Here is a 94028-nt window from a genome sequence, read left to right as displayed (position 1 = left end):
AGGACGGGGCGGGCGCAGACCCGGGGCGGGCGCAGCCCCGGGGGCGGGCGGCAGCGCGGCAGCGGGAGGCTGCTCACGACGGGGCAGCGAGGAGTGCCGGGGCGGCGGCCGGCGGGCGGGCGTTCAGGGGCGGGACGTGGTGGCGGCTCGCGGCGGGGACGCGCGCGGCGTCAGCGGCGGGCTGACGTCACGCGGGCCGGACACGCCTCGCCCTTCTTCACGACACCCACCACCACCCACCCCCGCACCCCCCGGGCAACCCCCGGCGCCGGATGCTGCGTGCAGACCCGCCAGTTCAGCGGCCACAGCACCCGCCGGTCACCGCCGCCCACGTCGTGGACGTCCAGCCGCGTCCGCGGGTCGAGCGCGGTGAAGACCCGCCACAGCCCCTGACCGAGAAGGTCCGGCATGGGTGGGGCCACACCCGGTTCCTCCGCCTCGGCGACCGGCTCCGCCGAGCTGACCGCCACCGCCGCGAGCGCGAGCGCGGCGCCCGCGCCGAGCACGGCCGCCCGCTTCACTTGCGCCTCCGGCAGGCCGCGTAATAGCCGCAGGCCGCACCGAGCAGCGCGGTCGTGAGCAGCGCGAGGGAGAGCGGCGTGGCGACCTCGGGGATCAGCAGCCTGATCCGTACCCGCCCGGTGTTCTCGAAGACGAAGACCAGCATCAGGATCACGACGGCCGCGACCGCGATCCGGCCGGGGGTGAAGACTCCGCCCGCCCGGGCCTCGCCCGTACTCGAGCTCGATGTCTCCGTAGGACTCATGGCCGGCCCTCTCCTCCGTCGTGCGTCCCCTCAGAATGAACCGACTCCGGCGATTCGGCGGCCGCGGAAGGGGCCGTACGAGTGACTTGTCAGACAACGACGGACGGCTACGGTAGACCTGAACGACAGCACCGTACGCAGAGCACGAGGAGGATCCGTGGCAGCCGGCGGACAGCAGCGACGCCCCGTCGTCGCGCTCTACGAGCGGATCGCGGACGCCATCCACGACGGCACCTACCCCCCGGGCTCCACGCTCCCCTCCGAGCCGAAGCTCGCGGGCGAGCTCGGCGTCAGTCGGCCCGCGCTCCGCGAGGCGCTGCTGCTGCTCCAGGAGGACGGCCTGCTCACGGTGCGGCGCGGCGTGGGCCGTACGGTCAACGCGCACCCTCCGAGGCGCGGCTTCGAACACGTCCAGGCCCTTGAGGAACTGCTCGGAGCGGGCGCACCGCTGCGCGTGCGCGGCCTGCTCCGCTCCGTCGAGGAGCCCACCGACTTCACCACCCAGCATCTGCTCGCCCCGGCCGGGGCCGAGCTGCGCTTCTGGGAGTCCGTACTGGCCGGAGAGGCCGGGCCGGCGGCCCTGAGCCACGAGTGGGCCGCCGCCGACGAGGTCCTGGACCGCGTTCATCCGGCGTTCGCGGAGGCCCTGCGGGCCACGGCCGCGCCGGAACGCACGTCGATGCTGGCGGTGCTGACCGGGGCCTCGCGCGGCGTGCCGCTGGCCGCGCACAGCGCGGTCACGGCGACGCTGCTCGGGCGCCGCCGGGGCGAGCAGCTGGGCCGTTCCGCCGACACCCCGGCGGTCCTCGTCACCCAGGTGGTGCGGGTCGAGGACGTCCCGGTGCTGGCGGCCAAGCACATGCTCCCGACGGGCGCGCCGGCGCTCCCGGTTCTGCAGTCGAACTGACGGGGCAGGGCAGGGCAAGGCAGGGCAGGGCAGGGCAAGGCAGGGCGACACGTCAACGGCGGCCCGCCCCCTCACCCCCCTCTCAGCTGCCCCTCCCGCCGCCCTCCTGCAGCCCTTCCTGCCGCCCCTCCCGCCACCCCTCCTGCAGCCCTTTCCTGCAGCCCTCCCGCTCCCCCTCCTGTCACCCTCCCGCCCCCCTCCTCCGCCCCTCACGCGTCTCCCGCGGCCGCCCGGCCGCGCGCCACCTCTCGGCCCCCTCCACCACCCGCTCGGCGCCCCCTGTCGCCGGCGTCACACCACCACCCTCCCCACGTGGCGTACACTTCCCCGCCATGCACTTGTCTGACAACCTTGCCGCCGCCCCCGCCCCCGCTTCCTCCCCCGCCGTCGCCGACTGGATCCGGCAGGCCCCCAAGGCCGTCCTGCACGACCACCTCGACGGTGGGCTGCGGCCCGCCACGATCGTCGAGCTGGCGCGGGCCTGCGGGTACACCGGGCTGCCCACCGAGGACCCGGCCGAGCTGGCGGTCTGGTTCCGGGACGCCGCCGATTCCGGTTCGCTGGAGCGGTACCTGGAGACGTTCGCTCACACCTGCGCGGTGATGCAGACCCGCGAGGCCCTGGAGCGCATCGCGGCCGAGTGCGCCGAGGACCTCGCCGCCGACGGGGTCGTCTACGCCGAGATCCGTTACGCCCCCGAGCAGCACCTGGAGGGCGGGCTCACCCTCGACGAGGTCGTCGAGGCCGTGAACGCCGGCTTCCGCGAGGGCGAGCGCCGGACCGGCGGCCGGATCACCGTCCGCACCCTCCTCACCGGCATGCGGCACACCGACCGCTCCCTGGAGATCGCGCAGCTCACCGTCGCCCACCGGGACAACGGCGTGGCGGGCTTCGACATCGCCGGCGGCGAGATCGGCAACCCGCCGGCCCGCCACCTCCCCGCCTTCCAGCACCTGAAGCGGGAGAACTGCCACTTCACGATCCACGCCGGCGAGGCCGTGGGCGCCGAGTCCATCCACGAGGCCGTGCAGGTGTGCGGCAGCGAGCGGATCGGGCACGGCGTGCGGATCACCGACGACATCGCCGAGGACGGCACGCTGGGCCGCCTGGCCTCGTACGTCCGCGACAACCGCATCGCCCTGGAGGTCTGCCCGACCTCCAACCTCCAGACGGGCGCGGCGAAGGACTACGCCTCGCACCCGATCGACGAGCTGCGTCGCCTCGGCTTCCGGATCACCCTCAACACGGACAACCGGCTGGTCTCCGGCACCACCATGAGCGAGGAGTTCCAGCACATGGTCGACGCCTTCGGTTACGGCCCCGAGGTCTTCGAGGAGTTCACGGTCGCCGCCGTCGAGGCCGCCTTCCTCCCGCTTCCGGAGCGCCGCCGCCTCATCGACGAGCTGATCCGCCCGGGCTACGCGGCCCTCGCCACCCGCTAGCCCCCGCCGGTCCGCCACCCGCCAGCCCGCCACCCGCCAGCCCGCCACCCGCTAGACCGCCGGCGGTCCGGTCCGCGGGCCGTCCGGTCCGCCAGCCGTCCGCTTGCCAGCCGACCGGGCGCCCGGCCAACCGGCCGCCCGCAGCCCGGACGACGGGGGCGGGCGGGCGGCGCCGAGCCGGGGGCGTACGGGAGAGAGTCCTGTACGCCCCCGCTCACCCGCTCCACCCGCCCCCCCACCACCACCTGCCCCCGTTCCTCTCCCCGTCTGCACCGCCCCCCCTGCCCCTTGGCCCGACCTCGCCCGCGCCTCCCCTAGCCGACCCGCCCCTGAACCAGGGGCAGTTCGAGCGTCCCCGTGTCCTCGGGGGTGCTGACGACCGTCACCGGCTTGATGCCCCGGTTGCCGAAGTACGCGGTGTCGCTGGCCGCGATCACGAATTCCAGGCGGTGGCCGGTCTCGTAGCGGTGCGCGATCGCGGGGAGTTCGACGGTGAAGGGGCGGGTGACGTCCGGGACGCGGACCGGGGCCACCAGGCGGTTGACCAGGATCTTCGTGCCGTCGGGGGCCACGTCGTAGAGCTTGGCGAAGAGGACCAGCTTGTCGGCGGCGTCGCCGGAGTCCTGGACGCGTTCGGTGCGCGGGGAGATCACCTTGAGGGTCGCCCGGGGCGCGCCGACGAGGTCGGCGGGGGCCGTGAGCGGGGCGGTGCGCCAGCCGAGGTAGGTGCCGGCGATGTCGTACGGCTGGGGGTCGGGCAGTCCGATCATTCCGGCGAGCGAGGACTCGGAGTGGCTGGTGGGCACGAGCCAGTTGGCGTACTCGCGCGAGCCCCGGGCGACCTTGGCGCGGTTGTCGACGAGCTTGCCGTCGCCGGAGAGGTAGAGCTTCTGGCTCAGGGCGGGGACGCGGTCGGCCGTGCCGTAGCCGCTCTGCCAGTCGCGGTAGTAGGCGAACTCGGCGCCGGTGTCGGTGCCGCGGTCGCCGCGGAGGTGGCGGTCGAACCAGGCGAGGACCCGCCGGCCGACGTAGCTCGACTCCAGGTCGCCCTGGCCGAGGTCGAGTTCGCCTGGTCTCTGGCCGCCGCTGTGCCCCCAGGACTGCCAGATCATCTTGGTCTCGACGCCCTGGCGCTGCAGCTGCTCGTAGGTGGCGCGGGCCTCGTTGAGGTTGAACAGGCTGTCGGACTGCCCCTGCACGATCAGCGTGGGGGCCTTGACCCGGTCCAGGTAGGAGACGGGAGAGACGCTGCGGGCGAAGGCGAGCATCGCGTCGGTCTCGGTCCGGGGGTAGCGGCCGGAGTTGAGGAGCCGGACGGTGTCGCAGGCGTCGGTGACGAAGTGCAGGCAGCCGAGGGAGTTGATCCGGCTGGGGTCGAGGGAGGGCGCGAGCAGCGGCTGGCCCTCGCCCATGAGGTAGAAACCGTTCGCCCACTGCCACTTGAAGACGCCCGGGGTGGCCCGGTCGGCGCTGTTGGGGGCGAGCGAGTACGCGAGGTCGTTCCAGGTGATGAGGGGGACGAGGGCGTCGAGGCGGGGGTCGGCCGCGGCGGTGGCGAGCTGGATCGCGCCGCCGTAGGAGCCGCCGATCATGCCGACACGCGGGTCGTCCGCCGCGTCCTTGGTGACGAAGTCGACGCGGGTGCCGTCGTCGGCGGCACGGGTGCCGGCGAGGAAGTCGACCAGCCGGGTGGCGGCGCGCCCGTCGATCCGCGGGTCGTCGAGGGACACGAGACAGCCGCTCTTGCCGAAACCGAGGCCGGAGTAGACCAGCCCCACGTAGCCGCGGGCCGCGACGGCCTTGCCGATGGCGTCCGTGGAACCGTCGTCCTTGCTGCCGCCGAAGCCGTTGGTGGCGAGCACGGCCGGTGCCGGGTGGGCCGCGTCGACCCCGTCGGGCCGGTAGAGGTCGGCGTCGACCGCGCAACTCCGCCCGCCCGCCTCGACGGTGAAGCGAAGTGCTGTGACGGTGTACGTACCGAGCTCGGCCGCCCGCGCCGGGGCGGCGACGGCGAGCGGCGCGGCGAGCGCGAGACCGGCGGCCAGCGCGAGGGCCTTGCGGGACCCGGGAAGCGCACGGGCACGACCGCGGGCAGGGGTACGGGCAGGGGCACGGGACACGGGGACCTCCACACCGAGGACGCGCGAGCGACCTACCTACCGGTAGGTACGGGGCGCGCCCATGGTGTGACACGTGTCATGCAACCGTCAACGTATCGGACAGGCGTTGTTGACGGAGATTCAGTGAAGGACGTCTTCAGGCCAGCGCCGGTACGTCCAGCGTGAGCGTGCCCGTGTGCGTGTCCAGGACCGCCGGTATCCCCAGCGGCATCGTCGGCGCGCTCTCGTGGTGTCCGAAGCCCATCCCTTCCAGGACCGGGACGCCCAGCGTGCCGAGCCGGTCGAGCAGGACCGCGCGGACGTCCTCGTACGGGCCGCACTCCTCCCAGGAGCCGAGACCGATGCCGGCGACGCCGTCCAGCCAGCCGGAGCGGAGGAGTTGGGTGAGCATGCGGTCGAGGCGGTACGGCTCCTCCCCGGTGTCCTCCAGGAGGAGCAGGCCGCCCCGGGCGGTGCGGCGGGCGTGCGGGGTGCCGAGGTCGGCGGCGAGCAGGCAGAGGCAGCCGCCGAGGGTGACGCCACGGGCACGGCCGGGGACCAGGGGGCGGGCGGTGCCCGGACCGATCGTGCGCACCGACTCCGGTTCGAAGAGGGTGGCGCGCAGGGACTCCTGGGTGCGGGTGTCCTTGAGGAAGGCCGCGGCGGCGACCATCGGGCCGTGCAGCGTGGCCAGGCCGAGGCGGCCGGCGAAGGCCTCGTGGAGCGCGGTGACGTCGCTGTAGCCGACGAACACCTTGGGGCCCGCGGCCCGTATCGCCGTCCAGTCGAGAAGGTCCACCATGCGCTGGGCGCCGTAGCCGCCGCGGGCGCACAGGATCGCGGAGACGGTCGGGTCGCACCAGGCCTCGGTCAGGTCGCGGGCGCGGTCGGCGTCCGTGCCGGCGAGGTGGCCGAGGGTGGGGTGGGTGTCGAGGACGTGGGGAGCGACGACCGGGTCGAGGTCCCAGCCGCGCAGGATGTCGAGGCCGGCCTGGAGGCGGTCCTCGGGAATGGGGCCGCTGGGGGCGACGACGGCCACGCGGGCGCCGGGGCGCAGGCGACGGGGGCGGAACGGCTCGGGGGTCATTTCCTCAGCTCCAGGAGGGGGACGTCGGACCGTTCGACGCCGAAGGTCTGGGCGTACAAGGAGAGTTCGGCCTCCAGGCAGCGGATCATCGTGTCGGACTTGCGGAAGCCGTGGGCCTCGCCCTCGAAGGCGAGGTAGGCGTGGGGCACGCCGCGGCCGGCCATGCGGGCGAGGAAGCGTTCGGCCTGCGCGGGCGGACAGATCACGTCGTCGAGGCCCTGGAGCAGCAGGAAGGGCGCGGTGATCCGGTCGACGTGTTCCAGGGGGGAGCGGTCGCGATAGCGGGCGGGGACCTCGTCGAGGGGGCCGATGAGGGACCGCGGGTACTCCGATTCGAAGTCGTGGGTCTCGCCGTCGGCCCAGGCGGCGGGGTCGAGGATGGGGTAGAGGATCGTGCCGCATGCGTAGAGGTCGCTGTGGGCGAGGGAGGCGGCGGTCGTCCAGCCGCCGGCGCTGCCGCCTCGGACGGCGAGGCGGGCGGGATCGGCCGTGCCCTCGTCGGCGAGGGCGCGGGCCACGGCGGCGCAGTCCTCGACGTCGACGACGCCCCACTGCTCGCGCAGCCGCTCGCGGTACTCGCGTCCGTATCCGGTGGAGCCGCCGTAGTTGACCTCGGCGACGCCGATGCCGCGGGAGGTGAAGTAGGCGATCTCCAGGTCGAGGACGAGCGGGGCGTGGCCGGTGGGGCCGCCGTGCGCCCAGATCACATAGGGCGGGAGCCGGTCGCCGGGGGCGGTGCGGTCCGGGTTGTGGGGCGGGTAGACGTGGGCGTGGATCTCGCGGTCGTCGGGTCCGGTGAAGGTGCGGATCTGTGGTTCGGGGTAGTAGGCGGGGTCGACCGGGTCCTCGTGCGGGCAGCCGACGACCCGGGCGCGGCCGGTACGGGTGTCGAGCTCCACGACCTCGTAGGCGCTGCGGGGGCTGGCGGCGACGCCGACGACCCGGGTGCCGTGGACGGCGAGGGTCGCGGCCCACTCGGTCCAGGGGCCGGCGGCGTCGACCAGTTCGCCGCTCTCGGGGTCGAGTATCCCGAGGGCGGTGGCGCCCTTGCCGTGGACGACGGCGACGAGTCCGCCGTCCAGGGGCTGGAACCAGCTGAGGCCGATCTTCCACAGGGCCCCGCCGAACTCCTCGGGGCGTGGGCAGAGCGCGACCGGTGTGCCGTCCTCGGCGGTCCGGTAGAGGTTCCACCAGCCGCTGCGGTCGCTGAGGTGGAGCAGATGACCTTCGGAGGTCCAGCCGACCTGCGGTACGGACTCCTCGGGACCGCCGGCGACGGTGCGGTGGTTGGCGAGGGTGCCGTCCCCCGTGATGTCGGCGAGCAGGGCCTCGGTGCCGTCCCAGGGCATCCGGGGGTGGTCCCAGGCGATCCAGGCGGCCTGCCGGCCGTCGGGCGAGAGCCGGGGGCCGGTGACGAAGCGGTGGCGGCCGTCGGTGAGTTCGCGGACGCGGGTGCGGTTCTCGGCGGCGGAGCCGTCCAGGGGTACGGCGGCGATCACCCGGCGGACGTCGGTGGGTCCGGGGCCGGTGAACTCTTCGAGCACGCACCAGACTTCGCCCTGCTCGGTGCGCAGCACGGGGTCGACCCAGCGCAGTCCGCCGCCGACGCCGGAGACGGGGGTGAGGGGGCGGGGCGCGGCGCCGTCGGCCGCGTCCGGCTCGTAGGCGTAGAGCCGCTGGTCGGGGAGGTGGCAGAAGACGACGAGCGCCGAGCCGTCCGGCCGCGTGGTGCCGGCCCACGGCTGGCCGCCGTACTCGATGACGCGGCTGCGCACGTTCCACGGCGCCGGCAGCACCGATTCCTCGGTGCCGTCGGCGCGGCGGCGCACCAGGGCGCGCCGCCCGCCCTCGGTGGGGCGCGGTGCGGTCCACCACACCTCGTCGCCGACGAATCCGACGTGGTCGGGCCGTCCGTCGTGAGCGGCGGCGAGCGCGGCGCCGATGGGTGACGGCCAGCTGCCGTAGGCGGCCGTGGGTGCCATCAGGTTCCCCCCTGTACGGGTCGTGCGGTCGTGACGTGCGGTGCGGGTGGACCGAGGTCCGCCGGACGGCCTTCGGGGGCCTAGGCGGATCTCAGGTAGTGGTCGAGGACGCGGACGCCGAAGTGGAGGGCGTCGACGGGGACGCGCTCGTCGACGCCGTGGAACAGTGCGCCGTAGTCGAGCTCGGGGGGCAGTCGCAGCGGCGAGAAGCCGTAGCCGGTGATGCCGAGCCGGGAGAACTGCTTGGCGTCGGTGCCGCCGGACATGGAGAAGGGGACGACGTGTCCGTCGGGGTCGAAGCGCTCGACGGCGGCGCGCAGTTTGGCGAAGGTGGGCGAGTCGACCGGTGCTTCCAGGGGCACTTCGCGGTGGTGGAACTCCCACTCGACGTCGGGGCCGGTGAGCAGGTCCATGGTCTGGGTGAACTCGTCCTCACCGCCGGGCAGCATCCGCCCGTCGACGTAGGCCACGGCGTGGCCCGGGATCACGTTGATCTTGTAACCGGCGTCCAGCATCGTCGGGTTGGCGCTGTTGCGGACGGTGGGCTGGACGAGGGCGGCGGCCGGGCCGAGCTTCTCCAGGAGGAGGTCGGTGTCGAAGTCGGGGGCGTCGACGTCGGTGTCGATGCCGTACAGGGTGGCGAGTTCGGTCAGGGCGGCCCGCACGGTGGAGGTGAGGCGGACGGGCCACTCGTGGGCGCCGATGCGGGCGACGGCCGCGGCGAGGCGGGTGACGGCGTTGGCGGTGTTGACCTTGGAGCCGTGGCCGGCGGTGCCGTGGGCGGTGAGCTTGAGCCAGGCGGTGCCGCGCTCGCCCGCGGCGATCGGGTAGAGCGTCATTCCGGGGCTTGGGTGGAAGCTGAAGGCGCCGGACTCGCTGATGCCCTCCGTGCAGCCCTCGAAGAGGCCGGGGTGGGTGTCGGCGAGGAAGCCGGAGCCGTCCTCGGCGCTGGCCTCCTCGTCGGCGGTGTAGGCGAGGACGATGTCCCGGCGCGGCCGGACGCCCTGGCGGGCCCAGGAGCGGACGACGGCGAGGACCATCGCGTCCATGTTCTTCATGTCGACGGCGCCCCGGCCCCACACGATCCCGTCGCGGACCTCGCCGGAGAAGGGGTGCACGGTCCAATCGGCGGCCTCGGCGGGGACGACGTCGAGATGGCCGTGGACGAGCAGCGCGTCGGCCGTGGGGTCGGTGCCCGGGATGCGGGCGACGACGTTGGTGCGGCCGGGGGTGCGCTCGAGGAGCGTGGGCTCCAGGCCTGCGGCGGCGAGCCGCTCCGCCACGTATTCGGCGGCGGGGCGTTCGCGGCAGTCGCCGCCGCCGCGGTTGGTGGTGTCGATCCTGATGAGCTCGGACGTGAAGGTGACGACCTCGTCGAGTGCCGTCGCGTCCGGGCCCTGGTCCTCCTCAGCCATACTGCTCCTCCACGGCGGCCGACACGATCGTCGTGACCGCCTTGAACGTGCGGATTGCCTCGTACATGGTCTCGCTGGTGTAGGCGACCCGCCGCTCGCCACTCCGCTCCGCGCCGGGGACCACCGTGGCGGCGGCGGCCAGGTGTTCGGCGTCGAACTCCAGCTCCACGGTGAACGGCCCGCCTCTGACCGGCTCGTGCCGGACGGCGAGGGCGGTCGCCTCCTTCGCCGCGGCGCGGATGTCCGTGGCCGTGCGGGCCGGCGTCCGGCAGACCGCCGCGTACCGCGACACGTGGTCCTTCACGGCGACCTTGTGCGCCTCCGGCGCGTAGCCGAGGGCGTCCTCGCAGGTCAGGTCGTCGCCCGTGACCAGGATGACGGGGACCCCGAACTCGGCCACCACGTGCGCGTTGAGCAGGCCCTCGCTCGCGCGGATCCCGTTCAGCCAGACCCCGGTGATCGAGTTGGCCAGGTAGGTGTGGGCGAGGACGCCTTCGGCTCCCGCGCCGGTGTGATAGCCGACGAAGGCGATGCCGTCGACGTCGCCGTGCTGGACGCCCTCGACCATGGAGAGCGACTTGTGCCGCCCGGTGAGCATCTCGGCCCGCTCGTCGAGTCGTTCCAGCAGGAGATTGCGCATGGTCCAGTGCGCCTCGTTGATCAGGACCTCGTCGGCGCCGCCGTCGAAGAACCCGAGCACCGCCGCGTTGACGTCCGAGGTGAACATGGACCGGCAGCGCTCCCACTGGGGCGTGCCGGGCAGCACGTCGGCGGGCCACGTGACACCGGTCGCGCCTTCCATGTCGGCGCTGATCAGGATCTTCATGCCTGGCACCGTACGCGCCTCCCGGCGACCCCGACCACCCCTGTGGAAAAGTGTCGGAGGCGTGGACCGGTGGCGGTGATTCGGGCGAATCCTTTCATCAGGTACGTATAGGCTGACGGGCGCAGTTTTCGTCGTCCCGCGTACCCCAGGAGACCCCTCGGTGACCACCTCGCTCGCCCCGTCCGAAGCCCCCTCTTCCGTCGACGCCGACCTCGGCGGTGGCGAGTGGGTGGAGCCCGCCGCACAGGCCGTCGCCGAGTCCGTGGTCCGCGACGCCCGTGAGTTCGGCGTGTACGCGCGGACCGGCGGCTGGGCCTTCGCGCTGAAGGTGGCGCGCAGCGTGCGGCCCGGCGGGCAGCCGGCCGAGGGCTCGGAGAAGGTGTCGGCGAAGGCCTTCGCGGAGCTCGCCGGCTGCTCCCCCGAGCGGGTCATGCGCTACTACAAGGCCTGGGACATGGCCGCCGACGACGGCCTGGTGCCGCAGTTCGAGGCGCTCGTCCCGGGCGAGGACGTCGAGCTGCCGGAGGCGGACGTCTGGCTGTCGTACTACTCCTCCCGTAACGGCGCGACCTCCGTGCGCGGCCAGGCGATCACGGCGGCGGCCGAGGCGGAGGGCATCAAGGCGACGAAGGCGCTGGAGGTGGCGGAGAACCCGACGGCGCTGCGGGCCGCGATCCTCGCCGACCCGGGCACCGCCGAGGCCGCACGGGGCGCGCTGCTCGACCGGATGAAGGAGGACCCGGCGCTGCAGACCGAGATGGCCCGGGCCATCGCCCGCACCGGCGACCTGAAGAAGGCGGTGGCGCAGGAGGCGAAGGCGGCGGACCGGATCGAGTACGTCCGGCAGATCGCCGAGGGCGGTCAGATCAGGACGCCGGCCGGGCAGACGGTCGAGGCGCCGGCCGAGCTGCGCGCCGAGGCCGAGCGGCACCTCTCGCTGATCGACGAGCTCGACGACTCGGAGGAGGCCGGCGAGTGGGCCGGCGAGGCCTACGACACGGTGAGGTCGATGGTCGCCCGGGCCGTCGAGGCGGACCCCGAGCTGCGGGTCCAGGAGCGCCGGGCGAAGTTCTACAGCAGCCTGCAGAAGGCGACGAAGGTCTTCGAGGAGCTGACCCTCGACGAGGTGCTGGAGGAGGACGTCGTCGAGGACGACATGCTGCAGCGCCTGGAGGCCCTGCAAGAGGCGATCGGCGCCTGCATCAGCGCCCTGCGCAAGGCGACGACCGCGTCCTGACGACGCCCCTGCGGGATGTGGTGCCCGGCGTCGCGCCCGCGGGACGCGGCGCCCCGCATCCCGACGCCCCGTGCGGTGCGGCGCCCCTCATCCCCACGCTCCGTGCGGTGCGGCGCCCGGCGTCCCGGCGCTCGCCGCGATGCCGTGCCCGGCGTCCCGACCACCTCGGCGCTCGCCGGGGAACCCTGCGGGGCCCTCGGCCCCGAAGGGGTCCCCGGCGGCGAGTTCAGTCCTCGTGTCCGAGCTGCAGGTCGCGCTCGGTCCGGCCGCCGCCCGCGAGCTGGAGGACCGTCGCCACCGGCGGGTAGCCCGCGGCGATCACGGTGTACTCGCCCGAGGACAGGTCGACGAAGCGGAAGGTACCGTCCGGGCCCGTGGTGAGCGTGTCGACCACGTTGCCGGCGGCGTCGAGCAGCGTCACGCGGGCGTCCTCGACGGGCCTCCCGCCACCGGCGCGCACCGTCCCGCGCAACACCGCGCCACCCGCCAGCTCGATGTCCTGGCGGGTCTCGCGGGAGGCCTGCACGCTGACCGGAAGGGCGGCCGGGCGGAAGGCGGGGGCGCTGGCGGCGAGGGTGTACTCGCCGGCGACCAGCTCGCCGATCACGTACCCGCCGTCGCGCCCGCTGCGGGTGGAGGCGACGACCTCCCCGCGGACGTCGGTGAGGGTGACGGCCGCGTCCCGTACCGGAGTGCCGTCGGCGGTGACGACGGCACCGGCGAGCCGGCCCGCGCCGCCGAGGACGACGTCGAGCTCGACCGGGCGCTCCCCCACGGTGACGGAGACGGCCTGCGGCTGGTGTCCGCCGGCCGCCGCGATCAGCACGTACGACCCGGAGCCCGGCACGCTCAGCGCGTAACGGCCGTCGTCGCCGCTCGCGCCCCGGCCGATCTGGCGGCCCTGGACGTCGATGAGGGTGAGGGCGGCCCGGGGCACGCAGCTGCCGTCGTGGTGCTGGACGGTGCCGCAGACGGGGACGCCGGCGGGCAGCGGGGCGGCGGTGCGGGTGTCGGTCCGGGTGACGGACCCGGTGTCGGTGGCACCGGCCCGGGCGTGCGGGACGGGGGTGGCGGGGGCCTCGGTGGCGGGGGTGTGGTGGGACACCAGCGGTTTCTCCTTGAGGAAGAAGGCGAGGACGAGGCCGAACGCGAGGACCGGCACGAGGTAGAGGAAGATCCGGGGCATGGCGTCGGCGTAGGCCTGGACGAAGGCGTCGCGCAGCGCGGGCGGCAGTGCGTGGACCGCCTGCGGGGTGATCGAGTCGGCCGGCGGGAGCTCGGCGGCGCCGCCCTTGGGCAGCCGGTCGGCGAGGGCGTCGTCGAGGCGGGCGGCGAAGAGGGTGCCGAAGATCGCGGCACCGACGCTGCCGCCGATCTGGCGGAAGTAGTTGTGGGCGCTGGTGGCGGTGCCGAGGTCGGCGGGGCGTACGGAGTTCTGGACGGCGAGCACGAGGACCGGCATGACGAGCCCGATGCCGACGCCGAGAACGGCCTGCCAGAGGCTGTGGGTCAGCCGCGGGGTGTCGGTGTCCATGCGGGACAGCAGCCACATGCCGAGGGTCGAGACGGCGCCGCCGAGCAGCGGATAGATCTTGTAGTGGCCGGTGCGGCTGATGAGTTGGCCGGAGACGACGGAGGCAGCGACGATGCCGCCCATCAGCGGAAGCATCAGGAGGCCGGACTCGGTGGCGGTGGCGCCCTCGACCATCTGCAGGAAGGTGGGCAGATAGCTGGCGGCGCCGAAGAGGGCGATGCCGACGACCGCGCCGACGAGGCCGGTGACGGTGAACACGGAGTCGCGGAACAGGCGCAGGGGGATGAGCGGTTCGGGCGCGAAGCGCTCGACGAGGAGGAAGAGGGCGGTGGCCGCGACGGCGCCGCAGCCCAGTCCGAGGACGACCCGGGAACCCCACGCGTACTCGGTACCGCCCCAGCTGGTGAGCAGCACCAGGCAGGTGGAGGCGGCGGCGAGGAGGACGGCGCCGAGGACGTCGAACCGGGCCCGGGCGGCGGGCTTGGGGAGCTTGAGGACGAGCGAGACGACGAGGAGGGTGACGAGGCCGAAGGGCACGTTGAAGTAGAAGCACCAGCGCCAGGAGACGTGGTCGGTGAAGAAGCCGCCGAGCAGCGGTCCGGCGACGGAGGCGAGACCGAAGGCGGCGCCGATCAGGCCCATGTACCGGCCGCGTTCCCGGGAGGGGACGATGTCGGCGATGATCGCCTGGACGCCGATCATCAGTCCGCCGGCGCCGGCGCCCTGGAGGGCGCGGAAGGCGATGAGCTGGTCCATGGTGCGGGACCAGCCGGCCAGGCCGGAGCCGATCACGAAGACGACGATCGCGAAGAGGAAGACGCCCTTGCGGCCCAGGAGATCGCCGAGCTTCCCGTAGACGGGGAGGCCGATGGTGGCGGTGAGCAGGTACGCGGTGATCGCCCACGACATCCGGTCCAGGCCCTGGAGTTCGCCGACGATCTTCGGCAGGGCGGTGGCGACGATCATCTGCTCGAGCGCGGCGAGGAGCAGCGCGAGCATGAGTCCGCAGAAGACGAGCCGGACGCGGCGGGGGTCGAGCGCCGCTTCCGGTGGGGGTGAGGGCACCTGACCGGTGGGCGGACCGCCCGCGTCGGAGGTGACGGCCGCGATGCCCGCGCCTGCTGTGCCGGTGGTGTCTGCCGTGCCGGTGGCGTCTGCCGTGCCGGTTGAGGCCGGTGTGCCGGTTGAGGCCGGTGTGCCGGCGGCGAGGCGCGGCTCCGCGCCCTCGGCGTCCCTGGCGTCCTCGGCCAGTGTGATCGCACCCACGTGCTGCTCCCCTCGTCACGGCGTCTGCGCGCCATTCTTCGCATTGGGCGCGAAGCGGGAGCAAGTCGGGCGGTACGTGGGAAAGGTGGGACCACCGAGGTCTAACGTCCCTGTGGGCAGGCGCACTTGGGGCGCTCATCAGGGAGTTTGCCGGGAAGTTCGCGACCCCCGAGTGCGCCGGGCGCTCTTGCGGGGGTCGCGGGGAAACCACTCGAATCGGTGACTGAACCGGGCGTTACTTCCGGGCTCCGGTTTCCCGAGGCTACTTCCGGGCGGGCTCTCGGCCCTACTTCTCGACCTCGGCGGCGAGCTTGGCGAGCAGCGCGTCGTAGATGCGGCCGAGGCCCTTGGGGGCGAAGGTCTTCTCGAAGAAGCCGCCGATGCCGCCGGCACCGTTCCAGACGGTGCTGACGACGGCCTTCGACCTGCCCTCGCCAGCCGGGGTGACGGTCCAGGTGGTGACCATGGAGGAGTTGCGGTCCTTCTCCACCAGCTGCCCGTCGGTGGGCTCGGTGACCTCCAGGAGGCAGTCGCGGACGCGCTTGCTGGTGGCCTGGAGCTTCCAGTGGACGAGGGTGCCCTCGCCGTCGCCACCCTCGCGCACCTCGTACTCGCTGAAGTGCTCGGGGAGCAGCTTCTCGCGCGTCCCGGTGTAGTCGGCGAGGGCGTCGAACACCGTCTCCGCGTCGGCGGCGATGATCCGCTCCGTCGTGGCCTCGACCTGCGCCATGGCGCTTCCTCCAGCTTGTTCTCGTGGTGCTTTCGGGGGATACGGGCCAAGCCAACCACCTGGGCGCCGGGGCCCAAAATCCGGGTTGCGGCGATCAAGGGAACATGTGTTCTAATCTGGGACCACCCCGTCCCCTGAGGAGGCGTCCATGAGATGGGATCGTCTGGTCGACGGCTCCGCTGCCGCCGACACTCCCGCCACCCTGGCCGAGAGCGCCCTGTTCGGCGCGGACGCGGTCACCACCCGCACCTTCGACACGCCCGAGTTCCGCGGCATCACCTTCCACGAGGTGCGGGCCCGCTCGATCGTGAACCGGGTGCCCGGCGCCTCCCGCATGCCGTTCGAGTGGACGGTCAACCCGTACCGCGGCTGCACGCACGCGTGCGTGTACTGCTTCGCCCGCAAGACCCACAGCTATCTCGACCTCGACACCGGGATCGGCTTCGACTCGCAGATCGTGGTCAAGGTGAACGCGCCGGAGCTGCTGCGCGCACAGCTCGGTTCCCGCCGCTGGCAGGGCGCGCACATCGCCATGGGCACCAATGTGGACTGCTACCAGCGGGCGGAGGGCCGCTACCGGCTGATGCCGGGCATCCTGGAGGCCTTGCGGGACTACGCCAACCCGTTCTCGATCCTCACCAAGGGGACGCTGATCCTGCGCGACCTGGAGCTGATCCGGCAGGCCGCCGAGGTCACCGAGGTGGGCGTCTCCGTGTCCGTCGGCTTCACCGACCGGGAGCTGTGGCGCACGATCGAGCCCGGCACCCCCGCCCCGGAGCGCCGCCTGGACGTCGTACGGACCCTGGCCGGGCACGGCATCGGCTGCGGCGTCCTGATGGCCCCGGTCGTGCCCTTCCTCGGCGACCGGCCCGAGCAGCTGCGCGACACGGTCCGCGCCATAGCCGAGGCCGGCGCCACCTCGGTCACCCCGCTCGTGCTGCACCTGCGGCCCGGGGCCCGCGAGTGGTTCTTCACCTGGCTGCGCCGGCACCACCCCGGACTGGTCGGCCGCTACGAGCGCATGTACGCGGCCGGGGCCTACGCGCCCACCTGGTACCAGCGCCGGATCACCCGTCAGGTGCACGAGCTGGCGGCCGAGTTCGGGATCGGGCCGAACGACCGCCGGAGCTCCCCGCGCCGGATCCCCGTCCCGGACCACCACGCGCGCGTGCCCGAGGCCGAGCAGCTCACGCTGCTGTGACACGAAGCGGGATACCGTCCTTCCAGACCCCTTTGACGGCGTGTTACCTACGCCGAACGGGTCATCTCCGGGCCGGAACGGTCCCACCGAGCCCGGTTCTGGGCACGGACGCCGTATGAGAAAACGCGCAGGAATGCTGATCGCCGCTGGGGCGCTGGCCGCCGGGACGGTCACCGTCCTGCCCGCGCCCACGTCCGCCTCCGCCGCGAACGGGCACGCACCGAGCCCCCGTCCCGTCGCCCCGGTCGCCTGGACCGACTGCGCCACCAAGGCGTATCCGAAGCTCCAGTGCGCCACCCTGAAGGTGCCGCTCGACCACGACAACCCCGCCGGCCGGATGATCAGCCTGGCCCTGACCCGGGTCCCCCACACCGCGACGACCTCCCAGGGCCCGCTTCTGGTCAACCCCGGGGGCCCCGGGGGCAGTGGCCGCGGGTTGGCCGGATACGTGGCGGCCTCGCTGCCCGCGAAGGTGGCCGCGCAGTACGACGTGATCGGCTTCGACCCGCGCGGCGTGGGCAAGAGCGAGCCCGCCCTGAACTGCCGCCCCGGCCACTTCGCTCCCGTGCGGCCGGACTCCGTTCCGGTCGGCGCCGAGGACGAGCGGGCCGGTGTCGAGCGCGCCCAGACCTTCGCCAAGGCCTGCGGCGAGAAGTACGGCGACGTGCTGCCCTACATCGACACCGTCTCCACCGCCCGGGACCTGGACGCCATCCGCGCCGCGCTCGGCGCGCCGAAGCTCAACTACCTCGGCTACTCGTACGGCACCTACCTCGGCGCGGTGTACGCCCGGCTCTACCCGCAGCGGGTGCGCCGCATGGCGCTCGACTCCGTCGTCAACCCGCACGGCGTCTGGTACGAGGACAACATCGCGCAGGACTTCGCCTTCGACACCCGTCACAAGGACTTCACCGCCTGGGTGGCCCGCAACGACGCCACCTACCGGCTCGGCACCGACCCGGCGGCGGTCGAGGCGGCCTGGTACCGGATGCGCGAGGCGCTGCGGACGACTCCCGCGGGCGGCAAGGTCGGTCCGGGCGAGCTGGAGGACACCTTCCTGCCGGGCGGCTACTACAACGGCTACTGGCCGCGGCTGGCGGCGGCGTTCGCCGCGTACGTCAAGGACAAGGACGCGGCACCGCTCGTGAAGGCCTACGAGGACTACGGCGCGGCGGACGCCACCGCCGAGAACGGCTACTCGGTCTACACGAGCGTCCAGTGCCGGGACGCGGCCTGGCCGCGGGACTGGAACGTCTGGCGCAGCGACAACTGGGACGTGCACGCCAAGGCGCCGTTCTCCACCTGGAACAACGCCTGGTACAACGCGCCGTGCGCGTTCTGGCCGGTCGACTCGCGGACCGCGCCGGACGTCGGCAACGACGAGCTGCCGCCGGTGCTGATCCTCCAGGCCACCGAGGACGCGGCCACCCCGTTCGAGGGCGGGGTCGCCCTGCACCGGATGGTGAGCGGCTCCAGCCTGGTCGTCGAGGACGGCGGCGGCAACCACGGCGTGTCGCTGGCCGGCAACGCCTGCGTGGACCAGCACCTCGCCGCCTACCTCTCCACCGGCACGGTGCCCCGCGGGGCGAAGGGCGCGGAGGCGGACGCCGTCTGCGAGACGCTCCCCGAGCCGGCTCCCGCCAAGGCCACCTCGACCCGCGGCGCCGCCCGGGACGCCGGGACCACGCTGCACGGGATGCTCGGCCACGTGCGCTGAGGCCGCCAGGTCACGCGCGCAGAGAGTTGTCCACAGGTTGGCCGGGGGCGGGCCGGAGTGTCGGTGGCGTGCGTCAGGATGTCACCCATGAGCACGCACCTGACCCATGTGTCCGCCCCCGAGGGCCTCGCCCCCAGCCCGCAGTACAGCCATGTCGTGTGGGGCACCGGCCGGTTCGTGGCCGTGTCCGGGCAGCTGGCCCTCGACTCCGAGGGCGCGGTCGTCGGCGCCGGCGACGCGGCCGCCCAGGCCCGCCAGGTCTTCGCGAACATCGGCCGCTGCCTGGCCGCCGCCGGCGCGGACTTCGCGGACGTCGTGAAGCTGACGTACTTCGTGACGGACATGGCGCACATGCCCGCGATCCGCGCGGCCCGCGACACCGCCTTCGGCTCGCTCCCGCTGCCGGCCAGCTCGGCGGTCCAGGTGTCCGCGCTGGTGCGGCCCGAATTCTGTATCGAGATAGAGGCGTTCGCGCTGGTGCGCGAGATAGCCGGGACGGTGTCCTAGGGGGTGCCCGGCGTGCCTGTGGGAGCGGCCGGCTTCGGGCAGGTGACCGTGCCTCGCTTCACCGCGAGGCTCAGCTTGGGGGTGGTGAGGAGTCCGGGGATCTGCATGTCCTGGGCGGTTCCGGTGATCGAGTCGAACTTGGCGTAGCGCGCCTGGATGCCGAAGCGGTGCTGGGGGCTGTCGAGCGGGTTGACCACGTAGGCGCCCGTGTCGTCCTTGACGGTCCTCACGTCGGCTCCGTTGACGTTCAGGTCGACGATGCCGTCCATGTCGAGCTCGCCGGTCGCGTTCCTGAGGTCGAGCACGGTGTTCCTGGTGCGGATCTCCCAGGTGCCCGGGTCGGTGTCGCCGAGGGTCAGGAGCAGGGTGTAGGTGACGCCGGCGATCTGCTGCGGCCGGCTCAGGCAGAGTCCGTTGATGACGCCGTCGGCGAAGCCCATGCGCAGCACGCGCAGCGGGCCGGTGGTGCCGTCGGCCCTGACGACCGTCTGGTCGACGACGGCCGCGCCGTACTGCGTGCCGTACAGGCTGCTGGTGGTGAAGTCGACGGGCCGGTCCTGGATGCGCAGGTCGAGGGCGAGCGCTCCCTTCGTCATGGCGCCCGCGAGGGCGCCGGCCGCCAGCAGGGCGGGCAGGGCGACGGCGAGCGAGCGGCGCCAGTGGGTGCGGCCCTCGTCCGGGGCCGGTCCGGCGGTCATGGGCTGGTCACCGTGATCGTGCCGGGCAGGTGGACGGGGTTGTCGGTGGAGTCGAGGGCGGCGTGGTCGTCGGTGGTGCGGATCGCGTAGATGGTGCCCTGGAAGTGGGTGGCGCCCGAGGTGAGGGGGATCAGCTGGCCGAAGAAGTCGAGCAGGGCCTGCACATGGCAGGCGATCAGCAGGACGCAGATGTTGTCGATCGTGCCCCACATCACGGTGGTCTCGGCCTTGCCCGCGCTGTCGTAGCCGCCGAGCTGCCCCTCGTCCGGGACGTCGATGGTCAGGGTGTGGCCGTTCGCCCGCTGGGTCACGGCCATGTGGTCGCGGATCCTGAGCTTGGTGAAGGTGTACTTGTTCGTCCGCACCTCGGTGCCGTCGGACAGCCGGATGGTGACGTCCTTCTCCACGGTCAGGGAGACCGCGAGCAGGCTGTCGATCCTCACCTGCAGCGGATCCGGCGACGGGAGGAACGGCACCCCCAGCGGGGTGACCGCCGCCGCGGCCCGCGGTGCGGCGAGGCCGGTCCGGCTCGGTACGACGGCGGTGGCGACGGCGACGAGGAGGACGGCGACGACGGCGAGCGCACGGTGCCGGGCCCTCACGGTGCCTCCTGGGGTGCGACGGGCGTCCGCCGGGTGGCGCGGCGCGGGCGTTTGGGGCCCCAGCCCACCAGCATCGAGGCGCCGAGCACCCCGCATGCCATACCGGCCAGGAAGCCGCCCAGGTTGGACACGACGAGCGAGACGATCGCGAGGACGGCGCCGATGAGACCGAAGGTGTAGCGCTGCCGGGGCGCGGCGATCGGGATGAGCCCGCACAGGATCATGCCGCCGCCGGTGAGATATCCGGCCACTCCCCCGAAGCCGGTGGCCACGATCAGCTGCACCGAGCTGAGGGAGAACTTGAGCACGGTCCAGCCCCCGACGACCAGCCACAGCCCGCCCCAGAACGGCCTGGTGCGCCGGAAGGCCCGGAACCAGCGGTGGGCGGCGCCCGCGTGGGCGCGTACGGCGCTCAGCATGTCGTCGCCGTTCCGCCGACGATCCGGATGTCGAGCTGGGGCAGCACGAGGGCGCCCGCGATCTCGGCGTCGTACGCGGTGGCGTTGAGGCCGTGCAGGTTGACGGAGCTGCCGCCGGGGCCGCCGGCCGAGCCGAGACCGAAGCCGCCGGGAACGGCTCCGGTGAGCGGTTTGCCGTCGACGAGGACCTGGTCGGCGGACTGGCCGATCACCGCGTTCTGCAGGGTGGTGGGGCCGTAGGACCGCAGCTCGGTGGCCTGGATGAAGAGGTTCGACGCGTCGATGTCGGTGGTGTAGGCGGCGGGCGGAGTGGCGGTCACCTTCTGGCCGGCGGTGAGGAGGAGGGAGTACGGCAGGCCGGCGATCGACTGGTGGACGATGCCGCACAGTCCGGCGAGTCCCGCCTGGGCGAAGCCGACCCGGGCCATGCCCGTGGTCGCGGTGCTGGTGCCGTCGGCCTGGCCGACGGGCGGGGTGTTCACGACGGCGCCGAAGCCGGTGCCGGAGACGCCGTTGGACGTGAGGGTGAACGGCTGTCCGGTGACGCTGAAGTTGGCGGCGAGCGCGCCTTGGGCCAGGGCCGCGCCGAGGGCGCCGATCGCGAGCACCGAGGGGACGAAGGCGAGCGCGCCGCGGCCCCATCGGGTACCGCGCCGAGTGCCGTCGGCGGCCTCGGCGAGCATCGCCGCGTTCCACTCCGTACCGGCCCGGACGAGGAGCCGGGCGGCGCTGCGGGGGCCGGGCAGCTTGCCGGAGCGCGGGAGGAGACTCACGCGGCCACGCTCCCTTCCGGCGTCCGGGGTCCACGCCCGGAGCGCCCAGTCCGCCCAGCGCGCCCGGCGCCTCCGCGGACCGGTCGGCGCAGGCGCCGGGCGGGCTTCTCGGGAAGCCAGGAGAAGGCCATGGAGCCGCCGAGCACGGCGAGGAACATGCCGACGAAGAGGCCGCCTAGGTTCGACAGCGGGAACGAGGCGACGCCGGCGATCACGGCGACGACGCCCGCGGTGTGCCGCTGACCGGGCAGCAGCAGGATCAGCAGGGCCAGGGCCATCAGGACGACCCCGCCGGCCATGCCGGCGATGCCGCCGACGCCGATCTGGAGGATCTTGCCGAGGGGGGCCATCGGCAGGAAGAAGATGACGAAGCCGCCGAGGCCGGTCCACAGCGCGGCCCAGAAGGGCCGGGTGCGCCGCCAGCGCCGGAAGGCGAGCCGGACGCGCCGAAGGGAGCCGCCGCCTCCGAGCGGCGCCGACGCGAGTGCGGGGGCGGGTACGGGCACGGGCTCGGGGGCGGGTGCGGGCACGGGCTCGGGTACCTGTGCGGGTGCCGCCACCGGCTCGGGTACCGGTGCGGGTGCCGCCACCGGCTCGGGTGCGGGTGCCGGCGTCGCGGCGTGCGCCGGTGCGCCTGCGGGCTCCGGTGCGGCTAGCCGTGCTGATCCGGGCGCGGGTGCTGGTGCGGCTATCCGTGCTGATGCGGGTGTGCGTGCGGGTGCGGGTGCTGGTGCGGCGGCGTCTGCGGCCGCGGCGTCGCTTGCCGGGTCATGCGTCATGAGGGCCTCGCAGCAGGGCGGTTGGGGGCGGCGTTCGGGTGGTCCGGGGCGCCGTGTCCCGTGCGGCGCCCCGGACCGGTGAGGGGCTCAGCAGCCGGTGTTGCCGTGGGCGATGTCGATGGCGAGGTTCGGCAGCGTGATGGCGCCGGCGATGGTCGCGCCGTTGGCGTCCGCCTTCAGGCTCTCGATGGTGGTCCGGCCGCCGGTCGCGTCGAGGCCGAACTGGCCCGCGGTTCCGTCGTTGATGCCGGCGCCCTTGATCCCGTTGCCGTCGGCGGCGGCACCGATCACGTTGGGCGTGGTGTCGCTCGCGTTGAGGGTGGCCTTGGAGGCCTTGAGGGCCTGGGCGTCCAGGATCAGCTTCCGCGCCTGGAGACCCTCGCCCGCCGCCAGCTGGTCCGGGGTGAGCGGAGTCGCCGCGGCCGGTGAGGAGATGTTGAGCGACCAGGTCCCGAGACTGCCGACGACGGGCAGGTTGACCGACTGGGTGGCGTGCACGCACAGCCCGTCGAGGCCGGCCTGGGCGATGCCGACCTCGGCGGCGCCCTTCGCGCCGCCCGCGTCGATGGTGTGCATGACGGCGCCGATGCCGGTGGGGGCGGCGACCGTCCTGGAGCTGAGGGTGAAGGGGACGCTGGTCAGCGAGAGGTTCGCGGCCAGGGCGCCCTGGACCATGGCCGTCGCCATTCCGGCGACGGCCGCGCCGGCCGGGAGGGCCAGGAAGAGGGATCTGCGCCAGCGGGTGACGCCTCTGGTGTCCCTGCCGGAGCCGACGGCTCCGAGCTCCTCGGACTCTCTGATCTCTTCGTTCACGTGCCTTCTCCAACCGTCGTCCCGCGCTCGGCGCGGGTGGGGATGCGGGGATGCGTCACGGCCGTGACAGTGAGTGGCCACTTGTTCGAGAATTGGACACTATTAGAGAATGTGTCAACGGTCTGGACAGAGAAGCCGGAAAATTCGTCTCCACTAGGCTTGGGCGATGGCCAGGTTCAGGGAGACGGTGCGCACGCTGCTGCGCGAGCGCCTGTTGGACGCCGCGTACGAACTCGTCGCGGACCGCGGGTTCGACAAGCTCCGGATGGCGCACATCGCGAGCGCCGTGGGCGTGAGCCGGCAGACGCTGTACTCGGAGTTCTCCTCCCGGGAGGCCGTCGGTGAGGCGCTGTTCCAGCGCGAGCTGGAGCGCTGCCTGGTCGGCATCCAGGCGGCGCTCGACGAACACCGCGACGACCTGCGCGAGGCCGTGGCGGCGGCGGCGGACTTCACGCTCACGCTCGCCGCCCGCAACCCGCTGGTGAAGGCGATGCTCACCAGCAGCCGGGACGACGGGCTGCTCCCCTATCTGACGACCCGGTCCCAAGCGGCCTTCGCCACGGCGACGGCGATGGCCGACGCGTACGTGGCCGAGGCCTGGCCGGCCGTCGACCCGGTCGCGCGCGACCTCGCGGTCGACACCGCCGTGCGCCTGACGGCCAGCCACATCGTCCAGGCGGCCGGCTCGCCGCAGGAGTCGGCCCGGCGCATCGCGGACACCTTCCTGCGGATCGCCCTGAGCACGGGGAAGGAGCGCCTCACGGCGTGAGGCGCGAGCTCAGGGCCCCGGCCCCGGGCTCTCCTCCAGGACCGGGCGGTCGCCGAGCTCCCGGGAGACCGGCAGCGGGCTGCCCCGCAGCCCCACCCGCCCCTCGACCCGGGCGATCTCGCCCCAGCCGTAGGCGCGGGAGTCGTCGGACAGGTCGGGGTTGTCGCCCAGGTAGAAGAAGCGGCCGTCCGGGACGGTCCGCAGCACGGCCCGGACCGAACGGGTGCCGTCGGCGGCGCAGCAGTTGCCGGTACGCCGCGCCTGCGCCGCCCACTGACCGGCCGTCACCCGGCGGACCGGGCCGCGGCCGCCCTCCTGGAGGAGCACCTGGAAGGGGTCCTCGGCGGTGGACACGATGGCGATCCGGTCGCCGGGCAGTCCGATCACGCGTTTCACGAGCAGGGCGTTCTGGTGCCGCGAGCGGAGCAGCACGACGTCGAACCGGCGCACTTCCCCGGCCGAGCCGGGGACGGCGAACAGCCGCTCGCCGTCATGGAGGGTGGGCGCCATGCTCGACCCCTCGACCTTCACGCTCAGCGCCGTCAGGGCGACGGTCGCGAGGAGACAGAGAACCGCGAGCCCGCCGAGAGCGGCGAGGACCGCCCGGCGCGCGTTCATCTTCGAGGGCCCGGCGGCCGGCAGGCACGAGGTGCGCGGTCCGGCGCCCGGGTGGCACCGGGCCGGCGGTCCGGCGGCCGGCGGGCACCGGGCGCGCGGTCCGGCGGCCGGCAGGCACGAGGCGCGCGGTCCGGCGCCCGGGTGGCACCGGGCCGGCGGTCCGGCGGCCGGCGGGCACCGGGCGCGCGGTCCGGCGGCCGGCAGGCACGAGGCGCGCGGTCCGGCGCCCGGGTGGCACCCGGCCGGCGGTCCGGCGGCCGGCGGGCACCGGGCGCGCGGTCCGGCGGCCGGCGGGCACCGGGCAGGGGCATCGATTCCATGGCGGGGACGGTAGGCCGGGCGGCGGGCCTCCGCCGTGACCGTACCGCTCACTCCGCGGACCGCGAGCCCCCGGCCCGCGACGCCGGCGAGCCCCGCCCGGCCCAGGCCCCCGAGCGCGCCCCACCCACCCCGCCGGCCTCCCGCCCAGCCCCCGCGCCCAGTCCCCAAGCGCGCCCCCGCTCACCCCCTCGGCGCCCCCCGCTGATAAGCCCGCGGCGTCGAGCCGGTCCAGCGTCTGAACGCGCGGTGGAAGGCGCTGGGTTCGGAGAAGCCGAGGTTCCGCGAGAGGCCCTCGATGGAGAGGGAGCCGCGGGTGAGCGCCGCGATGGCGTGGTCGCGCCGCACCTGGTCGCGGAGCCGCCGGTACGAGGTGCCCTCGGCGGCCAGTCGTCGGCGCAGGGTCTGCGGGCTGACGGCGAGGCGGTGCGCGACCTCCTCGGGCGACGGCACGGGCCCGGCCGGCAGGGCTGCGGCGATCAGCCGGCGTACCCGGGTCGTGGCCGTGCCGGGGTCGTCGCGGCAGACCAGGACGTCGAGGGTGACGCGGCGCAGCAGCGCGTGGAGGGCCGCGGCGTCGCGGCGTACCGGCGCGTCCAGGTCGGCGCGGCCGAAGACGACGGCGGTCCGGGGGGCGCCGAAGACGCAGGGGACCCGGAAGAGGAGCGCGTACTCGCGGGCGTGCGGGGGCTCGGGGTAGCCGAACTCGACCCGGCGCAGGCCGAGCCGGCGGCCGATGAGCCAGCCGGCGAAGCGCTGGGCGACGACGACGGTGGTCTCGGCGCCGAAGCGGACGGGGTCGTCGTAGCCGGACACGTCGAACTCCACGCGCGCCTCGTCGTCGGCGAACTCCCCACCCGCCCCTTCCGCCTCCTCCTCCGCCGCGGGTTCGACGAGCCGGAAGCGCGGGCCGGCCGGGAAGAGCCCGTAGAAGGCCTGGCCACGGTGGAGGCCCTCGCGCAGGTCGCGGCTGCCGCGCACGACGAGGTCGGCCATGGTGGCGAAGGTGCCGAACCTGCTGGGCGCCTCGCCGAAGCCGATGAGCTCGTCGTCGAGCGTGCGCCAGAGGGTGCCGACGAGCCGCCCGAAGCACCGGGCGGGCACGCGCGCCGGCAGCTCGGCCGGCAGGCCCGCCCGGGCGAGCAGCGGTTCGGGGGCGATGCCGTGGCGTGCGGCGCCGAGCAGGGCGGCGCGGACGTGATGGGAACTGACCGACAGGGTGGTCGGCGCAGGCGGCACGGGCGGGCTCGCTGGGGGCATGTCACGCCTCCGCTGGACAGGAACACGAGGAGTGGACGGTAGCCCGACACTGTAATAAAGACTGTCAACAACGGAAGGCGCCCGCCTCCCAACGGGACGTACATCACAGCGACTTGGGCATCAGCCGCGCCGCACCCCGCTTTCAAGCCCGGCCCGCCACCTCCCCCTGGGACCGTCGGCGTTCCCCTCGGGCGCGCGAACATTTCCCTCAAGCCACCCGCGCCCTCACAAAGCGAGCCGCCCCAGCGCCTCCCGGGCCGCGCCCCCCAGCCTCGGGTGCGGCAGGGCCGCCTCCAGGACCTCGCGGGCGTCCGGGTCGCCGAGCGCGCCGAGTCCCTCGACGCAGGCGAGGCCGACCCGCCAGTGCGGGTCGGCGGGGGCGAGCCGGCGCCGGAGGACGGCGACGAGGACGGGGACACTCTCCGGGGCGCGCAGGGCGGCGAGGAGACGGACCGGCAGCAGTGCGTAGGCGACGCGGAGTTCGTTGGTGGCGAGCGCGGCGGCGGCGCGGGCGGTGCGCGGGTCGCCGAGTCGGGTGAGGGCGTGGGCGGCGGAGACGCAGCGCTCGGGGTCGCGGTGGTTGAGGAAGAGGACGAGGGCCTCGAAGGCGCGCGGGTCGCCGGCGAGGCCGAGTCGGAAGGCGGCGATCTCCCGGGCCCAGAGCGGCTGCCCGGGAGCGGTGAGGACGTGGTGGAGTTCCTCCGCGCCGAGCGGCCCCGCGAGTTCCTCGAATGCCGCCGGGACCTCTCCGCGGTCATTCTCGATCTCTTCTCGCAAACGATCGATCATCGAGCAGAATTCGGGATCCTCGGCGAAATTCATATTCCGCAGCCTATCCGCGACCCAGATCACATTGTTCTCAACTTCCCGGGACTGGCGCGCTCGTTACCGGGCAGTTAATCTCAGGTGAGCGGGCCACCCCCCGCACTTCCCCTCGACGGCCTGGTGACGCAGCCGTCCTGGGACCACCCCATACCGCAGGTGTGGGGAGTTCGTTCGGTTCGGCAGTTTTCGACGTGACTCCGGGACAGAGTCCGTCGCCCTTTTCCCCGCACTCGGGGCGCACCGCGCTTCCTCTTTTCGCGCACTGCCTTCAGTCGTCACTTCTTCTCCCAGGAGTCCCCTGATGGACACCCCTCTCTCCACCATCGCCGTCGTCGGTCTCGGCACCATGGGCACGGGCATCGCCGACGTGCTCGCCCGGGCCGGCCGCGAGGTCATCGGCATCGACATCAGCGAGACCGCGGCCGCCAAGGCGGTCGCCGCCCTGGAGGCCTCCACCGCCCGCGCGGTCGCCCGTGAGCGCATCACCGACGAGGAGCGGCAGGACGTCCTCGCCCGCTTCCGTACCTACTCCGACCTCCAGGCGGCCGCCGACGCCGACCTCGTGATCGAGGTCGTGCCGGAGTCGTACGAGACGAAGCAGGAGGTCTTCCGGGCCCTGGACGGCATCGTCCGCCCCGACGCGATCCTCGCCACCGGCACCAACGCGCTCTCGGTCACCCGGCTCGCCGCCGACTCGGCCCACCCCGAGCGCGTGCTCGGCCTGCACTTCTTCACGCCGGTCCAGGCCATGAAGCTGGTCGAGGTCGTCTCCTCGGTGCTGACCTCCCCGCAGGCGGTGGACGCCGTCACCCGGCTCGCGCAGGAGCTCGGCAAGGAGCCCGTCGCGGTCGGCGACCGCCCCGGCTTCGTGGCCGACGGACTGCTCTTCGGCTACCTCAACCAGGCCGCCGCCATGTACGAGGCCAAGTACGCCTCCCGCGAGGACATCGACGCCGCCATGCGGCTCGGCTGCGGCCTGCCGATGGGCCCGCTGGCGCTGCTCGACCTGATCGGCATCGACACCGCCCGTACCGTCCTGGACGCGATGTACGCCTCCTCGCGGGACCGGCTGCACGCCCCGGCCCCGATCCTCAAGCAGCTCAGCGAGGCGGGTCTGACCGGCCGTAAGTCGGGCCGCGGCTTCTACACGTACGAGACCCCGGGCTCCGGCACCGTGGTCCGTGACGCGCTCACCCCGCTGGAGACGGCCGCCGCCGGCGAGGGCCGCGAGGTCCGCTCGGTCGGCGTCGCCGGTTCGGGCACCATGGCCTCGGGCATCGCCGAGGTCTTCGCCAAGGCCGGTTACGAGGTCGTGCTCGCCGCCCGCTCGCAGGAGAAGGCCGACACCGCCAAGGCCCGCATCGCCAAGTCCCTGGGCCGTTCCGTGGACAAGGGCCGGATGACCGGCGAGGCGCGCGACGAGACGCTGGCCCGGATCGTCCCGGCCGGCTCGCTGGACGCCTTCGCCGAGGTCGACCTGGCGGTCGAGGCGGTCGCCGAGGACCTGGAGATCAAGCAGGACCTGTTCGCCCGCCTGGACAAGATCTGCAAGCCGGGCGCGGTGCTCGCCACCACGACCTCCTCGCTGCCGGTCGTCGCCTGCGCCCGGGCCACCTCGCGCCCGCAGGACGTCATCGGCATGCACTTCTTCAACCCGGCGCCCGCGATGAAGCTGGTGGAGATCGTCCGTACGGTCCTGACCGCCGACGACGTCCACGCGACGGTCCGCGAGGTCACCGCGAAGATCAAGAAGCACGGCGTGGACTGCGGCGACCGGGCCGGCTTCATCGTCAACGCGCTGCTCTTCCCGTACCTGAACAACGCGATCAAGATGGTCCAGGAGCACTACGCCACCCTGGACGACATCGACGCCGCGATGAAGCTGGGCGGCGGCTACCCCATGGGGCCGTTCGAGCTCCTGGACGTGGTCGGCCTGGACGTCTCGCTGGCCATCGAGAAGGTGCTGCACCGCGAGTTCCGCGACCCGGGCCTCGCCCCGGCGCCGCTCCTGGAGCACCTGGTGGCCGCGGGCTGCCTGGGCCGCAAGACGGGGCGCGGCTTCCGCGAATATGCCCGTCGCTGAGGCACACGGCGAGCCGTACGGGGGGTGGGGAGGGCTGCTCAGGCCGTCGGGCACCGTCGGTGCCGGGCCGGGCTCCCCTCCCCCACCTGGGCACACTCCCGCTCCGATGCAGTACGTTCGGGACATGTCCAAGGCCGCGAAGACACCCCGTGCCACGTCCACGTCCGACTCCCCGGAGAGCGCGGCGGGGACCCGTGCCGCCGCCCAGCGGCTGAAAATGCGCCGGGAGCTGGCCGCCGCGGCCATGGAGCTCTTCGCGACCAAGGGGTACGAGGCCACGACGGTCGACGAGATCGCGGCGGCGGCCGGGGTGGCCCGCCGGACCTTCTTCCGGCACTTCCGCTCCAAGGAAGAGGCGATCTTCCCCGACCACGACGACACCCTGGTGCGGGCGGAGGCGGTGCTGAACGCCGCCCCGCCGCACGAGCATCCGCTCGACACGGTGTGCCGGGGCATCAAGGAAGTCATGAAGATGTACGCGGGCTCCCCGGCGGTCTCCGTCGAGCGGTACCGCCTGACCCGCGAGGTACCGACGCTGCGGGAGCGCGAGATCGCCTCGGTGGCCCGCTACGAGCGCCTCTTCACCCGCTATCTGCTCGGCCACTTCGACGAGCGCGACCACCACGACGGCAACGACGACCCGCTGCTGGCCGAGGTGGCCGCCTCCGCGGTCGTCACCGCCCACAACCACGTCCTGCGCCGCTGGCTGCGCGCGGGCGGTCAGGGCGACGTGGAGGCCCAGCTGGACCACGCCTTCGCGATCGTGCGCGAGACCTTCGGCACGGGCATAGGCGCCCGGCCGGCCGCTCCCGGCTCCCCCGTGGCCGCCGCGGAGCCGGAGGCCCCAACCGCCGCCGCCACCGCCTCCACGACGGGCGACGTGGTGGTCGCGGTCGCCCGGACGGACGCTCCGCTGGACGAGGTCATGCGGACGATCCAGCAGGCGCTGCAGAAGGGCTGAGACGCGCGCCACGAGCACTCCACGACGAGGGCCGCCCCCGGATTCCGGGGGCGGCCCTCGTCGTTCCGGGGCCGACCGCTGCCGCATCCGCCCAGTTCAGGGGCATTTTCGATCGATCATCGCTCATGCGTGAGCAGCAGATTGCATCTGAGTGAAATTGTTGGCACGCAGTGCCTTGTCAGGTGACACGGCGTGCCATACGTTGATGTTGTCCGGGCGGCCGGCGCGCAGAGATCACCTCGTGCGCCGGCTGTCCCCACCAGCGATCCCGCGAGTGCGCCCGGACGCCTGCGTCACAGGCACCTCCCGCGCCCCACCCGGCGCCGCCACAGCACCACCCGCGCCGAACCGACGGCACACCTCCACAGCACCAAAACCCCGACGTAACCCTCAGTGCGTCCCCCGTGGGCGCCGCACCGCCGGAGGCATCCCGTGAAGGACATCCTGGACGCGATCCAGTCGCCCGACTCCACCTCGGCCGACTTCGCCAACATCAAGCTCCCCGAGTCGTACCGCGCCGTGACCGTCCACAAGGACGAGGCGGAGATGTTCGCCGGCGTCGACAGCCGCGACAAGGACCCGCGCAAGTCGCTTCACCTGGACGACGTCGCGCTCCCCGAGCTCGGCCCGGGCGAGGCGCTGGTCGCCGTCATGGCCTCCTCCGTGAACTACAACTCGGTGTGGACCTCGATCTTCGAGCCCGTGTCGACCTTCGGCTTCCTGGAGCGCTACGGCCGCCTCTCCGAGCTCACCAAGCGCCACGACCTGCCGTACCACGTCATCGGCTCCGACCTCGCGGGCGTCGTCCTGCGCACGGGCCCGGGCGTCAACTCCTGGAAGCCCGGCGACGAGGTCGTCGCGCACTGCCTGAGCGTCGAGCTGGAGTCCTCGGACGGCCACAACGACACGATGCTCGACCCGGAGCAGCGCATCTGGGGCTTCGAGACCAACTTCGGCGGCCTCGCCGAGGTCGCCCTGGTCAAGTCCAACCAGCTGATGCCGAAGCCCGACCACCTGACCTGGGAGGAGGCGGCGTCCCCGGGCCTCGTGAACTCCACCGCGTACCGCCAGCTGGTCTCCCGCAACGGCGCCGGCATGAAGCAGGGCGACAACGTCCTGATCTGGGGCGCGAGCGGCGGCCTCGGCTCCTACGCCACCCAGTTCGCGCTGGCCGGCGGCGCCAACCCGATCTGTGTCGTCTCCTCCCCCGAGAAGGCCGACATCTGCCGGTCCATGGGCGCCGAGGCGGTCATCGACCGCAACGCCGAGGGCTACAAGTTCTGGAAGGACGAGAACACCCAGGACCCGCGCGAGTGGAAGCGCTTCGGCTCCAAGATCCGCGAGCTGACCGGCGGCGAGGACATCGACATCGTCTTCGAGCACCCGGGCCGCGAGACCTTCGGCGCCTCGGTCTACGTCACCCGCAAGGGCGGCACCATCACCACCTGCGCCTCGACCTCGGGCTACATGCACCAGTACGACAACCGCTACCTGTGGATGTCGCTGAAGCGCATCATCGGCTCCCACTTCGCCAACTACCGCGAGGCGTGGGAGGCCAACCGCCTGATCGCCAAGGGCAAGATCCACCCGACGCTCTCCAAGGTCTACTCCCTGGAGGAGACCGGCCAGGCCGCCTACGACGTGCACCGCAACCTGCACCAGGGCAAGGTCGGCGTGCTGGCCCTCGCCCCGGAGGAGGGCCTCGGCGTCCGCAACCCGGAGATGCGCGCCAAGCACATCGACGCCATCAACCGCTTCCGTAACATCTGACCCCGGGACCACAGATGACAGAGCGTCAGAAGGACCGGCCGTGGCTCATGCGGACGTACGCCGGTCACTCCACCGCCGAGGCGTCGAACGAGCTCTACCGGCGGAACCTCGCCAAGGGCCAGACCGGCCTCTCGGTCGCGTTCGACCTGCCCACGCAGACCGGCTACGACCCCGACCACATCCTCGCCCGCGGCGAGGTCGGCAGGGTCGGGGTGCCCGTCTCGCACCTCGGTGACATGCGGCGGCTGTTCCAGGACATCCCCCTGGAGCAGATGAACACCTCCATGACCATCAACGCCACCGCCATGTGGCTGCTGGCGCTCTACCAGGTGGTCGCCGAGGAGCAGGGCGCGGACATCACCAAGCTCCAGGGCACCACCCAGAACGACATCGTGAAGGAGTACCTGTCGCGCGGGACGCACGTCTTCCCGCCCGGCCCCTCGCTCCGCCTCACGACGGACATGATCGCGTACACGGTCAACCACATCCCGAAGTGGAACCCGATCAACATCTGCAGCTACCACCTGCAGGAGGCGGGGGCCACTCCGGTCCAGGAGATCGCCTACGCGATGTCCACCGCGATCGCCGTCCTCGACGCCGTCCGCGACTCGGGGCAGGTCCCCGAGGAGCGGTTCGGCGAGGTCGTCGCCCGGATCTCGTTCTTCGTGAACGCCGGCGTCCGCTTCATCGAGGAGATGTGCAAGATGCGCGCCTTCGGCCGCATCTGGGACACCATCACCCGCAAGCGCTACGGCATCGAGGACGCCAAGCAGCGCCGCTTCCGGTACGGCGTGCAGGTCAACTCGCTCGGTCTGACCGAGGCCCAGCCGGAGAACAACGTCCAGCGGATCGTCCTGGAGATGCTGGCCGTCACGCTGTCGAAGGACGCACGCGCACGTGCCGTGCAGCTCCCGGCCTGGAACGAGGCGCTCGGCCTGCCGCGCCCCTGGGACCAGCAGTGGTCGCTGCGCATCCAGCAGGTCCTCGCGCACGAGTCCGACCTTCTGGAGTACGAGGACATCTTCGCCGGCTCGCACGTCATCGAGGCCAAGGTGGAGGCCCTGGTCACCGAGTGCCTGGCGGAGATCGAGCGGATCCAGGAGATGGGCGGCGCCATGGCGGCCGTCGAGTCCGGCTACCTGAAGGCGCAGCTGGTCTCCTCGCACGCCGAGCGGCGCGCCCGGATCGAGTCCGGCGAGGAGAAGATCGTCGGCGTCAACATCTTCGAGACGACCGAGCCGAACCCGCTCACCGCCGACCTGGACACCGCGATCCAGACGGTCGACCCGGCCGTCGAGGCCCGGGTCGTGTCCGCCCTGCGCACCTGGCGGGACACCCGCTACCAGCCGCCGTTCAACCACCCGCGGCCCTGCAAGGCCCTGGAGCGGCTGAAGGAGGCCGCCAAGGGCACCGGCAACCTCATGGAGGCCACCCTGGAGTGCGCCCGCGCGGGCGTCACGACCGGCGAGTGGGCCGGGGCGCTGCGCGAGGTCTTCGGCGAGTTCCGCGCCCCGACCGGAGTCTCCTCCGCCCCTGTGGCCGTCCCGGCCGAGGAGGGCTCCCCGCTGGCCGAGGTGCGCCGCAAGGTGGACCGTACGGCCCAGGACATGGGCGTCGGCAAGCTGCGCTTCCTGGTCGGCAAGCCCGGCCTGGACGGGCACTCCAACGGCGCCGAGCAGATCGCCGTACGGGCCCGCGACGCCGGCTTCGAGGTGGTCTACCAGGGCATCCGGCTGACGCCGGAGCAGATCGTGGACGCGGCCCTGGAGGAGGACGTGCACGCCGTGGGCCTGTCGATCCTCTCCGGATCGCACGCCCAGCTCGTGCCGGACGTCCTCGACCGCCTGAAGGTGGCCGGCGCGGCCGACATCCCGGTCGTCGTCGGCGGGATCATCCCGAACGCCGACGCCGAGGAGCTCAAGGCGGCGGGTGTGGCCGCCGTCTTCACCCCGAAGGACTTCGGTATCACCGGGATCATCGGCCGTATCGTCGACGAGATCCGGAAAGCGAACAAGCTCGACCCCCTGGAGGTTCCCGCATGACCAGCACGCCCGTGAACCGGCTGCGCCCCCGCCGCTCCTGCCTCGCGGTGCCCGGCTCCAACCCGCGCTTCCTGGAGAAGGCCCAGGGCCTCGCCGCCGACCAGGTCTTCCTGGACCTGGAGGACGCGTGCGCGCCGCTGGCCAAGCCGGAGGCCCGGCACACCATCGTGAAGTTCCTCAACGAGGGCGACTGGACCGGCAAGACGCGTGTGGTCCGGGTCAACGACTGGACGACCCACTGGACGTACCGTGACGTCGTCACCGTCGTCGAGGGCGCCGGCCAGAACCTCGACTGCATCATGCTGCCGAAGGTGCAGAGCGCCGAGCAGATCGTCGCGCTCGACCTGCTGCTCACGCAGATCGAGAAGACCATGGGCTTCGAGGTCGGCAAGATCGGCATCGAGGCGCAGATCGAGAACGCGCAGGGCCTGAACAACGTCAACGCGATCGCGCAGGCCTCCCAGCGCGTCGAGACGATCATCTTCGGCCCGGCCGACTTCATGGCCTCGATCAACATGAAGTCGCTGGTCGTGGGCGAGCAGCCGCCCGGCTACCCGGCGGACGCGTACCACCACATCCTGATGAGCATCCTGATGGCCGCCCGCGCCAACAACCTCCAGGCGATCGACGGCCCCTACCTCCAGATCCGCAACCAGGAGGGCTACAAGGCGGTCGCCCAGCGGGCCGCCGCCCTGGGCTTCGACGGCAAGTGGGTGCTGCACCCGGACCAGGTCGCCGCCGCGAACGAGATCTTCTCGCCCTCGCAGGAGGACTTCGACCACGCCGAGCTGATCCTGGACGCGTACGACTACTACACGTCCGAGGCCGGCGGGAAGAAGGGCTCCGCGATGCTCGGCGACGAGATGATCGACGAGGCCTCCCGCAAGATGGCCCTGGTCATCTCCGGCAAGGGCCGGGCCGCGGGCATGCAGCGCACCAGCAAGTTCGAGATCCCGGAGGCCTGAGTACGATGCAGTTCGGCCGCACCTACGAAGAGTTCGAGATCGGCGCCGTCTACAAGCACTGGCCCGGGAAGACGGTCACCGAGTACGACGACCACCTCTTCTGTCTGCTGACGATGAACCACCATCCGCTGCACATGGATGTGAATTACGCGGAGAACACGACGGACTTCAAGAAGAACGTCGTCGTCGGCAACTACATCTACTCGCTGCTGCTCGGCATGTCCGTGCCGGACGTCTCCGGCAAGGCCATCGCCAACCTGGAGATCGAGTCGCTGCGGCACGTGGCGCCGACCTTCCACGGCGACACCATCTACGGCGAGACCACCGTCCTCGACAAGACGCCGTCGAAGTCGAAGAGCGACCGCGGCATCGTCTACGTCGAGACCAAGGGCTACAAGCAGGACGGCACCCTGGTGTGCGTCTTCCGCCGCAAGGTGATGGTCCCGACCGCCGAGTACATCGACGCGCGCGGCGGCGAGCAGCCCGGCCGCCCGGAGCTGAAGGAACAGGGGAAGTAGTCATGGCGCGACTCGCCCAGACCCACGGTCTGACCGACGTCCAGCAGGAGATCCTCGCCACGGTCCGGGACTTCGTCGACAAGGAGATCATCCCGGTCGCCACGGAGCTCGAGCACCGTGACGAGTACCCGCAGCAGATCGTGGACGGGCTCAAGGAGCTCGGCGTCTTCGGTCTGATGATCCCCGAGGAGTACGGGGGCCTGGGTGAGTCGCTGCTCACCTACGCGCTGTGCGTGGAGGAGATCGCGCGCGGCTGGATGTCGGTGTCCGGCATCATCAACACGCACTTCATCGTGGCGTACATGCTGAAGCAGCACGGCACCCAGGAGCAGAAGGACTACTTCCTTCCGCGGATGGCGGCCGGCGAGACGCGTGGCGCGTTCTCGATGTCGGAGCCGGGCCTCGGCTCGGACGTGTCGGCGATCACGTCGAAGGCGGTCAAGGACGGCGACGAGTACGTCCTCAACGGCCAGAAGATGTGGCTGACGAACGGTGGCACGTCAACGCTGGTCGCGGTTCTCGTCCGAAGTGACGAAGGACACCCCGAGGGGACCGCCCCGCACAAGTCGATGACGACGTTCCTCGTCGAGAAGGAGCCCGGCTTCGGAGAGGTCCGCCCCGGCCTCACCATCCCCGGCAAGATCGACAAGATGGGCTACAAGGGCGTCGACACGACCGAGCTCATCATGGACGGACTGCGCATTCCGGCCAATCGGGTCCTGGGCGGGGTCACCGGCCGAGGGTTTTACCAAATGATGGACGGCGTCGAGGTCGGGCGCGTCAACGTGGCGGCCCGTGGTTGCGGCGTCGCGCAGCGTGCTTTCGAGCTGGGCGTCCAGTATGCCCAGCAGCGTCACACTTTCGGAAAGCCGATCGCCCAGCACCAGGCGATTCAGTTCAAGCTGGCCGAGATGGCTACCAAGGTCGAGGCCGCCCATGCCATGATGGTGAACGCAGCACGCAAAAAGGACTCCGGGGAACGAAACGACCTCGAAGCGGGGATGGCGAAGTACCTCGCCTCCGAATACTGCAAGGAGGTCGTCGAGGATGCCTTCCGCATTCACGGCGGTTACGGGTTCTCCAAGGAGTACGAGATCGAGCGCCTCTACCGCGAGGCGCCGATGCTGCTCATCGGTGAAGGTACCGCCGAGATCCAGAAAATGATCATCGGTCGTCGGCTGCTCGAGGAGTACCGGTTCCAGGGTTGATTGTCGGATATGGGTCGGTTTGGCCGCGAAGAAGATCACACCCTGTGTTCGTCTTCCGGCCGCCGACTCGGCTTCTGGCTTGCCCAGTTGCGGCCCGCAACCGATAGCATCGCCCGAAAGCCGCCGTCCCCCGTTGCCAGCGCGGCATCATCCGCTACGAAGGTCATCCATGCCCCACAGCCAAACCTCTGCACACCGCGACAGCCTCAAGGGCGTACGCATCGCACGCGGAGCATCGCCGTGGCTTCTGCCGACCGTCGCCACCGCGGCGCTCAGCCTGGCGCGCTCCCGCAAGTCGAAGCGCGCCGCGGCCGTCGCCGTGCCGGTCACCGCTCTCGCGGCCGGCATGCTGTGGTTCTTCCGCGACCCCGAGCGTGAGATCGCTCAGGGCCGGGTCATCTCCCCCGCCGACGGTGTGGTGCAGAGCATCATGCCGTGGAAGGACGGACGCACCCGCGTCGCCATCTTCATGAGCCCCCTGAACGTCCACGTCAACCGCGCGCCGCTGGCCGGCACGGTGACGTCCGTGGAGCACGTCCCCGGCGGCTTCGTGCCGGCGTTCAACAAGGAGAGCGAGAACAACGAGCGCGTTGTCTGGCACTTCGACACCGAGCTCGGCGACATCGAGATGGTCCAGATCGCGGGTGCCGTCGCCCGGCGGATCGTGCCGTACATCCCGCAGGGGACGAAGGTCGAGCAGGGTGACCGGATCGGTCTGATCCGCTTCGGCTCGCGCGTCGACATCTACCTCCCGGAGGGTGTCGAGGTCGCCGTCGAGGTCGGTCAGCCCACCACGGCGGGGGTGACTCGCATTGACCGTGATTGATCCCGACACGCGTGCGGCCGACTGGGTCGCCGAGGCCGAGGCGGACGCCGCCGGAGAGGCCGAGGAGATGCCGCTGTCGCTGAGGCTGTCCATAGCGGACGCCCTCACGCTCGGTAACGCCACGTGCGGTTTCATGGCGGTGTACTTCACCACCACCGGCATCCTCATCCCGCACCTCACGGGGAGCGGCGTGGAGACCGGCATGGCGCGGCACTCCGCCGCGACCGCCGTGATCCTGATGCTGGGAGCGGCGATCTTCGACCTGTTCGACGGAATCGTCGCGCGCAAGCTGCGCAGCTCGCCGATGGGTGCCGAGCTCGACAACCTGTCGGACCTGATCAGCTTCGGTCTCGCGCCGGCGTACTTCGTCCTGGTCTACGGCATGGTCGCGGACGACGCGCACCAGAAGGTCTCGGCGGTGGCCGCGATCGTGGTGCTGCTCGCGGTGGTGCTGAGGCTCGCGCGGTTCTCGTGCGTGACGATGAAGGACGGCATGTTCCAGGGCATGCCGAGCCCCTTCGGCGCGCTGACGGTCGTGTCGATCATCCTCCTCGAGCTGCCGTTCATCCCGACCCTGCTCGCGATCATCGGTACGGCGTGGCTGATGGTGAGCCGGGTGGAGTACCCGAAGCCGCGGGGTGTCCTCGCGGTGGCGATGCTCAGCTGGATCGTCGGAGCGATGGGCATGCTGGCGGCCTGGGCGTTCGACGCCCCGGGCGGACAGCTCCTCCTCCAGACCGGCTGCGCGCTGCAGGTGGTGCTGGGCGCCGTGATCCCCCTCTTCGCGACGGCCCGGCGCGTCAACACCTTCCGCGACAACCGGCGCGAGAGCCGGGAAGCACGCCAGGCGGAGGCGGCGCAGCTGCCGTAACGACGGCCCCAGAAAAGGCCCGGACGCACATCGCGTCCGGGCCTTTTCGCGTCCGGGCCTTTTCGCGTCCGGGCCTTTTCGCGTGGGGGCGGCGGGTGAGGGCGGGGGAGGTTGGGCGTGGCGGGCGGTGGGGGCGGTCGGGCGTGGCGGGCGGTGGTCGTGGGCGTCAGGACGTGGTCGGGACGTCCGAGGGGTCGCCGTCGGGGCGGGGTCGGGACGGACGGGCCGTCGCCGTCAGGGCGCGGTCGGGACGGACGGGCCGTCGCCGTCAGGACGGGGGCAGGACGGACGGGCCGTCGCCGTCAGGACGGGGGCAGGACGGACGGGCCGTCGCCGTCAGAGCGAAGGGCAGGACGGTCGGACCGTCGCGCCGTCGCCGTCAGGAAGGGGGCAGGACGGACGGGCCGTCGCCGTCAGGACGGGGGCAGGACGGACGGGTCGTCAGGACGGGGTCGGGCCGTCCCGGGCCGTCGTCGCCAGGACATCGTCCAGCCGTCGTCGGGCCGTCTCAGCGGCTCAGGCGCTTGTAGTAGAGCGTCGTAGGGCGCAGGGTGCCCGCCGGGTCGGCGGCGAAGTCCGGGATCCCGCCGGCGGCGGTCCAGCCGGCCGCGCGGTAGAGGTGCTCGGCCGGGCTGTCGGTCTGGGTGTCCAGGACCAGGAGGGTCAGCCCGGAAGCGGCGGCCTGCGCCTCGGCGGCGGCGAGCAGGCGGCGGCCGAGGCCCTGGCCGCGGGCGTCGCGATGCACGACGAGCCGGGCGATCTCGCCGCGGTGGCGGCCGTTCGCCTTGCCGTCGCGGACGAGGGTGACGGCGCCGAGGAGGCGGCCGGTCGGGGAGAAGGCGGCCCAGACGTCACGGGTCCCTGCCACTTCGCGCCACCAGGCGGCGGCCTCCGCGGGGTCCAAGGGCGCCAGGAAGCCGATCGAGGCGCCGTCGGCGACCGCGTCCACGAGCAGATCGGCCAAGCCGTCCGCGGCCCGCGCGCGGACCTCGTCGGCCCCGAGACACCGAATCTCCATTACGCCCCGTCCCCTCTCCGTGCCAGGCAGGCCACTCGCCACCGGGCTGCGGCCGCTGTGCGCAGCCGTCCCGCCGACCCTATGCTCCGCCGCGGTGCTGGTCACGCCGGCGCCGCCACCTACCCCGTCCGAGACAGCCGCTCCGCGCCGGGCGCTGCCCGGCCCGACGCCCCCGTAGCGGGCAGCCGCTCACCGGGGCGCTGCCCGCCCGCCGCCCGCCCCCGTTCTAGGCAACCCGCTCCGCCGGGGCGGCTGCCCGGCCGTCCTCGTTGTGGGCAGTCGTTCCGCTGGGGCGGAACGGGTGGGCACAACGGAACATCGCGCCTTGCCGCGCCCAGGCCTCCACCGCTTTGACGCCGGCCACGGGAGCGCGGCGCCGTAGGGGCGGGCGTAGGTACAGGGAGCGGGGCGCGCCGCCAGGCGCGGTCCCGTGTGCCCACCCGTCCCGCCCCAGCGGGACGACTGCCCACACGGAGGGCGGCGGGCTGGCGACGCGGCCCGGCGCCTCCCGGGCCGGCGCCTCCCGGGCCGGCGCCTCCCGGGCCGGCGACGGGCGCCCAACGGGGGTGGGCGGCACCGGGCGACTGACCACACGGGAGGCAGGCAGCGCCCCGGAAGCACGACACGCCCGGCGAGTCCCCACACGGGGGCGGGCAGCACCCGTCGACTGACCACACCAGAGGCAGGTAACGCCCGGCCCGTGCCCCCGCAGAGGCGCGGCACGCCCGGCGAGTCCACAGAGGCGTGGGGCACCGGGCGAGTGCCCATACGGGGGCGGCGCCGGGCGCCCTGCCCACGCGGAGGTGAGGCGGCGTCCGGCGACTGACCACTCGGAGGGCACAGCGCCCAGCCAGCGACCCCACGGAGGCGGCGGCGCCCGGCCAGTGACCCCACGGAGGTAGAGCGGCGCCCGGCGAGCGCCCCCACGGAGGCGGGCGGTGCCGGGTGAGGGCCTGCGCAGGGGTGGGCGGCGCCCGGCGGGTGCCTGTCCGGGGGTGGGTGGCGTCGGGTGAGGGCTTACCCGGGCGGGGGCTCGGCTGGGTGCCTGCGGGGAGTGGAGGTGGGGGTCAGGACAGGAAGTCCTTGGCGATGTTGGCGGCTACCTGTTCCAGGAGCGGGCCCGCGTTCGCCATGGACTTCGACGGCTCCGGCTCCAGGTCGGTCAGCGGATACGCCCGGCGGATCCCGGCGGAGCCCAGCGCCTCGGGCGCGAGGGCGAGCCGGCCGCAGACCGCCACGACGTCCTTGCCGGCCGCCCGCGCCGCCGCGGCGACGCCCGCCGGAGCCTTGCCGTGCAGGGTCTGCTCGTCGAGCGAGCCCTCACCGGTGATGACGAGGGTCGCGCGCTCCAGGGCCGGGGCGAAGCCCAGCACCTCCAGCATCAGCTCGATGCCGGGCCGGAAGCTCGCGCCGATCAGCAGGGCGCCGTAGCCGATGCCGCCCGCACCGCCCGCGCCGGGCGAGGCGGCGAGCTCGGCGGCCTTGGGGCCGATCGCCTTCTCCAGGACGCGCGCGTAGTGCGCGAGGGCCTCGTCGAGGGTCTGGACGTCCTCGGGGCTCGCGCCCTTCTGCGGGCCGTACACGGCCGCGCAGCCCTTGGGGCCGGTCAGCGGGTTGTCCACGTCGCTGGCCAGGACGAGGTCGACCTCGGCGAAGCGCGGGTCGACGCCCGAGAGGTCGGCCGAGGCGAGCCCGGCGAGGGCCGCGCCGCCGGGGCCGACCGGCTCGCCGTCGGCGTCGAGGAAGCGGGCGCCGAGCGCGGCGAGCATCCCCGCGCCGCCGTCGGTGGTGGCGCTGCCGCCGACGCCGAAGACGATCGAGGTGGCACCCGCGTCGAGGGCCGCGCGCAGCAGCTCGCCGGAGCCGTACGTCGTGGCGGTGAGCGCCGCGAAGACCCCCGCCGGCAGGAGCTGGAGGCCGGAGGCCTCCGCCATCTCCACCACCGCGGTGGTCCCGCGCAGCGCGAACGCCGCCGTGACGGGCTCGCCGAGCGGGCCGGTCACGGTGACCTCACGCCGCTCGAACCCGGCCGCGACGGCCGCGGCCACGGTCCCGTCGCCGCCGTCGGCGACGGGCAACGTCTCCACCTCGAGCTCCGGGACGACCCGTCGCAGTCCTGCTGTGACCCGCTCCGCGACCTGTACGGCCGTGAGCGAACCCTTGAACTTGTCGGCCGCGACGAGCACGCGTGCGACCTCAGTTACTGCTCCGTCCGTCACCTTGCATCCCTTGCTTTCGAACAGGCAGTCGCGCCAGGGCCGACCCTATCCGTCCGGCCAGACGGCGTGCCACCCCCTGATAAGGCGATATTCCGGACCATAGTGGGGCGACATGAGCGCGGAACCGATCGATCAAATCCCCGGACATAAGCCCCGCCCCGACGCAAAGGTCATCGGGATCGGGATGGCGGCGGTCGTCGCGGTGGTGGCCTGGGCGGCCCTCGGCAAGAGCTCGTTCGACCACGCCTCCACCTCGGCACTCGACTGGGTGCTGGCCGATTTCGCCTGGCTTTTCGTGACGGCCGCGGACGTCTTCCTGGTGCTCTGCGTGGTCATCGCACTGAGCCGTTTCGGACGCGTCCGTCTGGGTGCCGACGACTCGGAACCGGAGTTCACGAACCTCGCCTGGATCGCGATGATGTTCAGCGCGGGAATGGGCATCGGCCTGATGTTCTACGGGGTGGGGGAACCGCTCCAGCACTATCTGGCGCCGCCGCCGGCGAGCGGGGTGCCGCCGCGGTCGGGCGCCGCGGCCCGGACGGCCATGGAGTACTCGTTCTTCCACTGGACGCTCACCCCGTGGGCGATCTACGGCATCGCCGGACTCGCCCTCGCCTACGCGGGCTTCCGCAAAGGGCGCGGGAACACGCTCAGCGCCGCCTTCGTGCCCCTGATGGGCGAGCGCCGGGCGCGGTCCTGGCCGGGGAAGGCGATCGATCTGCTCGCGGTGTTCGCGACCGTCTTCGGCACGGCGACCAGTCTGGGCCTGGGCGCCCTGCAGGTGGCCGAGGGGCTGCACATCACCCTGGGCGTACGGGACTCGACGACCACCGAGCTGATCATCATCGTGTCGCTGTCGGCGGCCTTCGTGCTGTCCGCGTTCTCGGGGCTGCACAAGGGCGTGAAGTGGCTGTCGACGCTGAACATCGTGCTCGCCGCCGCCCTGATGCTGTTCGTGTTCCTGCTGGGGCCGACCGTGTACGTCCTCGACACGATCCCCGCCTCGGTGGGCGGCTATCTGCACCAGCTGCTGCCGATGGCGAGCCGCACCGGCGCCTTCACGGACCGGGCGTGGCTGGGTGCCTGGACGATCTTCTACTGGGCGTGGTGGCTGTCCTGGGCGCCGTTCGTCGGCACCTTCATCGCCCGGATCTCGCGCGGCCGGACCGTCCGCGAGTTCCTGATCGGGGTGCTGCTCGTCCCCTCGGGGGCGACGGTGGTCTGGTTCTGCGTGATGGGCGGGACCGCGATCCGGCTCGACTCCACGGGCGCCGCCGACATGGCGGGGGCGGTCCAGGACGGGGCGGAGGCCTCGCTGTTCGCGATGCTGGACGCGCTGCCGATCGGCACGGTGACCTCGTACCTGGCGATGCTCCTGGTGATGACCTACTTCGTCACCAGCGCCGACTCGGCCTCCCTGGTGATGGGCTCGCTGACCAGCCGGGGCGCGCTGCACCCGCCGACCTGGCTGGTGGTGGCCTGGGGCGTGCTCATGGCCGCGGTCGCGGCCGTGCTGCTGGTCGCGGGCGGTCTGAAGTCGCTCCAGACGGGGACGATCCTGGTGGCGCTGCCCTTCGTGCTGGTGATGCTCGGTCTGTGCTGGGCCCTGCTCAAGGAGCTGCGGACGGACCCGGGGGCGGGGCCCGCGCGGCACCACGCACCGCACGGGGTGCGGGACGCGGTGCGGGCCGCGGTCGGGGACGCGGTCACCGAGCGGGGGTCCTCGCGCTCCTCGCGCCACCACCGGCTGCGCCGGGCGGCGAAGTCGCGGACCGCCGGCGAGGCCGAGCGGGAACGGCGGCGGACGCCCGTGGACGACTGAGCGACGGATCGTGCGGAGCCGGGCGGGTGCGTCGCCGCGCGGCCGGGCTCCGTATTGGGTAGACCGATGGCATGGGCCTGCTCAAGCACAGTGAACTCGCCGACCGGATCCTGGGCGGCTGGACGGGGCGGATCGCCGGCAACATGCTCGGCAAGCCGGTCGAGAGCGGCGACCACTGGACGCCCGAGCGGATCGACGCCTATCTGGAGCTGACCGGCGCGCTGCCGCTGACGGACTATCTGCCGCCGCCGCCCGCCGCCGGCGCGGACGGTTTCGAGCTGCGGCCCGAGTGGCCGCAGTGCGTGCGCGGCCGGATCCACGGGAGCTGCCGGGACGACGACATCGACTACTCGATCCTGGGGCTGCACCTGCTGGAGACCCGCGGTTTCTCCTTCACCACCGAGCAGGTCGGCGACCAGTGGCTGCTGCGCCTGCCCTATCTGCAGACCTTCACAGCGGAGCGGGTGGCCTACCGCAATCTGGCCAACGGTCTGAAGCCTCCGCTGACGGCCACCTACGACAATCCGTACCAGGAGTGGATCGGCGCCTTGATCAGGGCGGACGTCTACGGCTGGACCTCGCCGGGCGACCCGCGCCGGGCCGCCTCGCTGGCCCGCCGGGACGCGGCGCTGTCGCACACGGGCAACGGGGTGTACGGGGCGATGTGGGCGGCGGCGCTGGTGGCGGCGGCGTTCACCGCCCCCGACGCGCGCTCGGCGCTGTCCACGGCGCTGGAGCGGATCCCGGCGAGCAGCCGGCTCGCCCGGACCGTACGGCACACGATGGCGCTGCACGAGGCGGGCGTCGAGTGGTCCGAGACCCTCGCCGAGCTGGCGAAGGAGACCGGGGGGCTCGGCTGGATCCACACGATTCCGAACGCGGCGGTGCTGACCGCCGGACTCCTCTACGGGGAGGGGGACTTCAGCCGCACCATCGCGCTCACCGTGCGGGGCGGCCTGGACACCGACTCCAACGGGGCGACGGCCGGTTCGGTCGCCGGGGTGCTGTGCGGGGCCGCGGCGATCCCGGCCCAGTGGGCGGAGCCGCTGGAGGACCGGGTGCGCAGCGCGGTCGCGGGCTTCGACCGGGTGCGGATCAGCGAGCTGGCGGAACGGACGGTACGGCTCGCGGAGCTGGCGGGCTGAGGACGGACGCACCGGCGGAGCAGCACGGCGGGCCGGCGAGACGGCGGACCGGCGACACGACAGACCCGGCGTACCCGCAACCCGGCGGACCGATGCCCCGCGGACCGGTGGACCGGCGGCCGCAGGGGCCTGGGGCGAGTGAGGCGGGGTTGGCGGCAGGCCGTGGGCGGCGGCGCTCAGCCCTGCTCGGGTTCCGGGGGCACCAGGCCGCCGGTGCGCAGGGGTTCGTCGCGTGCGGCGGTGCGGGCCTCGGTGCGGTGCCCGCGGGCGATGTAGTCGCGGACGACCGCCTCGACGGCGTCCTGGGGGTTGCCGATGCCGGCGAGGACCATGACCTCGACGACGAGTTCGGCGTCGAGGGAGATGTTCACCTTGGCCATGCGGGGAACCTAGCACCGGGAAATCGGCTCGCGGGAGGACTTCGGGCACACCTACGCTCGCGGCATGACCATGGTGGCGATTCTCAGCGGTGCCGGCATCTCCACGGACTCGGGGATCCCCGACTACCGGGGGCCCGACGGCGTGTGGACACGCGACCCGCAGGCCGAGCGGCTCTTCACCTACGGGCCGTACATGGCCGACCGGGAGATCCGCCGCCGCTCGTGGCGGTTGCGGCTGGACGCGCCGGTCCTGGAGGCCGAGCCGAACGCGGCGCACCACGCCGTCGCCGCCTTCGAGCGGAGCGGACACGCGCTGCGGGTGCTCACGCAGAACGTGGACGGGCTGCACCAGGCGGCCGGTGTGCCGGAGCGCAAGGTGCTCGAACTGCACGGCTCCGCGCGCTCGGTGGTGTGCACGGCCTGTCATGCCCGGTCGTCCATGGCCGAGGCGCTGCGGCGGGTGCGGGCCGGCGAGCCCGACCCGGCCTGTTCGGAGTGCGGCGGGATCCTGAAGCCGGCGACGGTGATGTTCGGGCAGAACCTCGACCCGCAGGTGCTGGCGCAGGCCATGTCGATCGCGAAGGCCACCGAGGTGTTCATCGCGGTCGGTACGAGCCTGCAGGTGCAGCCCGCCGCCTCCCTCGCGGGGATCGCGGCGGAGCACGGGGCCCGGCTGATCATCGTGAACGCCGAGCCCACCCCGTACGACCCGATCGCGGACGAGGTCGTCCGCGAGCCGATCGGCACCTCGCTGCCCGCGCTGCTCGAACGGCTGCGTTAGAAGAGGGCGTCGGGTGCGGCGCCCGACTCGAAGGCGAGCAGGCGCTTCTTGCGGTCCAGGCCGCCGCCGTAGCCGGTGAGGCCACCGCCGGCGCCGATCACCCGGTGGCAGGGCACGATGATCGTGACGGGGTTCTTGCCGTTGGCCAGGCCGACCGCGCGCGAGGCGCCGGGATTGCCGAGGGCCTCGGCGAGTTCCCCGTAGGTCCGGGTCTCTCCGTACGGGATGAGCCGCAGCTGCTCCCAGACGCGCAGCTGGAACGGGGTGCCTTCGAGGTGCAACGGCAGGTCGAACGCGGTGAGTTCGCCGGCGAAGTACGCGTCGAGCTGACGCACCGCCTCCGTGAAGGGCCGTGGGTCGCGGGTGCCGAAGGTCTCCTCGGGCGGCCGGTGGCGCTGGTCGGTCATGTACATCCGGCTGAGCACGCCGTCGACGGCGACCAGGGTCAGCAGGTCGTAGGGGCTGTCCACGACCGTGTGCTGCACGGTGGGCATGAGCAAGGTCCTTACGCGGGGAGGTGGTTGATCGGGTGGGAGTCGGTGGCCCACAGGTACTGGACGGCGTAGGCGCGCCAGGGCCGCCACTGCGCGGCGCGGGCGGTGAGCGCGGCGGGTGAGGAGGGCAGGCCGAGGCCCTGGGCGGCGCGGCGGATGCCGAGGTCGCCGGGGAGGAAGGCGTCGGGGTCGCCGAGCGCCCGCATGGCGATGACCTCGGTGGTCCAGGGGCCGAAGCCGGGCAGGGCCAGCAGCCGGGCCCGGGCCTCGGCCCAGTCGCTCTCGGGGCCCAGGGCGAGAGAGCCGTCGGCGAGGGCCGTGACGAGGGTGAGCAGGGTGCCGCGGCGGCTGCGGGGCAGGGCGAGGGTCTCCGGGTCGAGTCCGGCGAGCGCTTCGGAGGTCGGGAAGAGGTGGGTGAGGCCGCCCTCCGGGTCCTCCACGGGCACACCGTGCTCGGTGACCAGGCGGGCCGCGTGGGTGCGGGCGGCGGCCGTGGACACCTGCTGGCCGAGGACCGCGCGTACGGCGAACTCGGCGGCGTCCACGGTCCGCGGCACCCGCCGCCCGGGCGCCGCGTCGACGAGCGGCGCGAGCAGCGGGTCGGCGCGCAGCTGCTCGTCGACGGCGACGGGGTCGGCATCGAGGTCGAGCAGCCGGCGGCAGCGGCTGATGGCGTGGGTGAGGTCGCGCGGGTCGGTCAGCGAGAGCCGGCACAGCACGTGGTCGGGGCGCGGGGTGAGGGCGACGATGCCGTGCCCGTACGGGAGGCTCAGGGTGCGCCGGTAGGCGCCGTCCCGCCACTCCTCCACGCCGGGGACGGCGGTGGCGGCGAGGTGGCCGAAGAGGTTGGAGGGGTTGAGCGGGGCGCGGAACGGCAGCCGGACGGTGATCGTCCCCGGGGCGGCGGGGGCGGGGGCGCGCGAACCGGCGGCGCGGGCGCGCAGTGCGCCCGGGGTGAGGGCGAAGACCTCGCGCACGGTGTCGTTGAAGGTGCGGATGGAGGCGAAGCCGGCCGCGAAGGCGATCTCCGCCATCGGCAGCGGGGTGGTCTCGATGAGCACCCGGGCGGTCTGCGCGCGCTGGGCGCGGGCGAGGGCCAGCGGCCCGGCGCCGAGTTCGGCGAGGAGCTGACGCTCGATCTGGCGGGTGGAGTAGCCGAGCCGGCCGGCGAGGCCGGGGACGCCCTCGCGGTCGACGACACCGTCCTGGATGAGCCGCATGGCGCGGGCGACGGCGTCGGCCCGCGCGTGCCACCGGGGCGAGCCGGGGCTGGTGTCGGGGCGGCAGCGCTTGCAGGCCCGGAACCCGGCCCGCTGGCACGAGGCGGCCGTGGGGTGGAACTCCATGTTCTCCGGCTTGGGCGGCCGGGCGGGGCAGCTGGGCCGGCAGTAGATCCGGGTGGTGCGTACGGCGGTGAAGAACACGCCGTCGAAGCGGGCGTCCTTCGACTGGACGGCCCGCACGTAGCGCTCGGTGTCGGTGTGCATGTCTCAAGGATCGGGGGTCGGGGGCGCCCCGGGCTGGCGAGAAAACGACATCAACGTCCGAGGGGCTCGGCCCGCCTCCGACGGAGGCGACCCCACCTACCGCAGACATGGGCGGCCCCCACCCGCCTCAGACATAGGCGGCTCCCGCCCGCCTCACACATGGGCGGCTCCCGCCCGCCTCAGAAATGGGCGGGCCCCCGCCCCCCTCAGGCGTGGGCGGCCCCGGCCTCTTCCGCCGACAGGGCCGGCAGGTAGTGGGGGAAGAAGATCTGGCCCACGAGCTCGCGGCGGGAGCGGACGCCGGTCTTCGCGAAGACCGACTTCAGGTGGTCCTGCACCGTGAACGGGGAGAGGGTGAGCCGGTCGGCGATCTCCGTGGTGGGCGCGCCGCTGACCACCTCGGTCAGGACCTGGCACTCGCGCGGCGTGAGCGCGTAGGCCTCCATCAGGGCGGCGATGCGGTCCGGCGGCGACGCCGGACCCATGGACAGGGCGACCTGCGGCCGCTCCCCCGTCTCCAGGCGCCAGCCCTCGATGGCGGCCCAGCCGCCCGAGCGGGTCGGCACGCACACCCGGCTGCCGCCCGAGGGGCTGTTGAGGGCCGCCGCGGCGACCCCGTACGCGGCGGCCGGAAGTCCCGTGCCGCGGGCGGGGGTCTCGGCGAGCTCGGCGCACCAGGCGGCCGCCGTCGCGGACCGGGTGACGATCTCGTACTCCGCGGTGAGCACGACCAGCGACCGGGTCTCGAGGCCGGGCGCGGCGGGCCGTTCGGTCAGGGAGTCCCGCAGGACCCGGCCCAGCGGGGCGGAGAGCCGGGCGGCGAACTCCGTCTCGGCGGCGGAGAACGGCGGCCGGTCGGCGGAGCGGGTGAGCACCAGCGCGCCCCACACGCGGCCGGCGTCGCGCAGCAGCAGCCGCATCTCGTCGGCCATGCCCAGCGGGCGGTAGATGTCCTGATAGCGCAGGCTCCGCTCCAGCTCGCCGCCGAGGGCTCCGGCGAGCGTGCCGACGGGCTGCGCCTGGCGGGCGAGGACGGGCATCGAGAGGGCGTCCCCCTCGCGGTACTCGATGTCCAGCATGCGCGGCATCCAGGCGGCGCTGACGCCGTAGCGGTAGCAGCCGCCGACGTTGAGGAGGGTGATCGGGTCGAGCAGCACCCCGGCCCACAGTTCGAAGGGCATGGCTTCGGCGATCGCCGAGGCCGCGGCCTCCAGTACGGCGACGGAACCCCGCGCCTGCCGGGCTGCCCGGACGGTACGCCCGTGAATGCTCTGCCAGTTGACGGTGCGGGCCATGTGAAGAGTCTCCCCGGGCCCGCTGAACGTCTGATAAACGCACAGGTCGCCGTTGTTCACCGGGGGTGTGCTCCGCACCCCCCAGATTCCTGGGATGGCGCCGCGGCCGGTCAGTTCCCACACTTTCGGCCATGTCGCACAGAACAACGGACACATCGGGGGAAGGACCGGCTGCCGGCAGAGGTGTGGTCGAGGGCGCGTTCGCGCTGCTCGACGCACTGCGGCGGCGGGGCGGGGAGGCGGGCCTGAGCGAGCTGGCCGCGGCGTGCGGGGTGCCGAAGGGGACCGCGCACCGGCTGCTCGACCAGCTCGGGCCGGTCGGGGCCGTCGAGCGGCGCGGCCGCAGGTATGTGCTGGGGCCGCAGCTGTTCCGGCTCGGGCAGTCGTGGCAGCCGTATCCCGGCCTGACGGCGGCGGCCCGGCCGGCCCTGCACCGGCTGCGGGCGGTGACGGGCGCGAGCGTGGTGCTCACCGTGCTGCGGGATGACCACGCGCTGACCGTCGTCTCGGTGCCGGGGCGCGCGGAGCCGCTCGTCCCCGTACGGGACGGCATGACGTTCCCGCTCGACTCGGCGCCCGGGCGTCCGCTCGTGAGCCGGGAAACGGGGCCTTGCGTGGACCGGGACGGGCTGGCGGTGGGGCTGACCTGTGCGGCCCTGCCGGTACGGGGGCCGGACCGCCGGGTGGTGGCCGCGCTCGCCGCGCTGACTCCCGCCGACGGGAGCGCGGCGGCGGTCGTCGCCGCGGTGGCCTCGGCGGCGACGTCGGTGGCGGCCGGTCTCGCCCGGGCGGTCTCCGGTGAACGGGCCCCGCTGGCCGCGGTCTCCGCGTACTGAGGCCCTGGCTCGTCGTGGTCCGGCCGTCGGGGGGCGGCCGGACTACGCGGACCGCAGTCGCTCGGCGAAGGTCTCGTACGCGACCTCGTCGAAGAGGACGAAGCGGACCTCCGTCACCGAGCGGGGGCGCGCCGCGCGGACGGTCTCGACGGCGATCCGGGCGCCGTCGTCCATCGGCCAGCCGTAGACGCCGGTGGAGACGGCCGGGAACGCCACCGTGCGGGCGCCCAGTTCGTCGGCCACCCGCAGGGATTCGCGGTAGCAGGAGGCGAGGAGCTCCGAGCGGTCCTCCTCTCGGCTGTGGACCGGTCCGACGGTGTGGACGACCCAGCGGGCGGCGAGCTTCCCGGCGGTGGTGGCGACGGCCTGGCCGGTCGCCAGGCCGCGGCCGTAGTGGCCGGCGCGCAGCTCGCGGCAGGCGGCGAGGACGGCGGGCCCGCCCTTGCGGTGGATGGCGCCGTCCACTCCCCCGCCGCCGAGCAGCGAGGAGTTGGCCGCGTTGACGATGACGTCGGTGTCCTGCTCGGTGATGTCGCCGCGGACCAGGATGATCTCGGGTCGGGTGCTCATGACTCCATCCTCCCGCCGCCGACCAGGCGGGACATCCGCTTTTCGCGTGGCCTCAGGCGGCGCCGGGGGTGCGCAGCCGGCGCCACACCGCCTTCGCCGCGTTGTGCCCGGACATGCCGTGCACGCCGGGGCCCGGCGGGGTCGCGGAGGAGCACAGGAAGACCGCCGGATGGGCCGTGTGGTACGGGAAGAGGGAGAGCTTGGGGCGGAGCACCAGCTGGAGACCCCGGGCGGCGCCGCAGGCGATGTCGCCGCCGACGTAGTTGGCGTTGCGGGCGGCGAGTTCGGGCGGCCCCACGGTGGCGCGGGCGAGGATCAGGTCGCGGAATCCGGGTGCGAAGCGCTCGATCTGGCGCTCCATGGCGTCGGTGAGGTCGCCGCGCCAGCCGTTGGGGACGTGGCCGTAGGCCCAGAAGACGTGCTTGCCCTCGGGGGCCCGGCCCGGATCGACCAGGCTGGGCTGGGCCGTGATGAGGAACGGGGTGTCGGGGGCGGTGCCGGAGGAGGCCTGGCGCAGGGCGGTGCCGATCTCGCCCGCGGTGGGACCGATCTGGACGGTGCCCGCCCGGCGGGCGGCCTCGGCGGTCCACGGCACGGGGCCCGACAGGGCGTAGTCGATCTTGAAGACGCTCGCGCCGTAGCGGTAGGCGTCGTAGGCGGAGCCGAGGCCCGCGATCCGGGCGAGGGCGGTGGGTGAGGTGTCGAAGACGTAGGCGCGGGCCGGAGGCAGGTCGTCCAGGCGCTTGACCTCGAAATCGGTGTGGACGGCGCCGCCGAGCTCCTTGAGGTATCCGGCGAGGGCGTCGGAGATCGACTGGGAGCCGCCCCGGGGCATCGGCCAGCCGGCCGCGTGGGCGGCGAGCGCGAAGACCAGGCCGACGGCGCCGGTCGCGAAGCCGTCGAGCGGGGCGATGACGTGGGCGACGAGCCCGGCGAACAGGGCGCGCGCCTTCTCGTCACGGAAGCGGCGCATCAGCCACGTGGACGGCGGGAGCCCGACGAGCCCGAACCGGGCCAGGGTGACCGGGTCACGGGGCAGTCCGGTGAGCGGCAGCTGCGTGAAGTCCCGCAGCAGGGTCTCCCAGTGGGGCAGGAACGGCATGACCAGGCGCCGGTACGCGCCCGCGTCCCGCGGCCCGAAGGACGCCGCGGTCTCGGAGACGGACCGGGACAGCACGGCCGCGGTGCCGTCGTCCCAGGGATGGGCCATGGGCAGTCGCGGGTGCAGCCACTCCAGGCCGTGGCGCTCCAGGGGCATGGTGCGGAACACGGGCGAGGTGACGCCGAGCGGGTGCACGGCGGAACAGGGGTCGTGCCGGAAGCCGGGCAGGGTGAGTTCCTCGGTGCGGGCGCCGCCGCCGACCGTCGGCCTCGCCTCGAACACGGCGACCGAGAAGCCCCGCCGGGCGAGCTCCACGGCGGCGGTCAGTCCGTTGGGTCCCGCCCCTACGACGACGGCATCGAGCATCGACGGCACCGTGGACTCCTTCGTCAGCCGGCGGCCAGGGATCCCAGCATATTCCCGACCCCGTAAGGGACTTACCCCGCCCCGAGCAGGGACCGGATCCGCGCCGCGGTGGCCGCGTCGCGGGCCGCGGTGAACGGGAGGGTGTTCCCCCCGGTGATGCGGAAGGGCTCTCCGGTGAGGGTCAGATCGGCACCGCCGGCCTCCGCGACGAGGAGCAGACCCGCCGCGTGGTCCCACGCGTACTCCCAGGAGAAGGCGACGGCGTCGAGCTCTCCCCGGGCGATGGAGAGGTATTCGAGGCCGGCCGAGCCGCAGGGGCGCGGGCGGACGCCCTCGGTGCGCAGGCCGAGCAGGGCGCGCTTCTGGTCCGGGGTGGTGTAGTCGGGGTGGGAGGTGGCCACCTCCAGGACCGCTCCGGGGGCGGGCGCGCCCGACCGTATCGCCGTCCCGTTCAGCGTGGCGCCGCGGCCGCGCACCGCGACCGCGAGTTCCTCCCGGGCGGGGGCAAAGGTCCAGGAGGCGAGGAGCTCGCCGCCCTGGGCGAGCGCCACGAGGGTGCAGAAGCCGGGGTCGCCGTGGACGAACTGACGGGTGCCGTCCACCGGGTCGACGATCCACACCGGGGCGTCGCCCTTGAGCTCCTCGTACACGGCGGGGTCGGCGTGCACGGCCTCCTCGCCGACCACGACGGAGCCGGGCAGCAGGGCGGTCAGGGAGGCGGTGAGGTGGGCCTCGGCGGCCCGGTCGGCGACGGTGACGAGGTCGTGCGGCCCGTTCTTCTCCACGATGTCGTGCGCGGCGAGCTGCCGGAAGCGCGGCATGATCTCGGCGGCGGCGGCCTTGCGGACCGCCTCCTCCACCTCGGCGGTGCCGCCGGCGAGCACGTGGGCGAGGAAGTCCGTCTCTCCGGTGGCGTGTCGGGTCGTGCGTCGTTCCGTCATGCGTCCATCCCACCACACCGCTCTGACATCCAGGGGGCCGCTCGGCGACCTGTGGACGACCGGCAGGCGGCCCCCGGGCCGCGAGTACGCTGTGATCGAGTTCATCCCTTACTTCCAGGGAGGGTCCGTGCACGGCGAGTACAAGGTCCCGGGCGGCAAGCTGGTCGTCGTCGACCTCGACGTGGAGGAGGGCGTGCTGCGCCGGGTCCGGGTCGCGGGCGACTTCTTCCTCGAACCGGACGAGGCGATCCTGGCGATCGACCGGGCCCTGGAGGGCGCGCCCGCCGACACGGACGCCGCGGGCCTCGCCGCCCGCATCGACCAGGCGCTTCCACCGGGCACCGAGATGTTCGGCCTGACCACGGAGGGCATCGGCGTCGCGGTCCGCCGGGCGCTCGCCCACGCGACCGACTGGACCGACTACGACTGGCAGCTGATCCACGAGCCGCCGCGGTCCCCCGTGCTGCACATGGCGCTCGACGAGGTCCTGACGGCCGAGGTGGCGGCCGGCCGCCGGCCGCCGACCCTGCGGGTGTGGGAGTGGGGCGCCCCGGCCGTGGTGATCGGCAGCTTCCAGTCGCTGCGCAACGAGGTGGACCCGGAGGCGGCCGAGCGGCACGGCATCCAGGTGGTGCGCCGGATCAGCGGCGGCGGCGCCATGTTCATCGAGCCCGGCAACACCATCACGTACTCGCTGTCGGTCCCCGACGCCCTGGTCCAGGGCCTCTCCTTCACCGACAGCTACGCCTATCTCGACGACTGGGTGCTCGGTGCGCTCGGCGACATGGGGATCAAGGCCTGGTACCAGCCGCTCAACGACATCGCGACGGACGCCGGGAAGATCGCGGGCGCCGCGCAGAAGCGCGTGGTCGCGGGCGAGGGCGCGGTGCTGCACCACGTGACGATGGCGTACGACATCGACGCCGACAAGATGACGGACGTGCTGCGGATCGGGCGCGAGAAGCTCTCCGACAAGGGCACCAGGAGCGCCAAGAAACGGGTGGACCCGTTGCGCCGGCAGACCGGGCTGACTCGCGAGGCCGTCATCGACCGCATGATCGCCTCCTTCTGCGGCCGGTATGGCCTGACGGAGGGCGGGGTCACGGAGGAGGAGCTGGCGCTGGCCAAGGAGCTGGCGGAGACGAAGTTCGCGACGCCGGAGTGGACGGCCCGGGTGCCGTGAGAGCGGGGCCCCGGCGCCGGGCCGGGGGCGGCGCGGAGGGCCGAGGGCGGCGCGGAGGGCCGGGGCCGCACGGAGAGCCCGGGGCCGCGCGGAGGGCTGGGCGCGCGCCGAGGGGCGGGGACGAAAGGCGGCGGGCCGGTGCCCGGGCCGGGGGCGGCGCGGAGGGCCGAGGGCGGCGCGGAGGGCCGGAGCCGCGCGTCCGCCGCCGAACTCCTCGGGGTACGGCAGGCCGAGCAGGGGGCTGCGCGCGCGCCGAAGGGCGGGGACGAAAGGCGGCGGGCCGGTGCCCGGGCCGGGGGCCGCGCGGAGGGCCGGAGCCGCACGGAGGGGCCCGGGGCCGCGCGCCGAGAGGCCTCGTACCCGATGCCGCGAGCCGAAGGGCCTCTGCGGTGGCGCCGCAGGGGCGGCTCGTAGGCTGCCCCCATGCGGATCGATCATCCCGTGCGGCCGGGGCTGCGGATGGAGTGCGCGGACGGCGGGCGGCTCGTGCTGGTGCAGGGCGAGCGGCCCGTCCTCTTCGCGCGCCAGCGGGCCGGCCGGCGCGGGGTGCACTACGCGCGGACCGGGGCGTACGTCTCGCCGCTGGCCCCGCTGACGGCGGCCACCGCCCGTGCCTTCGCCGCCTTCGCCGCGCCCGGCTCGGAGGCCTGGACCGAGCGCTGGGCCGCGCGTGCGGAGGCGGAGCTGCGCGGGGTGGCCGACGGGCCGCTGCACGCGGGCGACTGGAACCTGGGCCCGATGACGCCGGGCTGGTTCGTCGAGCGGAACTGGCCCAAGCCGCTCGCGCACGATCCCGACCGGGGCCATCTGACGTGGTTCGGCTACGGCGACCCGGACGAGGACGCCCGGGACCTGCTGCCGCTGCGGGCACTGTCCGGTCCCGGGGCGGCCCGGGTGAAGGCGTACCGCCGCCAGTACCGGGAGGGCGTGCTGCCGCCTGTCCTGCTGTGGTGGATCAGCGGCCTGAACTGCCCCGTGGTGCTCGACGGGCACGACCGGCTGGTAGCGGCCCTCGCGGAGGGCGGCCGCCCGCCGGTCCTGCTCCTGTCACGGGCGGTCGACGCCCGGTACGTGGCGCTGTGCGCGGCCCGTCCGGTCGAGGAGTACGAGCGGCGGACGGCCGCGGCCGACGGCCCGCTCGCTGCGGTGCACACGGCGGCGGCGAGCCGCCGGCTCGCCGAGACCCTGCGGGCGATCGAGCGGACCCCCGAGATCACCCGGGCCTGGCCGGTCGCCGGGGGTGTGGACGGCTGGGAGCGGGCCGCGGCGGCACACGTGCCCGGCTGGGGGCCGGACCCGCTCCCCTGATCCGTGCGGGTCAGGCGGCCGGGGTACGGGCGACGAGGATGAACTCGTTGTAGGGGAAGGCCTTGCCGAGCGAGCGGGCGAACGGGAAGGAGTAGGTGCGCTCGATCTTCAGGCCGACCTTCTCGGCGTGGGCTCGCAGCCCGTCGAAGTCGACGAAGCGCACGTGGGTGGCGTCCGTCTTGTAGCCGGCCTCCTGGGGACAGATCAGGACGACCGAGCCGCCGGGCTTCACCAGCGGCAGGTACTGCTCCAGGATCGTGTTGCCCAGGGTCTCGTCCATGTGCTCCAGGACGTGCGCGCACAGCAGGCTGTCGAAGGAGCCCGGGCCGCAGTCCGGGGCCTCGGCGAGCTCGTCGGGCGTGTACGCGGTGAGGCCGCGCTCACGGCAGGTGGCGACGGAGGTCGCGTTGTGGTCGACGCCCACGCTGTCGGGACCGCAGTTCAGCAGGTTGCGGCCGATGCCGCAGCCGACGTCCAGGACGCGTCCCAGGCCCAGGCGCTTCAGATTCCACCGGTACGGCGCCTGGGTGGGCAGCAGTCGCTTGATCCCCGAGTTCTCCAGCCGCGCGAGCCGCTGGGTGTAGTCGGAGGATTCCGTGCCGGACATCGACGACCGCCTTCTGTTGCTCTGTGTGAACGGAAAACGACACCGTGGGGCGGGCAGCGGCCTGGACATGCGTCGACACATGACCGATGGGGTGGATCGCACGCTTCCCGGGTGGTCTGTGCCGCTGAGGCTATGTCATGAAGACGGAAGGGTAAAGATCGGAGTGTCGCGTGGATCACTCCGCGGCCCGTCCGGTGCCGCCGGTGCGGTACCGGGCCATGAGGCCGGTGTAGAGGAGCAGGGAGGCGGCGAGGCCGACGGCCCAGCCGTAGTCGGCGAGGGGTTTGAGGAAGGGGATCAGGCCGTCCTCGGGGAACGGGCCGGTGCCGGGCGCCGAGTGGGAGCCGCCGACGGCGAGGACTCCGCCGACGGCGAAGGCGAGGACGGCGGCCGGGTTCCAGCCGCCCCGGTACCAGTACGGGCCGTCGGCCCGGTAGAGGCCGCCGAGGTCGAGCGCGGTGCGGCGGACCAGCCAGTAGTCGGCGATGAGGATGCCGGCCACCGTTCCGAGCAGACCGCCGACGAGACCGAGCCAGGTGAAGATGTACAGCTCGGGGGTGGAGGTGAGCTTCCACGGCATGACGAGGACGCCGACGACGCCGGTGATCAGGGCGCCCTTGCGGAAGTCGACCAGCTTCGGGGCGAGGTTCGAGAGGTCGTACGCGGGCGAGACGACGTTCGCGGCGATGTTGACCGACAGGGTGGCGACGAGGACCGTCACCAGGGCGAAGAGCAGTCCGAAGACGTTGTCGGTCTTGGCGGCGAGCGCCACCGGGTCCCAGACGGGCGCCCCGTACACGGCCTGTGAGCCGGAGGTGACCAGGACGGAGAGCAGCGCGAACAGCGTCATGGTGGTCGGCAGGCCGAGGGTCTGTCCCCACACCTGGGCGCGCTGTCCCGCCCCGAAGCGGGTGAAGTCGGGGATGTTCAGGCTGAGCGTCGCCCAGAAGGCGATCATGCCCATGAGGGCGGGGAAGAAGACGCGCCAGAAGTCGGCGCCCCAGCCGAGTTCGGACGGCTGGTCGAGGAGGGGTCCGAATCCGCCCGCCTTGACCGCGATCCAGACCAGCAGGACGAGCGCGCCGACGATCACGAAGGGCGCGGCCCAGTTCTCGAAGCGCCGGAGGGCCTCCATGCCGCGGTGGATGATCGCGAGCTCCAGCGCCCAGAAGAGGACGAAGCAGAGCCATAGCGTCCAGGGCCGGCCCGCGATCGGGGATGCCGAGGCCCAGTCGCCGCCGACGGCCTTGTCGAGCAGGACGAAGAGGCCCTGGCCGCCGATCCAGGTCTGGATGCCGAACCAGGCGCAGGCGACTCCGGCGCGGACGAGGGCCGGCAGGTTGGCGCCGCGCAGGCCGAAGGAGGCGCGGGCGAGGACCGGGAAGGGGATGCCGTACTTGGGCCCGGCGTGCCCGGTGAGCAGCATGGGCAGGAGCACGATCACGTTGGCGAGGGCGATGGTGAGGACGGCCTGGAGCCAGTCCATGCCGAGGGCGACGAGACCGGAGGCGAGCAGCCAGGAGGGGATGTTATGAGCCATGCCCACCCAGAGGGCGGCGAAGTTGTAGGTGGTCCAGCGGCGTTCGGCGACGGGGACGGGGAGCAGGTCGTCGTTGACGAAGCGCGGGTCGGCACCGGCGGCGCCGGGCGCGAGTTCGACGCCGCCGGGGGCGGCCGTGCCGGGTCTGTCCGAGGGCGTGGTGGCGGTCATGGGCGGCGTGCCCCTTCCGTGAGGGGTTCGGGGGACGGTGCGGGACGGACCGTGCGGGGTGTGCCGGGGGGCGGGGCAGGCCAGGAATGACGTCGCGGGTTCGTGCGTCGATATACCCGTCGGCGTACGCACACATTCCGGCCACCCGCCCCCGGCCGCCGGCGGCCCGGCGCGGCCGTACCGGACCGCACCGCGACGTGTCTCGATCCGCACCGGGCACCAACGCCCGCTGATCTAGGGTGAGAAGCATGTCGACACAGGGGGCTCTGCGAGCCATCAGTGACTTACACGTCGGCTACGCCGACAACCGCCGCGTGGTCGAGGAGCTCCGACCCGCCTCCCCGCACGACTGGTTGATCGTCGCCGGCGACGTCGGGGAACGCATGGAGGACATCGTCTGGGCGCTCACCCTGCTCCGCGACCGCTTCGCCCAGGTCGTCTGGGTGCCCGGCAACCACGAGCTGTGGACGCACCCGGAGGACCCGGGCGCGCTCCGCGGCGTCGCGCGGTACGAGCAGCTCGTGGCCCTGTGCCGTGGCCTCGGCGTCCTCACGCCCGAGGACCCGTACCCCACGTGGACGGGGCCGGGCGGTCCCGTGCGCATCGCCCCGCTCTTCCTGCTCTACGACTACTCGTTCCTCACCCCCGGCACGACCACCGTCGAGGAGTCGCTCGCCGCGGCACGTGAGGCCGGGATCGTCTGCACCGACGAGTACTTCCTCCACCCCGACCCGTACCCGAGCCGGCAGGCCTGGTGCGCGGCCCGGCTGGCGGAGACCGAACGGCGGCTCGCCGCGACGCCGCGCGACCTCCCGCTCGTCCTCGTGAACCACTGGCCGCTGATCCGCCGCCCCACGGAGGTGATGACCCACCAGGAGTTCGTGCAGTGGTGCGGGACGGTGCACACCGCGGACTGGCACCTCCGGTTCGGTACGGCGGCGGTGGTCTACGGCCATCTGCACATACCGCGCAGCGTCAGCTACGACGGGGTGCCCTTCCACGAGGTCTCGCTCGGCTATCCCCGGGAGTGGCGCCGCTTCGGGCTCCGCTCCGACCTGGCCCGGCAGATCCTGCCCGAGCAGCCCGCCGCCGGACGCCCCTTCTCCAGCGCGGGTGCCGGAGGCGGGTCCGCGTGATCGACCGCATCCTGCCGCCCGCGGTGCGCTGGTCGCACACCTTCGACGACCGGGACGACCCGCTGTTCCCCGAGGAGCTCGCTCTCGTGAGCCGCGCGGTCGAGAAGCGACGCGCCGAGTTCACCACCGTCCGCGCCTGCGCCAGGGACGCCCTCGCGGCGCTCGGCCACCCGCCGGTCCCCCTGCTCCCCGGCCAGCGGGGCGCCCCCGTCTGGCCGCGGGGGATCGTCGGCAGCATGACGCACTGCGCCGGCTATCGCGCGGCCGTGGTGGCCCGCGGCGACGAGATAGCGCTCCTCGGGATCGACGCCGAACCGCACGCCGCACTGCCCGACGGCGTCCTGGAGACCATCGCCCGCCCCGAGGAGCGCACGTCGCTGGCCGCCCTGCCGACCGCCGGCGGCGTCGCCTGGGACCGGCTGCTCTTCAGCGCGAAGGAGACGGTCTACAAGGCCTGGTTCCCCGTCACCCGGACCTGGCTCGACTTCGACGAGGCCAGCATCGACCTGTCCCCCGACGGGACGTTCACCGCGCGCGTGCTGATTCCCGGCTTCACCCCGTCCGGTGAGCGCCTGACCGGCTTTCACGGGCGCTGGCTCGTCGACCGGGGCATCGTCGTGACCTGCATCGCGATGCCCGGCGTCCGGTAGGCCCGCGGAAGCCCCCGTCGCCGTCCGACGGGGGCTTCGGTGCCCGTCTTCTCAGAAGTGACGTCGGCGCCGCGGCCGGCGACGTGCTTGACGCCTGACATGCCGGGCCGTTCGGTACACGCCGGCAAGACTCAGCCAGGTGGCGCGGGTGTCGGGATGCTTCGCGCCGAGCAGCCTCCTCTGCTTCATGTACGTGTCCTTGAGGAGCGGGAGGGCCTGGTCGAGGTCTCCTGCGGTGGCGAGGGCGACGGCCAGGTTGTGGCAGGCGGTGAGGGTGTGCGCGTGGTTTTCGCCGAGGCTCATGGTGCAGGCCATGAGGTTGTTCTCGTAGAGCGGCACGGCCCGGCCCGGTTCGCCCGCCTCTTGGTGCGCCCCGGCGAGTCCGTTGCGGGCGGTGAGCGTGTCGGGGTGGACGGGCCCACGCACCTGCTCCAGGCCGTCGAGAGCCTGCTGGAAGAGGGGCACGGCCAGGTTCGGGCTGCCCGCGAGCCGGTAGGTGTGCGCGAGCATTCCGAGGACGGCGAGGGTGTCCGTGTGGCGCGGGCCGAGGGCACGGGTCCGGGCCAGGTATGTCTGTTCGTACAGCGGGATGGCCAGGCCGACATCGCCCGCCTCGCGGTGGGCGTCGGCGAGGTGGCGCTTGCTGGTGAGGGTGTCGGGATGCTCCTCGCCCAGGGAGCTCTCCCGTGCTCGGAGGACCTCCTGGAAGAGCGGAACGGCCTGCGCGGGGCTCCCCGCCATGAGATGGGAGACCGCCAGGTCATGGCGGACGGTGAGGGACGCGGGGTCGTCGGCGCCGAGCCGGTGACGGTGCTCGCGGTCGGCCTGCTCGAACAGGGGAAGGGCATGGTGCGGGTCGTCGACGGCCAGGAACCCGTAGCCGATGTCGACACCACGGGTGTCGGGACGACTTCCGTCCCGCGGGGCCGCGTCCCCCCGCCCGGGAGCGCCGAGACGAACAGCCCGCTCCGGATCTCCGGCCGCCCGGAGAGCGAGAGCGAAGGCGACCCGGAGGGCACGGGTGATGCCGTGTTGCTCGCCGTGCACGCGCTCCATGGCGGGCAGGACCTCGTCGAACAGCGCGACGGCCCGGTCCGGCTCACCCGCCTCCCGGTACACGCCCGCCAGGTTGCCCCGCACGAGGAGGGTGTCCGGGTGCTCCTCGCCCAGGACGCGTTCCATGTCGCGGACGATGTCCGCGAAGAGAGGAACGGCCCGGGCCGGGTCCTCGCGTGCCACCCGCACTGCCGTCAGGTTGCTGCGCGTCACGAGGGTGAGGTGGTGGTCCTCGCCGAGGACTCGGCGGCAGGCGTCGAGGTTCTCCGTGAACAGGCGTATCGCTTCCGCGTGATCGCCGGCCACCAGCCGTGCGCGGGCCCGGGTGTTGCGGGCGGCGAGCGTGCTGAGGTCCTCGTCGTCCGCGGCACCGTCGACGACCGGACCGGGCGCGTGGTCCGGTCCGAGCAGGGCGAGGGCCTTGTCCGGCTCGCCCGTGGCGCGATAGGCGTCGGCCAGGTTGTTGCGGCCGGCGAGGGTGAGGGGGTGCGTCGGCCCCAGCACGCGGAGCGCGTCGGCGAGCGCCCGCTCGTACAGCGGGACGGCCTGCTTCACCTGTCCCGAGGCCTCGCGGGCGTGCGCCAGGTTGTGGCGGCAGGCGAGCGTGTGCACGTTGTCCGGGCCGAACTCCCGCTCGTGGTGGGTGAGTACGCGGCGGAGGTGCGCGGCGGCCCGGTCGGCGAGGCCCTGGCCGAGGAGGAACACGCCGGCGTGGTGGAGGAGCCGCGCCGTGGCGCCGGTGTCCTCGAACGGGAGCGTGTGTTCGGCGATGGCGTCCATGTGCGGAAGCAGGGTGCGCCCGGTGGGCCAGGTGCCGGTGTCGTTCCAGTCGATCGGCCTGACGGTTGCCTCCAGCGCGACCGTCGCGCGGGTCCGTGCCGCGGTGACGAGGCCGGGCGTGCGGTGCGGATCGTCGCCGACGGGGGTACGGGCGACGGACTGGACCAGCCGGTGCACGGAGAGGGCTCGCGCGGCGGGGTCCACCGTGATCATGCTGTACGCGTTGAGGACGCCGATCGCGCCCGCGACCACGGCCGGTCGGTCCTCGTCGTCCAGCAGGTCGGCGGGAATGCCGTCCGGCGCGTACCAGGCGAGAGTGCGCAGCATGTCGGAGGCGGATGGCTGGAGTTCGCCGATCCGGTCGAGGGTCACGCGCCAGATGCGGGCGATGGTGCGCTCCGCGACGGTGAAGCCCGCCCCACCCTGCTCGTACAACGGAGCGGGTGCCTGCCGGAGCAGCTCCAGATACGCGCGGGGGGTCAGCAGCGGGTTCTGGGCGAGGAAGGCGGCGGCCTGTTCGACGGCGAGGGGGAGATGGCCCAGATCCGCGCACAGTTCGGCCGCTCCGTCCATGTCCCGGGCGCCGCCGCCACGGACGATGTGGGTGAGCAGGGTCAGCGACTCGGCCGGTTGCAGGACGTCGAGCCGGATGACGGCGGTGGCGTCGTGCCAGACCGTGGCGAGTCTGCTGGTGAGGAGGAAGCGGCCCTCGGGCAGCCGGGCCAGGAGCGGGGCGATGTCGGCGATGTGGTTGACGTTGTCCAGGACGATGAGCCAGCCGCGGTGCGCGGCAAGCCACTGCAGTGCGTTCTCGGCGAGGGCCTCCACCGTCAGCACCTTGGAGGTGGCGGGCTGCAGGGCGGTGGCCAGGGCGGCCAGGCCCTGCTCCACGCTCGCCGCGCTGTCGGCGGAGATCCAGCGGACCGGCGTGAGTCCGTGCCGGGCGGCACGGGTGGCGGCCCAGTGCGCGGCCAGCGTGCTCTTGCCGACGCCGCCGAGACCGTGGACGGCCTGGAGCCATACGCCGCCGGCCGTCTTCATGGCGGCGTCGAGACGGTCGAGTTCGGTGGTGCGCCCCACGAAGTGGGTGGTCCGGTAGGGCAGGTTGTCCAGGCCGGGCCGGGCCTTCACCTCGGCCACGGGTCGTACCGCGTCTGACGGCAGCACCACGCTGGAGTGGTCGTTGTAGATGCCTGTGACGGCGATTCCGCCGTTCGTCGCGGTCGCGTTGCCGCTGTGTGTCACCTGCTGCCCGGGGGGATCGCCGCCGACCGTCCCGCCGGCCAGGGTGCGCCTGCCCGCGTCGTACCTTCTTCCCCACCGCCACTTCGCCATGCCGTTGCCCCCGTCCCGGTCGCCTATCGGTTGATGACGCCGCTGACCGCGGTGGATCCCGTGCCGGTGGCCTCCGCATCCCCGGTGCGCACGGCTCGAGCGGCCGGTCCACCACCGGAGCGCTGCACCCCCGTCACCGCGCTGGCGCCGTCCCGTGCCACGGCGTTCCCGGTGTCCAGTGCTGTGTCGCCCGAGGCGCCGGCGACGAAGTCCGCCAGCGTACGCAGACCCTGGACGGCTCGCTCCCGGTCCTCTCCGTCGAGGGACTCGAGCAGGGCTGTGAACCTCTCCTGCCAGGCGCCTTCCTGGCGGAGCACCTCCCGGTCCGGGGCGGCGGTGCCCGGCTCCAGGGCGCGGGCCGTGCGGTCGAGGCGTTCCAGTTCGGCACGTCCCCGCTCGGCGTCGCCGCGGCCGACGAGCTCGGCGACCCGGGCCCGTACCTCGTGCCAGGCGTCCGTTCCGGCGGCCTGGACCACCGCCCCGCCGCCCGCCGCGGCCAACGCCGCCAGAGCCTCGGCCAACACCCAGCCCTCACCCGCCCCTCGCGTCTGGAAAACTACCGGCAACATACCCGCGGCTCGTCGCGTGTGGGGGCCGAATCAGGCCAGTTGAGAGAGGTCGAGGATCGGGGCGGGGGCTGGGCGGTGTGTCCGCCGGCAGCTTCGTCAGCGGAATGCCGGGATGATCTCGGCGCCGTACGCGTCGATCGTGCCCTCGCGGTTGTCGTGCATGTCGTAGACGGCGAACTGGTCGACGCCGAGGTCCTTGAGGTGGCGGAGCTTCTCGATGTGGGCCTCGGCGGGGCCCAGGAGGCAGAAGCGGTCGACGATCTCGTCGGGGACGAAGTCGGTGGACGGGTTCCCGGCGCGGCCGTGGTGGCTGTAGTCGTAGCCGTGCCGGTTCTTGATGTAGGTGGTGAGCTCGTCGGGGACCATGGCGGAGTGTTCGCCGTACCTGGCGACCAGGTCGGCGACGTGGTTGCCGACCATGCCGCCGAACCAGCGGCACTGTTCGCGGGCATGGGCCAGGGCCTCGGCGGAGTCGTCGGAGGTGACGTACGCGGGGGCGGCGACGCAGACGGTGACGGCGGCCGGGTCGCGGCCGGCGTCGGCGGCGGCCTGCCGGACGGCCTTGACCATCCACTCGGTGAGGAAGGGGTCGGCGAGCTGGAGGATGAAGCCGTCGGCCTTCTGGCCGGCGAGCGCCAGGGCCTTCGGTCCGTAGGCGGCCATCCAGACCGGCAGCCTGCCGTTCCTGACCCACGGGATGCGCACCGGGTTGCCGTCGACGACGGCCTCGCGGCCCTCGGCGAGGTCGCGGATGACCTCGATGGCCTCGCCGAGCCGGGCGAGGGTGTTGGGCTTGCGGCCGGCGACGCGCATGGCGGAGTCGCCGCGGCCGATGCCGCAGACGGTCCGGTTGCCGTACATGTCGTTGAGGGTGGCGAAGGTGGAGGCGGTGACCTCCCAGGTCCGGGTCCCCGGGTTGGTCACCATGGGACCCACGTGCATCTTGGTGGTGTGTTCGAGGATCCGGCTGTAGATGACGAAGGGTTCCTGCCAGAGCACGGCGGAGTCGAAGGTCCAGCCGTAGCGGAAGCCGTTGCGTTCCGCCCGGCGCATCAGGCCGACGACCTCCGAGGCGGGCGGGTCGGTCTGCAGGACGAGTCCGAAGTCCAAGGGGCGGTCTCCTAGTTCAGGTACTGGCAGGTGGAGCGGGGGACGAAGCTGCCGTGGCCCGCGCGGCCGGTGAACTTCCGCTGTTCGATGACGGGTTCGCCGCGCGACAGGACGGTCTCGACCTGGCCGGTGACCGTCTTCCCCTCGTACGCGGAGTAGTCGACGTTCATGTGGTGGGTGGCCGCGGACAGGGTCTGCACGGCGTGCGGGTCGTAGATCACCACGTCCGCGTCGGCGCCCGGCGCGATGGTGCCCTTCTGGGGGTAGAGGCCGAACATCCGGGCCGGGCTCGCGCAGGCGATCTCGATCCAGCGGCGGCGCGAGATGTGCCCGTCGACGACGGCCTGGTGAAGCAGGTCCATGCGGTTCTCGACGCCCGGCAGCCCGTTGGGGATCTTGGAGAAGTCGCCGAGGCCGAGGTCCTTCTGGCCCTTGAAGCAGAAGGGGCAGTGGTCGGTGGAGACGACCTGGAGGTCGTCGGTGCGCAACCCGCGCCAGAGGGCCTCCTGGTGCTCCCGGGGCCGCAGCGGGGTGGAGCAGACGTACTTGGCGCCCTCGAAACCGGGCTCGGCCAGGTTGTCGGTGGACAGGAACAGGTACTGCGGGCAGGTCTCGCCGAAGACCGGCAGCCCCTTGTCGCGGGCGGCGGCGAGTTCGGCGACGGCCTCCTCGGCGGAGACGTGCACGACGTAGAGCGGGGAGCCGGCGACGCGGGCGAGCTGGATGGCCCGGTGCGTGGCCTCCGCCTCCAGGAGCGCCTTGCGGACCTCGCCGTGGTAGCGGGGGTCGGTCTCGCCCCGGGCGAGGGCCTGTTCGACGAGGACGTCGATGGCGATGCCGTTCTCCGCGTGCATCATGATCAGCCCGCCGTTGGCGGCGCCGCGCTGCATGGCGCGCAGGATCTGTCCGTCGTCGCTGTAGAAGACGCCCGGGTAGGCCATGAAGAGCTTGAACGAGGAGATGCCCTCCTGGACGAGCCGGTCCATCTCCTTCAGCGTGTGCTCGTTGACGTCGGAGAGGATCATGTGGAAGCCGTAGTCGACGGCGCAGTTGCCGTCGGCCTTGGCGTACCAGGCGTCGAGGCCCTCGCGCAGGGAGTGGCCGACGGTCTGGACGGCGAAGTCCACGATGGTGGTGGTGCCGCCCCAGGCGGCGGCGCGGGTCCCGGTCGCGAAGGTGTCGGAGGCGAAGGTGCCGCCGAAGGGCAGCTCCATGTGGGTGTGGGCGTCGACGCCGCCCGGGATGACATAGCGGTCGGTGGCGTCGATGACGCGTTCGGCGGTCCAGCCGTGGGCGATGTCGGAGCCATGGGCGGCGAGGGCGGCGATCCGCCCGTCCTCGATCAGGACGTCGGCGTGGAGCTCGTCGGCGGCGGTGACGACGAGACCGCCGCGGATGAGGGTGCGGGTGCTCACGGGACTTCTCCCTGCGAACTAGAGGGATCGCGAACTGGAGTGGACGTGCGGTGCCGAACTAGAGGGAGCGGAAGGACTGTTCGAGGATCTCCGCGCCTTCCTCGGCCTCGGCGACGGTGAGCGACAGGGGTGGCGCGATGCGCAGGGCACTGGTGTTGTGCCCGCCGCCCTTGCCGATGAGCAGGCCGTTCGCGCGGGTGGCCTCCAGGACGGCGGCCGCGGCGTCGGGGTCGGCGCGGTCGGTGCCGGGCTCGGTGAGTTCGACGCCGATCATCAGGCCCCGGCCGCGGACCTCGCGTACGGCGTCGATGCCCGCGGTGATGCCGCGGAGGCGTTCGATGAGGAGCCCGCCGACGCGTCGGGCGTTGCCCTGGAGGTCGTGTTCCAGCAGGTAGGCCAGGTTGGCGAGGCCCGCGGCCATGGTGACCGGCGAACCGCCGAAGGTGGAGATGGAGTTGGCGTCGAGGCAGTTCATGATCTCGGCGCGGGCGACGACGCCGCCGACGGACATGCCGTTGCCGATGCCCTTGGCGAAGGTCAGCATGTCCGGGGGGCCGGCCTGGCCGTGCGCCTGCCAGCCCCAGAAGTGCTCGCCGGTGCGGCCCCAGCCGGTCTGCACCTCGTCGGCGATCCACAGGATCCCGTGCCGGTCGAGGACGCGGCGGAAGGCGGCGTAGAGCCCGTCGGGCGGGGAGGTGAAGCCGCCGACGCCCTGGATGGGTTCGGCGATGAGGGCAGCGACGTCGCGGGTGTGGCCGAGCAGGTCCTCCAGGTCGGCGACGCAGGCGTCGACGAACCGCTCGTCGGTGTACTGGGCGTAGGGGCCGCGGGTGCGGACGCCGCCGTGCACGTACAGGGTCTGGAGCGGGGAGAGGCCGGTGGGCGACCAGGAGCGGTTGCCGGTGATGCCGACGGTGGAGAAGGAGCGCCCGTGGTAGCTGTTGCGCATCGCCAGGATCTGGTTCGAGCGGCGGTAGGCGGTGGCGAGAAGCAGGGCGGTGTCGTTGGCCTCGGTGCCGGAGGTGGTGAAGAAGACGCGGGCGTCGGGGATTCCGGAGAGGGCGGCGATCCGCTCGGCGAGCTCGACCATGGGCCGGTTGAGATAGAGCGTGGAGGAGTGGATGATCCGCCCGGCCTGCTCGGCGACGGCCTTGGTGACCTCGGGGAGGGCGTGGGCGGTCATCGTGGTGAGGATGCCGCCGAAGAAGTCGAGGTAGCGTCTGCCGTCCGAGTCCCAGACGTGGCGGCCCTCGCCGTGGGTGAGCTCGAGGGGGTCCTTGTAGTACAGGGCGACCCAGTCGGGGATGACGGCACGGTGGCGGTCGTAGAGGCTGCTCACGGCTGCACCAGCCCGTCGTAGGCGTCGGGGCGGCGGTCGCGGTAGAAGGCCCACTGCCGGCGGACCTCCTCGATGAGCCCGAAGTCGAGGTCGCGGACGAGCAGTTCCTCCTCCTTGTCGGAGCAGACGTCGCCGACGAACTGGCCGCGCGGGTCGACGAAGTAGCTGGTGCCGTAGAAGTCGTTGTCGCCGTACTCCTCGATGCCGACGCGGTTGATGGCGGCGACGAAGTACTCGTTGGCGACGGCGGCGGCGGGCTGCTCCAACTGCCACAGGTAGGACGAGAGTCCGCGGTGGGTCGCCGACGGGTTGTACACCAACTGGGCCCCGTTGAGACCGAGTTGGCGCCAGCCCTCGGGGAAGTGGCGGTCGTAGCAGATGTAGACGCCGACCTTGCCGACGGCGGTGTCGAAGACGGGCCAGCCGATGTTGCCCGGGCGGAAGTAGTACTTCTCCCAGAAGCCCTTGACCTGCGGGATGTGATGCTTGCGGTACTTGCCGAGGTAGGAGCCGTCGGCGTCGATGACGGCGGCGGTGTTGTAGTAGAAGCCGGCGCCCTCGATCTCGAAGACGGGCACGACGATCACCATCCCGGTCTCCCGGGCGAGGTCCTGCATCCGGCGCACGGTGGGCCCGTCCGGCACGGGCTCGGCCCACCGGTAGTGCTCGGGCTCCTGGACCTGGCAGAAGTACGGAGCGTTGAACACCTCCTGGAACCCGATGACCTTCGCCCCCTGCCGGGCCGCCTCGCGGGCGTGCTCCTCATGCTTGGCGATCATGGATTCGGTGTCGCCTGTCCAGGTCGCCTGGACGAGCGCGGCACGTACGACGTCGGTCATGAGCTGCTCCTTCGGCGCGGCGTCAGAGAGCCTCTACGCACGTAGACGCGATGCGTAGGAGGAGAACGTAAGCCCCGTCACACCCCGGAGCAAGACCACTGCCGTGAAGTAGCGGAGTCGATCATGTTTCATACCCGAGTGGTCCACGTCGGACACCTACCGACACGTCCGGAACCGTACCGATCGCGCGGCGAGGAACCGCCCTCAGGCCAGTCCGGCCACCCGCAGCGCGTGCAGCAGGTCGCGCTCCCGGGCCGGGGAGACGGCGCGGGCGGCCGTGACCAGGCCGGCGGTGAGCGCGGGCGGGTCCACGGCGGCGAGCTGGGCCGCCTCCTCCAGGGTGCGGGCGCGCAGGAAGGCCGCGAGCAGCGCCTGGGCCTCGGCGTGGCGGCCGTCGGCCTCCAGGGCGGCACAGGCGGCCGCCAGCTCCTCGACCGGGCGGGCGACGCCCTGGCGCAACAGCTGGTCGCAGTCGTACGGGCGGCCCGCGTCGGCGAGTGCGCCCGCGACGGCGGCGAGCCGGACCGGCGGAAGGGAGGCCGCCTCCCAGAGCAGCGTGGCCCAGTCGGCGCCGAGCCCGGCGGCGTGCAGCTCGGAGGCGAGCGCGGGCAGCCAGTCGGGCGGCCCGGCCAGCGCCTCGCAGAGCAGCGCGTGCGCCTCGCCGCTGCGGCCCTGCGCGCGCAGCCGGCGGAGGGCGTAGACGGCGTTGCCGGCGGCGCGGGCGGCCTGATCGGCGGGGGCGCCCCGGCCTGGAGTGGCCCGGTCGCGGGCGGGGGTCGGCCTCGGCGCGGGCGATGCCGACGGGTCGGGAAGCGAAGCGAAACGGGCGCCACGTGGAGCCCGCGCCGGGGCGGCCGGCAGGTCCAGGGGCGGGGCCGGTTCGCGGGCCGGGATCGGGGCCGGCCCGGATTCCGGGACCTCCAGCCACGCGTAGCGCGCCCCTCGCGGGCGACGGCGCTTGGGCGACGGGTCCGCCGGAGCCGGGGTGTCGGCCGGAGGCCGGGTGTCGGCGGGAGCCGGAGCGGCGGCCGCAGCCCGGGTGTCGGCGGGTGCCGAAGCGCCCGCCGGAGCCCGGGTGTAGGAGGGTGCCGGAGCTGCGACATAGGCGGCCTGGGCGGTCTGAGCGATCTGAGCGGCCTGGGCGGTCTGAGCGGTCTGGTGGATCGGACGGGTCAGGCGGGTCAGACGGGCGGTGAGTTCCGCGATCCGCGCCTCGGCGCGGGTCAGGTCGTCCCGGGCCCACACCAGTTCGGCCATGGAGTCCGGCGAGACCAGGGAGTCCGGAGAGCTTCCGAGCTCACGGACGCGGGCCTCGGCGGCACGGGCCTCGCGTCGCATCAGCTCACGGCGTTCGGCCAGGGCCGCCGCCCCGCCGGGCGCGCGGTCGTGGGCCGTCGACGCGGCCTCGTGCAGGGCGCGACCCCGGGCGGTCCAGGGACTGTCGGCCGGCTCGGCCAGGTCGTGGAGGAGGGACTCCACGACGTCCCAGGGGAGGATGTCCGCGCCCTCGAAGCAGGCGCGCATCCCCTCCGGGTCGCGGGTGGCGAAGACCCCGTACCAGCCCCGGCCAGGGTCGAGACGGCCGGCGAGGTTCCGCAACCAGGTCGCGAACGCCTCTACCTCCGCCGGGAGTTGTCGCACCGTCATTCCGCTGCCTTTCGGTCCACCGGCATTGGACCGCACGCGTGTTACGGGACGGCTACGCAGAGTTTTCGGTCAGGGTGCCGTGAAGCTCACGACGATGCCCGTGTGGGGGCGCTTGCCGAGACGGGCGAGGATCGCGGGCCAGTCGACCGCCCAGAACTGCCACGTGTACTTGCGCGAGAGGAGGCGGCGGACCCGGCGCAGCTCCTCGCCCGTGACCAGCCGGGCCGTGCCCTCCACCCGTACGGCGTCCTCCGTGACGTTCCCGCGCAGATCGCAGACCGCCACCACGACGCGGGGGTCGTGGCGCAGTCGCTTCACCTTCCAGGAGTCGGTGCGGGTCCAGGCGTACAGCCGGTCGTCCTCGACCGCGTACCAGACGGGGGTGGCGACTCCGGTGCCGTTCTTCCGGAAGGTGGTCAGACTGACGTAGCGGCCGCGCCGCAGCTCCTCGGGTATCACGACCGCCGAGCTTACGCAGGGTTCCCGTCGCCCCCGTCACAGGCCTCGCGGGCCTCGGTCCAATCAGGCGGCCTCCGACGGCACCGCGACCGTCACCGGCATAGCCGCCGGCACCGGTACGCAGTGCGTCACCAGCTCGTCCATCGACAGCCCGAGGACGCCCGCGAGGGCGGCCACGGTGAAGAAGGCGGGCGTGGGGGCGCGGCCCGTCTCGATCTTGCGGAGGGTCTCCGCGGAGAGGCCGGCCGCGGCCGCGATCTCCGCCATCGAGCGGCTACCTCGGGCCTCGCGCAGGAGGCGGCCGAGCCGTTCGCCGCGCTCGCGCTCTTCGGGGGTCAGGGGGGTGCGCACCATGGAGCCCATTCTAATACCGGTATAGTAATTGGCATGGTGGAGATCAAGTCGGACGAGAACCTGTTGCTCATGCGCGAGGCGGGGCGGGTGGTGGCCCAGGCCCTGGAGGCCGTACGGGAGAAGGCGGCGCCCGGCGTGACGCTCGCCGAGCTCGACCGGGCGGCGCGGGAGGTGCTCGCGGCGGCGGGCGCGGGCTCGCCGTTCCTCGGCTACCGGCCGGACTGGGCGCCGGTGCCCTTCCCGGCGGTGGTCTGCCTGTCGGTGAACGACGCGATCGTGCACGGCGTGCCGGACGGCACCCGGCTCGCCGACGGCGACCTGGTGAGCGCGGACTGCGGGGCGGTGCTCGGCGGCTGGGTCGGCGACTCGGCGGTGAGCTTCACGGTCGGCCGGGCGCGCCCCGAGGACACCCGGCTGATCGACACGGCCTACGAGGCCCTGGAGGCGGGGATCGCGGCGGCCGTGGTCGGCAACCGGGTCGGGGACATCGCGCACGCCGTCGGCCGGGTCTGCCGGCGCGCGGGGTACGGCATCCCGGACGGCCTCGGCGGGCACGGCGTGGGCCGCACGATGCACGAGGGCCCGGACGTCCCCAACGAGGGACGCCCGGGGCGGGGCATGCCGCTGCGGCACGGCATGGTGGTCGCGATCGAGCCGATGCTGATCGGCGGCGGTCGCGACGACCACTACACGGCGCGGGACGGGTGGACGATCCGGACGATCGACGGCTCCCGCGCGGCCCACACCGAGCACACCGTGGCGATCACGGACGACGGCCCGAGGGTCCTGACGGCCCTTTGACCACCCTCAGGACCCGCAGCCACCGTCAGGCGCCTCCGTGTTCGGTCCCGGGCCGTTCAGTCGCCGTCCGGCCGTACCACCATCGCCGAGCCGCCGCCCCTGCGCACCGTCTCGGCGGCGGCCAGCCAGCGTCCGTCGGGCAGGCGCTGGACGCCGGTGGCCGCGCCGATCTCCGGGTTCTGCCGGAAGCGGTGCCCGATCGCCTCCAGCTCGGCCCGCAGCGGGCTGTTCCACAGGGCCGGTTCGAGTTCCGTGGTCGCCTGGTTGCGCTGGCTCGCGCGGGGCGCGGCGATCGCGTCGACGAGCGGCAGCCCGCGGTCCACGACTCCGGTGAGGGTCTGCAGGACCGTGGTGATGATGGTGGCGCCGCCCGGGGAGCCGAGCGCGAGCACCGGTCGGCCGGTCCTGTCGAGCACGATCGTCGGGGAGATCGAGGAGCGCGGGCGCTTGCCGGGGCCGGGCAGGTTGGGGTCGTGCACGGCCGGGTTGGCCGGGGCGAAGGAGAAGTCGGTCAGCTCGTTGTTGAGCAGGAAGCCGCGTCCGGGCACGGTGATGCCGCTGCCGCCGGTGGACTCGATGGTCAGGGTGTAGGCGACGACGTTGCCCCACTTGTCGGCGACGGTGAGGTGGGTGGTGTTCTCGCCCTCGTACGTGGTCGGGGCGGCGGTGCCGCCGGTCGCGCAGGGCTTCGGGTCGCGCGGGTCACCCGGTGCGAGGGGGCTGGTCAGGGCGGCGTCGTCGCGGATCAGGCAGGCCCGGGAGTCGGCGTACCGCTGGGAGAGCAGGCCGCGGGTGGGCACGTCCTCGAAGGCCGGGTCGCCGACCCAGCGGCCGCGGTCGGCGAAGGCGATCCGGCCGGCCTCGATGAAGCGGTGCAGATAGCGGGCCTGGGAGGCGTGGGCGAGGTCGGTGCCCTCCAGGATGTTGAGGGCCTCGCCGACGCTGGTTCCGCCGGAGGAGGACGGGGCCATGGAGTAGACGTCCAGGCCGCGGTACGAGACCTTCGTGGGCCGGCGCCGGATCGTCTCGTACCCGGCGAGGTCGTCCTCGGTCAGGTCGCCGGACCGGACCACCCGGGTGGCGCCCTCGCGCACCGGCGGGTGCTGGACGGTGTTGACGATGTCGCGGGCGAGCGGTCCCTTGTAGAGCGCGCCGACGCCCTGCCGGCCCAGCTGTTCGTAGGTACGGGCCAGGTCGGGGTTCTTGAAGGTCGAGCCGACCACGGGCAGCTGCCCGCCGGGCAGGAAGAGGGCGGCGGAGGCCGGGAAGTCGCGGAAGCGGGCCTCGTTGCCCGCCGTCTGGGCGCGGAAGGTGGCGTCGACGGTGAAGCCGTCGCGGGCCAGGCGCTCGGCCGGCTGGAGGAGCTTGCCGAGCGGCTTGCTGCCCCAGGCGTCGAGGGCGGTCTCCCAGGTGGCGGGGGTGCCGGGGGTGCCGACGCCGCGGCCGCTGGTCATGCCCTCCTCGAAGGGGATGGGCTTGCCGTTCTCGACGAAGAGGTTCGCGTCGGCGGAGCCGGGCGCGGTCTCGCGGCCGTCGATCGTGTGGACGGTACGGGTCTTCGCGTCGTAGTAGACGAAGTAGCCGCCTCCGCCGATGCCGGCCGAGTACGGCTCGGTGACGCCGAGGGCGGCGGCCACGGCGACGGCGGCGTCGACGGCGTTGCCGCCCTTGCGCAGCACCTCGACGCCGGCGGCGGAGGCGTCCGCGTCGACGCTGGCGACGGCGCCGCCCCAGCCGGTGGCGACGGGCACCTTCGCGGGAGCGGGATGGGGCGGCGCGGCGGTCGGCGGCGCGGCGGCGCCCACCGAGAGCACCGTCGCGGCGACGGCCACGAGCGAGCCGTAACGGACGGCGGAACGCCGCAACTGAGACTGCATCACTACCTCCAGTCGACGACCGTCCGCGCAGCGTAACTTCTGCCCCCGGCTCCCGTCAGGACCGCCTCTCGAACGGTCGACCGATGCCCAGTAACATGCGCGCCCATGAACGAAGACGTGCGCAACGTCGTCCTGGGCGTGCTCGCCACCGGAGTCAGCGGCTCCCTCGGCTGGCTGACCCGCACGTACCTGTGGCGTCGGAAACTCCGCAGGAAGCAGGCCTTCTTCGGACTTCCGCCCCACTCCGAGTGCCTGCTCGTGGTCCACCGGGAGGCCGGCAGCGACAGTGCGGTGCACCGCTACGACGTGTCGGCGCTGCTCGAACTCTCCGCGCTCGTGAAGGACTGCGGGGCGCACGCCCGGATCGTCCAGCACGATCTGGCCCATCAGGGCTTCGGCGACCGCACGGAGTTCTGCGTGGGCGGGCCCGGGGCGAATCGCCGGATGAGCGCGCACCTGGGCAGTCTGCTGCCGGGGCTGCGGATGAGCGTGGCGCGCGAGCCGGTCGAGGAGCGGGGCGCGATACGGATCGGCGACGACGTGTACCGGATGGAGCCGGGGGTCGCCGAGTACGTGCTGCTGGCGCGGCTGACGGCGGGCGAGGGCGGGCGCCCCGTCTTCCTCTTCTGCGGACAGCGGGCCATCAACAACCAGGCGGCGACCCGCTATCTGGCCCGGCACCACGAGCGGCTGGCCCGCCGCTACCGGGGCGGCTCCTTCGTCCTCCTCCTGAAGGTGGTCAACTCGCAGGCGTACGGCCCCGATGTGGTCGAGCTGGTGGCGGACGTGACGCGGCAGGCACGGACGGCACCGGTCAGTTCCTCCAACGAGCCTGCACTGGAAGCGACTTGACGCCGTTGATGAAGTTGGAGACCAGCCGCCTGGGCTGACCGGCGAGCTCCAGGTCCGCGGTGGCCGCGCGCGTCTCCTCGTACAGGATCCGGAGCTGGAGCCGGGCGAAGTGGGCGCCGAGGCAGACGTGGGGGCCGTCGCCGAAGGAGACGTGCGGGTTGGGGCCGCGGGCGAGGTCGATCCGGTGCGGCTCGGCGAAGACCCGCTCGTCGTGGTTGGCGGAGGCGTGGAAGACGACGACCTTGTCCCCGGCGGCGATCGGCACGCCGGCCAGTTCGGTGTCCCGGGCGGCGGTGCGCCGGAAGGACAGCACGGGCGGGTGGACGCGCAGGAGTTCGTCGACGGCCGTGTCCGTGCCGACCTCGCCGCGCCACAGCCGGGCGCGCTCCTCGGGGTGTCCGGCGAGCGCGAGCAGTCCGCCGGGGGCGGCGCTGCGGACGGTGTCGTTGCCGGCGACGGTGAGCAGGAAGAAGAACATCTCCAGTTCCGCGTCCTGGAGTTCGGACTGCGCGAGGACGGTCATGACGTCGTCGGCGGGGTGCGCGCGCTTGTGGGCGGCGAGCTTCTGCGCGTAGTCGAACATCTCGGCGAGCATCGCGGGTGAGCGCGGGTTGACCGGCTTTCCGCCGGCGTCGAGCACGGGCGGCTCGTCCGGGTCCTGGTAGGCGATGACCCGCTCGGTCCAGGTGTGCAGCAGGCCGCGGTCGCTCGCGGGCACGCCGAGCAGGTCGGTGAGATTGAGCAGCGCGTAGTCGTCGGTGACGGCCCGCACCAGGTCCACCTCGTCGTTCCCCGACACCCTTGCGAAGGCGAGGAGTTCACGTGCCCTGTGGCGTGCGGTCGCGGCGAACCGCTCGGTCCTCCGGGGCGTGAAGGCGCGGCTGACCAGCCGCCGCAGCCGGCCGTGGTCGGGCGGATCCTGGTTGAGCATCATGCGCCGGATGAACGGCAGGTCGGCGGGGTCGGGGTCGCGGATCTGGGTGGCGCCGAGGTGCGAGGAGAATCCGGCGGCGTCCTTGAGTACCCGTACGACGTCGGCGTGCCGCGTCACGGCCCAGAACCCGGGCCCGGCGGGCCACCCGAGAACCTCGTACTCCTCCTGGCGGGCCACCGGGTGACGGTCGCGCAGCGCACGGAAGCGGTCGTGCGGGATCCCGGCGGCGTAGATCCGCGGGTCGAAGACGTCGGGGACGTCCGTGACGTCTGCCGTGTCGCTCGTGTTCCCCACCGGCCCTCCCTCGGCGTGAAGACGCCACCAGCATGCCAGCTCCCCGCCGCTCGGGGGGCCGGAGTTCCTTCCCGGCTTCGCCCGCCGAGCGCCGGTCGCCCACTGCGACGCGTGCCGCGCCGGCTTCCCTCGATAGAGGGAGCCGCGGTGTGGCGGTCCTCGCCGGATCGTCCTGCCGTGGGCCAATGGCGGGATGACCCGGACCCGCCGCTTCGGCCGCCTCCGCCGGGCGGCGGCCCGTCGTCGGCCGGCGGCGCGGCGGCCCGAGGCCGCCTCCCCTCGGCTGACCCTGCTCCTGCTCAGCCTGCCGGGCCTGGCGGCGGTGGCCGCACTGCTGTTCACCTGGCTGCAGGTGGGTCAGGCGGGCCAGGAGCTGCGGATCTCCGAGCAAGGCCAGATCACGACGCGTTTCAACGCGGCCATCGCCAATCTCGGCTCGGGTTCCACGGATGTCCGGCTCGGCGGGATCTACGCGCTGGGGCGCATCATGAAGGACTCCGCGGCCGACCAGCCGGCGGTCGTCTCGGTGCTGGCCGCGTACGTCCGGCGGCACGCTCCGCTGCCGGCCACGGCCGCCACTCCCCTGCCGGACGTCAGTGCCGCCATGAACGTGCTCGTCCGACGCCGCCCCGAGCGGGACTCGGGCCTGGAGATCGATCTGAGCCGGACGGCCCTGCCCAACTGGAAGCCGACGTACGCGAGCGAGGCCCGGGACATCCACCTACGGAATGCGGTTCTGGCCGAGGCCGACCTGAGCGGCGCGGACCTGGCCAAGGCGGACCTGGTCGCCGCGCGTTTCGACGGCGCGACGCTCACGGGGGCCGGGCTGTCGGGTGCGACCCTCACCGACGCCCGGTTCGACGGGGCGAAGATCACGAAGGCCTCGTTCTCGGGCGCCGACCTCACCGGGGCCTCCTTCGCCGGCGCGGACCTCGCCGGTGCCTCGTTCATCGACGCGATCCTCCGGAAGGTCAACCTCATCGCGACCGACCTCAGCGGCACGGACCTCTCCCTGGCCGATCTCCGTCAGGCCGTCATCTGCGCCGAGGGCGACTCCTGCCCCAAGACCGAGGGCATGAACGTCGCGGGCGCGGACCTGGCCGAGGCCGCCCTGGCGGGGCTGGACCTGCGCAAGGCCGTCTTCTGCGACCGGGAAACGATGATCATCGGCTCCCAGGGGGGCGCGCCGCACCCCGCTCCCGCGGCCACGCAGCCGGACACGATCGGGTGCGCCTCCCTGCGGAGCACGAACCTCGTGCGGACGAACCTCTCCGGGGTCGACCTCGGCGGCGCCGACCTGCGGGGCGCCTGGCTGTTCGAGGCGAACCTGTCGCACACGAACCTGAAGGGGGCCGATCTGACGGGGGCGCACCTCATGGGCGCCCGGCTCGACGGGGCCGACCTCACCGGAGCCAAGGGCCTCCCGGACGACCTGACCGGCCGTTCCCCGTAGCCGGGGGCGGGTGGCCCCGGCCCGGCGCGGTGGGCGAACCGGCCGGCCGTCGGCTCACGCCACTGCGGGGGGCCCGCTGCGGGGCCCCCGCGGCCGGCCCCCGCGGTGAAGGCGGTATTCCGCCAATCGTTACCCACGCGTAACTTACCGACCAGTTACCCCCGGTAAGCCGTCGACGTTACCGTCGGGTCACTTCACTGCCCCCCCATCAGTGACACCCAGTGAGGAGTGACCCGTGCGCACAGCCCTGGCCTATGCCGTCTCGGCCGCCCTGGTCGCCGGGGCGGCCCTCGGGCTCGCCCCCGCCGCCCACGCCGAGACCTCCGGATCCGTCCGCTTCGTCGACATCGCCGGGGACGGCGGCACCGTCCTCAAGGCCAACGTCGTCACCCCCGCCGGCGCCGACGGCACCACCCGGTTCCCGGTGATCGTGCTCCCCACCAGCTGGGCCGTGCCCCAGATCGAGTACCTCGCCCAGGCCCGGCAACTCGCCGACTCCGGTTACGTCGTGGTGAGTTACAACTCCCGCGGCTTCTGGCAGTCCGGCGGCGAGATCGAGACCGCCGGCCCCAAGGACATCGCCGACGCGTCCCTGGTCATCGACTGGGCCCTCGCGAACACCCCGGCCGACCCCGCGAAGGTCGGCATGGCCGGGGTCTCGTACGGCGCCGGGATCAGCCTCCTCACGGCCGCGCACGACAAGCGCGTCAAGGCCGTCGCCGCGCTCAGCGGCTGGGCCGACCTCATCGAGTCCATCTACAGCGGCCGCACCCAGCACCTCCAGGCCGCCGCCCTGCTCGGCGGCGCGGGCTACCTCACCGGCCGCCCCGGCCCCGAACTCCAGCAGGTCCTGGGCGACTTCCTCTCCTCCGACCTGGACAAGGAGGACGAGATGATCGCCTGGGGGCGCAAGCGCTCCGCCGCCACCTACCTCGACGCGATCAACGCCAACCACCCGGCGATCATGCTCGGCAACGCCTGGGGCGACACCATCTTCCCGCCCAACCAGTTCGCGAGCTTCTACGAGAAGCTCAGCGGCCCCAAGCGCCTGGAGTTCCGGCCCGGCGACCACGCCACCGCCGAGGCCACCGGCCTGCTCGGACTGCCCAACGACACCTGGACCCACGCCCACCGCTGGTTCGACCACCACCTCAAGGGCGTCGACAACGGCGTCGACCGGGAGCAGCCGGTCCAGCTCAAGCCGCGCTCCGACGCCGGCTACGAGGGCTACCCGGACTGGAAGTCGGTCAACGCCAACCGGCGCACGTTCCCGCTCACCGGCTCCGAACACCTCTGGGCCAACGTCGACTCGGGCGCCGACGGCGGCGTCGTGATGCTGTCCAACCTCCTGGACCAGTTCTTCCAGGCGCCGCCCGTCGCCTCGATCCCGCTGCTCCCCCGCGCCTTCGCGGGCGTCTGGCAGTCCGAGCGCTACGCCACCCCCCAGCAGGTGCGCGGCACGGCACGCCTGCACACCACGGTCACGCCGACCGCGGAGAGCGGCACCTTCGTCGCGTACCTCTACGACGTCGGCCCGCTGGGCATCGGCAAGCTGATCAGCAACGCGCCGTACACCTTCCACGACAGGACCCCGGGGAAGGCGTTCCCGGTCGATCTGGAGCTGTTCTCGACGGCGTACGACGTGCCGGCCGGCCACCGGCTCGCCCTGGTGGTCGACACCGTCGACCCGCTGTACATCGAGCACAACCCGGCCGGCGCGCAGCTGACCTTCTCCTCCCCCGCGGCCGACCCGAGTTACGTGTCGGTCCCGCTGCGGGCGGAGTGATCACCGGCCGCGATCAGAACTCGGCCGACTCGGCGTAGATCTGGGAGAGCTCGGGGGCTCCGGTGGCGGCCCAGTCGAGGCCCGCCGCGACCACGTCGATCTCACGCCCGGAGGTGAGCCGGACCACCGGCTGGCCGTCCGGGCGGAGCCGCCAGCCGGCCCCCGGGACGGTCCGCACGAGGACCGTGCCCAGGTACAGCCCCGCGTCGTTGCCGACCCAGGGCAGCTCCTCGGGGTCGTCCCGCCATCGCGGCGGGAGTTGGTCGAGCGCCGTGAGCGAGCGGGGCGTGTCGTCGAGCCTCACCCCGGCCTCCTGGGCGCGGGCGCGCAGCAGCTCGCACTCGGCGAGCAGCTCGGCCGCCCCCTCCGGGTCCCGGTCGAAGGCCGAGACCAGGGGCGACCGTTGGGCTTCGTGTCGCTTGCGCCAGTTGTCCAGGAAGGGGATGTTCATCCGACCAGCGTCGCATCCCGCCCTCAGCGGCACCACCCGGCACGCGGAGATCGTCACGATGCCCGGCGCGGGTGCCCCCCGGGGACGTCCCCGACGTCGGGCCTCGTGGTGCCTCTCGGACGTCGAGCCTCGTGGGACGTCTCGGACGTCGAACCTCAGGAACGTCTCGGACGTCGAACCTCGTGGGACGTCTCAGACGTCGAGGTCGACGACGACCGGGGCGTGGTCGGAAGCGCCCTTGCCCTTGCGCTCCTCGCGGTCGACGTAGCTGTCCTTGACGGCGTCCGCGAAGGACTTGTTGCCGTACACCAGGTCGATGCGCATGCCCTTGTTCTTGGGGAAGCACAGCTGGCGGTAGTCCCAGTACGTGAAGGGGTGGGCGTACTTCAGCGGGCGGGGCACCACATCGCTCAGGCCGGCCTCGCGCAGCCCGGCGAGGGCGGCCCGCTCCGGCTCGGTGACATGGGTCGCGCCCTCGAAGAGGGAGATGTCCCAGACGTCCTCGTCGGTCGGCGCGATGTTGAAGTCGCCGAGCACGGCGAAGGGGCGCTCGCCCGCGGCGTCGTCGGCGACGGCGGCCTTCAGCGCCTCCAGCCAGCGCAGCTTGTACGCGTAGTGCTCGTGGATCACCTCGCGCCCGTTCGGCACGTACACCGACCAGACGCGGACCGGGCCGCAGGTCGCGGAGATGGCCCGCGGCTCGTCCACGCCCTCGTAGCCGGGGCCGCCGGGCAGGCCGGTGACGACGTCCTCCAGGCCGACCCGGGAGACTAGGGCGACCCCGTTCCACCGGCCGGTGGCGTGGACCACCGACTCGTACCCCAGCTCGCGCAGCTCCTCGGTGGGGAACTGCTCGGCCGTGCACTTGGTCTCCTGGATGCACAGCACGTCGGTGCCGCTGCTCTCCAGCCAGGCCAGGAGGCGGGGCAGCCGGGCGGTGATCGAATTGACGTTCCAGGTGGCGATGCGCATGACCGCAAGCCTAACGGCGGGGTGTGACAGGCGGCGGTCTCCGGCACCTGGGCCGGTCAGAGCTCCGTCGAGTCGCCCGGGGTGAGCCGCCGGTGGTCGGTGCCGCCGAGGGCGCCGATCTGGCGGTCGTAGATGGGCCGGGCCAGGTCGGTGAGCAGGGCGTCGTGGATGTCGTACGCGCGGACCGGCCCGACCTCCCGCACGTAGTCGATGACCTCGGAGATCTTGTTCCACGGGGCCATGACCGGCAGGAACAGGGTCTCCACAGGCCGGTCGGGCACGGTCAGCGCGTCGCCGGGGTGGAAGACGGAGCCGTCGATCAGGAAGCCGACGTTGGTGATCCGCGGGATGTCCGGGTGGATCACCGCGTGCAGCTCGCCGTGCACCTGGACGTCGAACCCGGCCGCGGTGAAGGCGTCGCCGTCGCCGACGGTGTGGATCCGGCCGGGGAACGCCGCCGACAGCTGCTCGGCGACGCTCCGCAGCGTCCACACCTCGACGGCCGGGTCCGCGTCCAGGGCGGCCCGCAGCCGCCCCTCGTCGAAGTGGTCGGGGTGCTCGTGGGTGACGAGGAGGACGTCGGCGCCGAGTGCGGCGTCCTCCTCGGTGAACATCCCCGGATCGATGACGAGCGACCGGCCGTCCTTCTCCAGGCGGACGCAGGCGTGGGTGTTCTTCGTCAGCTTCACGGGCGCAGCCTACGCCTGGGGGGTGGTGTCCTCCTTGATCACCCGGCTGACCACGCGCAGCGCGCTCTCGGCGGCGGGGAGCCCGCAGTAGACGGCGGTCTGGAGGAGGATCTCGCGGAGCTCGTCCGGGGTCAGGCCGTTGCGCAGGGCGGCCCGGGTGTGGTCGGCGAGGGCGTCGTGGTGACCGCCGGAGATCAGCGCGGCGAGGGTGACCGCGCTGCGGGTGCGGCGGTCGAGACCGTCACGGCTCCACACCTCGCCCCAGGCGAAGCGGGTGACGAGCTCCTGGAAGCCGGTGCCGAACTCGTCGGCGAGGGCCTCGTCGACCTGGGCGTCGCCGAGGACCTCCCGGCGCAGCTTCAGCCCGCTCTCGTACGGGTCCGGGCGCGGCTCCTCCTGCTCGTCCGCGGGAGCCGCCGGGGCGATCTCGGCGACCGGGACGACGGGCGCCGACACCGGCGGCATCGGCGGCACGGTCAGGGCGCCCGAGGGCTCGTGGGCGAGCGGCGCGAAGTGTCCGCCGAGCAGCTCGGTGACGGCGGCGGGCTGCTCGACGGGCGCGAGGTGGGAGGCGCTGGGGACCACGGCGAGCCGGGCGTCGGCGATGCCGGCGACGAGGGTGCGCGCCTCGGCGGGGCCGGTGATCGCGTCCTCGGAGCCGACCAGGACGAGGGCCGGCACGCCGATCCGGTCGAGCGCCTCGCGGACGTCGAAGACGGCGAGCGCCTCGCAGGCGGCGATGTAGCAGCCGGGGTCGGTGGTGCGGACCATCTGCACGGCCCAGTCGACGATGGCGGGCTGGGCGGCGGCGAAGGTGGGCGTGAACCACTGCTCGGGGGCGGTGCGGGCCATGGGTTCGAGGCCGTTGGTGCGCACGATCACGCCGCGCCGGCGGAACTCGTCGGCGCTGCCGAAGCGGGGCGAGGTGGCGACGAGGGCGAGCGAGGCGACCCGGTGCGGGGCGCGCAGCGCGAGGTCGAGGCCGATGGCTCCGCCGAAGGCGCAGCCCGCGTAGCCGAAGCGCTGGACGCCGAGCTCGTCGAGGGTGGCGAGCAGCCGGTCGCCGAGCTCGGCGACGGAGGAGGCGGGGTGGGCGGGGGCGCCGCCGTGGCCGGGCAGGTCGAAGCGGACGACCCGCCAGGTACGGGTGAGCTCGGGTATCTGGCGGTCCCACATGTGCCAGGTGGTGCCCAGTGACGGTCCCAGGACCAGGACCGGAGCGTCTTCCCGCCCGTCAACGCGGTATTGCAGGGTGTTCGTCGATGTCTCACTCACGCCCTGCACCGTCTCACATCCCGTGACGGGCCATATGGACGGGTGACGGCCTGAGCCGTCCGTCCCTCCGCTGCCGGCTGCCGGGCGGTGGGCGAGCGCCGGGCCCGGGGGCGCCTCTACCGGCTGGCGGGCGGGGGGCGAGCGCCGGGCCCGGGGGCGCCCCTACCAGCTGCGGGGGGGGGTGGGCGACCGCCGGGCCCGGGGGTCGCCCACCGCCGGCTGCCGGCGGTGGCCGGCCGCCGGGCCCGGGGGCCGCGAGCCGGCGGCCCGCACCCTGCGTCGCGGGCTGCCTCGCCTCCCCGCCCGAGGAGCACCGTCACGCCGGCCCACCGCTCGGGCACCCTGCGGGCGGGACGTCCGGGCAGGATGATGGGACGTATGGACCGGATGCCTTTCACCGCCGGCGCCGGGGCGGGAGAGGCGGACGAAGGCGGGTTTCTCGGCCCGCCCCCGACTGCCCTCGCCCTGCTCGACGCGGACGGAGTGCTCGTGGGGTGGAGTCGCGAGGCCGAGGACCTCCTGGGATTCCCGGCTTCGCAGGTGCTGGGACGCCGGGCGGTGGAGCTGGTCGCGTCCCCTCCCACCGATAGCGAGGGATCGCGGGAGTCCGGGCCGGACGAGCGGCTGAGGCTCAGCGGGACACGCGGTTCCGTCGTCGACGTACGTCATCGCTCCGGCGAGACCGTGCGCATCGCGGTGACCCTGCACCGCCTGACCCCAGCGACCGACGGATCCCCCTCCGCCCTGCTCATGGCAGCCGAGCTGGAGGCGCTTCGCTGGTGGGAGACCCGCCAGGCGATGCTGCGGGGGCTCGTCGCCCAGTCCCCGGTGACCTTGACCATCTACGGCCCCGACACACGCCTCCTGTGGGCGAACGCGGCCAGCATCCGGGAGCTCGGCGGCGACCTCACCGGACTGGTGGGCCGCACCATGGCCGAGCTCTTTCCCGGTGACGTCCTGTCAAGCCGGCATCTGGGGCCGCCGGAGGAGCTCGTCCGGCAGATCCTCGAGACCGGTGAACCGATCATCGACCTGCGGTTCCGGGGACGCGTCCCGGGCGGCAGCCGTGAACATGTCTGGTCCTCGTCCTACTTCCGGCTCGTGGACGGCCGGGGAGAGGCCGTGGGCGTGTGCGAGCAGTCCATAGACGTCACCGACCACTACCGGGCGCAGCAGCGTCTGGCCCTCCTGGCGGAGGCCGGCGCCCGGATCGGGGCGACCCTCGATCCGGCCCGTACGGCAGCGGAGCTCGCCAAGATCGCCGTGCCGCGGTACGCCGACGCCGTGGTCGTCGACGTAGCGGCGGAAGCCCTGGAGGGCGAGGAGCTCGGACCCGTCCCGCCACGGGACCTCGTACGGGTGGCGGACTCCGGCGCGAACCCGTCCCGCGCGGGAGAACGGGTCACGTACGCCTCCTCGTCACCGCAGGCCGACAGCCTCGCGGGGGGCCGGTCGACGACGGAAGCGGGTGTCACGCCGACCCGGCTGTACGTCCCTCTGCGCGTGCGGGAGACGTCTCTGGGGCTGGTCACCTTCGTACGTGCCGACACCTCCGAGCCCTTCGACGAGGGGGATCGGGCCGTGGCCGAGGAGCTGGTGTCGCGCACCGCCGTATGCATCGACAACGCCCGGCGTTACCGGCGCGAGCGCACCGCCGCGGTCACGCTCAAGCGCAGTCTGCTGCCCCGGTCGGTCCCGGAGCAGAGCGCGGTCGAGGCGGCGAGCCGATACCTCCCGGCCGACAGCCACCTCGGCGCGGGCGGGGACTGGTTCGACGTCATTCCGCTCTCCGGCGCACGCGTCGGGCTTGCCGTCGGCGACGTCGTCGGGCACGGCCTGGGCGCCGCCGCGGCCATGGGGCGACTGCGGGCGATGCTGCGGACCCTGGCCGAGCTGGACCTCGCGCCCGACGAACTCCTGGCACGGCTGAGCGACCAGGTCGACAAGGAGGCGTCGGACCAGGACGGGCACGGCTCGGACGGCAGCGGCATGACCGGAGCGACGTGCGTCTACGGGATCTACGACCCCACCTCCCGAACGAGCACCTGGGCGCTGGCGGGGCACCTGCCGCCGGCTGTCGTGGAACCGCACGGAGGGGTCTCCTTCCTCCGGCTGCCTCCAGGGGCTCCCCTGGGGGTGGGTCGGCTTCCGTTCGAGAGCGCGGAGGTGGACCTGGCGGAAGGAAGCCTGGTCGCTCTGTTCACCGACGGCCTCGTGGAGGCCCGCGGGCAGGGCCTCGACGCGGGACTGGACCGGTTGACGGCTGTCCTCGGTGAGGCGCGGGAATCGCCGCCCGACCTCGTCTGCGCCCGCGTCGTCGCGGAGCTGTCCCCGGGCAGGGTGCACGACGACGCGACCCTCCTGGTGGTCCGTACCCGTGCGCTCGGGGCACATGAGGTGGCCGCCTGGGAACTGCCGCCGGACCCCGCCCTGGTCGCCCGGGCGCGGTCGATGGCCGCGGAACAGCTTGCCCGGTGGGGACTGGACGAGCTGACCTTCACCACCGAGCTGGTGGTCAGCGAACTGGTCACCAACGCCATCCGGTACGCCTCCGGACCGATCGGCCTGCGGTTGATCCGGGACCGGTCCCTCCTCTGCGAGGTCTCCGACTCGCAGCACACCTCACCGCACGCCCGCTTCGCGGGCAGCGACGAGGAGGGCGGACGCGGACTGTTCATGGTCGCCCAGCTCAGCGAGCACTGGGGGACGCGCTACACGCCCGCCGGAAAGACGATCTGGGCGGAACAGGCCCTGCCCGCCCTCTGACGCCGGCGCGCGCCCGGCGCCGTTCCCTCGCGGGCCGCACATCGCCGAAACCGGAGGTGCTACCTCGCCGGGTCGCCCCCGGCGTCTCCCTCCTCCCCGGGCGGAGCGGAAGCGGGAACGTCGGCTCCCGCCGGACGGGGCGGCCTGCCGAAGGGTACGCGCACGGCCAGGAGGGCGACGTCGTCGTCGTTGTCCGACGGGCGGACGTCCTCGATGAGCCGCTCGCAGACGACGCCGAGGCTGTGGTGGGCCAGCGCCGCCGCGTGGCGGCGGAGTCGGGCGAGGCCGGGCTCTATGCCGTCGGCGCGGGACTCGACGAGTCCGTCGGTGTAGAGGAGCAGGGTCGAGCCGGGTGGCAGGTGGACGGAGTCCCGGCCCCGGTCGACCTGCGTCCCGGTGCCGAGGAGCACGCTGCGCGGGGTGCGCAGGTATGCGGCGCGGCCGTCGTGGGTGATCAGCAGCGGCGGCGGGTGGCCGGCGTTGGTCCACTCCCAGGTCCAGCCGGTCTCCGGGGCGAAGGTGAGGCGGCCCAGGACGAGGGTGGCGGTGGACAGGTCGGTGGTGCGGGCCATCACCTGGTCGAGCTGACCGACCGCGCTGGGCGGGTGCGGCTCGGACCAGGCCAGGGCGCGGAGCATGTTGCGCAGCTGCGCCATGCGGGCGGCCGCCTCCAGGTCGTGGCCGGCGACGTCGCCGATGACCAGGCCGGTGGAGTCGTCCGGGAGCGTGAAGGCGTCGTACCAGTCGCCGCCGACCTGGGAGGCGTCGGGAGCGGGCAGGTAGCTCGCGTGCAGTTCGGCCCCCGGCACGTCGGGCAGCCGGGGCAGCAGGTGACGCTGCATCGTCTCGGAGATCCGGCGCTGGCGCTGGTAGAGGCGCGAGTTGGAGATCGCCAGGCCGGCGCGCCGGGTGATGTCCTCCAGCAGCGACAGGTCGGGGGTGGTGAACGGCACCGGGTTGTCGCCGCGTCCGAGCGTGAGGGCGCCGAGCACTTCACGCGGGCCGCGGATCGGGGCGATCGCGGCCGAGTGCATGTCGGTGGCGGCGAACAGCTCGTGCTGGACGACGGCGATCCCGGAGTCGGGCTCTCCCTGATAGACCTCGGGCCCGGCCAGGGACGCCCCGCTGCCGCGCAGGGCTCTGGACAGCGGCAGCGGCGACCGCGCCGTGACGGCGGGGATCGGGCCCTCCAGCTCCGGGTGCCGGGTGAGCCGGCCGCCCCGGTACTCGACCACGTGGGTACGGCGGATGTCACCGCTGTCGGCTATCAGGTCCACGACCATCCAGTCGGCCAGCCGGGGCAGCACCAGGTGCGCCAGCCGCTCGACCGTCTCCTGCTCGTTCATCGTCGAGGTCAGCGAGGTGGTGGTCTCGGCGAGCAGGGCGAGCCGGTCGAGTTCCGGCAGCGTGCCGTCGACGGTCGCCGGCACGTCGACCTGCCCGGGGTGGAAGAGCACCAGGGTGCCCGGGCCGGTCTCGGCGGGGTGCGGGGTGACGGTCCACCGGACCGGCAGGAGAAGGCCGTCGCCGCGCAGGAAGCACACGTCCGCGCCGCTGGACGCGGTGCGGGACAGGACCGCGTCCATGATCGGGCACAGCGCCCGGGGCCCCGTGTGTCCGTCGGCGTCGCGGTGCAGCAGCTCGTGGTGGTCGTGGCCGAGCGCGGCCTCACGGGTGAGGCCCAGCAGCGTCAGGCCGCGGTCGTTGACCGAGACGATCCGCCCGGTCTCGTCCACCACGTAGCCGCCGAGCTCGCCGACGGCGGGGGCCGTGCCGGGCAGCATGATCGGCGCCGAGTCCTGCCGTTGCATGCGGTTGCACCCTTCGCGCGTGAGGTGGAACAGGTCGGCAAGCCGTCTCAGTAGATCACGCGGCTCCGCGCCCGGAAGCCGCACCGCCCGTCGGAGTCGGACCCTGCGACCCACCACCTACCCAGCCGGACCACATGCTCACCAACGGGTTCCAGGGCGAAAGGACGCGAGCTCCGGCCATGTCCCGCAGACATGCCCGGAGCTCGGCGAACGACGGCTGCCGGTGCCCTCGCTCCCCTCTACCGGCCGGAGTCGTCGCCCAGGAGGTGGAGGAAGCGGTCCGACAGGCCCTGCAGCCATGCGGCTCGTTCCGTGGCGATCTCCTTCAACCGGGTGTCGTCGCTGCGGGCGACGAGATGGCCCATGTAGCGCTCGTTGAAGCGGGCGTACTCCTGGTGCAGGGTGCGCAGCGCCTGGGCCACCGCACGGTCGCGGGCGCCCACGAGGCGGGCGAGCTGGGCGGTGTACTGCTTCCAGCGGCCTTCGACGGCCTCGCGGAGGAGGCCGTCGAGCTCGCCGGCCCGGCCGATGAGGCGCAGCAGTTCCTCCGGTTCGAGGCCCAGGGCGTCCGCGAGGACCAGGGTCTGCCGGTCGGTTCCGTTCCAGCGGTGGTCGTTCTCGGCTCGGGCGTAGGCGGCCAGGTCCATGCCGACGCGCCGGGCCAGGCGCTCGGCGGTGAACTGCCGGGCCAGTCGGTGCTCCCGCAGCGACCTCGGCGTCAGGTCCATGAGGACCGGCACCGGGCACCACAACGCGTCCGCCAGCGCGAAGAGTTCCTCCTCCGAGGGCGTCACCACCCCCGCCTCCCAGCATCTGAGGGTCTCCGTCGAACGGTGCACCCCCAATTGCGCCATGGCGGCGACGACGTGTTCGGGGGGCAGGCCGATGCGTTCACGGGCGGCTCGGGCCTGGGCGGGAGAGAACGGGGGGTGGGACACGTGCGGATCACCTCGGTGGTGCCTTCACGGGCGGCGGGCTCCGGGAAGCGGGGACGGGTCAGCGGGCCGTGGCGGTCTGGGGACCCGTTCCGTCGTCGTGCACCGCCAGTCCGTCCCAGTCGATGGCCTCCCGCCTGCGCCGGCTCTCCAGCACGTGGAAGAACAGGTTCAGCAGCACCGCCGTCAGCGTGCCGAGGGTGATCCCGCTGCCGAGGACGGCCCGCACCTCGGTGGGCATGCGCTCGAAGAAGGGCGCGACGGCGGTCGGGAGCATGGCGGCACCGAGGCTGACGGCGAGGATGATCGCGTTGCGTTCCTCCCGCAGGTCGACCTTGGCGAGGATCTGGATGCCGACGGTGGCGACCATGCCGAACATGGCGACGGCCGCCGCGCCGAGCACCGGGTGGGGAACGGAGGCGACCACGGCACCGGCCTTCGGCACCAGGCCGATGCCGATCATGAAGACACCGGCCGCGACCACGACGAAGCGGCTGGTGACACGGGAGATGCGGACCAGGCCGATGTTCTCCGCGAAGGCCACGTACGGGAAGGAGTTGAGCATCCCGCCGAGGACGGTGGCGATGCCGTCGGCGCGCAGCGCGCGGCTGACCGTGTCGCCGTCGACGTGCCGGCCGGTGATCTCGCCCATGGCGTACACGTCACCCGTCGTCTCCACCATGGTGATGAGCATGACGACGACCATCGCCAGCATGGGGAGGAGCGAGAAGTGCGGCAGACCGTAGTGGAAGGGGGTGCTGACGCCCAGCCAGTCGGCCTGGTCGACCGCCCCGAACTCCGCGTCGCCGAGCAGCCAGGCGGCGCCGGTGCCGCCCACGAGTCCGAGCAGGACCGCGATGCTGCGCAGGAACGGTCCGCCGAACCGCATCACGAGCAGGATGAACAGGAGGGTGCCGCCCGCGTAGGCGAGGTGGACGGGTTCGCCGTAGCCGGGGGTGCCCATGAGCGCCGCACCGCCGCCCACGTCCTGGAGCGCCACCGGGATGAGGTCCACGCCGATGACGGTGAGGAGGGTGCCCGTGACGATCGGCGGGAAGTAGGCGGTCAGCCGCCCGGCGAAGGGGGCGAAGAGGAAGGCGGCGACTCCGCCGGTGATGACGGCGCCGTAGACCACCAGCAGCCCGGCGGTGCCGCCGCCCGCGCCCTGGCCGATGGCGATCATCGGTGAGACGGCCGTGAAGGTCGCGCCCTGGACCAGCGGCAGGCGGGCGCCGATCCGCCAGAAGCCCCACGCCTGGATCACGGTGGCGATTCCGGCCGTGACCAGGTCGGCGTTGATGAGGTAGACGAGCTCCTGCCGTGACAGGCCGAGGCTGCTGCCCAGGATCACCGGTACGAGGACCGCGCCGGCGTAGAACGCCAGGACGTGCTGGAATCCGTAGAGCGCGAGGGTGGGGAGCGGGAGGACCTCGTCCACCGGGTGCACGGTGGTGAGGGGTCGCCGGCGCGAGGACAGTGGTGCCATCTCTGCCTTGCCTTGAGGGTAGGTGAATGAGAGGGAGCGCGACGCGGGGACGCCGGCGGGGCCGGGGGCTTCGGGTCGCGTGGAGAGCCTCGGGGGATCGTCCGGGTGACCGCGCGGATCGGGCGGTTCTCCGGGGGCGGCACGGGATTGCCGATGCGCTGCCGGGCGTCCGGACATGGAGGCGTGACAAGCCGGGGCTGACAGCCCGGGCCGGAACAGATCCTTCCGGACAAGCAGGGGATCACGCAAGCCTTGCGATCGCACTTCTTGAAGCAAAACCCCTTGGTAACTTACGAATCCATGGCGGGACAGACCCGACACTACGGATTTCATTGCGCTTTCTGAGGGCGCGTCAGGCCGCGCCACTCGACCGGCACGGACGACGCAGACCCTTGACGGCCGCCGGGCCGCCTCACATACTGTCGGCCAAATCGATTTGGCCACTCTCCTCGGCTCCCCGTCCAGGGCCGGGTCGCGGCTGAACCAGTACGTGTCGAACGCCGATCGGAGCTCGAACGTGTCCAGTCCCCGCCCCACGCTTCCCGGTACGGATCAGCCACCGGCGCCGGAAGCCGCCCAGCCCTCCCCCGTCCACCCCGTCGACGAGCGCCGCCCCGCGGGCCGCATCCTCCTCTTCGGGATCCAGCACGTCCTCGTCATGGCCGCCACACCGATCTCGGCCGTCTTCCTGATGAGCGCCTCCCTCGGCCTCGGCAACGACCTGACGGTCAAACTGCTGTCCGCGGCCTTCGTCCTGTCCGGAGTCGGATCCCTGATCCAGTCGCTCGGCCCGTGGAAGTTCGGCCCGCGGCTGCCGTTCGTGATGCTCCCCGGCGGCGCCCCGCTCATCCTCTTCCTCTCCATCGCCGACCAGCACGGCCTGCGCACCGCCGCCGGCGCGGTGATCCTCACCGCGGCCTTCACGTTCCTCGTACTGCCGCTCTTCTCCCGGCTGCTGGCCTTCTTCCCGGCCCTCGTCATCGGCACGATGATCGTCATCGTCGGCGTCAACCTGGTGAAGGTCGGCGCGGTCCTGGTGACCGGGCGCCCCGGCACCCCCGGCTTCGCCGACCCGGGGAACCTCGCGCTCGGCATGGCGACGATCGGCTTCACCGTCGTCTTCTACCTGCTGTTCAGCGGTGTCCTCCGGCAGCTCGCCGTCATGCTCGGGCTGCTCGCCGGGACCGCGCTGGCGGCCGTCCTCGGCCGTCTCGACCTCGGCCACGCCGTCGAGGGCGATCTCGTCAGCCTGCCCCAGGCGATGCCCTTCGGATCCCCCCAGTTCAACCTGCTCGCCGCCCTTCCGCTGATGCTCTACAGCCTCGCCTCGATGGCCGAGGCCACCGGCCAGACCGTCGTCAACGCCGAGGCCGTCGGCAAGGAGATCGACCGGCGCACCGCAGTCCCGGCGACGGTCCGCGGCGACGCGCTGACCTCTCTCCTCGGCGGATTCCTCGGACTCCCGCTGATGGTCACCAGCGGCGAGAACATCGGCATCGTCCGGGTCACCGGCGTGCGCAGCCGCTACGTCACCGCCGCGGCCGGCGTGGTGCTCGTCGTCATCGGCTTCCTCGCCCCGGTGACGCGCGCGATCAGCGTCGTCCCGTCCGCGGTCATCGGAGGCACCGCCATGGTCGTCTTCGCCGTCATCACCGTGCTCGGGATCCAGATGCTCGGGCGCTCCGACCTCGACAGCCACACCCACACGTTCGTCTGCGCCGTCGCCCTCGCGCTCGGACTCCTGCCCATCCTCGTGCCGGGCGTGTACGCGGGCTTCCCGGCGAACCTGCGCATCCTCCTCGAAAGCGGCGTCGCGGTCGGGGCGTTCACCGCCGCCGTCCTCAACGTCCTCTTCCACCACCTGCGGCCGGGCATCGTCGCCCGCCTGGCCACCAGCCGTACGGAAAGTCACCGATGAACCAGCTCACCCGCGAACTGCTCGACGCCCCCGGCCCCTTGCTGCTCGTACCGGACGCGGTCCTGTTGCCGGAAGGGCCCGCCGACGGGTACGCCGTCGTCGTCGCCGACGGCACGTTCCACGCCGTGGGGCCCGAGGACGAGGTCGTCCGCGCCCATCCGCACCTGGAGGCCGTGCGGCTGCCGGGCCACCTGCTGATGCCGGGCTTCGTCGACGCCCACCACCACCTCACCCAGAGCTTCGGCTCCGCCCTCGCCTTCGGGGAGCCCTCGGAGATCTTCCGGCGGGTCTGGGTGCCGCTGGAGGGCGCGCTGGACGAGGAAGGCGCCTACACAGCGGCCAAGTTGGCGGCGCTGGAGGCGCTGCGCGGCGGCTTCACCACCGTCACCGACGCGGGCACCCGGGCCGACGTGGACGTCGACGTCGTCGCCTCCGCGGCGCGTGACGCGGGCATCCGCTGTGTCCTCGGCCTCGTCTGCAACGACGCCGACGCCGGACCCACCGACGGCACCGCCGAAGCCGCCGACCCCGCCGTTCTCGCCCGGGCGGAGCGGCACCTCGGCCGGTACGACGGCGACCCGCTCGTCCACGCCTCCCTCGCCGTCTCCATCCCCGAGGCGGCGCGGTCCGCGACCCTGCGGCGCGTCGCCGGACTCGCCGCGGAGGCGGGGGCCACGCTGCAGATCCATGTCAACGAGCACCTGGCGAGCGTCGAACGCTCCCTGCTGCGGCACGGCCTGCGCCCGCTCGAACACCTCCACCGCATCGGCGCGTTGGGGCCCCATCTGCTCGCCGCGCACGCCACCCTGCTCACCCCGCGCGAGCTGACCCTGCTCGCCGACACCGGAACCGCCGTCAGCTACAACCCGGTGGCCAGTGCCTGGAAGGGCAACGCCGTCGCGCCCGCCCTGGCCATGGCCGAGCGCGGCATCCGCTTCGGCCTCGGCACCGACGGCACCCGGGGCGACGGCTTCCGCCTGACCGAGGCGGCCGAATTCGCCCAGCGGATCAGCTACGGTCTCGCCGCCGGCGACTCCTCGTGCGGAGCCGGCTGGACCTGGCTGGAGCACGCCACCCGCGGCGGCGCCGACGCCGTCGGCCTGCGGGCCCGTACCGGCGTCGTCGCCGAGGGTCTGGCGGCCGACTTCCTCCTGGTCGACCTCACCAACCCGGAACTCGCGCTCTCCTGGGACATGCCCTGGGAGCTGGTGCGCCGCGGCAACCGGGACCAGATCACCGCCGTCTTCGTCGGCGGTCTGATGCGCATGTGGCGCGGCCTGCCCACCAGCTGGGACGGCCCCGCGCTCGTCCGGCGGGCGGCCGAACTGGCCCGGGCCTCCGTGGCCCGCGCGCCCATCAGCCGCGCCCATCCCACCTCCACGGCGGCCCGGGAACGGAGCCTCGCACCATGAGCACCGCGACACTGGTCGCCCTCGCCCTCACCGTGGCCGTCGCCGCGTTCGTGCAGGGCAGCAGCGGCCTCGGCTTCGCCCTGATCGTGGCGCCCGTGGCCGGGATCCTGTCCCCCGGCCTGCTGCCCGGCTTCGTGCTGGCGGCGATGATCCCGCTGAACCTGTACGTCGCCTGGCGCGAGCGGGCCTCGCTCGATCTGCGCGGGGCCGGCTGGATCACCGCCGCGCGGCTCGCCGCCACCCCCGGCGGGCTGGCGCTGCTCTGGCTGATCCCGGACCGCAGCCTGGGCCTCTTCGTGGGCGTCGCCACCGTCCTGGCGGCGGTCGTGAGTCTCGCCGCGCCCGCGTTCGCGCCCGGCCGGGTCGCCTACCTCGGCGCGGGCGCGGTCACGGGGCTGACGGAGACGGCCACCGGCGTCGGCGGGCCGCCACTCGCCCTGGTGTACCAGCACCGGCCGCCGGCCGAGCTGCGCTCCACCGTCGCCGTCTGCTTCCTCGTCGGCGAACTCGCCTCACTGGCCCTGCTGTTCGCGACCGGCGAGGGACATCCCGCGGACCTGGGCTGGGCGCTGGCCCTGCTGCCGGCGATCGCCGTGGGCGCCTGGGCGAGCCGGCTGGTGCGGCACCGGATGAACGCGTCGCGGATGCGTCTGTTCGTGCTGGGGTTCGCGCTCGTCTCCGGGCTCGTCCTCATGCTCGGGCCGTGACGCGCGACGAGGACGCCCGCGGGATCACCCGAGGCTCGGGCGACGTGACCACCGTGCCGGTGGTCACGTCGCCGCGCAGCCGTCCGAGCAGCAGCTCGACCGCGTCGGACGCCGCCCGGTCCAGATGCAGGTCGACGGCCGTGAGCGGCGGCTCGCAGGTACGGGCCCGCAGGCCGTCGTACCGGGTCACGACCATGACGTCGTCGGGGACGGCACGCCCGCTGTCCTTGATCGCCCGGACCGCCCCCACGGCGAAGGCGTCCACCAGCGCGCAGACGGCGTCCACACCGGGGTGCCGGGCGAGCAGCTCCGCGCAGGCCGTGTAGCCCGCCTCCTCGCCACCCGCCTCGGGGGCGGTCGCCACGATCGGCGGCCACCCGTACTCCGCCGAGACCCGCTCGTAGGCGGCGCGCGCGTCGACCGCCGCGTGCCGCTCCCCGGACCCGACGATCAGCGCCGGCCGTTCGGCGCCCTGCTCGCGCAGGTGGGCGAGCAGCAGCTCGGCGACCGGTCCGCCGTGCAGGTCGACGTACGGCGCCGCCTCGTCGGGGGACACGGGCCGGCCGAGCGCCACGTACGGCAGCCCGCGCTCCTTCAACTGGGCCGCCGCCACGTCGTTCACGTCCGGTTCCACGACGATGGCCCCGTCGATGTCGACGGAGTGCAGGGCGGAACCGGACCCCACCGGGGGTACGAGCACGAGGGCGTAGCCGTGCAGGAGCGCGCTCTCGGCCGCGGCGGCCGCGATCTCCATGTAGAAACCGAGCCGGGACGGCCCCGCGGCCACCGCGAACGGCATGGACGAGGCCAGCGCGATGGCCTTCGCCTCGCCGCGCCGCAGCCGCTGGGCCCGCAGGTTGGGCCGGTAGCCCAGCTCGGTGGCGACCTGCTTGATGCGCTCCCGGGTCCGGGGGTCGACCTTGCCGAGTCCGTTGAGGGCGTGCGACACCGTGGTGCGCGAGACCCCGGCGACCCGGGCGACGTCGGCGATCGTCGGCGGTCTGGAGCCGGCCCCGGCAGTGGGCATCTCCGTATGCTCCTCACCAGCTCGGCAACAGATGACGCCCCCATCTTCGCGGATCTCCGCCGGACCGCGTAGAGGGGGGTGCGGCTCCGGCGGCCACCGGGCCCGGAGGCCCCGCGATCAGGGGGAGGTCGTGGAGACCACGTAGACGCGGGGGAAGGCAGGGTCGCCCATGTTGACCGTGATGTCGCTGGTGGGGCGCGGCTTCTCGCGGCTCACGCTGGTGCCCGACCAGCTGCGGTCGGGGCGGAAGTCCCAGCCGACGATCTCGGCGTCGCGGCTGCCGACCGTGACGTTGCCCGGGGTGAGGGCGGCCCGGCTGGTGCCGCTGTCGTGGAGGTACGCGTCGAGGCCGGCCGCGGTGGTCGTGAACTGGACGTAGAGCCGGCTGGTCTTCCAGTTGCTGGTCTCGTAGTAGGCGACGTGCCAGGCGTCCGCGGGGATCGGGATCTCGAAGACCCGGCGCTTCATCTGGGAGGGCCAGTTGTCCTGGAGGCCGGAGGCGGAGGACTCGCGCTCCTTGTCGATGCCGCTGTCGCGGCTCTGCCCGGCGGAGATCACCAGGTAGCCGGCGGGGACCCCGACGAGCAGCACGATGGTGAGCAGGGTGAGGAAGCGGCGCCGCAGCATGTGCCGCCGGTCCTCGGGCAGCTTGCCGTCGGGGTGCTCGGGGGGTGCGGTGGGATGGGGCAGGGTGGGGACGGTCATGACTTCGGGTCCTGGGGGCTGGTGCGGCTCCGCTCGGCGGCGGTGCCGCGCAGCGCCTGGGCGTAGCGCCCGTACCGCTCGTAGCGCTC

Annotated in this window: 82 protein-coding genes (1 of these 82 running past the window's edge); 32 read left to right on the top strand and 50 right to left on the bottom strand. The window is 73.1% G+C overall.

The features are described from left to right. Window positions 1-170 precede the first annotated feature (170 nt). Both ACIGXE_RS20990 and ACIGXE_RS20985 read right to left on the bottom strand, forming a co-directional pair. Window positions 171-521 carry a hypothetical protein gene (locus ACIGXE_RS20990; RefSeq protein WP_399749469.1) on the bottom strand — a complete coding sequence of 117 codons (351 nt, stop codon included), beginning with the start codon at window positions 519-521 and terminating at the stop codon, window positions 171-173. Beyond that, entirely contained in the window at window positions 518-766 is a 249-nt protein-coding gene (locus ACIGXE_RS20985; protein WP_399749467.1) for a DUF1049 domain-containing protein, read from the bottom strand. The genes ACIGXE_RS20990 and ACIGXE_RS20985 overlap by 4 nt, the downstream gene beginning before the upstream one ends. 157 nt (window positions 767-923) lie before the next feature. Between ACIGXE_RS20985 and ACIGXE_RS20980 the strand changes: the two genes are divergently transcribed. Together ACIGXE_RS20980 and ACIGXE_RS20975 are read left to right on the top strand one after the other, a co-directional pair. Beyond that, on the top strand, window positions 924-1673 hold the full coding sequence (locus tag ACIGXE_RS20980) for a GntR family transcriptional regulator (protein ID WP_399749465.1): 750 nt from the start codon (window positions 924-926) through the stop codon (window positions 1671-1673). A 332-nt stretch (window positions 1674-2005) separates the two neighbouring features. Further along, a complete protein-coding gene (locus ACIGXE_RS20975) occupies window positions 2006-3115 on the top strand; it encodes an adenosine deaminase (RefSeq protein ID WP_399749463.1) in 1110 nt (369 codons plus the stop codon). A 314-nt stretch (window positions 3116-3429) separates the two neighbouring features. Here ACIGXE_RS20975 and ACIGXE_RS20970 read toward each other — a convergent pair whose 3' ends face one another. The 5 genes from ACIGXE_RS20970 to ACIGXE_RS20950 all read right to left on the bottom strand — a co-directional run bounded on the left by ACIGXE_RS20970 (window position 3430) and on the right by ACIGXE_RS20950 (window position 10524). Then, entirely contained in the window at window positions 3430-5160 is a 1731-nt protein-coding gene (locus ACIGXE_RS20970; protein ID WP_399749670.1) for a CocE/NonD family hydrolase, read from the bottom strand. Between the two features lie 211 nt (window positions 5161-5371). Beyond that, a complete protein-coding gene (locus ACIGXE_RS20965; RefSeq protein WP_399749461.1) occupies window positions 5372-6301 on the bottom strand; it encodes an LD-carboxypeptidase in 930 nt (309 codons plus the stop codon). After that, a complete protein-coding gene (locus ACIGXE_RS20960) occupies window positions 6298-8283 on the bottom strand; it encodes a S9 family peptidase (protein WP_399749459.1) in 1986 nt (661 codons plus the stop codon). Before ACIGXE_RS20960 ends, ACIGXE_RS20965 begins: the two co-directional genes overlap by 4 nt. Before the next feature lie 80 nt (window positions 8284-8363). Then, the gene (locus ACIGXE_RS20955; RefSeq protein WP_399749458.1) at window positions 8364-9698 is read right to left on the bottom strand and encodes a M20/M25/M40 family metallo-hydrolase; all 1335 of its coding nucleotides are present in this window, start codon (window positions 9696-9698) and stop codon (window positions 8364-8366) included. Beyond that, complete coding sequence (locus tag ACIGXE_RS20950) at window positions 9691-10524, bottom strand: M55 family metallopeptidase (protein WP_399749456.1); 834 nt, start codon at window positions 10522-10524, stop codon at window positions 9691-9693. The genes ACIGXE_RS20955 and ACIGXE_RS20950 overlap by 8 nt, the downstream gene beginning before the upstream one ends. Window positions 10525-10753: 229 nt before the next feature. On the opposite strand from ACIGXE_RS20950, the gene ACIGXE_RS20945 reads away from it, so the two are divergent. Next, window positions 10754-11761 carry a hypothetical protein gene (locus ACIGXE_RS20945; protein WP_399749668.1) on the top strand — a complete coding sequence of 336 codons (1008 nt, stop codon included), beginning with the start codon at window positions 10754-10756 and terminating at the stop codon, window positions 11759-11761. A gap of 226 nt (window positions 11762-11987) precedes the next feature. On the opposite strand, the gene ACIGXE_RS20940 is transcribed toward ACIGXE_RS20945, so the two are convergent. After that, window positions 11988-14561, bottom strand: coding sequence for an MFS transporter (locus ACIGXE_RS20940; protein WP_399749454.1), 2574 nt, complete (start codon window positions 14559-14561; stop codon window positions 11988-11990). Between the two features lie 286 nt (window positions 14562-14847). Next, window positions 14848-15291 (bottom strand): SRPBCC family protein, encoded by a 444-nt coding sequence (locus tag ACIGXE_RS20935; RefSeq protein ID WP_399749452.1) that lies wholly within the window; start codon window positions 15289-15291, stop codon window positions 14848-14850. Between the two features lie 148 nt (window positions 15292-15439). Between ACIGXE_RS20935 and ACIGXE_RS20930 the strand changes: the two genes are divergently transcribed. The 3 genes from ACIGXE_RS20930 to ACIGXE_RS20920 all read left to right on the top strand — a co-directional run bounded on the left by ACIGXE_RS20930 (window position 15440) and on the right by ACIGXE_RS20920 (window position 18716). After that, on the top strand, window positions 15440-16492 hold the full coding sequence (locus ACIGXE_RS20930; RefSeq protein ID WP_399749450.1) for an Rv2578c family radical SAM protein: 1053 nt from the start codon (window positions 15440-15442) through the stop codon (window positions 16490-16492). Between the two features lie 115 nt (window positions 16493-16607). Then, window positions 16608-18209 (top strand): alpha/beta hydrolase, encoded by a 1602-nt coding sequence (locus ACIGXE_RS20925; protein WP_399749448.1) that lies wholly within the window; start codon window positions 16608-16610, stop codon window positions 18207-18209. 87 nt (window positions 18210-18296) lie between these two features. After that, complete coding sequence (locus tag ACIGXE_RS20920; RefSeq protein ID WP_399749446.1) at window positions 18297-18716, top strand: RidA family protein; 420 nt, start codon at window positions 18297-18299, stop codon at window positions 18714-18716. On the opposite strand, the gene ACIGXE_RS20915 is transcribed toward ACIGXE_RS20920, so the two are convergent. From ACIGXE_RS20915 to ACIGXE_RS20890, 6 genes are all read right to left on the bottom strand, one after another. Then, the gene (locus ACIGXE_RS20915; protein WP_399749444.1) at window positions 18713-19414 is read right to left on the bottom strand and encodes a DUF6230 family protein; all 702 of its coding nucleotides are present in this window, start codon (window positions 19412-19414) and stop codon (window positions 18713-18715) included. The two genes, ACIGXE_RS20920 and ACIGXE_RS20915, sit on opposite strands and share 4 nt — an antisense overlap. Further along, window positions 19411-20016 carry a hypothetical protein gene (locus tag ACIGXE_RS20910; RefSeq protein WP_399749442.1) on the bottom strand — a complete coding sequence of 202 codons (606 nt, stop codon included), beginning with the start codon at window positions 20014-20016 and terminating at the stop codon, window positions 19411-19413. The genes ACIGXE_RS20915 and ACIGXE_RS20910 overlap by 4 nt, the downstream gene beginning before the upstream one ends. Further along, window positions 20013-20435: a DUF6114 domain-containing protein gene (locus ACIGXE_RS20905; RefSeq protein WP_399749440.1), complete on the bottom strand. Its 423-nt coding sequence runs from the start codon at window positions 20433-20435 to the stop codon at window positions 20013-20015. Before ACIGXE_RS20905 ends, ACIGXE_RS20910 begins: the two co-directional genes overlap by 4 nt. Continuing rightward, window positions 20429-21208 carry a DUF6230 family protein gene (locus ACIGXE_RS20900; protein WP_399749439.1) on the bottom strand — a complete coding sequence of 260 codons (780 nt, stop codon included), beginning with the start codon at window positions 21206-21208 and terminating at the stop codon, window positions 20429-20431. The genes ACIGXE_RS20905 and ACIGXE_RS20900 overlap by 7 nt, the downstream gene beginning before the upstream one ends. Next, window positions 21205-21738: a DUF6114 domain-containing protein gene (locus ACIGXE_RS20895; RefSeq protein ID WP_399749437.1), complete on the bottom strand. Its 534-nt coding sequence runs from the start codon at window positions 21736-21738 to the stop codon at window positions 21205-21207. Before ACIGXE_RS20895 ends, ACIGXE_RS20900 begins: the two co-directional genes overlap by 4 nt. Window positions 21739-22074: 336 nt before the next feature. Further along, complete coding sequence (locus ACIGXE_RS20890; RefSeq protein ID WP_399749435.1) at window positions 22075-22800, bottom strand: DUF6230 family protein; 726 nt, start codon at window positions 22798-22800, stop codon at window positions 22075-22077. A 166-nt stretch (window positions 22801-22966) separates the two neighbouring features. On the opposite strand from ACIGXE_RS20890, the gene ACIGXE_RS20885 reads away from it, so the two are divergent. Further along, on the top strand, window positions 22967-23569 hold the full coding sequence (locus tag ACIGXE_RS20885; RefSeq protein WP_399749433.1) for a TetR family transcriptional regulator: 603 nt from the start codon (window positions 22967-22969) through the stop codon (window positions 23567-23569). A 9-nt stretch (window positions 23570-23578) separates the two neighbouring features. Here the strand turns inward: ACIGXE_RS20885 and lepB are convergent, their stop codons facing one another. From lepB to ACIGXE_RS20870, 3 genes are all read right to left on the bottom strand, one after another. Continuing rightward, window positions 23579-24187, bottom strand: a complete 609-nt coding sequence (gene lepB, locus ACIGXE_RS20880; protein WP_399749431.1) for a signal peptidase I — start codon at window positions 24185-24187, stop codon at window positions 23579-23581. Window positions 24188-24688: 501 nt separating this feature from the next. Then, on the bottom strand, window positions 24689-25765 hold the full coding sequence (locus tag ACIGXE_RS20875; protein ID WP_399749429.1) for an AraC family transcriptional regulator: 1077 nt from the start codon (window positions 25763-25765) through the stop codon (window positions 24689-24691). A gap of 225 nt (window positions 25766-25990) precedes the next feature. Beyond that, window positions 25991-26587 carry a HEAT repeat domain-containing protein gene (locus ACIGXE_RS20870; RefSeq protein WP_399749427.1) on the bottom strand — a complete coding sequence of 199 codons (597 nt, stop codon included), beginning with the start codon at window positions 26585-26587 and terminating at the stop codon, window positions 25991-25993. Between the two features lie 304 nt (window positions 26588-26891). Between ACIGXE_RS20870 and ACIGXE_RS20865 the strand changes: the two genes are divergently transcribed. The 9 genes from ACIGXE_RS20865 (at window position 26892) to pssA (ending at window position 37834) form a co-directional block, all read left to right on the top strand. Next, complete coding sequence (locus ACIGXE_RS20865) at window positions 26892-28673, top strand: 3-hydroxyacyl-CoA dehydrogenase family protein (RefSeq protein ID WP_399749425.1); 1782 nt, start codon at window positions 26892-26894, stop codon at window positions 28671-28673. Between the two features lie 124 nt (window positions 28674-28797). Beyond that, window positions 28798-29634 carry a TetR family transcriptional regulator gene (locus ACIGXE_RS20860; protein WP_399749423.1) on the top strand — a complete coding sequence of 279 codons (837 nt, stop codon included), beginning with the start codon at window positions 28798-28800 and terminating at the stop codon, window positions 29632-29634. Between the two features lie 432 nt (window positions 29635-30066). Next, window positions 30067-31404, top strand: a complete 1338-nt coding sequence (gene ccrA, locus ACIGXE_RS20855) for a crotonyl-CoA carboxylase/reductase (protein WP_399749421.1) — start codon at window positions 30067-30069, stop codon at window positions 31402-31404. A gap of 14 nt (window positions 31405-31418) precedes the next feature. Beyond that, the gene (locus ACIGXE_RS20850) at window positions 31419-33446 is read left to right on the top strand and encodes a protein meaA (RefSeq protein WP_399749419.1); all 2028 of its coding nucleotides are present in this window, start codon (window positions 31419-31421) and stop codon (window positions 33444-33446) included. Continuing rightward, window positions 33443-34411 (top strand): HpcH/HpaI aldolase/citrate lyase family protein, encoded by a 969-nt coding sequence (locus ACIGXE_RS20845; protein ID WP_399749417.1) that lies wholly within the window; start codon window positions 33443-33445, stop codon window positions 34409-34411. Before ACIGXE_RS20850 ends, ACIGXE_RS20845 begins: the two co-directional genes overlap by 4 nt. A 5-nt stretch (window positions 34412-34416) precedes the next feature. Continuing rightward, on the top strand, window positions 34417-34929 hold the full coding sequence (locus ACIGXE_RS20840; protein ID WP_128981445.1) for a MaoC family dehydratase: 513 nt from the start codon (window positions 34417-34419) through the stop codon (window positions 34927-34929). 2 nt (window positions 34930-34931) lie between these two features. Further along, window positions 34932-36137: an acyl-CoA dehydrogenase family protein gene (locus tag ACIGXE_RS20835; RefSeq protein ID WP_365345121.1), complete on the top strand. Its 1206-nt coding sequence runs from the start codon at window positions 34932-34934 to the stop codon at window positions 36135-36137. 169 nt (window positions 36138-36306) lie between these two features. Beyond that, complete coding sequence (locus tag ACIGXE_RS20830; protein ID WP_399749415.1) at window positions 36307-36963, top strand: phosphatidylserine decarboxylase; 657 nt, start codon at window positions 36307-36309, stop codon at window positions 36961-36963. Next, window positions 36956-37834 (top strand): CDP-diacylglycerol--serine O-phosphatidyltransferase, encoded by an 879-nt coding sequence (pssA, locus tag ACIGXE_RS20825; protein WP_399749666.1) that lies wholly within the window; start codon window positions 36956-36958, stop codon window positions 37832-37834. Before ACIGXE_RS20830 ends, pssA begins: the two co-directional genes overlap by 8 nt. Before the next feature lie 508 nt (window positions 37835-38342). Here pssA and ACIGXE_RS20820 read toward each other — a convergent pair. Then, window positions 38343-38852 (bottom strand): GNAT family N-acetyltransferase, encoded by a 510-nt coding sequence (locus ACIGXE_RS20820; protein WP_399749414.1) that lies wholly within the window; start codon window positions 38850-38852, stop codon window positions 38343-38345. Between the two features lie 1067 nt (window positions 38853-39919). Continuing rightward, window positions 39920-41071 carry a glycerate kinase gene (locus ACIGXE_RS20815; RefSeq protein ID WP_399749412.1) on the bottom strand — a complete coding sequence of 384 codons (1152 nt, stop codon included), beginning with the start codon at window positions 41069-41071 and terminating at the stop codon, window positions 39920-39922. Between the two features lie 112 nt (window positions 41072-41183). On the opposite strand from ACIGXE_RS20815, the gene ACIGXE_RS20810 reads away from it, so the two are divergent. Next, complete coding sequence (locus tag ACIGXE_RS20810) at window positions 41184-42893, top strand: BCCT family transporter (protein ID WP_399749410.1); 1710 nt, start codon at window positions 41184-41186, stop codon at window positions 42891-42893. 71 nt (window positions 42894-42964) lie between these two features. Then, window positions 42965-44038 carry an ADP-ribosylglycohydrolase family protein gene (locus ACIGXE_RS20805; protein ID WP_399749408.1) on the top strand — a complete coding sequence of 358 codons (1074 nt, stop codon included), beginning with the start codon at window positions 42965-42967 and terminating at the stop codon, window positions 44036-44038. A gap of 176 nt (window positions 44039-44214) precedes the next feature. On the opposite strand, the gene ACIGXE_RS20800 is transcribed toward ACIGXE_RS20805, so the two are convergent. Continuing rightward, window positions 44215-44418, bottom strand: a complete 204-nt coding sequence (locus tag ACIGXE_RS20800; RefSeq protein WP_399749406.1) for a type II toxin-antitoxin system VapB family antitoxin — start codon at window positions 44416-44418, stop codon at window positions 44215-44217. A 64-nt stretch (window positions 44419-44482) separates the two neighbouring features. Between ACIGXE_RS20800 and ACIGXE_RS20795 the strand changes: the two genes are divergently transcribed. Beyond that, window positions 44483-45199, top strand: coding sequence for an SIR2 family NAD-dependent protein deacylase (locus ACIGXE_RS20795; protein ID WP_399749404.1), 717 nt, complete (start codon window positions 44483-44485; stop codon window positions 45197-45199). On the opposite strand, the gene ACIGXE_RS20790 is transcribed toward ACIGXE_RS20795, so the two are convergent. The 3 genes from ACIGXE_RS20790 to ACIGXE_RS20780 all read right to left on the bottom strand — a co-directional run bounded on the left by ACIGXE_RS20790 (window position 45196) and on the right by ACIGXE_RS20780 (window position 48475). Then, window positions 45196-45693, bottom strand: coding sequence for a methylated-DNA--[protein]-cysteine S-methyltransferase (locus ACIGXE_RS20790; protein WP_399749403.1), 498 nt, complete (start codon window positions 45691-45693; stop codon window positions 45196-45198). The two genes, ACIGXE_RS20795 and ACIGXE_RS20790, sit on opposite strands and share 4 nt — an antisense overlap. An 11-nt stretch (window positions 45694-45704) precedes the next feature. Next, a complete protein-coding gene (locus ACIGXE_RS20785; RefSeq protein WP_399749401.1) occupies window positions 45705-47180 on the bottom strand; it encodes a DNA-3-methyladenine glycosylase 2 family protein in 1476 nt (491 codons plus the stop codon). Between the two features lie 206 nt (window positions 47181-47386). Then, window positions 47387-48475, bottom strand: a complete 1089-nt coding sequence (locus tag ACIGXE_RS20780; protein WP_399749399.1) for a response regulator transcription factor — start codon at window positions 48473-48475, stop codon at window positions 47387-47389. Between the two features lie 131 nt (window positions 48476-48606). Between ACIGXE_RS20780 and ACIGXE_RS20775 the strand changes: the two genes are divergently transcribed. After that, window positions 48607-49311: an IclR family transcriptional regulator gene (locus tag ACIGXE_RS20775; RefSeq protein ID WP_399749397.1), complete on the top strand. Its 705-nt coding sequence runs from the start codon at window positions 48607-48609 to the stop codon at window positions 49309-49311. A gap of 42 nt (window positions 49312-49353) precedes the next feature. Here the strand turns inward: ACIGXE_RS20775 and ACIGXE_RS20770 are convergent, their stop codons facing one another. The 3 genes from ACIGXE_RS20770 to ACIGXE_RS20760 all read right to left on the bottom strand — a co-directional run bounded on the left by ACIGXE_RS20770 (window position 49354) and on the right by ACIGXE_RS20760 (window position 52290). Further along, a complete protein-coding gene (locus tag ACIGXE_RS20770) occupies window positions 49354-49881 on the bottom strand; it encodes an O-acetyl-ADP-ribose deacetylase (protein ID WP_399749395.1) in 528 nt (175 codons plus the stop codon). A gap of 52 nt (window positions 49882-49933) precedes the next feature. After that, complete coding sequence (locus ACIGXE_RS20765; RefSeq protein ID WP_399749393.1) at window positions 49934-51358, bottom strand: phytoene desaturase family protein; 1425 nt, start codon at window positions 51356-51358, stop codon at window positions 49934-49936. Window positions 51359-51420: 62 nt separating this feature from the next. Further along, the gene (locus tag ACIGXE_RS20760) at window positions 51421-52290 is read right to left on the bottom strand and encodes an inositol monophosphatase family protein (RefSeq protein ID WP_399749391.1); all 870 of its coding nucleotides are present in this window, start codon (window positions 52288-52290) and stop codon (window positions 51421-51423) included. Between the two features lie 127 nt (window positions 52291-52417). On the opposite strand from ACIGXE_RS20760, the gene ACIGXE_RS20755 reads away from it, so the two are divergent. Beyond that, window positions 52418-53473 carry a biotin/lipoate A/B protein ligase family protein gene (locus ACIGXE_RS20755; protein ID WP_399749389.1) on the top strand — a complete coding sequence of 352 codons (1056 nt, stop codon included), beginning with the start codon at window positions 52418-52420 and terminating at the stop codon, window positions 53471-53473. A 423-nt stretch (window positions 53474-53896) separates the two neighbouring features. Further along, the gene (locus ACIGXE_RS20750; protein ID WP_399749387.1) at window positions 53897-54781 is read left to right on the top strand and encodes a hypothetical protein; all 885 of its coding nucleotides are present in this window, start codon (window positions 53897-53899) and stop codon (window positions 54779-54781) included. A gap of 10 nt (window positions 54782-54791) precedes the next feature. On the opposite strand, the gene ACIGXE_RS20745 is transcribed toward ACIGXE_RS20750, so the two are convergent. Continuing rightward, a complete protein-coding gene (locus ACIGXE_RS20745) occupies window positions 54792-55388 on the bottom strand; it encodes a class I SAM-dependent methyltransferase (RefSeq protein ID WP_399749385.1) in 597 nt (198 codons plus the stop codon). Between the two features lie 175 nt (window positions 55389-55563). Next, window positions 55564-57099, bottom strand: a complete 1536-nt coding sequence (locus tag ACIGXE_RS20740) for an NCS1 family nucleobase:cation symporter-1 (RefSeq protein ID WP_399749384.1) — start codon at window positions 57097-57099, stop codon at window positions 55564-55566. Between the two features lie 248 nt (window positions 57100-57347). Between ACIGXE_RS20740 and ACIGXE_RS20735 the strand changes: the two genes are divergently transcribed. Both ACIGXE_RS20735 and ACIGXE_RS20730 read left to right on the top strand, forming a co-directional pair. After that, window positions 57348-58235 carry a metallophosphoesterase family protein gene (locus tag ACIGXE_RS20735; protein WP_399749382.1) on the top strand — a complete coding sequence of 296 codons (888 nt, stop codon included), beginning with the start codon at window positions 57348-57350 and terminating at the stop codon, window positions 58233-58235. After that, entirely contained in the window at window positions 58232-58885 is a 654-nt protein-coding gene (locus tag ACIGXE_RS20730) for a 4'-phosphopantetheinyl transferase (protein ID WP_399749381.1), read from the top strand. Before ACIGXE_RS20735 ends, ACIGXE_RS20730 begins: the two co-directional genes overlap by 4 nt. 51 nt (window positions 58886-58936) lie before the next feature. Here ACIGXE_RS20730 and ACIGXE_RS20725 read toward each other — a convergent pair whose 3' ends face one another. The 9 genes from ACIGXE_RS20725 to ACIGXE_RS20685 all read right to left on the bottom strand — a co-directional run bounded on the left by ACIGXE_RS20725 (window position 58937) and on the right by ACIGXE_RS20685 (window position 69788). Continuing rightward, window positions 58937-62056, bottom strand: coding sequence for a tetratricopeptide repeat protein (locus tag ACIGXE_RS20725; RefSeq protein ID WP_399749379.1), 3120 nt, complete (start codon window positions 62054-62056; stop codon window positions 58937-58939). A gap of 23 nt (window positions 62057-62079) precedes the next feature. Further along, window positions 62080-62580: a hypothetical protein gene (locus tag ACIGXE_RS20720; RefSeq protein WP_399749378.1), complete on the bottom strand. Its 501-nt coding sequence runs from the start codon at window positions 62578-62580 to the stop codon at window positions 62080-62082. Window positions 62581-62721: 141 nt separating this feature from the next. Next, window positions 62722-63735 (bottom strand): TIGR03842 family LLM class F420-dependent oxidoreductase, encoded by a 1014-nt coding sequence (locus tag ACIGXE_RS20715; RefSeq protein ID WP_399749376.1) that lies wholly within the window; start codon window positions 63733-63735, stop codon window positions 62722-62724. Between the two features lie 11 nt (window positions 63736-63746). Beyond that, the gene (gene hydA, locus ACIGXE_RS20710; RefSeq protein ID WP_399749374.1) at window positions 63747-65150 is read right to left on the bottom strand and encodes a dihydropyrimidinase; all 1404 of its coding nucleotides are present in this window, start codon (window positions 65148-65150) and stop codon (window positions 63747-63749) included. 58 nt (window positions 65151-65208) lie between these two features. Next, window positions 65209-66489, bottom strand: a complete 1281-nt coding sequence (locus ACIGXE_RS20705; RefSeq protein WP_399749372.1) for an aspartate aminotransferase family protein — start codon at window positions 66487-66489, stop codon at window positions 65209-65211. After that, a complete protein-coding gene (locus ACIGXE_RS20700) occupies window positions 66486-67328 on the bottom strand; it encodes a nitrilase-related carbon-nitrogen hydrolase (RefSeq protein ID WP_399749370.1) in 843 nt (280 codons plus the stop codon). The genes ACIGXE_RS20705 and ACIGXE_RS20700 overlap by 4 nt, the downstream gene beginning before the upstream one ends. 204 nt (window positions 67329-67532) lie before the next feature. Continuing rightward, entirely contained in the window at window positions 67533-68975 is a 1443-nt protein-coding gene (locus tag ACIGXE_RS20695) for a UL36 very large tegument protein (protein WP_399749368.1), read from the bottom strand. A 69-nt stretch (window positions 68976-69044) separates the two neighbouring features. After that, the gene (locus ACIGXE_RS20690; RefSeq protein ID WP_399749366.1) at window positions 69045-69434 is read right to left on the bottom strand and encodes a PPOX class F420-dependent oxidoreductase; all 390 of its coding nucleotides are present in this window, start codon (window positions 69432-69434) and stop codon (window positions 69045-69047) included. Window positions 69435-69497: 63 nt separating this feature from the next. Next, entirely contained in the window at window positions 69498-69788 is a 291-nt protein-coding gene (locus tag ACIGXE_RS20685; RefSeq protein WP_399749364.1) for a helix-turn-helix domain-containing protein, read from the bottom strand. 33 nt (window positions 69789-69821) lie between these two features. Between ACIGXE_RS20685 and map the strand changes: the two genes are divergently transcribed. Further along, entirely contained in the window at window positions 69822-70589 is a 768-nt protein-coding gene (gene map / locus ACIGXE_RS20680) for a type I methionyl aminopeptidase (RefSeq protein ID WP_399749362.1), read from the top strand. Window positions 70590-70645: 56 nt separating this feature from the next. Here map and ggt read toward each other — a convergent pair whose 3' ends face one another. After that, complete coding sequence (gene ggt, locus ACIGXE_RS20675; protein WP_399749664.1) at window positions 70646-72454, bottom strand: gamma-glutamyltransferase; 1809 nt, start codon at window positions 72452-72454, stop codon at window positions 70646-70648. Window positions 72455-72571: 117 nt separating this feature from the next. Here ggt and ACIGXE_RS20670 point away from each other — a divergent pair, with 117 nt between their 5' ends. Beyond that, complete coding sequence (locus tag ACIGXE_RS20670; protein WP_399749360.1) at window positions 72572-73318, top strand: hypothetical protein; 747 nt, start codon at window positions 72572-72574, stop codon at window positions 73316-73318. Here ACIGXE_RS20670 and ACIGXE_RS20665 read toward each other — a convergent pair. Further along, a complete protein-coding gene (locus ACIGXE_RS20665; RefSeq protein WP_399749358.1) occupies window positions 73281-74546 on the bottom strand; it encodes a cytochrome P450 in 1266 nt (421 codons plus the stop codon). The two genes, ACIGXE_RS20670 and ACIGXE_RS20665, sit on opposite strands and share 38 nt — an antisense overlap. A gap of 193 nt (window positions 74547-74739) precedes the next feature. Between ACIGXE_RS20665 and ACIGXE_RS20660 the strand changes: the two genes are divergently transcribed. Then, on the top strand, window positions 74740-75999 hold the full coding sequence (locus ACIGXE_RS20660; RefSeq protein ID WP_399749356.1) for a pentapeptide repeat-containing protein: 1260 nt from the start codon (window positions 74740-74742) through the stop codon (window positions 75997-75999). Between the two features lie 235 nt (window positions 76000-76234). Continuing rightward, the gene (locus tag ACIGXE_RS20655) at window positions 76235-77785 is read left to right on the top strand and encodes an alpha/beta fold hydrolase (RefSeq protein ID WP_399749354.1); all 1551 of its coding nucleotides are present in this window, start codon (window positions 76235-76237) and stop codon (window positions 77783-77785) included. A 13-nt stretch (window positions 77786-77798) separates the two neighbouring features. On the opposite strand, the gene ACIGXE_RS20650 is transcribed toward ACIGXE_RS20655, so the two are convergent. The 4 genes from ACIGXE_RS20650 to ACIGXE_RS20635 all read right to left on the bottom strand — a co-directional run bounded on the left by ACIGXE_RS20650 (window position 77799) and on the right by ACIGXE_RS20635 (window position 81172). After that, complete coding sequence (locus tag ACIGXE_RS20650; RefSeq protein ID WP_399749352.1) at window positions 77799-78236, bottom strand: DUF6278 family protein; 438 nt, start codon at window positions 78234-78236, stop codon at window positions 77799-77801. A 192-nt stretch (window positions 78237-78428) separates the two neighbouring features. Continuing rightward, window positions 78429-79208 carry an exodeoxyribonuclease III gene (locus ACIGXE_RS20645; protein ID WP_399749350.1) on the bottom strand — a complete coding sequence of 260 codons (780 nt, stop codon included), beginning with the start codon at window positions 79206-79208 and terminating at the stop codon, window positions 78429-78431. A 56-nt stretch (window positions 79209-79264) separates the two neighbouring features. Further along, the gene (locus ACIGXE_RS20640; protein WP_399749348.1) at window positions 79265-79897 is read right to left on the bottom strand and encodes an MBL fold metallo-hydrolase; all 633 of its coding nucleotides are present in this window, start codon (window positions 79895-79897) and stop codon (window positions 79265-79267) included. 9 nt (window positions 79898-79906) lie between these two features. Next, window positions 79907-81172: an alpha/beta fold hydrolase gene (locus ACIGXE_RS20635; protein WP_399749346.1), complete on the bottom strand. Its 1266-nt coding sequence runs from the start codon at window positions 81170-81172 to the stop codon at window positions 79907-79909. 378 nt (window positions 81173-81550) lie between these two features. On the opposite strand from ACIGXE_RS20635, the gene ACIGXE_RS20630 reads away from it, so the two are divergent. Next, entirely contained in the window at window positions 81551-83938 is a 2388-nt protein-coding gene (locus tag ACIGXE_RS20630) for a SpoIIE family protein phosphatase (RefSeq protein WP_399749344.1), read from the top strand. A gap of 59 nt (window positions 83939-83997) precedes the next feature. Here ACIGXE_RS20630 and ACIGXE_RS20625 read toward each other — a convergent pair whose 3' ends face one another. The 3 genes from ACIGXE_RS20625 to ACIGXE_RS20615 form a co-directional block, all read right to left on the bottom strand. Next, window positions 83998-85749, bottom strand: a complete 1752-nt coding sequence (locus ACIGXE_RS20625; RefSeq protein WP_399749342.1) for a SpoIIE family protein phosphatase — start codon at window positions 85747-85749, stop codon at window positions 83998-84000. 239 nt (window positions 85750-85988) lie between these two features. Continuing rightward, on the bottom strand, window positions 85989-86687 hold the full coding sequence (locus ACIGXE_RS20620) for a transcriptional regulator (RefSeq protein WP_399749341.1): 699 nt from the start codon (window positions 86685-86687) through the stop codon (window positions 85989-85991). Between the two features lie 58 nt (window positions 86688-86745). Continuing rightward, complete coding sequence (locus ACIGXE_RS20615) at window positions 86746-88170, bottom strand: nucleobase:cation symporter-2 family protein (RefSeq protein WP_399749339.1); 1425 nt, start codon at window positions 88168-88170, stop codon at window positions 86746-86748. A 517-nt stretch (window positions 88171-88687) separates the two neighbouring features. On the opposite strand from ACIGXE_RS20615, the gene ACIGXE_RS20610 reads away from it, so the two are divergent. From ACIGXE_RS20610 to ACIGXE_RS20600, 3 genes are read left to right on the top strand one after another with little or no spacing between them, the layout of a single operon-like run. Then, entirely contained in the window at window positions 88688-90088 is a 1401-nt protein-coding gene (locus tag ACIGXE_RS20610; protein ID WP_399749337.1) for a uracil-xanthine permease family protein, read from the top strand. Then, window positions 90085-91500 (top strand): amidohydrolase family protein, encoded by a 1416-nt coding sequence (locus ACIGXE_RS20605; protein WP_399749335.1) that lies wholly within the window; start codon window positions 90085-90087, stop codon window positions 91498-91500. The genes ACIGXE_RS20610 and ACIGXE_RS20605 overlap by 4 nt, the downstream gene beginning before the upstream one ends. Then, window positions 91497-92207 carry a sulfite exporter TauE/SafE family protein gene (locus ACIGXE_RS20600; protein ID WP_399749333.1) on the top strand — a complete coding sequence of 237 codons (711 nt, stop codon included), beginning with the start codon at window positions 91497-91499 and terminating at the stop codon, window positions 92205-92207. Before ACIGXE_RS20605 ends, ACIGXE_RS20600 begins: the two co-directional genes overlap by 4 nt. Here the strand turns inward: ACIGXE_RS20600 and ACIGXE_RS20595 are convergent. The 3 genes from ACIGXE_RS20595 to ACIGXE_RS20585 form a co-directional block, all read right to left on the bottom strand. Beyond that, the gene (locus ACIGXE_RS20595; RefSeq protein WP_399749330.1) at window positions 92191-93234 is read right to left on the bottom strand and encodes a substrate-binding domain-containing protein; all 1044 of its coding nucleotides are present in this window, start codon (window positions 93232-93234) and stop codon (window positions 92191-92193) included. The genes ACIGXE_RS20600 and ACIGXE_RS20595 overlap by 17 nt on opposite strands. Before the next feature lie 117 nt (window positions 93235-93351). Further along, window positions 93352-93939: a hypothetical protein gene (locus tag ACIGXE_RS20590; protein ID WP_399749328.1), complete on the bottom strand. Its 588-nt coding sequence runs from the start codon at window positions 93937-93939 to the stop codon at window positions 93352-93354. Further along, window positions 93936-94028, bottom strand: partial view of an ROK family glucokinase gene (locus tag ACIGXE_RS20585; RefSeq protein WP_399749326.1) — the 3' end only. Its footprint extends 1083 nt past the window's final position; the window shows 93 of its 1176 coding nt (coding positions 1084-1176); its start codon lies off the right edge, out of view; it ends in the stop codon at window positions 93936-93938. Before ACIGXE_RS20585 ends, ACIGXE_RS20590 begins: the two co-directional genes overlap by 4 nt.

Origin of the sequence: Streptomyces sp. NPDC053431 (assembly GCF_044544925.1) — a bacterium.
Taxonomy (GTDB): domain Bacteria; phylum Actinomycetota; class Actinomycetes; order Streptomycetales; family Streptomycetaceae; genus Streptomyces.
The sequence above is the reverse complement of the archived record's forward strand: the minus strand, read 5'-3'. Positions and strand labels throughout refer to the sequence as shown.

What these genes read in the sequence shown, in the direction of transcription:
- ACIGXE_RS20965 (WP_399749461.1), bottom strand. Translation starts at nt 6,301, where the DNA reads ATGACCCCCGAGCCGTTCCGCCCCCGTCGCCTGCGCCCCGGCGCCCGC.
- ACIGXE_RS20660 (WP_399749356.1), top strand. Translation starts at nt 74,740, where the DNA reads ATGACCCGGACCCGCCGCTTCGGCCGCCTCCGCCGGGCGGCGGCCCGT.
- ACIGXE_RS20785 (WP_399749401.1), bottom strand. Translation starts at nt 47,180, where the DNA reads ATGCACACCGACACCGAGCGCTACGTGCGGGCCGTCCAGTCGAAGGAC.
- ACIGXE_RS20770 (WP_399749395.1), bottom strand. Translation starts at nt 49,881, where the DNA reads ATGAGCACCCGACCCGAGATCATCCTGGTCCGCGGCGACATCACCGAG.
- ACIGXE_RS20745 (WP_399749385.1), bottom strand. Translation starts at nt 55,388, where the DNA reads ATGTCCGGCACGGAATCCTCCGACTACACCCAGCGGCTCGCGCGGCTG.
- lepB (WP_399749431.1), bottom strand. Translation starts at nt 24,187, where the DNA reads ATGAACGCGCGCCGGGCGGTCCTCGCCGCTCTCGGCGGGCTCGCGGTT.
- ACIGXE_RS20865 (WP_399749425.1), top strand. Translation starts at nt 26,892, where the DNA reads ATGGACACCCCTCTCTCCACCATCGCCGTCGTCGGTCTCGGCACCATG.
- ACIGXE_RS20790 (WP_399749403.1), bottom strand. Translation starts at nt 45,693, where the DNA reads ATGCCCACCGTGCAGCACACGGTCGTGGACAGCCCCTACGACCTGCTG.
- ACIGXE_RS20595 (WP_399749330.1), bottom strand. Translation starts at nt 93,234, where the DNA reads ATGCCCACTGCCGGGGCCGGCTCCAGACCGCCGACGATCGCCGACGTC.
- ACIGXE_RS20700 (WP_399749370.1), bottom strand. Translation starts at nt 67,328, where the DNA reads ATGACCGACGTCGTACGTGCCGCGCTCGTCCAGGCGACCTGGACAGGC.
- ACIGXE_RS20760 (WP_399749391.1), bottom strand. Translation starts at nt 52,290, where the DNA reads ATGACGGAACGACGCACGACCCGACACGCCACCGGAGAGACGGACTTC.
- ACIGXE_RS20590 (WP_399749328.1), bottom strand. Translation starts at nt 93,939, where the DNA reads ATGACCGTCCCCACCCTGCCCCATCCCACCGCACCCCCCGAGCACCCC.
- ACIGXE_RS20840 (WP_128981445.1), top strand. Translation starts at nt 34,417, where the DNA reads ATGCAGTTCGGCCGCACCTACGAAGAGTTCGAGATCGGCGCCGTCTAC.
- ACIGXE_RS20975 (WP_399749463.1), top strand. Translation starts at nt 2,006, where the DNA reads ATGCACTTGTCTGACAACCTTGCCGCCGCCCCCGCCCCCGCTTCCTCC.
- ACIGXE_RS20670 (WP_399749360.1), top strand. Translation starts at nt 72,572, where the DNA reads ATGAACGAAGACGTGCGCAACGTCGTCCTGGGCGTGCTCGCCACCGGA.
- ACIGXE_RS20810 (WP_399749410.1), top strand. Translation starts at nt 41,184, where the DNA reads ATGAGCGCGGAACCGATCGATCAAATCCCCGGACATAAGCCCCGCCCC.
- ACIGXE_RS20830 (WP_399749415.1), top strand. Translation starts at nt 36,307, where the DNA reads ATGCCCCACAGCCAAACCTCTGCACACCGCGACAGCCTCAAGGGCGTA.
- ACIGXE_RS20645 (WP_399749350.1), bottom strand. Translation starts at nt 79,208, where the DNA reads ATGCGCATCGCCACCTGGAACGTCAATTCGATCACCGCCCGGCTGCCC.
- ACIGXE_RS20920 (WP_399749446.1), top strand. Translation starts at nt 18,297, where the DNA reads ATGAGCACGCACCTGACCCATGTGTCCGCCCCCGAGGGCCTCGCCCCC.
- ACIGXE_RS20725 (WP_399749379.1), bottom strand. Translation starts at nt 62,056, where the DNA reads ATGGCGAAGTGGCGGTGGGGAAGAAGGTACGACGCGGGCAGGCGCACC.
- ACIGXE_RS20735 (WP_399749382.1), top strand. Translation starts at nt 57,348, where the DNA reads ATGTCGACACAGGGGGCTCTGCGAGCCATCAGTGACTTACACGTCGGC.
- ACIGXE_RS20860 (WP_399749423.1), top strand. Translation starts at nt 28,798, where the DNA reads ATGTCCAAGGCCGCGAAGACACCCCGTGCCACGTCCACGTCCGACTCC.
- map (WP_399749362.1), top strand. Translation starts at nt 69,822, where the DNA reads ATGGTGGAGATCAAGTCGGACGAGAACCTGTTGCTCATGCGCGAGGCG.
- ACIGXE_RS20950 (WP_399749456.1), bottom strand. Translation starts at nt 10,524, where the DNA reads ATGAAGATCCTGATCAGCGCCGACATGGAAGGCGCGACCGGTGTCACG.
- ACIGXE_RS20925 (WP_399749448.1), top strand. Translation starts at nt 16,608, where the DNA reads ATGAGAAAACGCGCAGGAATGCTGATCGCCGCTGGGGCGCTGGCCGCC.
- ACIGXE_RS20800 (WP_399749406.1), bottom strand. Translation starts at nt 44,418, where the DNA reads ATGGCCAAGGTGAACATCTCCCTCGACGCCGAACTCGTCGTCGAGGTC.
- ACIGXE_RS20615 (WP_399749339.1), bottom strand. Translation starts at nt 88,170, where the DNA reads ATGGCACCACTGTCCTCGCGCCGGCGACCCCTCACCACCGTGCACCCG.
- ACIGXE_RS20600 (WP_399749333.1), top strand. Translation starts at nt 91,497, where the DNA reads ATGAGCACCGCGACACTGGTCGCCCTCGCCCTCACCGTGGCCGTCGCC.
- ACIGXE_RS20845 (WP_399749417.1), top strand. Translation starts at nt 33,443, where the DNA reads ATGACCAGCACGCCCGTGAACCGGCTGCGCCCCCGCCGCTCCTGCCTC.
- ACIGXE_RS20780 (WP_399749399.1), bottom strand. Translation starts at nt 48,475, where the DNA reads ATGGCCCGCACCGTCAACTGGCAGAGCATTCACGGGCGTACCGTCCGG.
- ACIGXE_RS20625 (WP_399749342.1), bottom strand. Translation starts at nt 85,749, where the DNA reads ATGCAACGGCAGGACTCGGCGCCGATCATGCTGCCCGGCACGGCCCCC.
- ACIGXE_RS20955 (WP_399749458.1), bottom strand. Translation starts at nt 9,698, where the DNA reads ATGGCTGAGGAGGACCAGGGCCCGGACGCGACGGCACTCGACGAGGTC.
- ACIGXE_RS20695 (WP_399749368.1), bottom strand. Translation starts at nt 68,975, where the DNA reads ATGACGGTGCGACAACTCCCGGCGGAGGTAGAGGCGTTCGCGACCTGG.
- ACIGXE_RS20605 (WP_399749335.1), top strand. Translation starts at nt 90,085, where the DNA reads ATGAACCAGCTCACCCGCGAACTGCTCGACGCCCCCGGCCCCTTGCTG.
- ACIGXE_RS20835 (WP_365345121.1), top strand. Translation starts at nt 34,932, where the DNA reads ATGGCGCGACTCGCCCAGACCCACGGTCTGACCGACGTCCAGCAGGAG.
- ACIGXE_RS20850 (WP_399749419.1), top strand. Translation starts at nt 31,419, where the DNA reads ATGACAGAGCGTCAGAAGGACCGGCCGTGGCTCATGCGGACGTACGCC.
- ACIGXE_RS20750 (WP_399749387.1), top strand. Translation starts at nt 53,897, where the DNA reads ATGCGGATCGATCATCCCGTGCGGCCGGGGCTGCGGATGGAGTGCGCG.
- ACIGXE_RS20915 (WP_399749444.1), bottom strand. Translation starts at nt 19,414, where the DNA reads ATGACCGCCGGACCGGCCCCGGACGAGGGCCGCACCCACTGGCGCCGC.
- ACIGXE_RS20775 (WP_399749397.1), top strand. Translation starts at nt 48,607, where the DNA reads ATGTCGCACAGAACAACGGACACATCGGGGGAAGGACCGGCTGCCGGC.
- ACIGXE_RS20805 (WP_399749408.1), top strand. Translation starts at nt 42,965, where the DNA reads ATGGGCCTGCTCAAGCACAGTGAACTCGCCGACCGGATCCTGGGCGGC.
- ACIGXE_RS20935 (WP_399749452.1), bottom strand. Translation starts at nt 15,291, where the DNA reads ATGGCGCAGGTCGAGGCCACGACGGAGCGGATCATCGCCGCCGACGCG.
- ACIGXE_RS20885 (WP_399749433.1), top strand. Translation starts at nt 22,967, where the DNA reads ATGGCCAGGTTCAGGGAGACGGTGCGCACGCTGCTGCGCGAGCGCCTG.
- ACIGXE_RS20905 (WP_399749440.1), bottom strand. Translation starts at nt 20,435, where the DNA reads ATGCTGAGCGCCGTACGCGCCCACGCGGGCGCCGCCCACCGCTGGTTC.
- ACIGXE_RS20740 (WP_399749384.1), bottom strand. Translation starts at nt 57,099, where the DNA reads ATGACCGCCACCACGCCCTCGGACAGACCCGGCACGGCCGCCCCCGGC.
- ACIGXE_RS20650 (WP_399749352.1), bottom strand. Translation starts at nt 78,236, where the DNA reads ATGAACATCCCCTTCCTGGACAACTGGCGCAAGCGACACGAAGCCCAA.
- ACIGXE_RS20630 (WP_399749344.1), top strand. Translation starts at nt 81,551, where the DNA reads ATGGACCGGATGCCTTTCACCGCCGGCGCCGGGGCGGGAGAGGCGGAC.
- ACIGXE_RS20875 (WP_399749429.1), bottom strand. Translation starts at nt 25,765, where the DNA reads ATGCCCCCAGCGAGCCCGCCCGTGCCGCCTGCGCCGACCACCCTGTCG.
- ACIGXE_RS20820 (WP_399749414.1), bottom strand. Translation starts at nt 38,852, where the DNA reads ATGGAGATTCGGTGTCTCGGGGCCGACGAGGTCCGCGCGCGGGCCGCG.
- ACIGXE_RS20960 (WP_399749459.1), bottom strand. Translation starts at nt 8,283, where the DNA reads ATGGCACCCACGGCCGCCTACGGCAGCTGGCCGTCACCCATCGGCGCC.
- ACIGXE_RS20795 (WP_399749404.1), top strand. Translation starts at nt 44,483, where the DNA reads ATGACCATGGTGGCGATTCTCAGCGGTGCCGGCATCTCCACGGACTCG.
- ACIGXE_RS20930 (WP_399749450.1), top strand. Translation starts at nt 15,440, where the DNA reads ATGAGATGGGATCGTCTGGTCGACGGCTCCGCTGCCGCCGACACTCCC.
- ACIGXE_RS20985 (WP_399749467.1), bottom strand. Translation starts at nt 766, where the DNA reads ATGAGTCCTACGGAGACATCGAGCTCGAGTACGGGCGAGGCCCGGGCG.
- ACIGXE_RS20685 (WP_399749364.1), bottom strand. Translation starts at nt 69,788, where the DNA reads ATGGTGCGCACCCCCCTGACCCCCGAAGAGCGCGAGCGCGGCGAACGG.
- ACIGXE_RS20870 (WP_399749427.1), bottom strand. Translation starts at nt 26,587, where the DNA reads ATGAATTTCGCCGAGGATCCCGAATTCTGCTCGATGATCGATCGTTTG.